We start from the raw sequence: 115343 nt of genomic DNA, 5'->3' as shown, positions 1-115343 counted from the left end.
TGGCCAAAAAAGGAGCACAGAACGGAAAATACATCCATAAACCGGATGTGGCAATGTTTGAACGGCTGCAGGAAGCAGCAGGAGGTCTGTTCAAACTGGTAGATCTGGCACCGGAAGAAGAAGGTGCGATGGAATTTATCCGGGCGGAAAAAGGAAAAGTCGTGCTGTCGATCGCACATACAACAGCGGATTATGAGACAGCAAAAGCAGCGATCGAAGCAGGTGTCACTCATATGACCCATCTGTACAATGCGATGAACCCGATCAACCACCGCGCACCGGGACCGATCATTGCGGCAGCAGATGACGCACACTGTGAGGCGGAACTGATCTGCGATAACGTACATATCCACCCGGCAATCGTGAGAAATACATTCAAGATGTTCGGAGAGGATCGTGTGATCTTCATCAGTGACACCATGGAAGCAGCTGGTCTGGAAGATGGCATGTATGAGCTTGGCGGACAGCCGGTGATCGTAAAAGGAAACCGCGCGACCCTGGAAGACGGAACGATTGCAGGGTCCAATACCAATCTGATGAAATGTATGCGTACCGCTGTGAAGCAGATGGGAATTCCTCTGGAAAAAGCAGTAAAATGTGCAGCAGTCAACCCGGCAAAAAGCATCGGTATCTACGACAAATACGGCAGCATCACACCGGGAAAAGTGGCAAATGCAGTACTCCTTGACCAGGAGACTCTTGAAATCAAAGGGGTTATCCTGAAAGGACAGATGCTGTAAATCATGAGAAGAAACCCATAAGGACGGAGCATACAGATCTGACCGGCAGAGAGTATGCAACGGAGAGAAACCAGAGATACAGGAAGAAAAAACAGGAGCAGAGACGGATGCGATACCGTTTTGCTCCTGTTTTTTGTCTGGCATGATAAAAATCACCGTTTCAAATGTTCCCTCAGATTATCATCTTCATAATCAAATACACAGCGATCGTAAGCATTGATCACATGAGTCTGATTATACTGATCGTAGCGTTTTTGATTCCGTCCGTAAGACATATGTACATGCCCGTGGATAAAAAATCTCGGGTGATACTTGTCCATCAGAGTGTTGAAGACCTGAAATCCCTGGTGTGGGAGATCCAGACCATCGTTTAACTGGTAGGCGGGAGAATGGGTCAGAAGAATATCAAATCCACCGCGGTACAGCAGTGGAAACCATAGTTTTTTGACCCGTTTTTTCATTTCTTTTTCAGTATACTGATTAATCCCGGGGCGGTAGCGCATGGAACCGCCCAGTCCCAGAATACGAACCCCTTCATGGACATAGATCTGATCTTCGATACAGATACATCCGTCCGGCGGTGTCTTTTCGTACTTGTCATCGTGATTTCCCCTTACATATAAAACCGGTGCTGTGGTAAAGGTGGCGAGAAAAGACAGATAGTTGGGGTTCAGATCTCCGCTCGAGAGGATCAGATCGATCCCCTCGAGTTTCTCTTTCTGGAAGTAATCCCAGAGATATTTGGATTCTTCGTCTGCAATTGCTAATATCCTCATAGTTATATACCTTCTATAGTAAGCCGAGCTTTGCTGTCTAAATCTCCGGGTTGTCGATTCCCTGCAGCATTACTACAGGTTTTGCTTTCTCGATCAGATCTTCCATCTTTGGAATATAACCGATGACATTCTCAGCCAGCCAGTCCATGGTGATGATCTCTTCCGGATCCATAACGGCATCTGCATTTTTCTGGACAATGCCGGACTGAGAATACAGGACACCGGAGAATGGATTATAATTCATTTCGCAGATACTCTTTTTTAACAGAGCGACCAGACGGGCGGTACCGATCGGCAGGTGCTGGGAGCAGATCACATCGATGATGCCTGCGGACATACCCCACCAGTAGTTCAGACCTTTGGTGGAATCGTTGGTGTCGTCGATTTTCCATGCTCCGTTCATGATGTTACGAATCATCTGTTCATAGAATTTGCCCCAGTGCCAGATCGGCATGGCAAGGTTCAGCGGCATATTTTCGGAGTCACGGTACAGACCGAAATGTCTGGACGGTTCTCCGGGAATCGTCATATCCTGACCGGAAATATAGTGAACTTCGTTTTCGGCGAAACTTTTTGCCACATCGTGATCTTTCAGGGTGGACCATTCCAGGTATACTTTCGCACGTGGATTAACCATTTTTGCACCAAGAGCGAAGGCATTGATGTTGGCAGTCATACCGAAAATCGGATAGTCGGCAATATAACCGATCTTACCGTTTTTGGACATTGCACCTGCGATAGCTCCCATCAGAAATTTTGCTTCATACATACGTGCATAGTAGGTACGGATATAGCGATGGGAGGTGTTCAGAGAACAGTTCAGGATCTTCACTTCCGGGTGCTCGATGGCTGCCTTCAGGCTGGCTTTCAGAAGCGGCGGGGAAGTGGTAAAGATCAGGTTGTTGCCGTCGGCGATGGCTTTTGCAAGCAGATCGTCAGCATTTTCTTCGGTGGCGTTATCGTAGCAGGTTGTGGATATCTGATCCTCAAAGGTCTGCTGCAGATGCATACGGCCAAGTTCATGTGCATAAGTCCAACCGGATATTTCAGCGTTTTTCTCGTGGATGAAAGCCACAAGAAGTTTTGGGGTGCTGGTAGGGATCAGACGGGCGAGGAAGTTTTTCTTTACTTCGCTTTCGTCGGTAGGATCCATCTGCAGTTCCACAGATTCGTCGGTAGTCAGAAGCCGGAACTCATCCCAGGATTTTGCCAGCTGTTCTTTCAGCTCCACGGCAGTCATATTGTCGAGTGAACGGTAGTCATACAGACCGATAAAATACAGGAACGCATCACCGGTAGTAATCGGGATCTTATCACCACCATTTGCCTTGTATTCGGCACGGAAACGGTTATAAGAAGATGCAAAATCCAGTCTGTCGTCATCGCTCCATGCTTCATCTGGACGTTTGCCAACGAGACGCTGCAGTTTGGCAAAGCTCCCCAGTTGGGTGAACCAGATATAGTTGATATGAGACAGGGCGTAAAAGTCCATGAACTCATAATAGATTTTATTTTCTTTTTCTTCCGTTCTCGGGGGAACGATACGGGTAACATTGCCCGGAATAGATACTGCATCGAAGAACTTTAATACGCTGACCCGTTTGTTCCCTTCTTCCACATAGAATTTGTTCATGAATTCATATGCTTTGATGGGTTCACGGATCCCTTCATTCAGATGCGCCTTGTACAGGGCCATCCATTTGTATGCAAATTCTGTGTTTTCTTTCAGCAGAGGTTTGAAACTTTTGCTGAATGCGGAACTTCTGCCTGCAGTTTTGGTTCCTACGATCAGTTCAGAAGGGATCTGAACCAGTCCAAGAGGAACCTCCCGGACAGCGACAATGTTTTTTTCTTTTAATATATCATCAAGATTGGGAAGAATCTCGCCTTCTCTTTTGCCGGCGCGCATCGCTTTATAATAGTCGTTTTGTGCTTCGGCCATGGTTGCTGTTATTGCCATAGTTTTACCTCCTGTAAAAATAAAGTGAAGCTGTTATCTGTAAATTGCACTCTTGTAATGATCAGATAGTCGGAATACATTGCGACTCGTAATTGTAAGAGTGTCAAACAGTTACGATGTTTTATAAAAATATCGTATCATCGTGATAAAGAGAAATCAAGCGGTTTTTGTTGAGGAATGTGACGGGAGTGTGGTATAATTACAGAAATGGATGTCCATCGACTGACATATTTAAGATACAACAGAAAATCCGGATGTGAGAGGTGAGATTTATGGATCAGGCGTATGAAATGTTTCATGAGGTGTTGGTAAAACTGTTCAATGATATTATGAATATCGAAGCGAAAGCAATTATAACGCCGGAATTTAAGGATATCACCAATAACGATATGCATGTGATCGAAGCCGTGGGCATCAAAGAGCCGAGAAACATGACTTCGGTGGCTAACACCCTGGGGATCACGGTGGGAACGCTGACGATATCGATCAACGGTCTGGTAAAGAAAGGCTATGTGCACCGGGTGCGAAGCGATGCAGACCGGCGGGTGGTGCTGGTGTCTCTGACGGAAAAAGGGGAGAAAGCATATCATCATCATGAGAAATTCCACGAAGATATGATTCAGTCCCTGCTCAAAGACCTGTCGGAAGAAGAGACGAAGACGCTGGTATCGGCGCTTACGAATCTAAGGGATTTCTTTCAGAATTACAAATAACAGAAAACAGGATATGATAAAAAAGAGAGATTTTACAGGTTATGGAAAAACCGTAGAATCTCTCTTTTGCATGTATAGTTACGTTTTACTTACTGCATCTTTTTGATCTGCTGGATCAGTTCCAGATCGGAAGCGGTCACTTTCAGGTTGGTTTCGAGTGTCTCACCGTCCGGCGTGGTGATTTGCATCGCGATGATGGATCCCTCTGCCAGTACCCCCTTGCGGGAAGCAGCGGCAATAAACTTTGGAAATTTTGGGTGGTTCGCAGTAAATGTACTCCAGAGACCGGAGAATTTCATCATATCTAATGGGTTCATCCCAGAGTTCCTCCTTTGATTAGTTATATGAAACTACAATTTCCTCATAAGCATATCCGGGTTGGTCGCATAAGTCAAGGCAATTTCTTTTGAAATCTTTCCGGATCGGTACAGGGCAAGCAAACTGTTGTCCATGGAGATCATATCCGGTTTGGCGGAAGAATAGAGGATTCCATCGATCTGTGGGATCTTATTGTCGCGGATCATATTGCGGATCGCCGGGGTTACGGTCATGATTTCAAATGCCGGAGCCACACCGCCGTCGACGGTAGGGATCAGCTGCTGAGATACCACGGCATTTAACACCATGGAAAGCTGTACGGCGATCTGGTGCTGCTGGTTTGGCGGAAATACATCGATGATACGGTCAATGGTGTTCGCCGCACCGATCGTATGCAGTGTGGAAAAGAGCAGATGTCCGGTTTCGGCAGCCGTCATTGCCACATGGATCGTCTCATAATCACGCATTTCGCCCAGAAGAATCACATCCGGACTCTGGCGCAGAGCAGCGCGCAGGGCGGCGACATAGCTGTCGGTATCCACATGGATCTCGCGCTGGCTGACGATACTTTTGTTGTGCCGGTGAAGAAATTCCAGAGGGTCTTCCAGTGTGATAATGTGTTTTTCCTGCGTCTGGTTGATCTGGTCAATGATACAGGCAAGTGTTGTCGACTTACCGCTTCCGGCAGGACCGGTGATCAGCGTCATCCCTTTGCCGCCAAGACCGAGATTGATGATCGCATCCGGGATTCCCAGCATATGATAATCCGGTAACCGGAAGGTGATCACACGGATCACTGCAGAGAGTGTACCTCTCTGTTTATAAGCACTGACACGAAAACGGGATACGCCTGGGATAGCGAAAGAAAAGTCATCGTCCCCGTGATCGAGCAGAGGTTTGATATCCCTGTTGTCAGCAAGTTCATAAATTTCTTTTAAAAAAGCGGCGGTATCATCCGGCAAAAGCCGTTCCTCATTCTCCAGGGAAAGGGCGCCGTTTTTCCGAAGCGAAAGCGGCCGCCCGGCAACCAGGAAAATATCGGATGCATTCTCTGCGACCGCCTGCTCTAACATGGCTCGTGCATTCATAAGTTATTACTCCTTTGGTGGAATAGAGAAATAATTCCTGCATTTTATTGTAATATAAGGAGAGAAAAAATGCAATGAAAGGAGAGGCGGGGAGATAAAAATGGCGTAGCAGCCACATTGACTGCTACGCCTGTAAAGTGTTATCTGCTGCGAACCCATGCACCAGAACCGTTTACATACCAGTTGCCGATCCAGGTGTTGGTCGCCATTTTTCCATTTTCATCGAGGTAATACCAGTAATTACCGACTTTCTGCCATCCGGTAGTCATCGCACCGCTTCCTGCGAAATAATACCAGTCATTATTCAGATGGAGCCATCCGGTAACCATCTGACCACTTCCATTCAGATAATAGGTTGCGCCTTTTACGGTGATAAATCCAGTCGTCATTTTACCGGTTCCATCGAGATAATACCAGGACTTGCTGTGTGCCAGCCATCCGGTCTGCATAGCGCCGCTTCCAGCAAAATAATACCAGTAATTACCGATTTTCTGCCATCCGGTAGCCATCTGACCGCTGGAGAGCATATAATAGCTGGCTTTTCCTACGGTGATAAATCCGGTCATCATTTTACCGGCTCCATCGAAATAATACCAGGACTTGCCGTGTGCCAGCCATCCGGTCTGCATAGCACCGCTGGATGCGAAGTAGTACCAGTTGTTATCGTGAGCAGCCCAGCCAGTCTCCATCCATCCGGCAGCGTCAAAGCCAAACCAGGAATTGCCGATCTTGCGTAATTCATTTGCCGGATAGGTACCATCGCTGTAGCGATACCACCATCTGGATCCGGAGTGAACCCATGCACCGGTTCTGCGTGCATTACATCTGGTACAGATATCATTCTGAAAATCATGTCCAAAAGCTTTGGCACCGGCTACGGTTTTTGTCTGTGCTTTAAATGCGGCATTGGTAAATACTGCACGATATGTGATGCTTCCGTCTTTGGTACAGGTCGGATCTGTCACTTCTTTTGTTGTTTCCACTGTCTCTGTTTCGTAAGTTCCATCTGTCTCACACAGCCGTTTTGCGGTTACGGAGCTGTAATCAGCAGCCCATTCATAAGTCGGCTCTCCGTAGACAGGAGCAGATTCATCATAAGAAGTCGCAGACATCGGGTAGGCAGTGACAAAATCGGATGCGGTATAGTCTGCGTTTCGGTCATGGTCGAAAAAATCATCCATATTTTTCAGAAAATAATCATACGGATCTCTGCCGGCATCCCAGGTGCTGTCCAGGTTATAATAACTGCCGTTGATCTTTACAATGTTCCATGCGTGATTTCCACCGCCTGCTACACCGGCGATGACTCTGGCATCCAGTCCGGCTTCGAGCGCCAGTCGATAAAATAAGGTTGCGTATCCCTGACACACGGAAGTTTTGTTGATCAGTGCGGCATATGCAGAAAATTTTAACGTATAGTTCGGATCATTCAGATTCTTATAATCATAAGTGATATTGGAACACATATAATCATAGATTGCTTTTGTTTTCTGATACTCGTTTTTCCCTGAAAGATTCAGAGAACTGATCAGACTGGAAACTGCCTGATCCATCTGTGCTTCCTGAGAAGCGTCGGACAGATAATACATGGTAAAGGTAAGATCCATGTTATATCCGGAAGAAGCCGAAGAGTAGGATGCACCAAGCGTCCATCCTTCGCAGTGCCAGCGAAGGTAATCGCCCTCTTTTCCGTTTCCGGTATGAGCCACTGCAAGATTAAAAAGCTGATCAGACAGCTGGTCCAAGGAATCCTGAGTAATTGCAGTATTGGAATGATAGTACAGATGGATCGTAGTTGTCCGGTTCAGCATCTGTTGCCGTAAGGTTGCTGCCAGCTGCTGTACATCATCTGTATACGAAACATTCTGTGGAGTTTCCATGCTGTAAGGTGTTATTGCTTCCGGAAGTGCATCCGACAGAACATCTTTGTAGACCGGATTGATATAGGTGTACGGTTCCAGTGGGGTTTCCGCTTGTACATTTACGTTGCCGCCGAATAGGAAAAACAGCATCGCAAAGACAAGCGAAAGAAAAAATGATTTTCTTTTCATATAATGGTATCCTCCCTCTTTTGATATGAAATATTATATTTATTCAAATATATCATGTGGAGAGAAAATTAGCAATGAAAAGAAAGGTCGATCAGCTGATTGGAGAAAGCAGCTGATACGTGTCGTCCCCATCCCAGCTATCCGTAGTTTCCGTAGTCCACTGCGTAATCCGGTAATATCCGTTCTGGCAGTCGGAAGGCGCCGGAAGTGTCAGAACCACCGAGAGCTGCTGGCTCTCACTGACAGGAACTTGAAAGGCCAGAGTTCCTTCGCCTTTTGTAAAATCCACCGTAAACGCAGAAACTCCGTCCACAGAACAATTCTCTAATTTTTCCGTTACTTCTTTCTGGTAATCGGCAGTGTCCGCGGATTCTGCACCGCAGTCGGTGTGAGCATCAGAAAGAATCGTATCAATCTGATCGAGTGCTTCTTCCGCCAGTGATGATGCCTGATAATATGTCTGGATCCGGTCGGCGGACTGCTGGCTGAGTGTCCGGTTGTTTTTTGCACTGGACAAAGAAAGCAGTGCGAAAGTAAACAGGCACAGCACCAGAAAAATCATCAGCAAGGACGGTGCACCCATATGAATAAAAGAAAAGGATGTCTTCTTGTACTTCATAGTCAGTCCCTCCTTTGCAAATGATGTTTGACAGGCAGTTGATAGAAAACATCTGCGTCGACGCCGGATGTCAGTTTTGCGACATCCAGCTGCACATCCAGAAGTTGTCCGTTCAGCGACCAGGTTCCGGATAACTGCCAGGCAGCCGTCTCCTGAGAACAGGGAGCAAAATCAGAATCATAGAAGACCGTGAAATCCTCTGACGAGATTTCCACCGAATCGCTGTAGGTATCTTCCAGAAGATTTTTCATATCATCCAGAGAAGTGGAGGCGGTGATCAGTTCTGCCACATCTTCTGCTCTCCGGGAAGCCTGCGTCAGATCGTGTGCCTCAGTGCTGAGCGTATGGGATTTTACAAAAACCTGTACGCAGACAGCACTTGCCACCGAAAAAAACAGAATGGCAAAGATCAGCTCCAGCAAAAAAAGACTGGATGGATTGGCGGTTGGTTTTCGTTTCATAGGTTTCTCCTTTATATACACATACTCCGAAAGTACATAGACTTAACGGGAGGAAGAGCGGATCGCATAGACCGCGCTTGCGGTGTCCCCGGAAGTATCGGTGCAGTGGAAGGTGATCACCTGATCGGCGCTTTCTTCCACAGAAAATTCTTTGACAGGGAGGATGCTCTTTCCGGCAGAAGGAGAGAGTGTTGTCCCTTCTTTCACATACAGTTCCCGGAGTTGTCCGTCCCAGGCGTACAGATAAGTAAGGTAGGAAGCGTCATCCGTTTCCTGCAGCAGGACAACCGCCTGCGTGCCGTCCAGCTCGTCCAGAAAAATCCCGTCCTCCCGGTCGTTCTGCCGCAGCTTTTCCGTCAGATAGGAAAGAGCAGTACCGGAGGTATAATTTCTCTGGGAATCATCCGTCGTTGACTGATAGATTTGCGCTGCCAAAAGGATCACGGTCAGAGCCGAGATGGTAAATACAAAAAATACCGTGACCGGAAACAGAAAATCAATGGCATGGCGCTTCTGGGAAAATGATTTCATCGTTTACCGTCCCCTTTCTATGATTGTAACTTCCGGATAAATATTAGAGCCCTGTGTCCGGTAGTCTACAAAAAAGAGGGAATCGTCATAGATCAGCCCGTAGTCTTTTTTGATGGCTTCCAGACTTTCCGGATACTGTCCGGTTGTTGCATAACAGTAGGTGATATCCCGGTTCAGCGCCTGGGTCAGACTGTCCTTTTGTCTGCGGACTGTATTTTCTGAAAGGGAAGAGGTTCCCAGAGAAAACAGCAGAATCAACAGAATGAATAAAAACAGAGAAAACCACAGTTTTTTTCCGGATTTCCGTTGTGGTGTGATCTGAAACCGATACATAGGCAGTCCCTCCTGTTAAATACCGGACATAATGCCCATCAGTGGAAGCATGACCGATAACAGAATGATACCGACGATCAGAGAGAGTCCGATGATCAGGGACGGTTCCAGAACCGCCAGTGTGTTGCTGATCCGGGTATCGATCTCTTCCTGGTACATATCGGAAACCTGTTTCATCACCTGATCCATGGAGCCGGTCTTCTGCCCGATCGAAGCCAGGCGCGCATAAGTACCGGTAAGGATCCCGGAGGTAAATAAAGCATGAGAAAGATCTTCGCCTTCGTTTACCTGCTTCTGACAATCGTCCAGTTTTATCTGAAAATCAGGATCCTGATTCAGCATGGCGGCAAGTTCAAGCCCGCGTTCGGGGGTCAGACCGCTTCGGAGAGCCAGATTCATCACATCGGCAAACCGACAGCCCGCCTGTTGCTGTGCCATAGACGAAAAGAAACGAAAATGCTTCGCAAATTTTGCAAGCACTGCCTTTCCTTTTTCCGTACGACTTCCAAAAAACAGTGCAGCGGCGGTGGCGGCAAGAAGAACTACCAGGACTACAGAATAGCGGCTGATGGCGTTACCGATCTGCATCAGTGCACCGGAAAAGCCAGTCATCTCCGTCCCCAACTGGACAAATACCTGGTTGAAGATCGGCATGACTTTTACGAGAAGCACCAGAATGACCACCAGCATCATACCGATCATGATCATCGGGTAAGTCACTGCGTTGCGGATACTTTTGGCGATACTGTCCTCGCGTTCATAGTGTTCACCGAGTGCGGACATTACTTCGTCGAGAGTACCGGTCTCCTCACCGATCTGTACCATATGAACGAGATAGGACGGAAATAAGCCGGTTTCTTTCAGAGAAAGAGAAAAGTCGGCAGTTTCCATCAGGGTATCCAGGATTTTCTGGAGAATTTCTTTTTCCTGTTCGGATGTGGAATCTTCCAGCATAATAGTGATTCCTTCCAGTGGTGAGATACCGGAATGAAGGATCATCGCCATCTGGGAACAAAAACCGGAAAGTTCCGGGTTAAAAAATGGCTGTTGTTTTTTATTCATAAGAACCTCCCTGAATCAGTAGGAATATTTTACGGTGTAGTTGCTGCCGTCACCGATGTATTTTTTCACCGAGTCGGCACTGTTGCTGGCGGCAAGGGTGGGATCCATCAGGGACCAGTCTTTCCCGTCAAATTCTATGATATTGTCTACCCAGCCAACCTCGTCCAGATATACGCTGATCCAGGCGTGATAGGCTTCTCCCGAATATCCAACCTCCAGTTTTGTGGGGATATGCTGGGAGCGGAGCAGTGCGGTCATCAGGGAAGCATAGTCAAAGCAAATGCCTGTCCCTGCCTCCATCGTGGCATCCGGATCCGGAATGTAGCCGGATGCTACCGTTTCCGCTTTCTGTTCGTCGTAGGTAATATTTTCGATGACATAGTGATAAACTTGCTGTACATAGTCGAGATCATCTGCGGAAGTCTAGGACAGAGCCTGTCCCTTTTTGGTTACTTTGGAATCGTTGGTAAACCAGACATATTGATTCGGGTACAGGTACGGCTGAAATTCATCCTTCAGCGTCACATCGAGGCTCTGGGAAAAAATCAGTGCGTATTTGTCATCGGTGACATTTTCATAGAGATCCGCCTGGTAAGTACCGTTGCTCCCGGACAGAGGAAATGTCTCATATGTTCCATAGGCATCCGGATTCAGTGTGTAGGTGTATACCGTGCCGTCGGGAATCATAATCTGCAACTTTATCTTGGAAACCTCACCGGTATAGCAGAGCATCAGATAGCCGTTTTCCGTGTGGGAGGCATCCAGCGATGTGGTGTCATCTCCATATACAGTGGTCTGGCTGGCTTCCGGTGTACAGACATCGGTGTAAGTTTCACGGGATGTCGTTTTTGCTTCGGTCTTTGTTTCGGTATCGGTCTGTTTTCCCGATGAGGAACCGGAAACACAGCCGGAGAGAGGGAAAAGAGTCAGCAAAAAAAGAAGCAGTAAATAAATCGTATGTTGTTTTATCTTCATTCGTATCGCATGTAAACTCCTTTCCCTTAGTATGGGCTCCCGGAAGCCGTTGCCGCTGTTCTGGCAGCAGGATTCCGGGAGTATCGTATGATTGGTTTCAGTATAGCATTTTTTTCGGAGAAATGCAGTAATGCATTTGGAGATTTGATGGAAAGCGGGTATGTATTGCACAGAAAGGTATTTGCATCAGGAAGAATAAGAGGTTATGACCGCCTGCTTTAATACTGGAAATTGACAGGGACCGATGGCGAGTACTTTTTTATGAAAATCCCGCAGGTTGAAAGCATCTCCGGCAAGTTCGCGTGCTTCCTGTTGCAGATCGAGAAATTGCAGGCAGCCGAGGTAATACTTCAGATAGTTGGCAGGATCTTCCACGATCACCTGATAGATTTCCTGTTGGATCGCCGTGTCTGTGACTCCAAGCTGTGATAAAAAGGTGGCACAGCGCGCCTGATTCCATCCGTTATAGTGGATCCCGGTATCGAGAAGGGACATGATGCACAGATTCAGGGAGCGGTTGAGCCAGGCAAACTGTCCGTCGGTGGTTTCCGGCTGATAATAGCGGTAGGCGAAGGATTCCGCATACGTTGCCCAGCCTTCCACATAACCACCCATAGGGAGCAGATGACGGACAGGATCCGGGCTGGAGGCAGCAAACGAAATGGTCTGATAAAGATGCCCCGGAAATCCTTCGTGTGCCAGCGTGGTATAAAGTTCCAGTCCTCCCATGTTCGCGTGACGGTTGATGTAAATGTCATTGGGACTTAACGTGTCAATTGGCGGCGTGAGGTAGAAGGCAGGGCTCAGATGCTCTTCCAGATCCGGGTGGACATATTTTACTTCATAAGAGGTGGAAGGGGCGTCTGGGAAATCGTTTTGGATCTGCTTTTGCAGTGTCTTCAGGATCTGTTCGGGGGAGCCTTCGGCGGAGGCAGGTGTGGAAGTAAAGGACAGGCCGGAGGCTGTGTCAATCAGTCCGGCTGAAAATGTGAGTGCTTTCGAAGCGTTACCGCCGGTTTGGGTATTTATTATAGGAAGAAATACCTCACTGGCAAATGCCTGTGTAGCGGTGTTATCGCCCATAAGCTGTGAGGCAGCAGAAAGATCCGTCTGAAACTGGCGGATCAGCCGGGACTGAATCTCCGGTACGGTATCGTAGACACCGCAGCTGCTTTTGATCAGATATTCGTAGTAGGCACTGCCGCCGGTAAACTGACAGAGTCCGCCCGGATTTTTCCCGCTTCCTTTTAACAGGGACAGGCCATCGATCAGAGACTGGTAGGCAGGAAGCACCTGACCGGTAAGAATCTGGTGGTGAAGTTTCTGATAGGCTGCTTTTTTCTGGTCAGAGATGCCGGAGAGGCTCTGGATTTTTTCGGAAAATACGGAATCCAGGTAGTTATCCTCCGGGTTCTGGATAAATGCACTGCATTGGTCAATGATGCGGTCGACGGTGGTATCGCTCATAAAGGTTCCGTTTTTGGCTTTTTGTTTTTCGAAGGTGAGGATGCTTTCAAAGTAGGTGTCCACGGAGGTGAGCATTTTCAGGTAGTTCTGGACATCGTCCTTGTTGCGGAAGGTGTATTCGGCGAGGAGAACAGGAAGCTGCGCCTGAGTGCCGAGGGAGGGACTTAAGGTTTCATCTAGGAGGTACTGGTTGGCGGGGAGCAGTTGGGTTTCGTAGTAGAGGGAGAGGATCTGCTGGGTCAGCTGGTTGTCGGGGGAAAGATCTTTGGTTGGGAAGGAGTTTATCAGATTGCGGCGGTTTTCGAGGAGGATCTTCTGGGCGGAAAGCTGGGTGGGGTCGAAGGCTCCGAGGGAGAGGGAGTAGTCCTTGATACCGGTGGACTCGGGGTAGGCGAGGGTGTAGTGGAGGTTCAGAGGGTTGGCGGATACATCGGCGGTGAAGATGGTATTGGTGCAGGCGCGGAAACGGCGGTTGATGAAGTAGGAGTAGGTGAGGACACGCACCAGGAGGAAGGTTAGGAAACACAGGAGAATTAAGAGGGGGATGAAAATTTTTTTGGAGAGTTTTGAAATATGCATAGGACTCCATGGGAGGTGGGAATTACTATCAGTGTATGGGAATCGATGAGGAAATATGTTAGAATGTAGCCAGTGGGGACGGAGAAATATGGGCTGAAAAAATGATTTCTACAAATTTTAATGGAATGGGGGAAATGGTTGCTGCAATCGGTGTTGGGTGATGGGCAATCCAGTGAAGGTTTTATGATAATTCATTTATGAGATAAAGGAGACGAAGTGTATGTGTGAGAATGTGTATGATATGATTATTGTAGGCTCTGGGCCGGCGGGGTTGACGGCGGGGGTTTATGGGAAGCGTGCCGGGTTGAAGGTGGTTATTCTGGAGAGTGGGTTTATTCAGGGCGGTCAGATTGTGAACACGTATGAGGTGGATAATTATCCGGGGCTGCCGGGGATTGGGGGACTGGAACTGGCGGAGAAGATGAAGGAGCATGTGACCGGGCTTGGTGTGGAGATTGTGAGAGGGAAGGTGAAGGGGATTTCACTGGACGGAGACTGGAAGGTTGTTCACACGAAGAAGGCGGATTATCGTGGAAAGGCGGTTGTTCTGGCGGCGGGTGCGGTGCATCGGAAGCTGGAGGTTCCCGGGGAGGAAGAGTTGTCCGGGGTGGGAGTTTCTTATTGTGCGACCTGTGACGGGGCTTTCTTTAAGGATAAGACGGTGGCTGTTGTCGGTGGCGGTGATGTGGCTGTGGAGGATGCAATTTTCCTGGCGCGAAGCTGTAAGCAGGTATATCTGATCCACCGGAGAGATCAGTTGCGGGCGGCGCAGGTACTGCAGGATGCGCTGAAAGGTTTCCACAATGTCACCTGTATCTGGGATACTACGGTGGAAAAGATCGGCGGAGAGCAGCAGGTACAGTGGATAACTCTGAAACAGACAAAGACTGGTGAGGAACATCAGCTGGATGTGGACGGTGTCTTTATTGCCGTGGGAACCGTACCGGATACGGGATTTGTAAAAGGACTGGTGGAACTGGATGCGTACGGATATATCAAAGCCGGCGAAGACGGAAGAACCAGCGTGCCGGGCATCTACGCAGCAGGGGACATCCGAACCAAGGAACTGCGCCAGATCATTACGGCGGCAGCAGACGGCGCTAACTGCGTGAATTCGGCACAGCAGGATCTGTATGATACCAGGGGCAAAAGGGCAGAAGGTTGACGCAAGTTTGCTTGCAGAAAGATTTTGAGTTTGTCCGACATCTTTGGACAGGGGATGAAACAATAGAAACAGAAGAGGAATGTTGAAAGCATATAGTACAGAGAAATAGAAAAAGTATCTCTTTGCACTGTATGCTTTTTACTACAGTAATAACAAATCTGTAGAGCGACAAGGCTTGTGAGCTGTGTATTGTGATGTGGATAACAGAAAAATTGACGAAAGCCGGGGGAAAGATATGACGAACCGAAGTGTCGTTACAAGAAAGACACAGATCCGCCCTGTAAAAACGCAAAACGGACAGGTGCCACATAGGAAAAATGCCGGTGAGAAACCGGCGAAAACAGCGATAAAAAGAGGCTTTTGTTAAAAAGTACCAAGTTGTGTCTGAAATTCACACAATTGCGGTGGATAGTGAAAAAGTTATACTCCAGTTATCCACACAGGAAAATGCTGGAAATGCCGTAAAATCAAGTTATACACAAAGTTATCCACTTTATCCACATTTTTTCGTGTGGACAACCGTGATTTACATAACGAAAAAAGAAACAAATGTTTTGTGAATAAGTGATAAATCGCTGTTTCGACAAAAAGAGTGTGGAAAACCTATTGACTTTTTTGTAGTCAAATAGTGGAGAAAATTGTAGTGAATTTTCAAACAATTTAAAGAAAACACGATTTTGTGTGAAAGAGGAAATTTAACACTTTTTATCTTGCAATAGAAGTCGAGAATGGTAAAATCTCCCACAAACTGGGACTTGCGGATTGCGGAAATGATTTTTCAGACACGCTCTAGGATGACGTAGCCAGCGTAGCCTACTGGTACCAGACCGCCCCACACAAAAAATTCCAGCCACTTCCGAAGAAAGAGGACCGGTGGCCGAGGTAACATAATCAAAATTGGTCCACTGGACCAATTATTGATATGCAATGCAACAAAAAAGGAGCCGGGGTTTACCCCCCGGCTCCTTTCATCCTCTTAATCACCTTCAGCCTGGTAAATTCCTCTCTCTCCTTCTCCTCCAGTGCATTGCTGATGTCTTTCGTCAGCTGCTCATAATGAGGAATCGTGATATTCTTCAGCGCGTTTGCCCGTTTCTGCGTCTTCTTGATATTCGCTGCCAGCCGGTACGCTGCATTTTCCACCATGGAGAGCCGGATCGTCAGCTCTTTCACCTTCTCAAACGCATGCTTCGCCGCATCCAGAGATTCCTTTGTGCTATAAAACGCATACGTCGGAGCATCCCCGGAAGATTCCGATTCCACCAACGGAATCTCCGTACCCATGATACTTCTGGTCTTGATACGAATCGAATCCTCGATCGGAACCGTATAAGAAATCGTCTGTACCGTATTAATACCGATCTCCATATTTGCCCGCTGCAACGCCGCATACGCCTCACGGAAGGTCACATCGATCTGCGACTGGATACCCTTCGCCTCATCGATCAGGTTCATCATTTCACGGATCAGGATATTTCGTTTCTTATCCATCAGGTCGAATCCCTGGAGAGAAAGCGCCAGGGAATTCTTGGCAAGGATCAGATTTCCCTTGGTAGGGAAGGTATTTGGATCCATAAAATCCCCCCTTTTATTCCATCATAGACTTCGCGTCAGCGACAGCCTGTTCCACAAGATCAATGTCGGTCGGCTGATAATACTGATTCAGCACCTTCGTATCGATACGGTCAAGTTCCTCTTTCGGAAGCAGACCGAGCAGTTTCCAGCCGATATCCAGCGTTTCTGTGATCGTACGGTTTTCCATCGGTCCCTGACCGACAAATTCATGTTCAAAAGCATTTCCGAAAATCAGATATTTCTTATCCAACGGAGAGAGTTCATCTTCACCGATAACGGAAGCAAGTGCTCTGGCATCTCCTACTTTTGCGTAGCAGGAGAACAGCTGGTTCGCTACGTCCTGGTGATCTTCTCTGGTATATCCCTTACCGATACCATCCTTCATCAGACGGGACAGAGACGGCAGTACGTTGATCGGTGGATAGATCGCCTGTCCGTGAAGCTGTCGGTCCAGAACGATCTGACCTTCGGTGATATACCCGGTCAGGTCAGGGATCGGGTGGGTGATATCGTCGTTCGGCATGGTCAGGATCGGGATCTGTGTGACCGATCCGGTGCCGCCCTGTACGATACCGGCACGCTCGTAAAGCGTAGCCAGTTCACTGTAGAGATAACCCGGATAACCTTTACGGGAAGGAATCTCGCCCTTGGAGGAAGATACTTCTCGCATCGCCTCACAGAAAGAGGTAATATCGGTCAGAATAACCAGAATGTGCATACCTTTTTCAAAAGCCAGATACTCAGCGGCAGTCAGTGCCACCTTTGGTGTGATCAGTCGCTCGACGACCGGGTCATTTGCCAGGTTCAGGTACATGACTACGTGGTCAGATACACCGCTTTCCTCGAAGGTACGGCGGAAGAACTCAGCGACATCGTATTTGACACCCATCGCTGCGAACACGATGGCGAATTTTTCATCAGTGTTGTCACCCAAAGAAGCCTGCTGTACGATCTGTGCGGCAAGCTGATCGTGAGGAAGACCGTTTCCGGAGAAAATCGGAAGCTTCTGTCCACGGATCAGGGTGGTCAGACCATCGATTGCGGAGATACCGGTACGGATATAGTTACGCGGATATTCACGGGTGACCGGATTTAACGGCAGACCGTTGATATTTGCCTTGGTGTCTGCCACGATCGGTCCCAGACCGTCGATCGGGTTGCCGATACCGTCGAAGGTACGTCCCAGGATCTTCTCGGAAAGACCGATCTCCATCGGGTGACCGGTCAGACGGGTGTGGGTGTTGTCGAGGGACATATTGTCGGAACCCTCGAAAACCTGGATCACGGCTTTGTCCTCGTAGACCTCCACAATTCGTCCCAGTTTCTTTTCTTTTCCGTCGATGGTAAATTCTACAATCTCTTCATATGCTGCATTTTTGACACCCTCCAGAACTACCAGAGGACCATTGATTTCACTTAAGCCAAGATATTCAATTGCCATAATTCCATCCTCCTTATCCGTTCTTTTCCAGTACTTTATCGTAGAAGGTATCTACTGCTTTTTTATAATCATCAAACATTTCCGGTTTGTCGTTTGGCACATCGTATTTGATGGCGATGATCTTTTCGAAAATATTGTCCTCTTTCAGGACAGACATAGGCATACCCATGGTTACCAGGGCTTTTGCTTTTTTATACAGATATAAAATGATTTCCATCATCTTATACTGCTTTTCCAGCGGTACGCAGGTATCGTCTGCATGGAAGGCGTTCTGCTGTAAGAAGCCCAGACGGATCACACGGGCGATCTCGAGGATCAGTTTCTGGTCATCCGGGAGAACGTCGCTGCCGATCAGTTTTACGATTTCCATCAGGCTGCTCTCGGTATTTAAAAGAGCCATGATTTGATTTCTAAGATCAATAAAGTTTTTATTTACATGGGTCTGATACCATGGTGCCAGATCATTCAGATATTCGCTGTAACTGGTCAGCCAGTGGATCGCCGGGAAATGTCTCGCGTAAGCCAGTGATTTGTCCAGTCCCCAGAAACAGCGGACGAAACGTTTGGTGTTCATCGTAACCGGTTCGGAGAAATCGCCGCCCTGCGGGGATACGGCACCGATGATCGATACGCTTCCCTCGGTTCCGTTCAGGTTTTCCATCATGCCGGCTCTCTCATAGAAAGCGGACAGACGGGAAGCCAGATAAGCCGGGAAACCTTCCTCGGCAGGCATTTCTTCCAGACGTCCGGAAAGCTCACGCAGCGCCTCTGCCCAACGGGAGGTGGAGTCTGCCATGATCGCGACATCGTAACCCATGTCACGGTAATATTCTGCCAGTGTCAGACCGGTGTAGATTGAAGCCTCACGGGCAGCAACCGGCATGTTGGAAGTGTTGGCGATCAGAGCGGTACGGTTCATCAGCGGATGCCCGGTTTTCGGATCCACCAGTTCCCCGAACTCTTCGAGTACCTGTGTCATCTCGTTCCCACGCTCGCCGCAGCCGATATAGATGATGATATCCGCATCGGACCACTTGGCGATCTGGTGCTGCGTCATGGTTTTTCCGGTACCGAAACCACCCGGGACAGCGGCAGTGCCGCCTTTTGCGATCGGGAACATGGTATCCAGGATACGCTGACCGGTGATCAGCGGTTTGGATGCCGGGAAACGTCTTTTGGTCGGACGCGGGACACGGATCGGCCATTTCTGGCACAGCGTCAGTTCTTTTGTGGTTCCGTCATCAAGTTCCAGTGTGACGATCGGATCCAGGATCGTGTAAGCGCCGTCAGCGGCTGCTTTGATAACGGTTCCCTCCACATCCGGAGGAACCATGGATTTGTGAAGGATACTTGCAGTTTCCTGGGTTTCTGCGATGACGGTTCCGCCGGTCACATGATCGCCCTCGGAGACGGTCACATGAACATCCCATTTTTTTGCGGTGTCCAGAGAGTCGACGCTGACACCACGGGTGATGTATTTGCCGGAACGGGCGGCGATCTCACTTAACGGACGCTCGATACCGTCGAAAATGTTGTTCAGAATCCCGGGTCCCAGTGTTACGGAGATGGCATCTCCGGTTCCGACAACTTCTGCGCCGGGTTTCAGACCGGTGGTCTCCTCGAAGACCTGTACGGTGGTGGCTTTCTTTGACAGGGAGATGACTTCCCCTACCAGATACTCCTCGCCGACATGTACCATCTCAGACATACGAAGACCAGTATTTCCTTTCAGGTAAATAACTGGTCCGTTGATTCCATAAATGATTCCTTTTTTATTCATCTGTCATACCTCCGGCAAAGACAAATTCTTCTTTTGCTTCCCTGAGTAAAGTAGCAAATGAGTTGTCTATCAATATATTTTTGGAGCGGATCACGGCGCGCATACCGCCCATGAAAGCTTCTCTGGATACTACCGGGGCAAAGCCGAAGCGTGCGGCAAGTTCCGGGATCCAGTTCTGGTCTGCGGGATCAAGATAAACCACAAGGGCATCTTCTCCGGCAAAGTCGCGGGCTTCCTGGATCCGCCGGGAGAGATATTCCAGATATTCCGGTGTGGAGCGAAACTGTGCAAGACGCTCCGCCACATCGTGAAACAGTTGCTGCTTGATCTCTTCGGTCTTATCGGAAAGAAGACGGCGGTATTCCAGCTGTCTGGCAGAGACGGTTTTGTTGATCTCGCGTTTGAGATTGTCCGTTTCCGCCTGAATATGAGACTGAATCTGCCGTTCTTTGGTCTCTTTATGTTCCTGGAAAATCTTATCCAGGGCTTCCTGATGCTGTGTCTGCACCTGCTGTGCCTCCAGCATGGCACTGTCGATGGAGGCTGTATAAAAATGCTGTAATTTTTCTTCGATAGTCAATGTATTCACCCTCTTTGATTTATAGTTACAGTTTTAGTCCAATGGCTTCGTTGACATAAGAGGTGATAAAATCCGGTTTCCGGCCGGTACCGTGACGGTCGGGGATCTCCACGATCAGAGGTACCTTGTGATGGAGCTTCACCTCATCCACAATTTCCGGGAATTCTCTGCCGAACTTTTCTGTCAGCAGAAGAATCCCGATTTCTTTATCGGCCAGAGCCGTTTCCAGAGCGGTGCGCAGTTCTTCTCTTTCGTGCACCACCACACCGTCCACCCCGGCGAGCCGCATGCCCGTCTGGGTGTCGATGTTGTCACTGATCAGATACATTTTCATAAAGCAAAACCTCTTTGTAAGGATTAAAGTTTACCTAAGATCATGAAGGAAATGATCAGACCATACAGAGCAATACCTTCTGCCATGGCTACGAAGATCATGGATTTACCGAACAGGGAACCGTCTTCACTGATAGCACCCAGGGCTGCACTTGCAGAACTTGCTACGGCGATACCGGAACCGATACCGGACAGGCCGGTTACGAGAGCGGCACCGAGATAGCCAAGACCGGTTGCAAGACCACTTCCGGCTGCATCAGTAGCAGCCTGTACGTTCTGCGCACCGGCGAACATGGCGATGGTTCCTACAAGGAGTGTGCCAAAGAAGAAGAAACAGTTGACTGCCAGAGACTTTTTGTAACGTTTTTTGTTTCTCTCGCCCAGAAGAAATGCGCCTCCCGGGATGATGATGCTGAGAATCAGTGCTACGGCGGTAAGAATTTCGATAATAGTTGACATAATAATATCCTCCTGCTTATTTATTTTTGGATTTTTTTAAAAATGGCTGAAAAGCTCTTCCGCTTCCTTTATAGAAACGGCTGAACATCTCATAATATTCGAGACGGAGTACCTGGATACCTACGATAAGACCCTCCATCGCGGTAACGAAAATATTTCCAAGGATCACGACGATCCAGTTCGGGCTTCCGGCTTCTGCACCGGCAAGCATCAGTACGACTTCCATCATAGCGGCATGGCTGACGGCGAAAGCGCCGATACGGACGAAAGAAAGGGTGTTGGACAGATAACTTAACATGACTTCGAAGAGTTCAAAAAAGCTCTGTACAAAATACATGCCCTTGCTTCCCTCGATGACGGGACTTTCTTTTTTCACCATTCTTGCCAGAGGCTCCTTCAGCATAATGATCACTAACGGAATACCGAACATCACGCCGAGAACCGCACCTGCGGGAAGGGTGTGACCTGTCATAAACAGGAAGATCACAGCGACCAGGGAACCGTAGAACACCAGTCCTGCCACAGCATTCTGGTCAAACCAAATGCCTTCTACATCTTTCATGCGAACGGCATTAATAATATGAAAGATCATTGTAATCAGGATCAGGAACATACCGAAAGCGATTGCAACGACAAATACCGTATTTAACGTGCCAAGGAACGGCAGATTGGACATCGCCTCCACCGGACGCAGCCAGAGAGCGGGGATCACATCTTCAAAACCGAAGATGCTGCCGAACATCAGACCGAAGAAAGTGGAGAAAATACCTGCAGTACCGATGATGGCCGCCAGATCCATCTTCTTAAACTTATACAGAAGAAATCCACCGATCACCAGGCAGACTCCCTGACCGGCATCACCGAACATCGCACCGAAGATAAACATATAGGTCAGTGCCACGAAGATCGTAGGATCCATCTCGTGATAGGACGGCAGACCGTACATTTTCACAAACATCTCAAAAGGACGGAAGATCTTCGGATTCTTTAACTTGGTCGGCGGTTCGCCGTGTGCTGTGGAATACGGATCTGTCTCTACGAAACAGTAGAGATTCTGATCATCCGCGATTTCTTTCTGAAAAGCTGTGGCATCTGTGACAGACATCCAGCCGCACAGGATATAAAAGACTTCCCGGTTATCTTCTTTGGTGCAGGCGGCAAGCCGGCGGATATCGAAGTTGCGGGACTGACTTTCCAGTTTCCGTGTGGCGGCATAGAGTTTTTCACCCTGCTTTTGCAGCAGTTCGGCAATGGTATCCTGTAGTTTTGTCAGCTCTTTTTCTGTCTGCTGCAACTGTCCGGTTAACTGTACCTGTACCTGAGAAGGAATGCCGTAAAGCTTTTCAGGAACATCCAGCTGTTCAAAATGCATGGATGCGTAGACTGCATCGATCCGGTCAGTCACTTTGGTCGGGCAGAAATAAAAGCCCCAGATATACCGGTCATTTTTATGACATGGGTAGAAGAGTGTCTCTTCACTGCCATAGACATACGTTTCAAATTTGTTGTAATATTCCCTGCTGATACGACCAAACCGGCAGGTCATATAGCGGAACTGCAGAAAACGGGAAATATCAAAGTCAAGTGAGAGGAAAGGTTCCAGCTGTGTCAGGAGTTCTTCCAGCTCTTTTTTCTGATCTTCCAGCTCTTTTTTCTGTTCGTTGATTCGGGTCAGCTGTTGATCGAAGGATTCGATCAGTGCGACCGCCTCATCCAGCGTCATGGTGAGATTCGTCTGGATGTTTCCGGAGTCCAAAAGCTTTTCGTATTCCAGTGCTTTTGCCAGAAGTCCTTTGTAGGGATTGATCTGCAGATAAGGAGTCAGTGTTTTTAACGTCTGCAGCTGTGCAAGAGCATTTTCCAGATGGATCTCGTATCGGGAAAGATACTGATCCACCACCCGGTCAATATCGGCTTTTGGTCCGGTGATGCTTACAAATTGCATTTTTTCAATCATAATTACATCCCCCGGTGCTTTTTTTACTTACGATTTCGAGATATAGCGCATGGTGTCTTCCGGTGGGATACTGTAACGAATACATTCGAGTACCGTTGTCAGCCGGTCGATCTCATGTTCTTTGTGGTAGAGGTAGCAGTAGATTGTGGATACCGAATAAGGATCCGCTTTGCTTTCTCCGGAAAGGACATGTTTCATGATGCTGCTGTACATCTCTTCAAGCGTATGTGAGTTCAGTTTTTCGTAACGTCGTCCATAGTAGGTCCGGTCAAGAAGTGATTCGAATGCTGTCATCGTCTCAGCTTCTACCAGAGCAGCGATATCCTTTTTATGCAGCTTGTAATTCACAGGAATCAGCAGTGCATAGATATCGGCAGCGGTCATATGGTAATACTGTTTGGAACGGTAGATCCACTGAAGATTCAGCAGATCAAATTTGTTTCCGTAGGCTTTGGTGATCTCTTCCAAGTTCTTTTTGGAGAGAATCTTGTCTTTTGTCTTCCATATGGCAGAAAAATAAGAAAGATCCAGTGCCATCTCGTAGTCAAAAAGCGTTGGTGTTTCCAGACCGGACAGTGCTGTCAGTGGCTGGTAATAACTGGTTCCCCGCAGATGACTGACAAATTCTTCCATGGACTGGGACGCGGTCAGCAGGTTGATATCCAGCTGTGAGTGCTTATCAAAGAATGGTTTGAATAAAGAAAGATCCAGATTTACATCTCTGTGGTCAAAGATTTTATTCAGACATTCTTTCATGATGGACACTTCGTATCGTCCGAAATAAAGATTGAGAAATTTGCGCTGCTCCATGTTGGAAAACTGATAAATCTTGGTAAAATCGCGATAAATCGAATTCACCAGAAGCTGTTCAATCTTTCCGCGGTGCAGAGCCTCTTCTGAGAGAGAGTCCAGAATCGCTTCATAAGCGGGCTGCTGTTTCAGATAGGTAACTGCCTGGGGAACGCTTTTGAGTTCTGCCAGTTCCCGGTACTGCTCATCAGTCAGCAGTCTGCTCTGCATGGCTCGGATCTTCGTGGTCAGACCACTGTAAGATAATAATGATCCCATATACTTCACATCCTGATTATTTTGTGGTAAATCTTGTCGCATAACGCATCTTTATGTTCCTTATAATAAGCATCCATGTGCCTGAGGGAACGTTCGGTGGAGGTTTTCAGGTGTTCCAGTTCCTGATCGGCCTGTTCCTGCAAAGTGCGTTTGGCAGCTTCCAGTGTTCTGGCAGCCTGAGCATCCGTATCGTTATCATAAGTAGAGGTACGTTCCTCGGCCGCGTTGTCCTGACGTCGGGTTTCTTCGACAGCAGATTCCATAATGCGGGAAGCGGCTGTCTCGATTTCGGATAATTTGTCGATTACAGATTCCATTTTTCCCTGCTCCTTTGTTTAAAATTTATCATCATCATACACCTATTCGATCAGAAAGTAAATCAGAACTGTCTATATGTATACAAATTGTTGGAAATGTATAACAAATTTATTCATATTCATATTGAAAAATAGTTCTTTCCAAGTATGCCTCTTTTATAGTAGAATAAAGCGCGACATAGCTGTTTTACACAAGAAAATACCTGGAGGGAAAATAATATATGAGGTTAAGGAATATACCCGGCTCTAAAGAGACGATTGCAGCCAGCGATTATGTGGTACAGGAACCGGAGACACACAAGGGAACATGGGGACAGCTTTTTGGCGATGAGCAGCCGGTACAGATTGAAGTGGGAATGGGAAAGGGACGTTTTATCATGGATATGGCGCGCCTGCATCCGGATCGTAATTTTGTGGGGATCGAGATGTATGACAGTGTACTGCTTCGTGCGGTGCAGAAGAGAGAACTGCTCGAAGAAGATCTGCCAAACCTGTATTTTATCCGTATGGATGCACGAAATCTGCCGGATGTCTTTGAGAAAGGAGAAGTGGATAAGATCTATCTGAATTTTTCGGATCCATGGCCGAAGGAGCGTCATGCAAAACGCCGTCTGACTTCCCGCCGGTTTTTGGAGCGTTACGACAAGATCCTGGCACCGGAGGGAACGGTAGAGTTCAAGACCGATAACCGCCCACTGTTTGAGTTCTCACTGGAAGAAGTGAAAGAAGCAGGCTGGGTTCTGGACGCTTCGACTTTTGATCTTCATCATGATGCAAAGCTGATGGAAGGAAATGTAATGACCGAATACGAAGAAAAATTCTCCCGGGCGGGAAACCCGATCCATAAAATGATCATTCACCGATAAGAAGAGAAAATGATCCGGCGCAGCGGAATAACCCGCTGTGGACCGGATTCTTTCTCCTTCATATCATATTATAACAACAGAACTTTGAAGGATCCGTGAGAAGATGGGGAAAAAATGCTGTTGCCGCAACCGCTTCTACGACTGGAGTTACAACAACCCCAGAATCGACCGCAAACTGACTGATCTGCACAAACGTCTGTCAGAGCTGGACGATACCCTGTGTGCGAGAAAGAAAAATGAAAAAAAACGAAAAAAATTGTAAAAAAAGACTTGCATTTTTCTATACGGATGATATAATAGTTCTTGCGTTACAGATACAAGCGCCTTTAGCTCAGCTGGTAGAGCAGTAGACTCTTAATCTATTTGTCCAGGGTTCGAATCCCTGAAGGCGCACTTAAAGCACTGTTTTCGATGACATGGAGCATCGGGGACGGTGCTTTTTTAATGTCTGATACGAAAATTCAAAATCTATAGGTCGAAAAAGACCTTCTGAATAAACAAAAGGAGAAAACTTATGAACCGAGATGTACCGTTAAAAAAATACGCAAAAAAAATGAATCACTCCTACACCTTCGGCGCTTTCCCGACGATCGAACTGCTGAAAAATCAGCCGGAACATGTGCTGAAAGTCCTGCTTCACCCGGATATGAACAGTGAGACTCAACTGGAGATCATCACTGATCTGTGTAACCGGCACAATATACCGATTGAACGGGCCGCAAAAGTGGTTGAAAAGCTCAGAGACAAAGAGAACATCTTCGCTGTCGGTGTGTTTGAAAAGTACACGAACCAGCTGGATCCGACAGCGGATCATATCGTTCTTGTCAACCCGAGTGATATGGGGAATATGGGAACGATCATCCGGACAAGCATCGGTTTTGGTATTGAAAATCTTGCGATCATAGAGCCGGGTGTGGATGTATTTAACCCGAAAGTAGTACGGGCCTCGATGGGATCTTTGTTTCAGTTGAATTTCTGTTATTTCCCAAGCTTTGAAGCCTACAAAGAACAGGCGGGTAACAGAAGCCTTTATCCGTTTATGCTAAAGGGAGCTGTGCCGTTGCAGGAGCTTCAGAGAGACACCACTGAGACCTACTCCCTGATCTTCGGAAATGAAGCTACCGGACTGCCGGACAGTTTTGCGGATGAAGGACAAAGTGTGGTGATCCGTCATACCGATCATATCGATTCGTTAAACCTGGCCCTGGCTACCGGCATCGGTATCTACGAATTCACAAAATGATAAAAATAACTAAAAAAGATATAAAAAATAACTAAAAAAAGACAGGTTTCGAGCTGGCGAATTTTAAGAAAACCTGGAAAAATGAAAAATAGCATAAAAATACACAGGATTTTGTGAATAATAAAACGACTAATGGTCAGTTTCGCTAAAATACGGGAAAAATTGACGAAAACAAACATGAAAAATAGGAATGTTGACAAATGAAAAATTCAGAAGTAAAATTTGTAAAACTTCGGATTTATGGAGAGGATATAAATAAGAAGTTTTAAGTGACTATTCAGCAGGAAATATCCTACGAGGGTACGGAACAGTCACATTTTGCTTATTAAAAGTTAAGGAAAGGGAGGGAGAGAAACGGATTTAGCAAGTAAATTACTGGAAGAGCTGAACTGTGACACTGCCTTTACGATCCCCCTGTTTGGAGGAATTGAAATCGCAGAGTCGGTGGTTGTAACCTGGATCATTATGGCTGCACTGGTAGTAATTTCCATATTACTTACACGCAATCTCCAGGTGGAACCTGAAAACATCAGTAAACGCCAGCTGGCACTGGAAACAGTGATCGGTGTCATACAGGATTTCTTCAAAGATATTCTTGGTGAAAAAGGAAAAATGTATATTCCTTATCTGATGTCGGTGGCCATTTATATTGGCGTAGCCAATCTGATTGGTATTCTGGGATTTAAACCACCAACTAAAGACATGAATGTAACAGCAGCTCTGGCAATCATGAGCATTGTATTAATTGAATTTGCCGGAATCCATGCAAAAGGCGGAAAAAAGTGGCTGAAGAGTTTTGCAGAACCTACACCGGTGGTGTTGCCGATCAACATTCTGGAAATCTTCATCCGACCGGTATCCCTGTGTATGCGATTATTCGGTAACGTACTGGGTTCCTTCGTTGTCATGAAACTGATCGAAGCAGTAGCCCCTGTACTGGTGCCTGTACCGTTGACCTGTTATTTTGATATTTTCGACGGACTGATTCAGGCATATGTGTTTGTCTTTCTGACAGCACTGTTTATCAAAGAAGCTATTGAGTAAACTTAATTGAAAAAGTGAAAAGAGAAAAGGAGAAAACATTATGTTAGTAGCAATCGGAGCAGCAGTAGCAGTATTAACAGGTATCGGAGCAGGACTGGGAATCGGTCTGGCAACAGGTAAAGCAGTAGACGCAATCGCAAGACAGCCGGAAGCAGAAAGCAAAATCAGCAAATCCCTTCTTCTTGGTTGTGCACTGGCAGAGGCAACAGCTATCTACGGTTTCGTTATCGGTCTGCTGATCATCTTCTTCCTTGGCTAATCACCATTACCGAAACATGAGAAAAACGAGAAAGGCAGGTGAGTAAAGGGTGTTACGGATAGACTTAAATCTGGTTTGGACCATTATCAACGTCATCATTCTCTACCTTTTACTGAAAAAGTTCCTGATCAAACCGGTAACTGCGATCATGGATAAGAGAGAGCAGATGGTGAAACAGGGTCTGGAAAGTGCCAGAGCCCAGGAGAGCCAGGCGAAGGAACTGAAGGTTAAATATGAAGAAGCCCTTGCATCTGCGAAGGAAGAATCGCTCCAGATGGTTGAAAAAGCCAGAGGTAATGCACAGGTTGAGTACGACCGGATTCTGGGAGAAGCGGATGAACAGGCGAAAAAGATAAAAGAAGCGGCCAAAAAAGATGTGGAGTTGGACCGGGAAAAGGCAATGAAAGAGATGCAGTCCGAAGTTGCAGGACTGGCTCTGACAGCAGTATCCCGTATCCTGCAGGAAGGAACCGATCCACACAGCGATGGTGCGCTGTATGAACAATTTTTGAAAAAAGCAGGTGAGGCCAATGACACAGACCGCTGATCGTTATGGAAAAGTGCTTTATGATCTGAGAGTTCCCGCAGAAGATGTGGAACAGATGAAAGCGGCTTTGTGTGCGGCGCCTCAGCTGGTGAAAATTCTCAATGATCCGACTCTTACCAAAGAGGTAAAGCATGAGATTATAGAAACAATATTCCCGAAGAGTTTACACAACTTTTTAAAGACAGTCAGTGACCGGCGAAGATGTGATCAGATCGATGACATGCTGGAAAGCTACAGGGCCTGTGTAAGAAAGGAAAAGGGAATTGTGGCCGCTACGCTGTACTGCGTCCATGAGCCGGATGAGAATCAGAAAGCTCAGATGGAACAGTTCGTCAGGAAAACCTATGGCGTCAATGGCGTGGAAATGACTGTTGAACAGCAGCCGGACCTGATCGGAGGATTTGTTCTTCGTGTGGGAGACCGGGAATTTGACTGGAGTCTGCGCGGCAGAGTCCGTCAGCTGCAACAACGATTGATCCGGAGGTGAAAGAAATGAGCACAATCAGCTCAGAAGAAATTATTTCCATTCTGAAAGAGAAAATCGAAAATTACGATGCCATGTGTCAGGAACAGGAAACCGGTAAGGTTATCAGTGTCGGTGACGGAATCGCAACGATCTATGGAATCGATCATGCGATGTACGGCGAGATCGTAACTTTTGAAAACGGCGAAAAAGGAATGGTTCAGGATATCCGTCAGGATACCATCGGATGTATCCTGTTCGGTAAAGATACAGGAATCAAAGAAGGTACCCGTGTGGTACGTACGAAAAAGAAAGCCGGAATCCCGGTCGGTGAAGGATTTGTCGGCAGAGTTATCAATGCGCTGGGTGAGCCGATTGACGGAAAGGGAGCTGTAGAAGAAGACGACTACTATCCGGTAGAAAGAGAAGCACCTGGTATTATTGAGAGAAAATCTGTCAGTGTTCCTATGGAGACCGGTATCTTGTCTATCGACTCCATGTTCCCGATCGGACGTGGACAGCGTGAGTTGATCATCGGTGACCGTCAGACCGGTAAGACAGCGATCGCAACCGATACCATCTTAAACCAGAAAGGCAAAGACGTAATCTGCGTCTACGTTGCCATCGGTCAGAAAGCATCTACGATTGCAAAACTGGTAAATACACTGACCAAACATGATGCTATGGATTACACCATCATCGTTTCTGCTACAGCCAGTGACTGTGCACCGTTACAGTACATTGCACCTTATTCGGGAACCGCTATGGCAGAATATTTTATGCACAAAGGAAAAGACGTACTGATCGTATACGATGATCTGTCCAAACATGCGGTTGCATACCGTGCCCTGTCCCTGTTGCTGGAGCGTTCTCCGGGACGTGAAGCTTATCCGGGTGACGTATTCTATCTGCATTCCAGACTGCTGGAACGTTCCAGCCGGCTGAGCGATGAAGAAGGCGGCGGATCTATCACAGCACTGCCGATCATCGAGACACAGGCGGGTGACCTGTCGGCCTATATCCCGACAAACGTTATTTCCATCACTGACGGTCAGATCTTCCTGGAAAGTGATCTGTTCTTCTCCGGTATGCGTCCGGCCGTAAACGTTGGTCTTTCCGTATCCCGTGTAGGTGGTGCGGCACAGACAAAAGCCATGAAGAAAGCAGCAGGAAGTATCCGTATCGACCTGGCCCAGTACCGTGAGATGGAAGTATTTACCCAGTTCAGTTCCGATCTGGATGAGACAACCAAAGCGCAGTTACAGTATGGAAAATGTCTGATGGAACTGTTAAAACAGCCATTATGTAATCCGCTTTCCATGCCACAGCAGGTTATCACTCTGGTAGCTGCAACACATAAAGTTCTGGTAGATGTGGAAGTAAGCAAACTGAAAGCATTCCAGATGGATATGCTGCAGTATTTTGCAGATATGCATAAAGAGATCATCGATGAACTGAATGATAAAAAAGTTCTCAGCGATGAACTGACAGAAAAGATCGTAGAAGTGGCAGAGGAATTCAAGAAGAGCAGGTGTTAATATGGCAAATGTAAAAGAGATACAGGACCGGATCAAGAGTATCCAGGACACCATGAAGATCACCAATGCGATGTACATGATCTCATCATCCAAGATGAAGAAAGCAAAGAAAGCGCTGTCAGATACAGAGCCCTATTTCTTTGAGATGCAGTCCGCGATCCGCCGTATCCTGCGTCATGTGCCGGATATTGAGCATGCTTTCTTCGATGCGAGACCGGAGATTCCGAAAAAAGACCGGAAGATCGGTCACATCATCGTAACAGCAGACAAAGGACTGGCAGGTGCTTATAACCATAACGTGATCAAGATGGCAGAAGAGCAGCTGCAGTGGGAAGGAAAACACAGTCTGTTTGTTCTTGGAGAACTGGGTCGGCAGTATTTTTCAAAGAAAACACTGCCGGACGTGTCTGTGGATATGGATTTCCACTTTACGGTTCAGAAGCCTTCCATGCACCGTGCCCGTATGATCGGGCTGCGTATGGTAGAGGAATATCTGGAAGGAAAACTGGATGAGATCCATGTGATCTACACCAACATGGAAAATGCTGTGACCAATGAGACACAGACTCTTCAGCTGCTTCCGTTAAAGAAAGCTTCGTTCCATACCGAACTGAAAATGGGAATTCCGGCGGATGTACATCATGAGGAGATCATGCTGGTACCGTCCGCAGATGAAGTGTTAAATACCATCATTCCGAACTATGTAGTGGGAACGATATACGGCTGTCTGGTAGAATCCTACTGCAGCGAGCAGAACGCCCGTATGACAGCCATGGATGCCTCGAACCGGAATGCCAGCGAGATGCTGAAAGCCTTATCGATTCAGTATAACCGGGCAAGACAGGCAGCGATCACCCAGGAGATCACCGAGGTTATCGCAGGTGCGAAAGCACAGAAAAACAAACACAAATAGAGGCAAAAATATATAGAGAGATAAGAGAGGAGGAGCGAATCCATATGCAGACAGGAAAAATCGTACAGGTCATGGGACCTGTAGTAGACGTCCTTTTCGAAGGACAGACTCTCCCGTCCATCAAGGATGCTCTGGAAGTTGACAACGGTGGGAAAAAGTGTGTCATGGAAGTAGCGCAGCACATCGGAAACAATATGGTTCGTTGTATTATGCTGAATTCCAGTGAAGGACTTCACCGTGATATGGAAGTAACAGCTACAGGCGCAGGTATTCAGGTGCCGGTAGGAGAAAAGACACTGGGTCGTCTGTTCAATGTACTGGGTGACACCATCGATGGTGGAGAAAGCCTGGAGAAAGAACAGCACTGGGTAATCCACAGAGATCCCCCGACCTTTGAGGAACAGAGCCCGGTTGTAGAGATCCTGGAGACAGGTATCAAAGTAATCGACCTTCTGGCACCCTATGCCAAAGGTGGTAAGATCGGTCTGTTCGGTGGTGCCGGTGTAGGTAAAACCGTACTGATCCAGGAACTGATCCGTAACATCGCAACAGAACACGGTGGATATTCCATCTTCACCGGTGTAGGAGAACGTTCCCGTGAAGGTAATGACCTGTGGAGTGAGATGAAAGCATCCGGTGTACTGGAGAAAACCGCTTTGGTATTCGGACAGATGAACGAGCCACCGGGATCCCGTATGCGTGTAGCAGAGACAGGTCTGACCATGGCAGAATATTTCCGTGATGAAGAACATCAGAACGTGCTTCTGTTTATTGATAACATTTTCCGTTTTGTACAGGCAGGTTCCGAGGTATCCGCACTGCTTGGCCGTATGCCTTCAGCCGTAGGTTACCAGCCGACTCTGGCTAATGAAATGGGTGAACTGCAGGAGCGAATCGCTTCCACAAAGAATGGTTCCGTAACTTCCGTACAGGCTGTTTATGTGCCGGCGGATGACCTTACTGACCCGGCGCCGGCAACAACCTTCGCCCACCTGGATGCAACAACCGTACTTTCCCGTAAGATCGTAGAGCAGGGTATCTATCCGGCCGTAGATCCGCTGGAATCCTCTTCCCGTATTCTGGAAGCAGATGTGGTAGGAGAAGAACATTACCGCGTAGCAAGAAAAGTACAGGAGATTCTTCAGAAATACAAAGAGCTGCAGGATATCATCGCGATCCTTGGTATGGAAGAACTGTCAGAAGACGATAAACTGACTGTATTCCGTGCAAGAAAGATCCAGCGTTTCCTGTCCCAGCCGTTCCATGTGGCAGAGACATTTACCGGTGTTCCGGGAAAATACGTGCCGCTGGCTGAGACCATCCGCGGTTTCAAAGCAATCGTTGACGGTGAGATGGATGAATATCCGGAATGGGCATTCTTTAATGTAGGAACCATCGATGATGTTATCGAGAAAGCAAAGTCACAGGAGGCTTAAGATAAGGAGGTACCGGCATGAGTGGATTTTATATGCGAGTTCTTGCCAGTGACCATGTATTTTACCAGGGAAGGGTAGAAGCAGTGACTCTCCCGGGTGATGATGGTGAACGTACCGTACTGGCCCATCATGCAGACAGTATCATTTCCATCAGAGAGGGCGAACTTCGTTTCCGCGATGTGGAAGAAAACTGGCATGAGGCGATCGTAGGTCTGGGCTTTGCAGAGATGATCAATAACCGTCTGACCATTCTGGTAGACACCGCAGAACGCCCGGAAGACATCGACCGGAAGCGTGCGGAAGAAGCGAAAGCAAGAGCCGAGGAACAGCTTCGTCAGAAGCAGAGCATGCAGGAATACTACATGTCCAAAGCATCCCTCGCCCGTGCGATGACCAGACTGAGTGCGACGAACAAAAAGAATATAGTATAAACCAGAAACCAGCAGCTTTCGGATAAAAATGTCCGGGAGCTGCTGGTTTTTTACGTTGTTGCAAAAACAACCCGTCCCATATCTTGTTACATATAGACCGTAAAAAATGCCATCCCCCGAAATCTGTCGATAAAAGCAGGTATAATAGGAGAAAATACTCCAGTAACAGAGGCGAACGGGCGATGAACAGAAATTTACCATATATGAAGATAGCGGTCTGTACATCCGAGGTACAGATCGGCGAACAGATCAGAGAATATGTAGATGAATTTACAGGAAAAGGCAATGCACAGATTCAGGTGGATGTGATGAAAAACTGCTATCGGCTGGCGAAGAAAATCCTGAACAGAGAACACTATGATGTGATCTGTATTGGAAAAAACCTTCGGGATATCGACAGCTATACCTTTGCCTCCAGCATCCGTATGGCAGACCGGGAAACCATCTTTTTTCTTCCGGGATGGAACCGTCTGAATCTGAATCAGATAGAACACCTGGCGCCGGTGTCGTATCTCTCGATGCCGCTGTCAAAGGAAGAATTCCGAAAAGAACTCTACCGCACCATCAGCCACCTGGGACCCGGAAGCAGATATCTTTCTTTTGACGTACAGGGACAGAAAGGACGCGTCCTGTACCGCGATATCGAATACATCAGAAAAAGCGGTAACTCCGTCCTTGTCTTTACCATGAAAGAAATGTACCGGATCCCGGTTCCTATGACAGAGGTGGAACGGGAACTTGCAGGAGTGGAGGAACGCTTCCTCAGAGTCCACAGAGATTATCTGATCAACGGACGTTACCTCTCCTGGCTCTGGAACCAGGAAGTCGGTCTGATGGACGGAACCCGCATCCCCGTAAGCCGGATCTACCGGACACGCGTGGAACGGGTCGTTGCAGAGAACAGGAAAAAAATTGTGGGATAAAGAAAAAAAAGAACAAAGAACAGGCAGCCCTGCCGGAAAGAATTATGACTTTCCGGTGGGGCTGCTTTTTGTGCTGCGAAAATATACTATCAGGTGTGCATGGAATTTCATGGTGTTCCGGTGCTATGTTTTAAATAACAAAAATATTAGAGAAGGAGGTAAAAAATGAAGTGGTTTAATGAATATTATGGGGCATATCTTTTTGGAATCTATTTGCTGTTAAATGTGCTGGACTGGCTGACAGGCTGGTATAAAGCAAGAGTAAAGAAAGAAGCAAACAGTAAATCAGGGATGAAAGGTATTGTAAAAAAGGTAGGTTACTGGGTCATTCTTCTTATTGCATTTCTGATTCCCTATATGTTTCAAAGACTTGGAAAAGATCTTCTGGGTGTAGATCTTGGCTATCTGTCAGCACTGGGCTGGTTTACACTGGCAAATCTTCTGATTAATGAAATCAGAAGCATCCTGGAAAATCTGGTTGCCTGTGGCTACCGTGTCCCGGAAATTCTGAAACGGGGACTTGAAATCACAGAAAAAGTAATCAACGAAACAGAAAAATAAAGAAATATGCAAAAAATACCCAATTTGTCCCGGAGACTGACGAGTAAACATCGTAAAATGACACGTAGATTCTGTAAGACAAAAAATCTGTTAAGATAAAGATACATCAGTGAGGGAGGCTGTGAAGATGGCAGAAAAAAAACAGATGATGTATATGAATATCCTGATCTGTGGATCTGACAGTGATGAGATCATACAACTTGAAAACCAACTGGAGGAAGTTGGAAAAGAAGAAAACATTAGGGTTAATATAGATACGAATATTTGCATGAACCAACAACTTGTCAAAAATTGGGTGACGGAAAAGTATGATATTCTTTTTGTAAATCTTGATAATACGGAGAAAGATGGTTTGTACTACGCAGAAAAGATCCGTTTGAAAGATGAAAAGGTGTACATAATCCTGCTGTCGGAAAATCAGGAGAAGATACAGGAAACCTTTGAAATTATGCCGGCATCATATCTGATAACGCCTGTAGAAAAAGAAAATCTGAGACACTGGGTAAAAAAAGTACGGGAAAAAATAGAAGATCATCGATTGTATATTACATTTAATTATAAAAGAAAGACCTACCATATTCCATATCAGAAAATTTTATATCTGGAATCCCAGCAACATAAGATCCGGGTGGTAACAGAAAAAGAAAGCTACACGTTTTATGGTCAGTTATCGCAGATACAAAAACAGATGGAACAGGGAAAAGAAATCTTTCTGCGAATTCATCAATCGTATCTGATCAACAGCCGATATATTTATTGGATGGATGGAAATACCGTTCGTACACAGGACGGCAGAGAATTTTCAGTCAGTGGTTCCTGTAGAGAACAGGCAAAAACTGCATATCGTATGTATAGAAATCAATAATAAATACAGAAATTAGGTCCGAATAGGTTTTAGAACTTATTCGGGCTTTTTTTGTTTGCTGAAAAGACAGCAAAAGACCGGATTTTTACAAGATAACGGGAATTCGGGAATTTTCCTGTATGATAAGCAAGTCGTCAAAATCTCAAAGTAAAATAACAGACCGGTATTCATTCCGCACAGTCGGAAAGGATACCGGAGATGGAGAAGACACTGGCGGAGCTGATCCGTGAGTATAAGAGTGGAAATGAAAAAAGCTTTGAGAAAATAGCAGAGAAGATGAACCCTTTGCTTATGTTTTATGCAGACAAATTGTATACATGGGAGCAGGAGGATGCCAGACAGGAGATGCTGGTTACATTATTCTGTGCTCTGGAAAAGATGAAATACTGCAAAAGTGAGGGCGAATGTCTCAGCTATATAAAGACGGCAGTCAGACGCAGATATAAAGATCTGGTGCTGAAAGAATTACATAATAAAAAAGAGACTGTACATATGGAATGGACGGAAGTTCAGGATGCGGGCGATGGATTTGGTGAAGCAGAATTCTATATGGATCTGGAACTTGCGCTTCGCTGCTTTCATGGGAAAGAACGAAAAATTGCTGAACGGATGTTACTTTACGGAGAAAACGACAAAGAGCTGGCACTGCATGAAGGAGTCAGCAGACAATATTGTAATAAAATCAGAAAAAAGTTAATAAGAAAGATGTAAATAAAAAAAATAATTACAAAATCCGCAGGGTATCTGTGCTATAATAGTAAAAAGGATTGAAAAATGGAGGCACAAATGAAAATAGCGGTATGTGATGATGACAAGCTGTTGACAGGAGAAATCGATGGGCAGTTACAGAGAATTCGACAGAAAATGGGAATTTCTTTTGAGACAGACATATTTTTTGACGGGGCAACACTGTGGGAGTCAATCGAAAAAAACGGTTCTTACGATATTATCTATCTGGATATTGAAATGGACAATATGGATGGAATCACGGTAGCAAAAAAAATTCGAGAACAGGACCCCTATACCATTCTGTTGTTTGTATCCAGCTATGACAGCTATTATGAGCAGTTGTTTGAAGTAGAACCACTGCGGTTTCTTCGTAAACCAATCGATCCGGAAAAATTTGAAGAATATTTTCGGATTGCGTATGGAAGATTAATGAATCTGGATGAGCGATTACATTTTGAATTTAACAAACGGTTATATCAGATTCCTTATCGCGAGATCATGTATATGGAAAGCCAGAGAAGAGTCATTCGTCTGGTGGAAAAGAACGGGCAGGATTACCGGTTTTACATGAAAATGAAAGAGCTGATGCAGGAGATCAGCAGAGCAGGAAATATGTTTATACGGATTCACTGCTCGTATGTTGTAAATTATTACTACATAAAAACCTTCAGTGCCACAGAGGTAATTCTCTTAAATGGAGAAACATTGCCGGTCAGCACAGAGTATAAAAATGAAGCCATGAAAATCTATATGGATATGGTGGACTAAACCAAGGAAGGCTAATTTTTCTGTTTATACAAGATTATGTATAAACGGGACATCATGGGACAGTACAGACATTCTACAATAAAAACAAAAATGGAGAATGTCTGTAAATGGATACGTATTATAAGATACTGAAAAGACTGGAAGAATATCGACGAAAACTCAGCTATACACAGGAACAGATGGGCGAAATCATGGGTCTGGGGCAGGATCATTACCAGAGAGTGGAACAGGGAGCAGTGATTATTTCCTACAATGGTCTGCACCAAATAGAAGATCATGGTGGTGATATCTATTACCTGATTACAGGAAAGAGGCAGAAGCCAGGTTACATAAATAAGCTGCTGGAAGAGTGCGACAGTCCTGAAATGGAACGAATGTTACTGAGATGTTATCTGCTGTACCTTGAAGCTGGAATCTATAAAGCGCAGGGAAAGGTAGAAGAGGAAATCTGTCATTATCTTCGTATGGCAGAAGCTACATTGAAAGAAGATACCATATGGCGGGGGATTCGGATCAGCGAACAGGTTACACATATCAAGATGGCTGAGATGTTAGAGATTAACAGAAAAAGATATGCAAAACTGGAAAACAAAGTGATAGGTGCAGATGCATACCTTCTGAACCAGTTATATCGGAAGTTTCATTTCTTTCCTTTTCAGATTTTTGAAAAGGGCAATTTTTATCTGAACGAATTGAATCAGTTACAGGAAACACTTCCGGATTCAATACAGGAAGAGATAGAATGGAAATTGAAAGAATATATATGTTGGATGAAAAAAGAGGAGCCTTTACATTAAAAGTAAGGGCTTCTCTTTTTGAGTCAGAAAATATAGTAAAGTATCAGTTCGCAGGAATCGTCAGGTGTTCCAGGGCGTGCCGGTGGATATTGTGAATCTGGCGAAGACTGTAATTGAGTGTCTCAGCAATTGATTCCAGGGTATTGCCGTGGATATATTTTAAACGAAGAAGTGTCTGCTCCGTGGGGTCTTCAATTGTTGAAATACACTGAAGGATTTTCCGATAATATCGGATGGATTCCAGACGTTTTGCCTGTAGCCGCGCAATCTGCGTATCAATCTGTGTACGATAAGAAGTGTAATCAGTAAATGCCTGTGTTCCGCACACTGGATGAATAATGTAACTTGGAGTATTTGAAAAAGATTGAAACATGTGGATCTCATCTTCCAGAAGTTGGATGTTCCAAAGCGTGGAACGATAAGATTTGAGATATTGTTTCTTTTGATCGATAGATATGTTGTTTTGCATATGACTTTCCTCCCTTGGGTTTTAGGAGTTAAAAAGGGAGGAAAGAAGAAAGTGCAACTAAAAATGTAAGAGGTGCAATTGTGATATTAGAAATTATGGTGGATTCGGCAACAGTATTTGTTCAAGAAGATTTTTTTAGTACATTTTTAGAAAAACGAGAAAAAACATGGAGATATATTTGCGCATGGATTTTTTTCTTTTTTTATCATTTTACAATTATGAATCTTCATGACGGATACATGTGGAATTTTTTAGGGAATTTAATTGGTCTTAGTATTGTATGTACCATTGCTTATAATGCTGAGATGCGAACTAGAATTATGATGGTACTCTTAGCTGTTTCTTTAGGAGGAATATCAGAGGTAGTTATTAGCATAATTATACTGATAATACAGGGCGATATAAGTGGAGATATAAGATTATATGCAATGATGGCGAAAATCGTCTTTTGGATATGCGTGAGAATATTATCGTTGTTATATAAAGGGAAAGTTGAATCTTTAGAAGTTGGAGCTAATGGAATTTTATTTGCTATTGCTTTTGGATGCAATATAATATGGTCAATTATTATTCTGAATATTGCAGAAAAAACAGAAGATAGCATGATGAAAAACGGAACTTTAATATTGGTATTTGTAATATTAGTGTTCGATATTATTATTTTTAGGTTATATACTTTATATCAAGAAAGGCAAAATGCGGAAAGAGAGAAACAGGAATACGCATATCAAATAAGGATATATGATAAGGAAATAGAAGGAAGAAAAGCAGTAATGGATGAAGTTCGAAGAACAAAACATGATATGAAAAATAGTATGATTTATTTGCAAGAACTTTTAAAACAAAACCCAGACGAGGCAAGAAAATTCTTAAATAAATATATTGATAAAGACATAGATAATAGGAGTGAAATATCTAAGAGTGGGAATTTGCCTGTAGATGCGTTGATAAATTATAAAAATATTATTGCAAAACAAAAGGGAATAAAAATTTATCTTGAACAAAGTATACCAGTAAAATTGCCGTACGAATCTTCGGATATATGTGTCGTGTTAGGAAATTTGCTCGATAATGCGTTAGAAGCAGTAGAAAAGTTGGAAGATGATAGAACCATTTATATAAATATTTCATTTGTTAAAAAAAGATTGAAGATAATAGTAAAAAATAAATATGTAGGTGAACTTAAAAAAAACAAAAATGGATATTTTATGAGTGAAAAAAAAGATATAGAAAATCATGGAATCGGATTACGGTCTGTGGAAAAAACAGTACAGTCGTATGATGGATACTTTGAAATAAAAGCAGAGAATCAAACATTTATCGTAAATGTAATTATGTAAAAATTACAAATAAAACCAAAAAAATTACATGAATAAAATAACGAAAAGTATCTTTGTATAATATTTGAGTAAATATTGTATAAGGAGGAAAATGATGATTAACAAAAAAGAAATTTTGAAGATACTTGTAGCTATGGTAATTGGAATTAGTATAAAAGGTGGATGTCTACTTGTTTTACATCAACCATTGTATCCATCTGAACTTCAGGAGAACATTGAATAATGGAATATGTGTCTGGGGTAATTGCCACTAAATTTACTACATATCTGAATAAAGACCAACATTGGTGCAATATTTTCCAATATGCTGTTCAAGTTTTAATGGAAAAATGGATCAGTCTTACCGTAATGGGAATACTGGCGGGAAGTCTTGGATATGGAAAAGAGTATATGTTGTTTCTTATGGTGTTTATGCCTCTTCGGGCATACTGTGGAGGATTTCACATGAAGACATATGCAGGATGCCTTGTCTGTTCCTGTCTGGTGGTTGCGAGTGTTCTGGTAACTTCCAGAGCGATATCTGTGGGCAGTAATGTGTGGTATATCGGAATCAGCGCAATTGTGCTGTTGTTATTTCCGATGAACCGGATGGCTCCGGTTTTGCACATCAATCGACCTATGAAACAGAAAGAAATCGATATGTGCCGGAAAAACTGAAGTTGCTGACGGTTATACTGACAGGTGTAATATTATTTTTTAGTGCCTGTGGTATGGGCTGGATCGTAACACTGCTCAGTGAAACTGTCTGGATCGTACTGATTTTTATGTTTCTTGGAAAAATGGAATATGAAAAAGAAATACAGAAAAAAGCAAAATAAAACAAAAGTGATACCTCACAGCCGCAACTGTGAGGTATCTGTATTTTGAGGGGTATGCATCTGCAATGAACAGGAGTAGGAGTATGGAATTCATTACAGACGAAAAGTAAAGTTAGTACATGATTTTACAGGGACAGAAGTTTTCTCCAGGTGTTATTACCTACGATACCGTCGGCGGATAATCCGCAGTTTTTCTGGAAAGAAATAACTGCATTCTTTGTACCGGTTCCGAAATCTCCGTCGATACCACCGGAGACAGTGATACCGAAGAAGTAATACAGACGCTCCTGAAGCAGGGTAACCAGGGTTCCTTTAGAACCGGATTTCAGTGTCGGGCATGCTGCCAGAGTGTTGGAGCCAGCGACACCGTCAATAGTTCCCGGGTTGTAACCGGCTTCTTTTAATGCGGTCTGCAAGCGTTTTACCCATGCATCCCGACCGTCCCATTTACCGGCTGCATCAACGATATAGCCGTCTGGTGTCATCGTGTTTGTAACCATAGCACCGTCACTTCCTACATAATAATAGGTTTCCACCCATTTATTAGTAGCCATGACACCGTTATTGTACAGGAAGTACCATTTATTGGATACCTGAACCCAGCCAGTCTTCATCCAGCCATCGGCATCAAAATAATACCAGCTGCCATCGATGAATTCCCAACCATTCTTGGTGTAGGTATTATCGGTGTGACGATACCGCCATCTGCCATCACTTGCCTGAATCCATTCACCGGCTTTGGTAGTAGGTTCTGTAGGTGTGGTTTCTGCTTCGGCAGTGTAGCGAAGGACAGAAGTCCAGGCGTTAGATCCACTGGTAGAATAATTGTACTTGCTGACAGAAATCTCATGCCCTGTCTGATCTCCAGTCTTTCCTCCGGATATGCCACCATTCTCGTTAGAATGGGCAGCTACCATTTGATTGTTTCCGATATACATAGCAACATGTCCATCTTTGTGAAGGACATCGCCTCGTTTTAATCCAGCTCCTGTGCTAAGTGTGACACTGGAAATCACATTGGTGAAACCGTTAGCTAAGAAAATAGGTTTCATATCATGTGTAGAAGAAGCGCCTTTAGTTTTCACAGGGACACCGGCATACTGCCATGCAGAAATAACTGCTGAGGAGCAGTCATAATCTGGTCCCCATCGATGTGTCTGGTCATAACCGTGTGAATCATCATTTGCAAGATCGATCATCCACTGTGTAGCTGTTTCAATTTTTCCCATATTTTTTCTCCTTTGTAGTTTTTGAATTTAGAAATCGGATCCGTGTTTCTATGGCTTTATCATACGGGGAAGGCATGGTGAAATTCAATGCAATCCAAATGTTGCATTTTGATTGCATTTTATGCCAAATTGTTACGAGATATCACCAGAAATGCTACAATTTGCTAAGAAATATTAGCTTGTTATGCGGAGAAATTAAGTTTCAGTTACGTTTTTCAGATTCTGTTTACAGGGGGATTTTCGGGTGCTATAATCCAAGCAAATACTTTGATATGCAAATTATTCGAAATGCAGGAAGGGAAAAGATACCCGGGCAGAGGAGACGGACAGTAAGAGACAGAGGGGTTGAACCTGCAGGAACAAGTGGTTTGCGCCATCGAAAAGGATGGCAGAAATGGAGGAAGCTATGAAGAGAAAAAGCATGATGGTAGCAGTGTTGATGGCAAGTATGGTACTGGGAGCCTGCGGGAAAAAGACAGAGACGAGTGTGGTGGAAGACCCGGTAGTTTCGGAAGCACCGGCAGAGGAAACAACAACGGAGGAAACACCGACGGAAGAAGCGTCATCAGGTGAAACACAGACAGGGGAGACAACAGAAGAAGCATCCAACGAAGCAGCAACCGGCGAGACAGAACAGAGCACAAAAGGGGTTGATGTCGGTGATTATCTGGAGAATTTCGGAGAGCTGAAAAATATCTTACAGATGACAACGACAGAGTGCTGGCAGTTCCCGAATGCGCAGTCCTATGTGTCAGACGGATTTTATCTGGAGTGGCAGGGCGAGACATTCAGTATGAAAAATGAAGGCAATCAGGCAGTGGCACTGTATGGAATCCATATCGGGGATGAAGCGGGAGCATCCGGAAAAGCTATGACCGATCATGGTTGGACAGCATACCAGTATGGTGGCTATATCATGCAGACAGACAAAGCGCAGTATTATATGGAACTGGAAAGTGATGAGAACGGAAAAGTAACCTCCTGGTATCTGAACAACTGGCCGGAAGGGGATATCACAGAGGCATACGATTCTCTGGAAAAACAGTAAGTAATTGTTGCATTTAGATTGCAATTTATGCCGAATGATTATGAGTTGTGGCAGGAAATGCTACAATTTAATAAAAAGCGGTTTGCCATAGGGAGTAATGGCAGAAATGGAGGAAACTATGAAGAGTAAAAGTATGATCGTAGCAGTGTTGATGGCAAGTATGGTACTGGGAGCCTGTGGGAACAAAGCAGAGACAAGCACAACAGAGGATGCGGTAGTTTCGGAAGCACCAACGGAGGAGGCAACAACTCTGGAGCCGGAAGATACAACCGAAGATACTGCGCAGAGTGCAGGGGAGGCACAGACGGACAGCAGCAGTTCTTCAGGAAGTGCAAGTACCGGTTCAAACAGCACAACAGGAACAAATGGAAGTACATCGTCAGATAAGAACTCTGGTAATGCTGCTGCAAGCAGCACAACAACGGAAAGCAGTTCTGTAAAACAGGATACATCTTCCGGCAGTGAAAGTGCACAGGCGGAAACGGGCAGTCAGGACAGTACACAGACTACAGGAGTTGAGGCACAGTATCAGGTATATGAGGGAGTATATTTTGATGAAGTGATTTATACATGGTCGTTAGATGACAGCAAGGTCAGACCATATTATGAAATCCATGTTTCAAATGTAACGGATACATCTTTTGATTTTACCATTTATGAAAAAGACCTGTACGAGAACAGTACTTTAAAATTCAAAACAAATACAGCTGTATTTACGGGAGATGGAACACAGGCTGAGTTCAATGGAAAAGGTTATCATCTTGTATTTACATTCCCGAATGAGCGTGAATCCCTTCCTGTTGTAACAGAGATGCAGGTATCAGGATTAAGCTGGCTGGAAGGAAATATATATTGTAATAATGATATTCCGGGACATGAATTTGGCTGAGTAAAGAACAGAAGTTATAAAAAGAGAGTATAAATAAAGGTTATTATTGTAAAAAAACCATGACGAGTAAGAGCATACAAAAGTATTAAACGGTAACGGAGAGGGGAGAACTCCGACGCCGGAAAGACCGGGCAGCAGATCCAGGGGAGTGGAATCTGCGTGCCCGGTTTTTGGTGTATTTCATAGTGATTTTCCGCCAGGCGGAACCATTTTGATGATGCCGGGAGAAAAAGATTTGCAAAATCTACTTTCTATCTATGCGGTTTTGTGGGATAATAAAAAAAGAAACATGCGGGAAACCGTACAGGGAGAGGAGAATAGTAATTATGAGACGAAAAATAATGATGACAGGTATATTAGCGATGAGCATGGTATTTGCTGCGTGTGGATCCGGTGCATCTACAGAAGTTGAGCAGGAAGATACCGAAGTGATGCAGGAAGAAACTCCGGAAGCGGAGGATGAGCCGGAGGTTACAGAAACCCCGGAGGCAACGGTCACACCGGAAGAGTCGCCGGAGGCAATGGTGACAGCTGCGCCGGATGATGAAGAGGTACAGAAGGAGGAGACGATGCAGGCGATTCCGCAGGATCTTACACCGGTAGCTGCACAGTATCAGGTGTATGAGGGAACCTATAAAGATATAAATCTTAACGAGGCGATGTCCGCAGATGGCGGAAGTAATTCATACTGTCAGATTGAAGTGTCCAATATCACCGATCAGTCTTTTGATTTCACGGTATATCAGATGACCGACGGAAATAAGAAAGAAGTGCTGGATACCAGAACCGCTACATTTGTGGAAGATGGAACAAAAGCAGTATCAGAAAAGGGCGGAACGAATCTGGTATTTACCTTCCCGGACAGCTGGAATGCACTGCCGAAGGTTGTGGAGATGCAGGTGAGCGGTTTGGATGTACTGGAAGGAAATTCCTATGTCAATAACAATGTTCCGGGATATGAATTCGGTTAAAGAACAATCTGCAAAAAGATAAGATGATAAAAAACATGTCTGTATCTTCCCAGTTTGGAAGTACAGACATGTTTTTTCTAGAGCGTGTTTGAAAAAGGCTTTTCGTGAGCTGCGAGTCCCAGTTTGTGGGAGATTTTATCCGAATGAGGGCGGCGTAGCGGGCTACGGCAACCGAATAAGGGTAAAATATACCGCAAAGTGGGGCTTGCAGATTGCGGAAATGATTTTTCAAACACGCTCTAGTGTAAAAATGACAGGAACACGTTCAAAAATCAGGATTCGTGGACGATAATGTCTGCAAACTGTGCCCGTGTCACCTCTGCGAGTTCCTGGGGATTCAGGCAGATGGTTGTGCCGATCCGACCGCCGCTGACATAGATCTTATCAAAATTTTCCGCACTGTTGTGGATGAAGGTAGGGAAAAGTTTCTTCATTCCCAGCGGGCTGCAGCCGCCCCGGACATAACCGGTGATTTTTGTGATCTCTTTTACCGGGATCAGCTCCACGGATTTTTCTCCGGCTACTTTGGCAGCCTGTTTTAACTGCACTTCTTCCGCGATGGGAACCACGAAAACATAGTATTGTTTGCTTTTTCCCTGTGCCACCAGTGTCTTGAAAGACTGTTCTACCGGTGCACCTGTTTTTTCGGCGGTATGAAGACCGTCGATAAATTCATCACATTCATATTGAATCATGTCGTACTGGATATGGTGTTTGTCCAGCATGCGCATGGCATTTGTTTTTACTTCTTTACTCATGTTTATCACCTCAACAGGATTATACACATTTTTTTTATGGAGGGCAATATCCACTGAAATTTTTCTGTTATTTTTAGCTACTTTTGCCAAAAAGAAGAAAATTAGAAAAATCCACTAGACAAATCCGAAAAGGGCGGATATAATTAGCCCATAACAAATCCAGATGCAGCGATTCAGTTGCAGATTTCCAGAAAACGAATTGAATAAAATAAAGGGAAGTGGAGATTACTATGGACTTTTCTATGCTTTTTTGCATTATTTTTACCATGGGAGCAGTGTTTTTTGACTGCAAGTGGGAGAAAGTTCCCAATCTGTGGATACTGACCGGATGGCAGATCAGTATGACGGAGCATCTGTGCAGACAGGTTGCACAGGGGCTTGGTGAAGCGGTATTCCGCTTCTGGGGAGGGAGTTTGCTGGTGCTGTTTCTGTTCTTTCCACTGTTTTTGGGAAAGATGATCGGGACCGGCGATATCAAAGTGTTTGCAGTGCTCGGTAGCGTATTTGGTCCCGGAAAGATCCTTGGCTGTATCGTGTCGGCATTTCTGCTTGGAGCGCTGGAATCTGTATTTTTTCTGTTCTTTCGCTGCGACTGGCGGCAGCGGTTCTTATATTTTCTTCAGTATGTGCAGCGGGCATGTACGGAACGATCACTTCCACCATATCTGGTGCCGGGAAAAAGACCGGAAAATATCCATTTTACAATACCAATTTTAGGCAGCGTATTGCTGCTGTATCTGGGAGGGCGAGGATGAGCGAACGAAATATTTTTGCAGTGTGTGATCTGGATGTGGATTACGCTTATCATTTTATGGAGTACCTGAGTAAGAAGAAAAATATCCCGTTTGAGGTGCGGGTATTTACGAGTGCCGTGAGTTTTCAGGAATATGTAAAGGAGCATCCGGTAGAACTGCTTCTGATCTCCGAGAAAGCGATGAACAGTGAGATCCGGCAGGCGAAGATCGGACAGATCCTGATCTTATCGGATGGTGTGTCTGCCAGAAGATATGAGGAATATCCGTCGATCTACAAATATCAGTCATCGAATCAGGTGATCCGGGAAGCTCTTGAACACTACGGGGAGAGCGGCGCGGGAACGGTACAGTCGTTAAAACTGGAGAAGAAAAAGATGGAGGTGATCGGGGTGTATTCGCCGGTCGGACGGACGATGAAGACAACATTTGCGCTGACGCTGGGGCAGATCCTGGCGAAGAAACGGGCGTGTCTGTACCTGAATCTGGAAGCGTATTCCGGGTTTGAATATCTGATGGAACGGAAATTTGAGCAGACACTGGGTGATCTGCTGTATTACCTGCGGCTGGGATCGGATCAGCTGGTTACAAAGATGGGATCGATGGTGCAGAGTATCAACAATCTGGACTATCTGCCGCCGGTGCTTTCAATGGAGGATATCCAGAGTACAACGGCAGAGGAATGGATCCGGCTGTTGCAGCAGATCATCGATTACAGCAATTATGATGTGATCATTCTGGATCTGGGGGACAGCGTCAGCCAGCTGTATCAACTCCTGGAACAGTGTACCAGAATCTATATGCCGATCCGGGCAGATCCGGTTTCCCAGGCGAAGATCCAGCAGTTTGAACATACGCTTCAGGTGTGGGAGAAACAGGCGGTACTCGACCGGATCCGGAAGATCAAACCGCCGTATCATCGCAGTACGAGGAGCGGAACCGGATACATGGATGATCTGGTGTGGAGTGAGCTGGGAGATTATGTGAGAGAGATGATCCGAAAGGAATGGGAGGACGGATGATGAAACAGGAACAGTTTGCCGGCATGCGGGCGAGACTGATGGAACAGCTGCAACAGGGAGTGGAATGGTCGGATGAGGCGATTCTGGAACGGATCGATCAGCTGGTGTCGGAGGCAGCAAGAGAGAACCGGCTGCCGGTGAGCCGGAGAGAGGAGATCCGGAGAGAACTGTTTTATTCGGTGCGAAAACTGGATATTTTGCAGGAACTGCTGGATGATGACCGGGTGACAGAGATCATGGTAAACGGGTATCAGAAGATCTTCGTGGAGCGGAACGGACAGAAAAGCAGATGGGAAAAGTCTTTCGTGTCCAGAGAAAAGCTGGAAGATGTCGTGCAGCAGATCGCCGGAAAATGCAACCGCGTGATCAATGAAAATTCGCCGATCGTGGATGCGAGACTGGAAAACGGTTCCCGTGTCAATGCGGTCATCTATCCGGTCGCGTTGGACGGACCGATTCTGACGATCCGCCGTTTTCCGGATCATGCGATCACGATGGAGGATCTGATCGCGAAAGAGAGTATCACGAGAGAAGCGGCAACCTTTCTGGAACATCTGGTAAAAGCGGGATATTCGATCCTGATCGGCGGAGGGACATCCTCCGGCAAAACAACATTTCTGAATGCGTTATCCAACGCGATTCCCCATGAGGAACGGATTATTACCATTGAAGATTCGGCAGAGTTACAGATCCAGGGTGTGGAAAATCTGGTGCGTCTGGAGGCAAAACCTGCCAATATGGAAGGAAACCGGGAGATTACGATCCGGGATCTGATCCGCACCGCGCTTCGTATGGCGCCGGATCGCATTATCGTGGGCGAGATCCGCGGGGAGGAGGCGGTGGATCTTTTGCAGGCGTGGAACACCGGTCATGACGGAAGCCTTGGAACGGCACACGCCAACAGTACGAAAGATATGATTTCCCGTGTGGAGACGATGGTACTGATGGGGATGGAACTGCCGCTTGAGGCGGTGCGAAGACAGATTGCGTCCGGGGTGGAACTTCTGGTGCATCTGGAACGGGCAAGAGATGGAAAACGGCAGGTTGCGGAGATCGCAGAGATTCTCGGATTTGCAGAGGGAGAGGTGCGGATGCATGGGCTATACAAAAGGGAAAAGGATCAGCTTAAAAAGACCGGAGAGCTGGCACACAGGGAGAAACTGGAACGGTGCTTCGGTGAGAACGAATTATAAAACGTATGTATTTTCCAAAAAAGAGTGGATCTTTTGCCTGTTACAGAGCATCGGGATTACGGGAGTTGTGAATCTGTTCTGTTACCGTTCCTGGTGGGCGTGGGGACTGGTGATCCCGGTTGGCATCTGGTATACCAGATGGAAGCAGAAAGAGATGGCAGAGCGAAGACGGCGAATTCTGCAAAATCATTTTAAGGATGTGTTGCAGAGTTTACAGACGGCAGTACGGGCGGGATATTCGATGGAGCAGAGTGTAACGGAATGTCGCAGGGAGATGGAGCGGCTTTTCGGAGAGCGGGATGATCTGGTGAGAGAACTGCGGTATATGGAAAGTCAGATGCAGGTGGGTGTGCCGGTGGAGCAGCTGTTTTGGAATCTCGGACAGCGCTCCGGTGTGGAAGAAATCCGCAACTTTGGGGATATCTTTCTGATCGCGCGGCGTTCCGGTGGAAATCTCGGGAAAATTCTCGGCAATCTTGCAGAGGTACTGGGAGAAAAGATCCGGGTTACCGGGGAAATACAGGTGGCGATCGCAGGGAAAAAACTGGAACAGATGGTGATGAGCCTGGTTCCAGGGGCGATGATCCTTTATATGCAGCTGACTTCCCGTGGATTTCTCGATGTGTTATATCACAATCTGCCGGGGGCACTGGTGATGACTGGATGTCTGGGTGTGTATCTGTTCAGCTTCCGGATGGGAAGAAAGATTGTGAGGATTCAGGTATGAATGTAGTTCTGGGAATGGCTCTTTTGCTGCTGATAGCAGTGTTCAGCATCATAACTTCAAAAGAAAAAGGAAACCGGAGAAAAAAGGGAGCCAGATGGATCCACCGGTGGAGCCGGAAAAAGGGCTGGGAGCTTCCGGAATGGCTGACGGATGAATGTATCTGGCAGACAGAACTTGCGGCTCTGGCTGCGGGCATGCTTCTGATTGTAACAGGGATGGTCGGACACGCGGAAAACATGCAGGCAGTTTCCGAGCTGCGGCGTCCGGCGTACGGACAGGGTGTACAGGAAGAAAATCTTCAGGTGGAATGGAAAGATGAGCAGGGAAAACGCCAGAAAGAAGAAATGACCGTACAGGTGACAGAAAAACAGTTTTCCGAAAGCGAGATAGAAGAGATTTTCTCAGGGTTACGCGACAGGATCGAAAACGAGATGCTGGGGGAGAATGATTCGCTGGATCATGTGGATCATCCGCTGCATCTGTGTGAGGAACTGCCGGACTGTCCGGTAACGATCCGGTGGTTCAGCAGCCGGCCAGAGATCATGGACTGGGAAGGAATATATGGGGAAATGATCGGGGAAGAGGGAGAAGAAGTGATCCTCACAGCAACGGCCCAGCTGCAGGGGAAGGAATGGCAGGAGAGCTGGAATGTCCTTGTATTTCCCAGGGTTTTCGGGGAAAAAGAACAGGTGGAAGATATGGTGGAAAAGGCAAATGCAGATACGGCAGGAGGCTCGGAATGGATGCAGCTTCCGGCAGTATTACACGGAGAAAAACTGATCTGGAAACGGGCAGGAGACGGGATGCAGTACGGAGCGGCTTTGCTTGCGCTTGTATTTCCGGCAATGGTACTTCTGCACAGACAGCAGAAAGAAAAGGAACAGAAAAAGAAGGAACGGCAGCAGATGCAGCAGGATTATCCGGAGATTGTGACAAAATTGCAGCTGTTGTTAAGTACCGGGATGAATCTTCGAAAGTCGGTGGAGCGGATTGCGAATGATTATCTTTCTTATATGCGCAGAGAGGAGGTGAGAAAGGCTTATGAGATACTTGTGGAAATCTGCAGGGAGATGGAGCGCGGTCTCGGAGAAAAAGAGGCTTATGAACAGCTGGGAGAGCGCTGGGGACTGTTGTCTTACCGGACATTGTCTTCTATTTTGGTGCAGTGTCTGCAAAAAGGAAGTAACGGCGTGGAACAGGTTCTGGCAAAAGAGGCGGAGCAGGCACAGCGGCTTCGCAGGCAGCAGGCGCAGATCCTCGGGGAGCAGGCATCCACCCGGCTGCTCTTCCCGATGATTTTAATGTTGCTCGTGGTGTTTGTGATTCTGCTGGTGCCGGCATGGCTGATGTTTGCAGTCTGACGGTGTGGGACAGAAACGCATATTATTTTTGTGATAATAGAAGATTTGTAACTATTCAGTAGGTAGTATTCCGCGAGGTGTTTTGGCATGAACATGCCAAAATCCCGAGATATACAAGCCAAAATGTCATCACCGAAGGTGATTTTAAATGCATTTTGGCTCGTAACTGTGAAGGTACTGAACGGTTACGAAGATTTAAAGTAGTCAGTCCATAGTTGTATGTGATCAGGAAAGGAAACATGCTCTTTATATTACGCAGGTTACTGCGTGTTCACGAAACTCCTGTCTTGTATAATATGCGATTCTGACGATCAAAACACCTCCGGGCCGGAAAGGAGGGAAAACCATGGCACTTTTACAGAGATTTGTGCAGGAAGAAGACGCGCTGGGAACGGTAGAACTGATTCTGATCATCGTTGTTCTCGTAGGGTTGGTTGCGATCTTTAAAAAGCAACTGGTGAGTCTGGTCAATAACATTCTTGCGAAAATCACAAAACAAAGTAACAGCATCTAAACAGTAACGTATTAACCAAACACATATCAGTTACGACATATTTCCCAAAGAAAGAAGGTATCCCTTGAAGAAATCAGGAAGTATAACGGTATTCACCAGTCTTTTTCTGGCAGTCTTTCTGCTGGTCTTTCAAGTGCTTTTGCAGTCGGTACAGATTGCAGGAGGGCGCGTACAGGCGGAAGCCGGTGTGGAAGAAGGTCTGTATTCGGTATTTGCCGGGTATGACCGCGAACTGCTGGAAAGATACCATGTATTTATGGTGGATGGAAGTTATGGAACCGGCGTGTGGAAGCCGGAGCGCATGTATCGAACGGTAAAAAACTGTATGGAAGAGAGTTGCCGTCCGGGCGGAGTAGTAACAGGTGTTCGTGGGGAAAATCTGTGGAAATGTTCGTCCGTTTCGGGGGCAATTACCGCATACACACTGATGTCAGATCAACATGGACGTGGATACCGTGCGCAGGCGGTGGACTACATGAAGGAGACACTGGGGATTCAGGGGATACAGCTTCTTATGGAGAAGTACCGGCAGCAGAAAGATATTTTCGAAGAACAGGAGAAAGAAGGCAATGAGATCGATGTAAAACAGACGATGGACAGTTATGAACAGGCGAAAAAAGAAGCTGCGCAGAATCAGGATTCCGGTTCGGACAGTGAAAGTCAGCAGCGGACGGAGGTTTCGGTTCCTGCGGATTTTGTCAATCCACTGGATGTGATCCGCCAGTTACAGAAAAAAGGAATTCTGGCGCTGGTAGTTCCGCCGGGAAAAGAAGTGTCGCAGAAAGGGCTGGGAAAAGAAGAGTGGTTCAGTAAACGGGAAAAGCTTACCGGTATGGGAACGCCGTTTTATGGAACAGAAGAAAATACGCTTCTTGCAAAAGGGATCTTTCAGGCATATATGATGCAGCATCTTACCGATTATACCAGTACGGAACATATCTCAGATCCGCTTCGGTATCAGCTGGAGTATGTGATCGGTGGAAAAACTACGGATCAGGAGAATCTGAAAGCGGTGGTATACCGTCTTCTGGCAGCGAGAGAGGCTGCAAATATGATGTATCTGCTGCGGGATCCGACCAGACAGAGTGAGATTCATGAGATGGCACTTGTGATCTGCGCCGCAATAGGACTTCCGGCACTGGAAGGGATCGTAAGTCTTGCGTTACAGGCAGCATGGGCTTTCGGAGAGAGTCTGATGGATGTAAGACAGCTTTTAGCAGGAGGGAAGGTGCCGCTGGTAAAAACAGGAGCAACCTGGATGGTGTCGATCAATCAGCTGGCGAAGCTGACGGAATTGCTGAAAAATGGAAAATCTGTGGAACAAAAGGGTATGACTTACCACGAATATCTGGGGATTTTGCTGATGACCGGAAAGACGGATACACAGACAGAGCGAACGATGGATGTGGTGGGAGCGGTTATGCGGAGTCTGCCGGGAAAAGAAGGATTTCGCCTGGATCAGGGCGTGATCTATCTGGAGACAGAGATGGAAGTAAGCCTTGCAGGGAATACATTTTCACTGCTGAGAGATTATGGATACGCGATGGGAAACGGATGAAAGAGAGAAAGGAAAAAATGAGGAAAGGAATAAAGAAATACTCTCCGGGGATTGGAAAGAAAAGCAAAAATAAAAACAAAGGATCTCTTCAGGCAGCTTGCGAAAAGACGCGGAGAGTATCTCTTTGTTCCTTTCGGGCGGTGCTCACGGTGGAGGCGGCATTTGTTGTTCCGTTGTTTCTTCTGGCAATCTGTACGCTTTTAGGAATGATCGATCTGTATCGGGTGCAGGCGCTTGTGAGAACATCCCTGCATCAGAGTGCACAGGAACTCGGTATGTATGCCAGTGTGGAATCGGGCGACTCCGGGGTGAGTACGCCGGTGGGGGTGCTCTCTACCGGGATCTGTATTGCTTATACCAAAAGTCATCTGCCGGAGCTGGGTGATTATGTATCGGTGAATCTGATCGGATCGCGGTATGAAAATCATGAGATTCAGCTGAAAGCTACGATTACTTATCAGTTGCCGTTTTCGATACTTCCGGTGTCAAAGATCAAAGTGGGAAACGGCAGCGTGGTACATGCCTGGACGGGGTATGACTCCGGGGATACGGGGAAGACCGACGGGGGAGATGGGGACGAGATGGTTTATGTGTCGGATTATGAGAGCGTCTATCACACATCGGTGCACTGTACGCATCTGGATCTTTCGATTCATCAGGGAACGAAAGAGCAGGTGGAACGGCAGAGAAATGAATATGGAAAAAAATACCATGCCTGTGAACGGTGTGGAGGAGACAGCCATCTGGTCTATTATACGGAAAAAGGGGATCGTTATCACAGTGAGGCGTCCTGCAGCGGACTGAAACGGACGGTTCGACTGGTAGAAAAATCACAGATACAGGCACATACACAGTGTGAACGCTGTCGGGGAACAGGAAAGTAAATGTTTCGGAAAGGAAAAAGATGGAAGTATTGACAGCCGGTTATCTGCTGGTAAACAGCTGGACAGACTGGAGAAGAAAAGAAGTGGATAGTGTGTGGACCGTGGCAGTTGTTATTCTGACTGCATTAATATATGTAGGAACAGGTCAAAAACTTTGCTGGAGCGGACTGCTTCCCGGTATTTTTCTGTGGCTGGCATCTTTATGGAAGCCGGGACAGATCGGAAGCGGGGATGGAATTGTGCTGATGGGAATCGGCTGGATCCAGGGAATCCAGCAGGTATGTATGATTTTTCAGACAGCGATTCTTCTGGCGGCAGGTGCCGGGATCTGCATGCTGGCACTAGGAAAGGGAAGAAAAAAGGAGATTCCGTTTGTGCCGTTTTTACTGGCTGGTTATCTGATACAGTATCTTTGAGAGACAGAAAAAAACAGGGAGTGAACAGGTATGAACAGAAGAACAGATAGGCAAAGAAAAAGAGGTTCGCTTACCGTAGAAGCTTCGCTGGTAGTGCCGATGTGCGTCATGATTCTTGCTCTGTTGCTTTCTTTGACATTTTATGTATACCTTCGCTGCTGGTATACGCAGACTGCCTGTGAAGCAGCCGTGCAGGGGAGCGGATATGGCGTACTGGAGGGACGAAGCGGACAGGAGAAAGCAGAGAAAAAATGGGAAACAAGGCGCAGGGAGAGTGGATTTTCCGGACAGAATGTTACCGGTGGAGTAACCGGAAGCGGGAAGGAAGTACAGGTAAAAGTATCGGGTAAAGTGTCCGTGTGGGGAAGACAGAACCTGATATTTGAGACGGGAATCAGACAGAAGATCATAAGACCGGTGACATTTGTGCGAAAGGTGACAGCATTCCGGTCATAAAAAGAAGGTTTTGCGTATGAAAATGGATTACAGAAGAGATTTGCAGCATAATTATCTGGTGGCGGAGGACGGTGAGGATACGGAAAATTATATCACAAGAATGATGACAGAAAATCAGGTGCAGGGACTTCTGGGGTGTGAGTGCAGAAGGATGGATCAGAAGAAACTGTATTATTATGATATTACCTCGAAAATCTCTCTTGCGGAAAAATGCAGGTATAAAAAAATCAAAGGATCGGAAGTGCTTCTGGTTGTGCAGGGACTTTTACAGGTGTTGGTGCAGCTGGAGGAATATCTGATACCGGCAGATCGGATCTGTCTGGACTGGAATTATATTTATCTCGATCCGGCAAGCGGTCAGCCTTCGTTTTGCTGTCTGCCTGTGACGGAAAAGGAACTGGAGCAGGGAGTGCGGGAACTTCTGGAAGAACTGCTTCCCCGGCTGGATCATCAGGAGCAGGACGGGGTATCGGTAGTTTATGAACTGTATCAGTATGCGGTCCGGGAGTCATTTTCCGTGATGGAGCTGCAGGGCGTTCTGGAACGGCGGATGCTGGAACAGAGAAAATCGCTGCGAAGAGAATCACAGATGTATGGCGAGAAAGAAAACAGTTTTCCGTCGGAGGATGGGTATGCAAATACGGAAGAGGCAGGGCGGTCGTATCTCGCAGGGGAAAGAAAGAGTATACAGGAAGAAAGTGTCCGGTCATGGGAGAAGGAGAAACGAGCGGGTAAGAGTGCCGGTGGCAGGGAAGAAGAACAGTTCCGGACAGACAGGAGAAATCATGAACGGGCACTGGAAGATTTTTTCTCTGTGGAAGAAGAGGAGAACGAGACGGACCGGGAGCGGAATCTTCCGGTTGGACTGCTTGCGGGAATCTGCGCAGGGGTTCTGTATGGGCTGACCGGTTACGCCGTCTGGGAGTATTTTCCGGGGTATCTTGGCATCTGGGGAGCGATCGGAGTGATTGCAGCGTTAAGTTTTCTGATCTGGCAGGTGACAGTGAAGAGAAGAAAAAAAGAGGACAGTCAGATTGCAGAACAGTTTGCCATGTATCAGGAACCAGCCGGGAAATCACTGGATTTTCCCAAACAGGCTGTCGGGGAATGGGAAGAAAAAGAGGAAGAGGCAGAGGCAGAGGAAGTCTCCTCATGGGAAAACCGGATTCCGTGGGAGAATAACAACTATACGCAGCTCCTCTCCGCAGGAAGAAAAGAGGGAGGTCTGATCCTGAAAGAACTGCATCCGGTCAGCGGCAGGCAGTTCCGGATAGACAAAACACACCCAACGATCATCGGTCAGCTGAAAGATCAGGCAGATCTCGTTTTACCCTCCACAGCAGTAAGCCGGGTACACGCCAGCATCGAACAACGGGCAGGCAGCTGGTATCTGAAAGACCTCAACTCCCGCAACGGAACCTGGGTCAACGACCAGGAACTCTACGGAGAAGAAGAAAAAGAACTCACCACCGGCGACCAGATCCAGTTCGCAGATCTGGTGTATCGGGTGGAGATATAAAGTTATGGGAGATAACGCGGACAAGTGACACTATGGTTCATGGATTTTTCTTGTAAAACGCAAGACAGGGGCATATAATGAGGAAAAACGTTAACGGGGATGAGAAATAACCGTGACGGATACCTGACAGGAGGAATGCATATGAACCAATATCAGGATGACGACTGGCAGCAGGAGGAGCAGAGAAGGCGGGAAGCGTATTATCGGATGAACAGTCAGAACAGTAATACGCCGGATGCGCTGGAACAGATTTTCCGGGGACCTTTAAACTGGATGAATCTGTTGATGATTGGAATTAATATAGTAGTTTTTGTTATCATGGAAATACTGGGCAGCACAGAGGATACCGGGTTTATGTTGCAGTGGGGTGCTGCGTGCAGACCGTTGATCCTTGATGGGGAGTGGTATCGGCTGTTTACTTCTATGTTTCTGCATTTTGGGATTTATCATCTGGTGAATAACATGGCGGTGCTGTTGTTTATGGGAGATATGGTGGAAAAGGCAGTGGGACACTGGAAATACCTGATGATCTATCTTGGTTCCGGGCTGGTGGGTAATCTGCTGTCTCTGTACATGGATATCCAGTCGCAGAGCAATATCGTGAGCGCAGGTGCTTCCGGGGCGATTTATGGAATTATCGGCGGCGTTTTTGTTCTGATGATCAAAAACAGAAAGCAGGTAAGAGAAGTGGTGATTCGGCGGCTGGTGTTTGTCATTGCGGTTACAATCTACTACGGCTCGCAGGCGGCACAGATCGATAATGCAGCTCATGTGGGCGGGCTGATCGGCGGAATTGTGCTGACCGTACTGTTTACTTTACATTGGAATCACAGCAGAAAAGGGTATGTCGCAGAATAGCCGGATTTATTAGTGTTCAATGGTAATATCCCGCGAAGTGTGTTACTGGGCGTGGAGTGAACGGTAATGATGATTTTTTCAGTTAGTAAAAAAGAACGCAAGATGACTGGAAATTTTCTGACAATGCGTGTATCATGGTAAGAAAAAACAACACAAAACGGAGAGGAGAATAAAAATGAGTGATTGTATTTTCTGTAAAATTGCCGGTGGAGATATTCCGTCCGCTACACTGTATGAGGATGATGATTTTCGTGTGATCCTGGATCTTGGTCCTGCAACAAAAGGACATGCACTGATCCTTCCGAAACATCACTACGCAAACCTGTATGAGATCCCGGAAGAGATGGCTGCGAAAGCAATGGTTCTGGCAAAGAAGATGGCTACTGCCATGACAGAAGCACTGGGATGTGACGGCTTCAATATCGTACAGAACAACGGTGAAGTAGCAGGACAGACTGTATTTCACTTCCATATGCACCTGATTCCGCGTTATAACGGTGATCAGGCAGGTATCACCTGGAAACCGGGCGAGCTGAAAGATGAAGTGAGAGATGAGATTGTTGCGAAAGTGACAGCTGCACTGAAATAATTTTCGAAAATGAGAAAAGTGACAGCTTAGAAGAAAACAGTAAAGAAAACTAGGCAATAAAAATGGTCCATTGGATCAATGATTGATATAAAACAGAACGAAAACGGACAGGATGATAAGCAGATATGACTTATCATCCTGTCCGTTTTATAAAATACATAAGCAATTCACATATATAAGAACCAGCTTTTGCTTGTGAAATATTCAAATCACAAATCAGAAATCACTTACTTCGCACAATCCCACAGCATCCCAACAATCTTACCGATGGAATCCATTTGGCTGCTCTTGCTCATCGCCTCGATATACTGTTCCCGGTTCGCATACAGGTCACGGATTGTCTGCAACAGTTTTTCGTTGGTGATCTCTTCTTCTTCCAGAACTTTGCTGTAACCCAGTTTTTCAAAAGAACGGGCATTCAGGATCTGGTCACCACGGCTGGCGTTGGCGGAAAGCGGGATCAGCAGGTTTGGTTTCTTTAAGGCACTGATCTCACAGATCGCATTGGCTCCGGCACGGGAAATTACGAGGTCGGACAGAGCGAAGAGATCAGAAAGTTCATCTTTAATATATTCATACTGTACATAACCTTCTGTATCGGTAAGAGAAGTATCCAGTTTGCCTTTTCCGCAAAGATGGATCACCTGGAAATCTTTTAACAGATCCGACAGGATATTGCGGACTGCGGTGTTGACAGCAACGGAGCCAAGGCTTCCGCCGATGATCATCAGTACCGGTTTTCCGGCTTTCAGTCCGGTAAAGCGAAGAGCGGCTTCCGGATCACCCTGCAGAAGTTCCTGACGGATCGGAGTTCCGGTAAGAACCGCTTTATCGGCAGGAAGTTTGCTGACAGTCTCCGGGAAGTTACAGCATACTTTCACAGCGGAAGGGATACACAGCTTGTTGGCAAGTCCGGGAGTCATATCGGACTCATGAATGATCGCCGGAATCTTACAGCGCTTTGCTGCAATGACAACAGGAACGGTAACAAATCCTCCCTTGGAGAAAACAACATCCGGTTTCAGCTTTTTCAGCAGTTTTCTTGCCTCGGAAAATCCTTTCAGCACACGGAACGGATCGGTGAAGTTCTTCATATCAAAATAACGTCTTAATTTACCGGAGGATATTCCATAATAAGGAATTCCCATCTCTTCGATCAGCTTCTTTTCAATTCCGTTATAGGAACCGATATAAGAGATTTTAAATCCTTTTTCTTTCAATGCGGGAATCATAGCGATGTTTGGTGTTACATGCCCTGCGGTACCGCCGCCGGTAAGTACGATATGTTTCATAATGTCCTCCTGAATACATAATACGCTCCCGGAATCTTTTGCCGTCTGCTTTTACGGCTGATTTTCCGAAAGTACATTAGTAGAATCAATGTTTTTACATATAATATTTTTAATAGTTTCATTGTATCTTATTAAGAAAAAAAGTCAAGAAACCCGCAATTATTAAAAGAAAATAAACCGGCAAAGTTATTTTGCATTTCTATATGTATGCGCGTATAATAAGAATATAGAAGTGAAAACGTGATAAAATTCTGAAAAGTAAAACAGAAGGAGGGGTTTTTATGAAGATAACGTTCGTGGGTGCGACACATGAAGTTACAGGAAGCTGTTATTTTCTGGAAGCCGCCGGTAAAAAGTTTCTGGTGGATTTTGGAATGGAGCAGGGACCGGATAATTTTGAGAATATACCGATCCCGGTGCCGGCTTCGGAGCTTGATTTTGTACTGCTGACACATGCACATATCGATCACTCCGGAAAACTTCCGGTTCTGTATGCAGAGGGGTTCCGGGGAAATATTTATACGACCTATGCCACCGTGGATCTGTGCGAGATCATGCTTCGTGACAGTGCACATATCCAGATGTTTGAAGCAGAATGGAGAAACCGGAAAGGACAGCGATCCGGCAAGGAACCGGTACAGCCGCTGTATGATATGAACGATGCGCAGGGAGCCATCTCTCATCTGGTGGGCTGCCCATATCAGCAGATTCTGGAACTGGCAGACGGGATTCAGGTGCGTTTTGTAGATGCCGGACATCTGCTTGGCTCGGCAAGTATTGAACTGTGGCTGAAAGAGGATGATGTGGAGCGGAAAATCGTATTTTCCGGAGATATCGGAAATAAGAATCAGCCATTGATCAAGAATCCGACCTATCTGCAATCTGCGGATTATGTGGTGATGGAGTCCACCTATGGTGATCGCAGCCACGGACCGCGGGTAAGTTATGAAGAGGAACTTGCCAAAGTCATCCAGAGAACCTTTGACCGGGGCGGCAATGTGGTGATTCCTTCATTTGCCGTGGGAAGAACGCAGGAAATGCTGTACTTTATCCGTAAGATCAAGGCGGATCATATGATACAGGGACACGATGGCTTCCCGGTATTTGTGGACAGTCCGCTGGCGGTGGGAGCAACAACTATATTTAATGAACATCACAAAGACTGTTTTGATGAAGAAGCGATGGAACTGGTAAATAAAGGGATCAACCCGATCACATTTCCGGGATTGAAACTTTCCATCACCAGTGAAGAGTCCAAATCCATCAACTTTGATGACCGTCCGAAAGTCATCATTTCAGCCAGTGGCATGTGTGATGCCGGCAGGATCAAACATCACCTGAAACATAATCTGTGGAGACCGGAGTGCACGGTTCTGTTTGTTGGTTATCAGGCAATCGGTACGCCGGGACGGGCACTGGTAGAAGGTGTAAAAGAAATCAAACTGTTTGGAGAAGAGATTCAGGTCAATGCCGAGATCAAAGTTCTTCCGGGTGTCAGCGGTCATGCGGATAATGAGGGACTGATGGAATGGGCAGGAGCCTTTGCGGAAAAACCGAAACAGGTATTTGTGTGTCATGGAGAAGACACCTCCTGTCAGGTATTGACGGGAAGACTCGAAGATGAACTTCACTATACGGCGATGGCACCATACAGCGGAACCATTTATGATCTGAAAGAAGCCGCATTTATCAGTTGTCCGGAAGGTGTGGTGATCCGCAAACAGGAGACCAAACCGCAGTCGAAGAGTTCGAGTGTATACCAGAGGCTGGTGGCAGCCGGTCAGCGTCTGCTTACCGTGATCCGGCATAACGAAGGCGGAGCGAACAAAGATCTCGCCAAACTGACCAGCCAGATCAATAATCTGTGTGATAAATGGGACAGATAGACCTGAAAAATAAAGAAAAAAGCCCCTGTACAGAAGGCGACACATCCGAAAATGACCTCCGGTTGTGCGGCCTTCTGACAGGGGTTTTTAAACTCTTACTGGTTCAGAGCTTCTTTCAGCGCTTTTGCCAGCTGGTCCGGACATGAAGTGGATTTGAAACCACAGGTAGTTCCCTCCAGACGGTTGATGACATCCTGTGCATCCTGACCTTCTACCAGAGCTCCGATTCCTTTCAGGTTACCGTTGCATCCGCCGGTAAAACGTACATTGTATACTTTGCCGTCTTTCAGATCAAAATCAATCTGAGAAGAACAGGTTCCTTTTGTCTTGTATGTCATGATAATTCCTCCTTTGTTTTTGCTGTACCGCTAGAGCGTGTTTGAAAAATCATTCCTGCAATCTGCACGCCCCACTTTGCGGCATATTTTACCTTCATTCGGTTGACGTAGCCCGCTACGCCGCCCTCATTCAGGAAAAATCTCCCACAAACTGTGACGCACATCTTGCAGAAAGCCTTTTTCAAACACGCTCTAGGGTACATTTAAGTTCGCAAGATATTATAACAAATGTCAGACCTGATTTCCAGTAGAGAAAGTAAAATGGAAGGAAAAGGTTGAGGAAAAAATGAGGCTTTGTTATAATAAAAAACAGGTGTAAACTCCGAAAGATCGGGAGAAGACCGGAATTACAGTGGGTATGACTACTTTTTATAAAGAATAAGAAAGAAACGAGGAGAGAAAAATGAACAGAATCGGAATTATCGGAGCAATGGAGCTTGAAGTAGAAGAACTGAAAAGCCAGATGGAAGAGGTTACCGTAAAAGAAAAAGCTTCCATGGAATTTTATCAGGGTACATTAAACGGAAAAGAAGTTGTCGTAGTACGTTCCGGAATCGGTAAGGTAAATGCAGCTGTCTGCACACAGATCCTGGTGGATGATTTTCAGGTAGAAGCGGTGATCAATACCGGAATCGCCGGATCCCTGAAGGCAGAGATCAACATCGGTGATATTGTTGTGTCTACCGATGCTTTGCAGCATGATATGGATGCCAGAGAATTCGGCTATCCAAAGGGCCAGATTCCACAGATGAATGTATTTTCTTTTAAAGCAGATGAGACACTCCGTAAAGTAGCTGTAGAATGCTGTAAGAAAGCGAACCCGGATATTCAGGTGTTTGAAGGAAGAGTGGTCAGCGGTGACCAGTTTGTGGCAAGCAGTGAAGTGAAGGATGAACTGATCCGTGAATTTGCAGGAAGCTGTACTGAGATGGAAGGAGCAGCGATCGCTCAGGCGGCCTACTTAAACTATGTTCCGTTTGTTGTTCTGCGTGCCATTTCTGATAAAGCGGATAACAGTGCAACCATGGATTATCCGACATTTGAAAAAGCGGCGGCACGTCACTGTGCGAATCTCGTGAAAGAGATGGTAAAAGCACTGTAAGAAAAGGATTTGTCATGATAAAAACCTGTAAGAATTTGACGAACGATTTTAGTTTCAAATCAGGTATGTGGAGGATATAATATTTCCAGAACATCGTTTTGCAAATGCACGATTTTCGGATCCGGCGATCGGGGATGCGGGATGGACAGGCGTTTGTGGGAGGATGTGAAAAGTGACTGCCAATTCAGTATTGAAATAAGGGGGTACGGAAATGCTGCATATTTGGATGGAACAAAATGTGTTGTTTTACGGGATGATCGGAGCGGGAATTCTTGGAATCCTGTGTATGTTTATGGTCGACCGTTTCTACGGCAGAGCTATACGGGATGTACGCAGGATAACAGAACCGAAAGGAAAATGGACAAAAGAATTCCTGAACCAGTATCAGATGCGTCTGACGAAAGAGCAGGAGATCAATAATCCGGAGGCGTTTGTGAGGACGCAGCTTGCCAGGGGAAAAACATTGGGAATCGGGATACAAAAGTGGAAGCAGGGAATCGGCTACAGCGCGGTTCTGTGCTTCCTTTTGATTCTGACAGCTGTCTATGGGACTTACCGCTATGAGCAGGCACAGCTGTTGCGCTACGAGTATGTACTGACCGGGGCGGGAATCTTCGCCCTGTTACTTCTGATGAAGCAATTTATGGGCTTTATGAATAAAGAAGATATGATTCTTGACGGTCTTCTGGATTATATGGAAAATACCCTGCCCGCCAGAAAACCGGTGCCGGACGAGCAGGCACTGAAAGAGCAGACCAGAGAGGAACTGATCGATAAAGTAACAGAGGGGATTCGGCAGACGGCGGCAAGTGAGACAAAATTTTCTCATATGCTGACACCGGAGGAAGAACATATTATGCGGGAGGTGATTCGCGAATATCTGATCTGAGCAGAATGATAACCTGCTACCTTCATAAAACAGGCAGACACCGGCATGCAGTGTCTGCCTGTTTTTCATACCAACTACTCTTCAATCACTTCAATTTCCAGATAATCAAAATCGATCGTCTCAATAAAATTATCGGAGGTAAACCGGGTTTTATCGTGGCGTTTAAAATCCATAATATTATTGTCCAGCCAGATCGGTTTGCTCAGATCCCAGAGGTAACAGATCTCTTCGAGAGACTGGAAGATCTTATGGGTCCTCGTGTCATCTGTATCGTTGCAGATCACGGTGTCTTTCATCATGTGATTATCGGTCCATATTTTTCCCCATAAACGAAACATTGTCAAAGTCTCCTTTCCCAAAACAAAAACGGTGAACTAAGTATATCGGAAAATGCTCTTTCTGTAAAGAAAAGAAAACTATTGCGGTTGCTGAGCACGGAGTGAACAGTAACACGACTTCAGCTGTAAGATGTTTGTAAGTTTCGTTTGATGCAAAGATGTGATATGATAAAATCGTACATAAAACAGAAATTTAAAATATCTTAAGATTTTCCCTATCCTGAAAACAAGATTTCCCTGATAAACTGACAGCGTAAAAGGAAAGAGGAAGAAGAAATGAGGTGAAGAAATGTTCAATATTCTTGTGTGCGATGATGATAAAGAGATTGTGGATGCCATTGATATTTATCTGTCACAGGAAGGATATCACATTTTAAAGGCGTACGATGGACTGCAGGCCATCGAAATCATGAAAAAAGAAGAAGTGCATCTGATCCTTCTGGATATTATGATGCCGAATCTGGATGGGATCCGGGCTACGCGTAAGATCCGGGAGACCAGCAGTGTGCCGATTATCATGTTATCTGCCAAGTCAGAGGATGTGGATAAGATCCTTGGGCTGAACATCGGTGCAGACGACTATATTACAAAACCATTTAACCCGCTGGAACTGATCGCCAGAGTAAAATCTCAGCTGAGAAGATATACGCAGCTTGGAAATCTGGCGACAGAAGAAAAAGAGGCGGTATACGTATGTGGCGGTCTGGTGGTCAACGATGATCTGAAAACTGTTACGGTGGACGGGGAGCCGGTAAAATTAACCCCGATCGAGTATAATATTTTAGTGCTGTTAATTAAAAATCAGGGAAAAGTTTTTTCTATTGAACAGATTTACGAAAATATCTGGAACGAAGAGGCGATTGGAGCGGACAACACAGTAGCCGTACATATCCGGCATATCCGTGAAAAAATCGAGATCAATCCGAGAGAACCCCGCTATCTGAAAGTAGTCTGGGGAATCGGCTATAAGATAGAAAAGATGTAACCCTCCGTGGGAGGCTGCAAAATGGAAGAGAAAAAACAAAGAAACAAATTTTATTCTGCCTGGGCAAAAGGAATCGTAATCGCGTTGTTTCTGACAGCGGTTGCCTGTTTTTCCGTCTTTGCCATGATCTTTGGCGGTCTGATGCGCCAGGGCTTCAGCTGGGAAGAGCTGACAAGCAATTATAACAACGGGAAAAATTATCTGGAGACTCAGGATTGTGGACAACGGATGGCTTCACAGGTAAATAAAGTCCGTAACGCACTGCATGACGGAAAGCCGTTTTTAACAAAAGGAAAACTGGATAAGACCAAGCTGGTGGATATTACGAGACTGGATGCAAAAACCAGCCAGCAGAATCCGGCAACTACCTATACCGTAGAAAATCTTCTGGAACTGAAGGATAATGGTCTTTGGGATGAGTTTCAGGATGCGATCTGGAATGCGGGCAATGGCTTTTATGAAGATTACTATGAAGACGATTACTATGAAGACGACGAAGAGTTCGGGGTAGACGGAGAAGATGAAAAAGCCACTGAGGCTGATGCAAGTGACGATGAGAATGTAGATATCAGTGATTACACACCGCGTTTCCGCTATCTTTACAACTATGCAAGAGATTTTGAAACTGTACTTCCGGAATCCGGAGAGACTCTGGCGGAATATGCCAGAACCAATCCGAAAAAGGTATCTCTGTTTGAACTGTATCAGCAGTTATCGGATGCCATTGCCCAGCTGACCTCTTATCAGCACGGGATCAAGATGGATGATAAGACCAATGTAATCTTCATGATACAGAATCTGGACAATCAGGTAGTGTATACTAATGTGACAGAATGGGCAGATGGGGATGTGAATCTGAGGGATCTGGAAGATGTGCCGGTATTTGTAGCAGAAAGAGAAGACGGAAAACTGAAAGATGTATCCGACAATGATACAGATGCCGGAAAGTGGATCTATAACTATTTTCAAAATGATCCCGTAACCGGAAAAAATGAGAAAATCATAGTTTCTGTAGATGTATCATTTCCTTATTCCGATGAGGTCTCCGCTGCGTATGTATCCTATGAAAATTACGCAGGCTGGGGCAGTGGGCTGGCAATCGGCATGCTTATCAGTTTTGTTGCCGGTATCCTGTTCCTGCTTATCATTACTCTGCAAAGCGGTCTGGTATGCCGGGACAGAGAAGCGCATACCATGATCGCAGACCGTATCCCTGCCGAGGTGATGCTTGCGATCTGCGGTATGGCACTGATCGGTATGGTCGGTATAGCGGGATTAGGGCTGACAGGAAGCGGCAATCCTACAGACGGCTTTTGGCTTACCGTTATAACTACCGGGGAAATTCTTGGTGCGGCGGTATTTCTCGGAGCGTATCTCAGCGTGATCCGCCGTTGGAAAGCAAAGAAGCTGTGGAGATCCAGTTTTTGTTATACCATCGTGAAAAGCTGTAAGAAAGTGTATATGGCACGTACAACTTCCGGGCGGATGATCGTGGCATTTGTCGGACTGGTGTTAATGAACTATCTGCTGGCAGTTCTTTTCGGCGGATTCGGTCTGATCCTGCTGTTTTTGGCAGACGGTGTGGTTCTTTTGTATATGATCCGGGAAAATGCAGGACGTCAGGTGATCTATGATGGCCTTGCAAGGCTGGCAAGCGGCCAGCTGGATTATAAGATCGATGAGAAAGATCTGACAGGTGATAACCGCCAGATGGCTGCGGCTGTCAATCGTGTAGGCGAAGGTCTGCAAAATGCAGTGAAGGAAACGCTGAAAAGTGAAAGACTGAAAGCGGATCTTATCACCAATGTATCTCATGATATCAAGACACCGCTTACGTCTATTATCAATTATGTAGATCTTCTGAAGAGAGAGGATATCCAGGATCCGAAGATCCGGAGCTATATCGAAGTGCTGGATAACAAATCAAAACGGCTGAAACAGCTGACAGAGGACCTGGTGGAGGCGTCGAAAGTCAGCTCCGGTAATGTGGTGCTGGATATGAAACCTATCCGCTTCGGAGAACTGATCCGACAGACAAATGGGGAGTTTGAGGAGAAGTTTGCAGCCAGGGGACTGCAGATGGTCTGCAAGATGGATGAGGAGCCACTGGTGATCATGGCAGATGGCCGCCGGATGTGGCGTGTTGTGGAGAATCTTTATAATAATATTACCAAGTATGCCATGCCGAATACGAGAGTGTATGTGGAGGCGAAAAGGGTCGGCTGCAGAGTCGTGCTGGGGATCAAAAATATCTCGGAAAACCCGTTGAATATCAAGGCGGAGGAACTGACGGAGCGTTTTATCCGTGGGGATGTGTCGAGAAGCACGGAAGGAAGCGGACTGGGCTTGTCGATCGCCAAGAACCTTGTGGGATTGCAGGGGGGAACCTTTGATATTTACCTGGATGGGGATTTGTTTAAGGTTGTGATTACGTTTGAGGCGGTGGATAAAGAGAGTTAGATAAGGGTTGTATAAGGAGGACGCGTCAGGCTCCCGGTGGGTGTGTATGGGCAACGTGGGCAGGGCAACTTTGAGCTAGCCGCTAACTTCGGCTATATTCACGAGGGTCAGCGGACCCTCGCGAAAGCCTACGTAAGCGTCGGATCTCAAAGTTTGCCCTAACCGCCCACAAAGTGTTGCCCATACACACCCGCCGGGAGCCTGACGCTGACTTTGGCGGATAGCTGCTTGTATGAGCTGAACGGATCCTATAATTGTAGTGCAGTTGAGCAGGAAGCAGGGAAGGCACCGTTACAGAATCCTAGAGTGTGGCTGAAGAATCATTTCCGTAAACTGGGACTCGCAGTTCACTCTTGTTTATTGGAGAGGTGAATGATGAGTGGAATGTTAAAATGTATAGTCTAATAAAAAAACGTGTGATCGGTAAATCGTAAATGATCTACCGGTCACACGTTTTTTGTTGCCAAGCATACGATAAAAAGGTCCGGTGGACCTTTTTTAGTGGTTTCGAGATTAGTGAGTTTCGTCCTCGTTCTCCTTTTCGTCCTCCACCGGCAGTTCTGTCGGGTGCAGGTTGGAGAATACGCTGGTGTCGATGGCTTTTTCTTCGCCGTTTTCTTCGGTATCTTTTCCGGCATCCTCAGGGATGTAGTTGTCGAAGAGTTTTACAAAGAAGCGGGAATTCATATATGCCACGGTGGCAAATCCGAGCATGATGTAGAACAGGATCATGAATGGAAAGGCCTGTGCAACAAAGATTCCAAGCAATACAGGTGCCGCAGTGATCACCATCATCAGTATGGTATACGGAAGATGGCGGATGGACATCAGAATGGAATTGCGAAACAGATTTTTGGTAGTGTTGAAGAACTTTGCAAGTACCGGGTAGATCCATAAAAACAGCATGGCGTAGACGAACAGTGCTGCTACAAATATATAGGAAAAGATCCGGTATACAGCTCCCTGACCGGACATCATCCGGCAGAAGTACAGATCGAATGCCAGGACGATACCAAGCAGCAGCATAATGATCTGAATGACAATTCCCTGTTTCAGGTTCTGCTTAAAGGAATGGAAGAATCCTTTTACCACATAAGATTCTTCGTTGCGTGCCATCTTCAACGTGATGTAATACATGGCCGCGATCGCCGGCCCCGCAGTAACCACCGGGATACAGCAGACAATACATAAGAGATTCAAGATCATGAGATCAGCGACCCTGCCCATGAAGGAGAAAAACTTGTTGTCCGGATTAAAGATGTTGTTCATAGCAAATTGCCTCTTTTCTTCGATTTTCCGTAACTGTTCAGTACTTTCTCAGTTACAGTTTTTCTTAATAGCGATATACGCAATGATTGTCATCAGTATAGCGAATTCAATACTAAAAAGCAAGGAAAAAGGGGGATGAAAGTATTAAAAAAGTATAATCAAAAAACGGTTCGTCAAAGTGACCATGAAAGGATGAAAAAAATTGGTCAAAATGCCATAAAGGAGCGGAATCCAAAAAATCAACACACATTTGTTACAAGGTCATGGTAGAAACTTTGTATAATTCGGTTATGGTCAAAAAGAGGTCTTTCCGATATACTAAGTACAGTCGCAAGGCACGGTGCCTTGAAAAAAACGAACATTACTTATTTGACTAGTAGGAGGAATTAATTATGGCAAGTTTATCATTACAGCACATCAATAAAACATATCCGAACGGATTTGAAGCTGTTAAAGATTTTAACCTGGAAATCGCTGACAAAGAGTTCATCATCTTCGTAGGACCATCCGGATGTGGTAAATCTACTACACTTCGTATGATCGCTGGTCTGGAAGAAATCAGTGGTGGTACACTGAAGATCGGTGATAAAGTAGTAAATGATGTAGAACCAAAAGACAGAGATATCGCAATGGTATTCCAGAACTACGCTCTGTATCCTCATATGACAGTATATGATAACATGGCATTTGGTCTGAAACTGAGAAAAGTTCCGAAAGATCAGATCGATAAAATGGTTAAAGAAGCAGCTAAGATCCTGGATCTGGAAAAACTGTTAGACCGTAAACCGAAAGCTCTGTCCGGTGGTCAGAGACAGCGTGTAGCTATGGGACGTGCTATCGTACGTGATCCTAAAGTATTCCTGATGGATGAGCCTCTGTCAAACCTGGATGCTAAACTGCGTGTACAGATGAGAACAGAGATCTCCAAACTGCATGAAAGACTGGGTGCTACTATTATCTACGTAACACATGACCAGACAGAAGCTATGACACTGGGTACCAGAATCGTAGTTATGAAAGATGGTGTTGTTCAGCAGGTAGATACACCTCAGAACCTGTACAATGCTCCAGGAAACCTGTTTGTAGCCGGATTCATCGGATCTCCTCAGATGAACTTCCTGGATGCAACTGTAAAAGTTAACGGAAAAGACGTTACTCTGCAGGTAGGTAACTACAGCCTGAAACTGCCGGAAAACAAAGCAAAAGCTCTGATCGATGGCGGATATGATGGAAAAACTGTTGTTATGGGTATCCGTCCGGAGAACGTAACAGACGATGCTACAGCTTTCCCGGAAAGCACAGTAGAAGCTAAGATCAACGTATACGAGCTGCTGGGTGCAGAAGTATTCCTGTACTTCGATGTTGAAGGCTTCAACATGACAGCCCGTGTAGATCCTCATACAACATCCAGAACTGGTGATACCGTTAAATTCGGTCTGGATATGACAAAAGTTCATGTATTCGACAAAGAAACAGAACTGACAATCACCAACTAGTCAAAAGTAAACATACATGGTGCCGATTCCTTCGGGAGTCGGCACTTTTTGTGTCTGTATATTCAAAAACACTTTAGTAAACTATTGCATTGATTTATTGCAATTTTGCGGAAAATACGATATTATGTAACTATTCGAGTAAACAATTCGAGAGTTCATATTCTACGGGTTTCCGGCGATATATCCCGGACCTGAGAAACAGAAGAATGATAACAGAGAAGTAAAAATGAGAGGATGTGAGCATTTGGTTTCAAATCAGGTTTTACAGAAAACAATCGATGAACTTCGGGCAATCACCAGGATTGACCTGTGTGTGCTGAGTCTGGAAGGACAGAAAGTGGCTTCAACCTTCAGCGAAGAGGGGTTTGAACCGGAATATGTAAGAGAATTTGTGAAATCACCGGCAGACAGTCAGGTACTGCAGGCGTATCATTTCTTTAAAATATACGATGATCAGAATGTGGAATACGTTCTGGTGACAAGCGGTGGAAGCGAAGATGCATATATGATCGGAAAGATCGCTGTATGCGAGATTCAGAATCTGATCGTTGCCTATAAGGAGCGCCTGGATAAGAATAATTTTATCCAGAACCTGCTTCTGGATAACCTTCTTCTGGTGGATATCTACAATCGTGCGAAAAAACTCCGGATCGATACAGAGACGAGAAGAGTTGTATTTATTGTAGAGACAAAATATGAAAAAGACAACAGTGCGATGGAGACAATCAAGAGTCTGTACGCATCAAAACCGAAGGATTATATCACAGCAATCGATGAGAAAAATATCATCATTGTAAAAGAGATCAAGGAAGCGGAGACTTATGAGGATCTGGATCACGTTGCAAAAACGCTGGTAGATATGCTGAATGTAGAAGCCATGTCACAGGTTCGCGTATCCTATGGAAATATCATCCATGAGATCAAGGATGTTTCCCGTTCGTATAAAGAAGCAAAGATGGCGCTGGAAGTAGGAAAGATCTTCTATGCAGATAAGATCATCGTTCCATATAACAATCTGGGTATCGGTCGTCTGATCTATCAGCTGCCGATTCCGCTGTGCCAGATGTTCATGAAAGAAGTATTTGGAGAACAGCTGCCGGATACCTTTGATGAGGAAACGCTGACCACCATTAACAAATTCTTTGAAAATAACCTGAATGTCTCTGAGACATCCAGACAGCTGTATGTACATCGTAACACACTGGTATATCGTCTGGAGAAACTGCAGAAGAGTACCGGACTGGACATTCGCGTATTTGACGATGCCCTTACCTTTAAGATTGCCATGATGGTAGTAAGCTACATGAAATACATGGAAACTCAGGATTAATCGAACCAAGAGGAGGATTATGATGATTCAATTACTGGAAGGCGGTACCTACCTGGTCAATGGAACCGAACTGGTAGAACCGGCAAAAGCAGTAGCACAGGGACTTCCTGCGCCGGAAGAAGCAGCAAAACAGACTATGGCCTACAATATTTTAAAAGACCATAATACGTCTGGAAACATGGAAAAACTGCAGATCAAATTTGATAAGCTGACATCCCATGATATCACTTTTGTAGGAATTATTCAGACAGCAAGAGCCTCAGGACTGGAAAAATTCCCGGTACCGTATGTACTGACCAACTGCCACAACTCTCTGTGTGCCGTTGGAGGAACCATCAACGAAGATGACCATATGTTTGGTCTTACCTGCGCGAAAAAATACGGCGGTGTCTACGTTCCGCCTCATCAGGCAGTTATTCATCAGTTCGCCAGAGAGATGCTTGCCGGCGGCGGCAAGATGATTCTGGGATCCGACAGCCATACCAGATATGGTGCACTGGGTACGATGGCTATGGGCGAAGGCGGACCGGAACTGGTAAAACAGCTGTTGTCTAAAACTTACGATATCAATATGCCGGGCGTTGTCGGCGTCTACATGACCGGAGCACCGATTCCGGGTGTTGGTCCGCAGGACGTTGCACTGGCAATCATCGGAGCTGTATTTAAAAACGGCTTTGTAAAAAATAAAGTAATGGAATTCGTAGGACCGGGTGTGGCAAACTTAAGCGCAGATTTCAGAATCGGTGTGGATGTTATGACCACAGAGACGACCTGTCTGTCCTCTATCTGGAGAACCGATGACAAGATCGAAGAGTTCTATGCGATCCACGGCAGAAGCGAAGACTACAAAGAACTGAATCCGGGACCGACTGCATATTATGACGGTATGCTGGTGGTAGAACTGGATAAGATCCGTCCGATGATCGCGATGCCATTCCACCCAAGCAACACATATACGATCGATGAGTTAAATGCAAACCTGATGGATATTCTGGACGATGTCGAGAAAAAAGCACAGGTGAGCCTGGATGGAAAGATTGACTTTACGCTGAAAGATAAAGTACACGACGGAAAACTGTATGTAGAGCAGGGAATCATCGCAGGATGTGCCGGCGGCGGATTTGAAAATATCTGTGCGGCTGCGGATATCCTGAAAGGCGCAAGCATCGGAGCAGATGCCTTTACCCTGAGCGTTTATCCGGCAAGTACACCGATCTATATGGAACTGGCGAAGAACGGAACATTGGCAACACTGCTTGAGACAGGTGCAATCGTAAAAACTGCATTCTGTGGTCCGTGCTTCGGCGCTGGCGATACACCGGCAAATAATGCATTCAGTATCCGTCATTCAACAAGAAACTTCCCGAACCGTGAAGGTTCCAAGATCCAGAACGGTCAGATTTCTTCCGTAGCTCTGATGGATGCACGTTCTATCGCAGCGACAGCAGCAAACAAAGGCCGCTTGACTCCGGCTACTGAATATGCGGGAACTTACAGCAATCCGAAATATTACTTTGACGGAAATATCTATAAGAACAGAGTCTTCGACAGTAAGGGTGTTGCAGATCCGTCTGTAGAGATCCAGTTCGGACCGAACATCAAAGACTGGCCGCAGATGCCGGCACTGGCTGAGAACCTGATCCTGAAAGTTGTATCTGAGATCCACGATCCGGTTACCACTACCGATGAGCTGATTCCGTCCGGAGAGACTTCTTCCTTCCGTTCCAACCCGCTGGGACTGGCAGAATTTACCCTGTCCAGAAAAGATCCGGCTTACGTGGGACGCGCAAAAGAAGTACAGGTAGCAGAAAAAGCTATCCAGAACGGCGAATGTCCGGCAGAAGCACTTCCGGAACTGAAACCGGTATTTGGAACGATCCATACAAAATACCCGCAGGTGGACAAGACCAATGTTGGCGTTGGTTCTACGATCTTTGCTGTAAAACCGGGTGACGGTTCTGCGCGTGAACAGGCTGCTTCCTGCCAGAAAGTTCTTGGCGGATGGGCAAACATCGCCAATGAATACGCAACAAAACGTTATCGTTCAAACCTGATCAACTGGGGTATGCTGCCATTCCTGATCCCGGAAGGAGATCTGCCGTTTGCCAATGGCGATTATCTCTTCATCCCGGATGTACGGAAAGCAGTAGAAGAAAAATGGGACAGCATCACTGCATACAAAGTAGGAGAAGAACTGACACCATTTACCCTGGCACTGGGCGAGCTGACCGATGATGAGCGCGAGATCATCCTGAAAGGCTGCCTGATCAACTACTACAGAAGCGAAAAATAAGAGAATGAATAAATAAGAAGAGCCGGATTCCTGGAGCAGATGTAAACCAGGGATCCGGCTTTTTGTATGTGCACAGGATTGTATTTGTCGTGCAAATTGTATAAACAATTATAATAATAACGAATATATAGACAGTATAAACATAAATATTTAAACTATAATAAAAAAATATAAGAAAAATCATGAAAAAGTGTTGACAAATATGGGCCGGTCTGTTATTATAAACTCAACAAAAAACAAAACACCTTATCAAAAACATCAACACCCCATTTTCTATGAAAGAGACGAGAAATCTTCATAAGAAGAATGGAAAAGGAACTGATAAAAAAATAGAATCCGAAAGATTCTAATTAAGAAAATCAATTGAATCGGATTTCCGGAAGGTTTGGGAGGTAAAATCAGAACGTGAGGTAACAGATTTTATTCAAACGTGGAAAGAAATCAAAAACAATATTTTCTTAAATCAGAACAAAAAGATCTGTATTTTCTATCAGGATGGAAAAGATAAGAACCCAAAAAAGAAAAGGAGGATAAAGCCATTGTACTAAGAACATAAACTTATCATTGTAAGCCTGGTAAGAGAAAGCATTCCCCGCACAGAAAGACCTTTTATGAAGAATGAAAAAAGAAAAAAGATGCCAGATAGAGCATACGGATTAGATAAAAGGTAACAAGAGCTTCTCCTTACAGTGAATACATTACCACAAAAATAATAGAAAAGATTTTAAAAGATGTGTAAAGAAACATTTTTTAAAAGAATATGAGTTCACTGAATAGAACTATATAGAAACCATAATAGTAATTATTCGGAACGAAGAGAAAAGTAAAATGCAAAGGCTATATCCGATAGCAGGTGTATTTGAAAAAGATCTTAAAAGAGATATAATGAAAAACGTTCTGTATAGCATAGGAAAGTGAATATCCATATTTTGAAAAATTTATAAACGTCAATTATAAATTTGAAGCTGGCTATTATTCTTTATATAGATATAACATTTCTAAGTAAGTAAACGAAAAAACTTACGAGCAGGGAAGAAAGAGAAAATCAATTTATATAGATAAAATTGAATAGGAACTCTGAAAAAACATTCCTACATAAAAAAGTATATAAAATATCCTAAAAGAGTAAAGAAAAACAACCTTACAAAATAAAAATAGAAAAATAAAAGAAAGAGAAAAAGAGGTTTAGACAATTGAATAAAGAAGATCATTAGAACAGCCGTTATATCGATTGAGATGAGATGTAGCGGCTGTTCGTGTTGTGTTGTATATTAACAATTGCTCCGGTTTTGCGTAAACGAAGAAAGAAAAAGTTGTGGAACAGATTTTGGACATTGTAGAAAGGGAAAATTACGTTTATAATAAAAGTTCATGGATGGTCGGTGCAAAGAAAAAACACTGTCTGAATATAGACGATGCACCGGGAGAACAATGATTTTCGAGAACAGAGAAAAAGGAATGGAGCAGAGAGATGGTACGATGGTCGGCAAATGATATTATATATGAAGACGAACAGATCCTTGTGTGCAGGAAGCACAGCGGTATGGCGGTGCAGAGTGCACGGATCGGGCAGATGGATCTGGAGAGTGAGCTGAAGAATTATCGAAAGGGAAAGTATATCGGAATCGTACAACGGCTCGATCAGCCGGTGGAAGGGATTCTGGTTTTCGGAAAGACGCCGCAGGCTACGGCGGCTTTGAATAAACAGCATCAGAATGGTGCGATGAAAAAAGAATATCTGGCTGTCTTTACAGGGACACCGGCAAAAGAAGCGCGGGGGATCTGGGAGGATTATCTTGTAAAAGACGGCAAAACGAATACCTCGCGGGTGACAGGAAAGCAGGACAGGCTGGCGAAAAAAGCGGTGTTGTCTTATGAGATCCTGGACTGGAAGAGAGACCGGGGACTGGCGAAGATTCAGCTTGGAACCGGGCGACATCATCAGATCCGCGTGCAGATGGCGCATCACGGTATGCCACTGTGGGCAGACGGAAAGTATAAGAAAAAAGAAGAACTGCTGGAAGAGGAACAGGGGACAGCGATCGGACTGTGTGCCTGGAGACTGGAATTTGCACATCCAAAGACCGGAAAGAAAATGAAATTTGAAGTGCAGCCGGAGGGGGTATGCTTCCGGGATTTCCTGTAAGTGATTGGAACTGTCCGATGGACAGGATTCCGCGAAGAAACGGGATAATGTACGAATGATTAAGAAATTGGACACAGAAAAATCAAGAAAACTTAAAGAACGCCTATGGACTATTTTGGACGGTCATGTATAATAGAGACGATACGGAAACTACACGTATCCGGCAAAGAAAAATATTTGCCGGAAGTATATTGCGTAAGGGGAATGTAAGATGAGAAGAAAGATAGGAAGAATATTAGTACCCGTAATGGCAGCGATGCTGGTGTTTGGCGGGTGTGGAAATACAACAGTAGTAACAGACCGGGTGACGGAAAATCAGACTCATAAAGCAGAGAACGAAAGCAACGAACCGGCGGAAAAAGAACCGGCAGAGGATGAGGACGAACTGAACGAAGAGAATCAGGAAGAACAGGATAAGCAGGATTCCGAGGAAGATGCAGATGAAGAAAAAGCAGAGATTCCGGAAGAGAGCAGCCTGAATATTGATTATACATCGGTGGACGGTCTGCGTATGGAAAAAGGCAGCAGAATCTCCGCGGTGATCAAGAACACAGACTCTGATTACTGGAAAGCAGCGAAAAAAGGAATGGAACAGGCTGTTTTGGATCTGAATGAATATCTGGGATACAAGGGTGACGATGCGATCACCTGTACGATTGAGGGACCGAAAGATGAAGGCGATGTCGATGATCAGGTCAATATCCTGGATATGGTACTGACGGAGAATCCGGCGGTGGTATGTCTGTCAGCAGTTGATATGAGTTCCTGCCAGGCACAGCTCGAGGCGGCACAGGAAGATGGAATTCCGGTTGTGATACTGGATTCCGGTGTGGAGAGCGATGACGATCTGGTGTATGCATATTGCGGAACGGATAATAAGGCAGCAGGTGCAGAGGCGGCAAAACAGCTGTGTGAAGCGATCGGAGATGAGGGTGAGGTGGCAGTGATGTCCCATATCCAGCTTTCTCAGAGCAGCAAAGACCGTGTAGATGGTTTTCAGGAAGAAATCACAAAGAATCATCCGAATGTCCGTGTGGTAAGTGTAGACTATCAGTTGACCAAAGATGATGATCCGACAGCGGAAGAATCGATTGAAGCAGTGCTGGAAAAATATCCGGATCTGAAAGGATATTATGCGACAAATCAGGCAACCAGCGAGGCAGTGCTTTCCGTTCTGGACAACTATTCCGACCGTTCCATTAAGATGATCGGTGTGGATATGGGCGATACGCAGAAAAAAGCGATTGAGGATGGTAAAGAAGTCGGAAGTGTATGCCAGAATCCGTATGGTATGGGTTATGCAACCATCGTAGCAGGTGCAAGAGCAGCTCTGGAACTGGAGAGTGATAAAAACATTGATTCCGGATTCCAGTGGATTGATAAGAACAATATTGATCTGGAAGCGTATGCAAGATACTTGTATTAAGAGATAGCATTGTCGGGTGTCGTGAAAAATTCGAAAGATAAGGCAGTGTCAGATAAAATAGAAGCTAAGTTTAGAAACAGGAAAGATGCGGGTAGCGAGTTTGCCTGCATTTTCTGTATAAAGGGTGCGATAAAATGACGAAAGAATATGAATCGAATTATGAGAAAGTGACGGAAGACTGGAGAAACCGCTTCCTTGCCATGGATCAGGAAGATCTGATCGAGCGGTTTCAGCTAGAACATGATGCGGACTGGCTGTATCTCCGGTATCTGGGACAGCCGTTGAAGATTTCACGCAGATCGGGAGAGATTCTGTTTGCGGACAGAGGGGAACTGCCGGGATTTAACACGGCTATGACGGCATACAATATGTTTTACTATGCAAAAGAGCATCCGGTGGCGGCAGGAGAGCTGGTTCCGTTCCGTCAGGTGAAACGGGTATATCCGTTTGAACGTGCCTATCAGAAACAGATTCTGGAACCATTTACCAGAACGTTTTCCGGGCATGTGAAGGAATTGCAGGAGGCGTGTGAGAAACTGGGCGGTACGAGACTGCCGCAGGGAGATGCAGGGTATCGGATCCCGGTATATCCGTATTTTGATGTTGCTGTGCTGTTCTGGGATAAAGATGAGGAGTTTGAGGCACAGGGAAATATGCTGTTTGATGCGAACATCACGGATTTTGTCCATGAGGAGGATGTGGTGTGTATCGCCGCGGATGTGGTGCAGTATCTGACACAGGCGGCAGGTCTGGAAGAGGTTAAGATTTATGTAGGTTAAGGAGTACGAAAGGTACGTCAGAGGCGATAAGGAGAGAAAAATGAAGATTCGTGCAATGCAGTTGGAAGATATGGAAGAAGTTGTTGGGATGATGCGGGTGTTTTATGATTCGCCCGCAGTGATCCATGTAGCACCGGATGAGATCCTGAGACAGGATGTAAAAGACTGTGTGGGAGAGTGTCCGTATATCGAAGGCTATATTTTTGAGGAAGACGGGAAAATCCTGGGTTACAGCATGGTGGCAAAGAGTTATTCTACCGAATACGGCGGTATGTGCGTCTGGGTGGAAGACCTTTATATGAAAGAAGAAGCGAGAGGGCTGGGAATCGGCACAGCATTTTTCCGTTTTCTTGATGAGAAATACAAGGATCAGGCGGTGCGGTTCCGCCTGGAAGTGGAAGAAGATAACGAGCGGGCAGTGGCAGTCTACAAAAAGGCGGGATATCAGCCGTTGCCGTATATGCAGATGACGAAAGAACAGGAAAGCATGTGATTTGACGAAAGGAAATGAAAGAAAAACTGGGACAGCAGCCAGACAATGGTGCTGTCCCGGTTTTGCGTTCCGCCACAGAAGATCTATTTTAAGGGCGCAGGCACTTTATTTGATCAGTGCAGAAATCTCCTTAAATTTCGGATGCATCGAAGTCTCCATCAGTTCAAAGAGAATCGCCTCATAACTGGTGACAACCGCGCCCGCCTGTTCCATCCGGCGGATGGCGGTCTCCTGATCGGAGGGTTTTCTGGAAGAAACACAGTCTGCGAGCAGAAAAACTTCGTATCCAAGGTGCAGAAGATCCAAAACAGTCTGCTCCACGCAGATATGAGCCTCCACGCCACAGATGATCACCTGTTTTTTGTGTGCGTCCTGAAGTGTTTTGCGGATAATCTCATCGCCAAGGCAGCTGAAAGTTCGCTTTTCGAGCCAGGAATCGGTTCCGGCTGCTGTAAAAAGAGAGGGTGCGGACATCCCCAGTCCTTTGGTGTACTGCTGGGTGATCAGGATCGGGACATCCAGGAGACGGAGTCCTTTTAATAATAGTTCCGTATGCTGAAGAACTTCCTCGCCGTTATGGATGGCGGGAAGAAGACGTTCCTGTTCGTCGATGGCAAGGGCGATGGCGTGCTGCTGTCTGATTTTCATAAAATACCTCCATAAGTTTACATAATGCGGAACCCGATTGGTGATGATCAGCGGAATTCCGCTTTTGAGGTTACTATAGCATAAAAATTTGGCGCTGCATATATTATAAAAAAGGAAAGAGGTGGATGGCATGCAGTATGAGCAGCCCATTCCTTTTTACATGGCGTATCCCTTTTTGTTGCCGTTGGATCAGGAGCAGGCACAGGAAAAAGATCTGCAGGTGATGCGGTCTTTTTATTCCCGCCGGGCAGCGAAGATCCAGGAGAAGGTGGATCGGGAGTGCGACCGGATGGAGTATGATGGCAGCATGATGTTTGACGAGTATCCGGACAAATTTATGATGGAACACATCTGCAGAAAGATTGAACAGGAAGTGCTGAAAGAGGAAGAAGGAAATACCCCTGCTATTATAATAGAAGAAACGTATCAGGGCGGACCGGGTGCGTGCGGAAACAGAAGAGAGGAAGAGGGGCTTCGGGATCTGATTGGAGTGATCTTATTTAACGAGATGTTCCGCAGACGGAGCCGCCACAGAAGACGAAAACGATTTTATTAACAGAACTTTAATACAAAAATAAAATTTGGGTGTTGAGGTTTACAGGGAAAACCTTTAGAATAAGAAAGTAAACAGAGAAGGGAACACCCGGAACTGTTTTTTGGAGATTATAATTAAGAATCAGCGGCAAGACCGCAGGAGAATATAGATGACAGAACTGAAGAAAATATTGAGCATATATCTGGATCTCTATCTGCACCAGATTATTATAAGCGGAGCGAGAACAAAGGAAGGGGCGTCCAAGATACGGATTCGCCCCGTAGTTATGAAGGACAAACTGTATTTTCAGTGTACAAGTACTGTAGGTACGAAGGAAATTCATGAAAATTACGAAAAAGAGCGTTTGCTGGAAGCCATAGAGGGCTGGATCACCACGGATTTCCGGCAGTTGCAGCTGGAGAGTGAACTGGGAAGTGTGAATGTCCTCTCGAGCAAGAAGGGAAAACTCACGATCAAGGAGAAAAAGAAAAAAATCGAGGGAAATCTTTGCGACAAGCCGATTCGTATGGAAGCGTTGTCCCATAACCGGAAAAAACGATACATTCTGGAAGAGGGAAAACCGGTAGAATTTCTGATTGATCTGGGCGTTATGACCAGAGAGGGGAAAATTGTACACAGCCGGTATGACAAATTCCGCCAGATCAACCGTTTTCTGGAATTTATCGAGGATATTTTACCGAAGCTTTCGAAAGACCGGGAAGTGACGATCCTGGATTTTGGATGTGGCAAGTCGTATCTTACCTTTGCAATGTATTATTATCTGCATCAACTGCAGCAGTACGATGTACGGATCGTCGGACTGGATCTGAAAGAAGATGTGATTGAAAAATGCAGTGCGCTGGCAAAGAAATACGGTTATAAAAAACTGACTTTCTGCCAGGGAGACATTGCTTCTTATGAGGGCGTTGACCGGGTGGATATGGTGGTGACGCTTCATGCATGCGATACAGCGACGGATTATGCGCTGGCGAAAGCGGTTGGCTGGGGGGCTTCCGTGATCCTGTCAGTGCCTTGTTGTCAGCATGAACTGAACCGGCAGATCCACAATGAAGTGATGGCTCCGGTATTTTCCTATGGAGTGCTCAAAGAGCGAATCGCTGCGCTGATGACGGACGGTCTGCGGGCGCAGATGTTGGAGCAGGCGGGCTATGATACACAGATTCTGGAGTTTATCGATATGGAACACACGCCGAAGAATCTGCTGATCCGGGCGGTTTATACCGGTAAAAAGAAGGAAAACGACGAACAGCTGCGCAGCTGTCTGGATGCGTTCGGACTGCATCCGACGCTGGAACGGCTTCTGAAAGAAGGAGGTCGGGAAGCATGAAAAAGGGGTTATTAAAAGCGGGAGTACTGTTGCTGCTGTTTGCGGCAGCGCTGGGAGGAACAGCAGCGCTCATCAACCGGGAAAAAATTGTGGGAACGAGACAGATGGAGGAAGTGAGTCTTCCGATTCTGTATATGGAAGTATCTGATACAAAGGTAAATCCGATGTACGGATATGCAAATGAGATGGAAGAGCAGTATATGCGTGACAGCCTGACACCGCTTCCGACGGACAGAAGTCTGACGATGGTGATGGATCCGAAGAACGCATCGGTAAAGACGGTGAGTTACCGGGTATCGACGGCAGACGGAACGGAAGTTGTGGAGACAAGTAAGATCAGCAAACTGAAAAAGACAGACGGGGAGATCCGGGCGGATTTTCAGCTGGAAACACCGATTTTGATGAATCAGGAATACACGCTTCGGTTTGATGTGACACTGGATAACGGGGAAACGTATTATTATTACACCCGTCTGTTGCAGCGGGCAGGAACCAATATTTCGGATTATCTGGAATTTGCGGATAATTTTTATCAGACCTGTCTGGATTCCGAGAATGCGTCCACGCTGGCAGCTTATCTGGAACCGGATGAGACACAGACGAACAGCACCTATGAAAATCTGAATATTCATTCCAGTTTTGACCGGATCACCTGGGGGACGCTGGATATGAAACTGGAAAAAGAGGCAGTGCCGGTCATCAAGGATATGAATGAGACCACCTGCAGTATTGATCTGACGTATGTGCTGTCAGATACGCCGGAGGACGAGACGACCGATTATTATAATGTAACAGACTTTTACCGGATGCGGTATGCGCAGTCGCGCGTGATGCTGCTGGACTTTGAACGAAATACACAGGAGTTGTATGACGGAAAGCATACGGAACTGACCAGCAAGGGAATCAATCTGGGTGTTGCGGACAAGGATGTGCAGTATCAGTCCAATAAGAGTTCGGACATTGTGGCGTTTGTTCAGGAGGGCGAACTGTGGAGTTATAACCGCAGTGCCAACAAAGCGACACAGATCTTCAGCTTCCGGGACGGTGATCTGGATGAGCGGGAGAACTTGCAGGAACACGGGATCAAGATTGTCCGCGTGGAAGAATCCGGGGATATTGATTTTGTTGTATACGGTTACATGAACCGAGATGTACATGAGGGTGAAGTCGGAATCGCGGTTTACCATTACGGAGCAGAACTGAACCAGGTGGAAGAAGAACTGTTTATTCCGATGAAGAGTTCTTATGAATACCTGAAAGAAGATATGAAACTTCTCTCTTATGTGACCAGAGATGACATGCTGTATGTGATCCTGGAGGATGATCTGTATCAGATCGACATTAAACAGAAAGATTTTCAGATTGTGAAAGAAAACCTGATCAAGGATCGGTATGTGGTATCCAAATCACAGGCAAGTATCGCCTGGATGGATCAGGAAGACGAAAATGCAGGTACACAGATCACGGTGATGAGTCTGGAACAGGGAGAGACTTATACGATCCAGGCGCAGTCCGGGCAGAAGATCAAGGCACTTGGATTTATGAATGAGGATCTGGTGTACGGAATCGCCAACGACAGCGATATTGTGACGGATAACGCGGGCAATACGATATTTGCCATGACTACCGTCCGGATCGAACAGTTTGGCGGGGAAGTGGTCAAGGAACATCATGAGGATAAAGTATGGGTCAGTGATGTGAAGCTGGAGGAAGGTCTGCTGGAACTGGAACGGGTACAGTGGGAAAACGGCGCGTATGTGGCGATCAGCAGTGATCATATCATGAACAACTTACAGATCCGGGAAGAACAGGTAACGCTGCGTCTGATCACGACGGAGCGGAAAGCCACACAGATCGGTCTGGACTTTGAAAAGAGCGTGACCAGCAAAAATGTGCTGTATCTGGCATCAAATCTGGAAAATCAGGAAACGTACAATGTACTTTCGATGGAACTTACAAGACCGGATTCCAATATTTATTATGTCTATGCAAAAGGTATGCTGGACAGCACCTGGAGCAGAGTCAGCGATGCGATCAACCGGGCAGATGCGCAGATGGGCGTGGTACTGAACCGGCAGCAGCAGTATGTATGGGAGCGCGGAAACCGTCAGGACAGTTATCAGGCAAATCTGGACGAAGTGCCATCCGTGGTACTGAGCGGAACCATTGATGAGGATACTCTGCAGCAGTCTCTCGGAGATGATTATACCGTGATGAATCTTACCGGCTGTTCCCTGGACAGCGTACTGTATCAGGTCAGCAAGGGCAATCCGGTGATCGCCAAGGTATCAGATACGGTAAATGTGGTCATCATAGGTTACAACAGCAAGAATACGATCCTGTACTATCCGGCAACGCAGGAACAGGGCTACTTCGGTATGCAGGACAGCACAAGCCTGTTTGAAAGTGCCGGGAATGTATTTGTCGGATATATGGACAATCTGGGAGCGGCAAGTAAAAGCGAATAGCGGAAACGTACGAATAAGAAACTTGAATAGCTTCATGAAAAATGATACAATAAATGCAATATGGGCAGTTTGCAGGTACGGGCAAGCGGTCCTGAAAAATGTCAGAGAGGGAGGACTTTTGTTATGCAGCTTACAACTGTCAGAGAGATATACAAAAACCGGGAAGCATTCCTGGATAAAGAGATTACCGTAGGAGGATGGGTACGAAGCGTACGTGACTCCAAAACATTTGGATTTATTGTTCTGCACGATGGAACATTTTTTGAAACTTTACAGGTGGTATACCACGATTCCATGGAGAACTTTGCAGAGATCTCCAAACTGAACGTAGGTGCAGCCATCATCGTAAAGGGAACTCTGGTGGCAACCCCACAGGCAAAACAGCCATTTGAGATCCAGGCAGCCGAGATCAGCGTAGAGGGCGCTTCCGCACCGGATTATCCGCTGCAGAAAAAACGCCACAGCATGGAATACCTGCGTACAGTTTCCCATCTGCGTCCGAGAACCAACACTTTCCAGGCCGTGTTCCGTGTACGTTCCCTGATCGCTTATGCGATCCACAAATTCTTCCAAGAGAGAGGATTTGTCTATGTGCACACTCCACTGATCACAGGAAGCGACTGTGAAGGTGCTGGTGAGATGTTCCAGGTAACCACCATGGATCTGAACAACATTCCGAAGACAGAAGACGGAAAAGTAGATTTTTCCAAAGACTTCTTCAATAAACCGACCAACCTGACCGTAAGCGGACAGCTGAACGGCGAGACTTATGCACAGGCATTCCGTAACATCTATACATTCGGACCGACCTTCCGTGCAGAGAACTCCAACACGACCCGTCATGCAGCAGAGTTCTGGATGATCGAGCCGGAGATCGCTTTTGCAGATCTGGACGATGATATGATCCTGGCAGAATCCATGCTGAAATACATCATCCATTACGTTCTGGAAAACGCACCGGAAGAGATGAACTTCTTCAACTCCTTCATCGACAAAGGACTGTTAGACCGTCTGAACAACGTGGTAAATTCTGAATTTGCCCGTGTAACTTACACAGAAGCCATCGATATTCTGACGAAGAACAACGACAAATTCGAATACAAAGTGTCCTGGGGATGCGATCTGCAGACCGAGCATGAGCGTTATCTGACTGAGCAGGTGTACAAACGTCCGGTATTTGTTACGGACTATCCGAAGGATATCAAAGCGTTCTATATGAAACTGAACGATGACGGCAAGACCGTGGCAGCGGTTGATTGTCTGGTACCTGGTATCGGTGAGATCATCGGCGGAAGCCAGAGAGAGGACGACTACGACAAACTGGCAGCGCGTATGGACGAGCTGGGTCTGAACAAAGAAGACTATGGATTCTACATGGATCTGAGAAAATACGGCAGCACAAGACATGCCGGATTCGGTCTTGGATTTGAGCGTTGTGTGATGTATCTGACAGGAATGGGTAACATCCGTGACGTCATCCCGTTCCCAAGAACAGTAAATAATTGTGATTTATAAGTAATTATTCAGTAATAGGAGAGGCTATGCGATTTATTCATATGGCTGATGTACATTTGGGGGCGGTTCCGGATTCGGGCTGCCCCTGGAGTGCATTCAGGGAAAATGAAATCTGGGAAACCTTTGTACGGGTGATCGACCAGATCAGAGAAGAGAAAATAGAGTTGTTGCTGATTGCAGGAGATCTGTTTCACAGACAGCCGTTGCCTTCTCAGATAGAGAGAGTCAGTCAGCTGTTTGCATCCATACCGGATACCGAAGTGGTATGGATGGCAGGAAGTCACGATTATTTGCGGGAAGATTCTGCATATCGTAAGGCAAAGTGGACAAAGAACGTTCATGGATTTCTGAGCGGGAAGCCGGAAGTGATCGAGCTGGAGAAACTGCACACGAAAGTGTATGGATGCAGTTATGAGCAGCCGCAGATTACGGAACCGGTTTACAGTACCATACGGCCGGATGATCAGCCGGGGATCCATATCCTGCTGGCATACGGTGGCGATGAAACGCATATCCCGATGAAAAAAGAGGACGGAGCAGGTTTTACTTATGTGGCACTCGGGTATCGCCATCTGCCGGGGGTTCTGGTGGAGAATCAGATGGCGTATGCCGGTTCCCCGGAACCGATCCGTCTGGAAGATGCCGGAACACACGGTGTCGTTTACGGAGAGATTACGGAGGATGCACAGGGCGCATATCACACGCAGATTACACTGGTTCCCAGTGCGTGTCGTTCTTATATTCCGCTGTCCTTACGGATCCATTCCGGCACGACACAGACCGGTCTGGAACAGAAAGTACAGGATGCGATTCAGCAGAAGGGAAGCGGAGAGATCTACTGGCTTCGGATCCAGGGATACCGGAACCCGGAACTGGAATTTCAGCTGGAGCCTCTGAAGGCTTATGGAAATGTTGTAAGAATCACAGACGAAACACGTCCCTGTTACGATCTCACCCGTCTGAAACGGGAAAAACTGGGAACGCCGGTGGGTGCATATATCCACTGGTTTGAAAAGAAACAGGGAAAAGTGGAGCAGAAAGCACTGGATTATGGATTACAGGCATTGCTCACCGAAACTATGGATCCCGATCAGGTCATTGCAGAGAGAATGAATGACTGGGAAGAACGAAAGAAGACCCTGGAAAAACAGCGCCAGGATCGCAGCACGGAACTGGAACAGACCGTGCAACGCGTGGTGCGGGAACGTGCCGGTCTGGAGCAGCAGATGCTGGTCAACCGTTCGGAGATTCGACGTCTGGAGCTGAACCGCAATGCACAGGAGAAACATCTGGAACAGGAACGGCGGGAAGAAGGAAAACGACAGGCGGAGGAGAGCCGTCGACCACAGAGTGGACAGGAGCAGGAAAATGAGCCGACTGTGGTAGAAAAACGGGTACAGAATGTAGCTGCGTCCAGTGAAAGGAAGAGTAATCTTACAGATTTTTCGAAAATTTCAAAAATTTCCGAAATTATTACCTGGGTAGGCGTTTGTCTGGCGATCCTGGCACTGATCGATCCATTTTCCTGGAACCGGGTGGTCTGCACGATTGTCGGACTTGCGATCCTGGTGGGAGCGCTGGCTGGAAGAAAATATCTGGCAGACTGGCTTCGGACAAGAAGAAGTACGGTAATGCAGGCAGCAGCCCCCAAAGAAGCGGAAATGTCAGAGAGAGAATCTGCCGGGGAAGAGCTTCAGAAAGACTGGGAAGAGCGGTTGAAAGAGAGAAAGAAAGAACTGCGGGAGACCAGTCATCAGATCCTGCGGCTGCAGGAGCGTGGAGCACATCTGGCGGTGGAACTCGAGGAAAAGAAGATCCAGATAGAAAATCTTCAGGAGGAAATCCGGGAGATGGCTTCTCCGACATTGGAGGAAGAAGACTGTGATATGGAACTTTCCGGGCTGAAGCTGGCATTTACGGTACTGACGGAAGAGGAGACCGTGCGGCACGCGGGAAGAGAGAAAACATAAAATACAGATAAAGGAGACGGCAATGCTGAGAATAGGATGTCATTTGTCCTCATCGAAGGGCTTTTTGCATATGGGAAAAGAAGCGGTGAAGATCGGAGCGAATACGTTTCAGTTTTTTACGAGAAATCCGAGAGGAAGCAGGGCGAAGGAGATTGATCCGGAGGATGTGCGGAAGTTTCTGGAGTTTGCGAAAGAGCATGATATCTGCCAGATTCTGGCGCATGCGCCGTATACGTTAAATCCCTGTTCGAAGGATGCGAAGACCAGGGAATTTGCCTGGATGACGATGGAAGATGATCTGAAGCGGATGGAGTATGTTCCGGGGAACTGTTATAATTTTCATCCGGGAAGCCATGTAGGGCAGGGAGCGCAGGAAGGGATCCGGATGATCAGTGAGATGCTGAACCGGATTCTGAAAGAAGAGCAGCACACGACGGTGCTTCTGGAGACGATGGCAGGAAAAGGGACAGAGGTTGGACGCAGTTTTGAGGAACTGGCACAGATTCTGGATCGGGTGGAGTTGAAGAGCCACATGGGTGTCTGCCTCGATACGTGTCATGTGTATGATGCGGGGTATGATCTGGCGGGAGAGCTGGATCAGGTACTGGAGGAGTTCGATCAGGTGATCGGGCTTGAGAGGCTGAAGGCGATTCACATGAATGACAGCAAGAATCCGTTCGCGAGCCATAAGGACAGGCATGAGAAGATTGGTGAGGGATCGCTGGGACTGGAGACGTTTGAAGGGATGGTGAATCACCCGAAACTGAAAGGAATCCCGATTTATCTGGAGACACCGAATGAACTGGAGGGGTATGCGCGTGAAATCCTTCTACTGAGAAATATGGAAAAATAGAGATTTATGAAAAAAGGAAGATATTAACGAAAGAGTCTATGAAATAAGAACTTTCGTTAATATCTTCCTTTTGTTTTAAAAACTTATCAGATAGTTTCGTTATTTCTATATTTGGTCAGAACTTTCTGGATGCGTTCTACCGGGTTCAGGAGTTTGCTGATGGAGTCGTCGTGATTCAGGGTGTCGATGATCAGGGCGATGTATTTGCTCATATCACAGTTGATATAGTATGGTCTGGTCAGCAGTTCCGGGGTCTGGTAGATCAGGTTGGTGGTCAGGATGCGGTCGAAAGTTCCTTTTTCGTAGGCTTCGTCGAATTTGGACAGTCCGTTGGTGAACAGACCGAAGGTGGAGCACATGAAGATTTTGTTGGCTCCGCGGTCTTTCAGAAGCTGGGCTACCTCGAGCATACTGTCACCGGAGGAGATCATATCGTCCACGATGATCATATCCTTGCCGCGAACGTCAGCCCCCAGGAATTCGTGAGCGACGATCGGGTTTCTTCCGTCTACGATGGTGGAGTAGTCACGGCGTTTGTAGAACATACCCATATCTACACCAAGGTTATTTGCCAGATAAATGGCACGGCTCATGCCGCCTTCATCCGGGCTGATGACCATCAGGTGATCTTTGTCCAGTTTCAGGTCTTTTTCTTTCTTTAACAGGTTCTTGATAAACTGATAGGAGGACTGTACCGTCTCAAATCCATGCAGAGGGATCGCGTTCTGAATACGCGGATCATGCGCATCGAAGGTGATGATATTTTCCACACCCATCTCGATCAGTTCCTGCAGTGCCAGTGCGCAGTCCAGAGATTCTCTTCCGGTACGTCTGTGCTGGCGGCTTTCATAAAGGAACGGCATGATAACGTTGATTCGTCTTGCTTTTCCGGCGATCGCTGCAATGATTCGTTTTAAGTTCTGATAATGGTCATCCGGGGACATGTGATTGGTCTGTCCTGCCAGAGAATATGTCAGACTGTAGTTGCAGACATCCACCAGAATATAGATATCATCACCACGTACAGATTCTTTCAGGACACCTTTTGCCTCACCGGAGCCGAAACGCGGAAGATCGGAAGCAATCAGATAGGTATCTCTGTCATAGCCTTCATATAAAACGCCTTCGTTGTGGCGTTTCTTTCTCCAGGTAACCAGGTAATTGTCTACCTTTGCACCGAGTTCGGCGCAGCTGTAAGGAGAAATGATTCCCAGTCGTCCTACAGGAAGCTGTTGTGAATCGTGATTTTTGTTGTGTGACATTTTAGTTCCCTCCTAATATTTTTTTTTGGATTCTTATATCTTTACCGATGAGTTTGATCATCGTGTAGTTACTGGAAACTCTGGAAAATACCCGCTCGGAGTAAGTGTCCATGAAATTGCCCAACGTCAGGTTGGTGGAAATCACCGTGGATTTCTTTCTGAGGATCCGCTCGTTGATGCAAAGGAAAAACTGAGAAGCTACGAAACTGTTGGTAAGCTCCGTGCCGAGGTCATCGATGATCAGCAGATCGCAGTTGAGAATGTAATCATTTTCGCCCTCGGTAGTCTCAGAGTTTGAAAATGTATTTCTGGCAAATGCATCGAACAGATCAAAAGCGGAGTAGTAGATCACGCTGTGCATCGAGTCCAGAAGTTCTTTTGCGATGCAGTACGTGAGAAATGTTTTTCCTACGCCGGTATCTCCGTAAATAAAAAGATTTTCAAAGGAATGATCAAAGTTCTGAACAAAATCCTTTGCGCGCTCCAATGCGGTCTCTGCGAACTGTCGGGCAGTCTGACCGCTGGCTTTGTTGATCATATCTTCCGGATAATAGTCCAGTGAAAATGCGTCAAAACTGGCTGTTTTTAATAACTCCCGGATATTGGACTGGGTATACAGATGTTCACTGATCGCCCGTTTGAAGCAGATGCACTTCTGGTTGTCCACATACCCGGTGTCCTGACAGATCGGACAGGTATAATGCATCTTCAGATAATCCTCCGGGTAACCGTGAGTCTTTAACAGATCTGCCCGTTCTCTGGAGAGCGCCTGAATCTGTGTGTTCAGGTCAAAGTCCTCATTATCTTTGTCACCCAGTAAAATCCGGGCTTTTTTTACACTGATCGAGGCGATTTCCCGGTCTATCTCTGCCAGCCGGGGAATCTTTGCCTGGGCTTCGGCGATATGGGCATCCTGTTCGTGTTTGTTACGGAACTGTAATCTCTGATAATAGCGCATCAGAGCATCGTACTGACTGTTTTGTAGTGCCACGATGGTTCTCCTTTATTTTTTTAAAAGCTGATTTTCAAGTTGGTCATAATCGTAATTTCGCTGCTGGAAATTGTTGAATTTGTTCCCGGAGCCTGCCGGACGGGTTCCTTTCTGTTCCTGCCGCTGTTTCTGTTCCTGGCGGTCGCTCTGCAGCTGTCTGTGCAGGGTATCGAGAGCCTGAATATCGGTCAGGTGCCGGACACCTTTGTCCTTCCAGCCGGAAAGGATCTTGTCCGCATACCGGAAATTCGCTTTTCCGGTGGATGCTACCGTGCGGGAACAGGCTTCTGTGAGAATGTCCATGGTAAATCCATAGTCTTTCATCCAGTGATCGATCATGTGGATCTCGGACTGAACCGGATTCCGGTTGCTGATCCCAAATGCTTTTAAAATCGAAAAATAGTTTCTGTGATAAGTCGTAGTCTCCTGTTTGGCGCGGGTCACGGTGTTGATGCCTGCCTCATGCCAGCTGAAGGCGACTTTCTTTATATAATGAATGTCTTTACTTCCCTTGGAGACGCAATACTCGATCAGATAGTCAAACAGATCCACGGAAAAATGTAGTTCTTCGTAGATGTACAGAAGTTCATCGGTCACGGTTCTGGAAAGCGTGGTTCCGAGATAACTTTCTGCCAGAAACAGGATCTGGCGTACATCTTCCTGCTCACAGAGTTCTTTCAGACGATCGGCGCTCAGGGATTTTTTTGATTTTCCGGTGCCGAAGGGGTCTGATTGCCCGTCTGTGCGATATTTGCTGTCTGACTGACAGATACTTTAGCTGTCGGTGTTGTGCCGGTTCTGACGGTATTTGTCGATGTTACAGGCGCAATTTGGGTAACAGCCTGTTCTGCCAGTGTGTTCTGCACCGCATCCGGCAGCATAGGCTGCAGAAAATCAATCGAAGTCTGACTGTCCGTACCTGCGAGCACCACCAGTTTCTGATTTTCCCAGTAGCGGAGGGTACGGAGCACATCGGATTCTGTGCAGTCAAAAACATCCGCTACAGCAGTCAGGTCCAGTGCGGTATCGCCGCTTTGCAGACTGCGGAGCAGATAAAGGTATATTTTTACGAATTCCCCGTTGGCGCGGGGGATATAATAGTCTATGAAAATATTGGAAATAATGGTGACTCCGCTGGAGCTTCCATTATGTAAAGATAACTGCATAGTTCACCTGTAATAGAAAAGTAATGGTATGTGTGTTAGTTACGGGATTATTATAGCATGATTCTTTGAGAAAGCAAATATGGTTTTTTGTGGAAAATTAGTTGAAAATAAGGGGTTAAGGGGGATTTGTTGGTGGGTAAGTGGGGTGGATAAGGGTGTGGATAATGTGGATAAGTTGGGGATAAATTCTTGAGATAAAGATTATTGGTAACCTGATATTGAGGGAATTGGTTGAAAAATAGAGAAAATTTGGTGGGAGGGGTGGGGGATTATGTAAACGGAGTTATGCACAGGGGAATCCACAGAGGGGGTGGGGATAAATGTGTGGATAGTGTGGATAAGTTTTAAAAAATGGTGGCGAAAGGGGGAGGGGTGGTTGAGTGGTAGGGAGTGGGAGAATTTTAAGAGGAGAAATTGCAGGAGGCAGAACGGAAAAATGACTGGAAGTGGTTTGTACGTATAAAAAGGGCAACCGAAAGTGTTGAGATACACTTTCAGTTGCCCTTTTTTTAATGCGTTTTAAAAAGATGTCCTCTGGGATTTTACTTTCCCAGGAGTTTTTCGCCGATTTGGTAGACGTCGCCGGCGCCCATGGTGATCAGGAGGTCGCCTGGCTGGCAGTTTTCCAGAAGAAAATTCTCGATTTCGTCGAAGGTCGGGAAGTATTCGCAGGGGGTTCCCAGGACCTGGATCTGTTTTTGGAGGTCGGCGGAGGAGATGCCGAGGGTGTCGGTTTCTCTTGCGGCGTAGATTTTTGCCAGTACCACGTGGTCTGCCAGGGTCAGGGCTTCGGCGAAGTCCTGGAGCAGGGCTTTGGTACGGGTGTAGGTGTGTGGCTGGAAGATACACCAGGTTTTTTTGTGCGGATAGTTTTTCGCAGAGGTCAGGGTTGCTTTGATCTCTGTTGGGTGATGGGCGTAGTCATCGATCACGGTGATATCGCCGATTTTTCCTTTGAACTGGAAACGGCGGTCGGTTCCGGTGAAGTTGACCAGACCTTTCTGGATCGTTGCATCGTCCATGCCCAGTTTTTCGCCCAGAGCGATTACGGAAAGTGCGTTGGACACATTGTGAATACCCGGTACTTTCAGGGAGAAAGTTCCTACGGTTTCTCCGTGATGCAGACAGGTAAAGGTCGGATGTCCGAACGTATCGTATGTAATATCCGTCGCTGTATAATCTGCTTCGTGTTCGAGTCCGTAAGTGATAACTTCGCACGGCAGATCTTTGATGATGTCCTCATAATGAGGGGTGTCGCTGTTGATGATCAGAGTACCGTCAGCCGGGAGTTTTTCTGCGAACAGACGGAAAGAATGACGGATATCGTCAATGTCTTTAAAGAAATCCAGATGATCGGCGTCCATGTTCAGGATGATGCTGATCTTCGGGAAGAAGCTTAAAAAGCTGTTGGTGTATTCGCAGGCTTCGGTGATGAATGTGCCGGAATGTCCCAGGCGCAGGTTACCACCGATCGCCGGCAGGATACCGCCGACAGAGATGGTCGGATCAAAACCGCCCTCTAACAGAATATGGGAAGCCATGGAAGTAGTTGTGGTTTTTCCGTGGGTTCCGGATACGGCGATCGGGATCTCATAATTTTTCATGATCTGTCCGAGCAGATCGGCACGGGTCATCATCGGGATATTTTTTTCTTTTGCACAGGCATATTCCGGGTTGTCCGGATGGATCGCAGCGGTGTAAACCACCAGATCAATGCCGTCAATGATGTTGGATGCGCGCTGTCCATAGAAGATCTGCGCACCTTTTTCAGTCAGGTGATCTGTCAGTGTGCTTTCCTTGGAATCCGAACCGGATACGGTGAATCCCTCTTTCAAAAGAATCTCGGCAAGACCGCTCATGCTGATACCGCCGATACCAATAAAATGTATGTGAACAGGTTTTGTAAAATCAATCGTATACATATAGGAGTTCTCCTTTTCTTACAAAGATTTGTATTACATTTATTATAGACGTAAAAGGCTAAAATGGAAAGATTTTTTTAAGAATGCGGCAAAAAACCATTAGATATAGAAGAAAATGACGAAACAGGGCAAAATTATTGTGTAAATGTCATAAAAACACGAAAAGATTTGAGAAAAATATGTAAAAAATGTTCACTAAATATAAGAAGTGTGTTATAATCTGTTTACTATATATGACAAGAGGTGATTGCATGATTAAGAAAGAAATGATTGCAATGCTGTTGGCCGGAGGTCAGGGAAGCCGACTGGGTGTACTTACCGAGAAGGTTGCCAAACCGGCGGTAGCATTTGGAGGAAAATATCGTATTATCGATTTTCCGTTGAGCAACTGTATTAACTCGGGCATTGATACCGTGGGCGTACTGACCCAGTATCAGCCACTGCGTCTGAACACCCATATCGGGATCGGTATTCCGTGGGATCTGGACCGGAATGTGGGCGGTGTTACCGTGCTTCCCCCCTATGAAAAAAATGGTAACAGCGACTGGTATACCGGAACAGCAAACGCAATTTTTCAGAATATGGCATACATGGAGACCTACAATCCGGAATACGTTCTGATTCTCTCCGGTGACCATATCTACAAGATGGATTACGAAGTGATGCTTGATTACCATAAGGCAAATAAGGCAGATGTAACTATCGCCTGTATGCCGGTGCCGATCGAGGAGGCAAGCCGTTTCGGTGTTATGATCACCGACGGAGCAGGACGGATCACCGAGTTTGAAGAAAAACCGGAACACCCGAGAAGTAATCTGGCATCGATGGGAATTTATATTTTCTCGTGGAAAACACTCAAAGAGTCTCTGATGGCACTGAAGGATCAGCCAAACTGTGACTTCGGTAAACATATCCTGCCTTATTGCAGAGATAACGGAAAGAGACTGTTTGCCTATGAATTTAACGGATACTGGAAAGATGTAGGAACACTGGGATCTTATTGGGAAGCAAACATGGAACTGATCGATATCATTCCGGAATTTAACCTGTATGAGGAGTTCTGGAAAATCTATACCAAAGGTGATATCATCCGTCCGCAGTACATATCCGGGGAATCCGTAATTGAAAGAAGTATCATCGGCGAAGGCGCGGAGATTTATGGTGAAGTCCATAATTCCGTCATCGGCGCGGACGTAACAATTGAAAAAGGAGCCGTGGTGCGGGATTCGATCATCATGAAACATTCCCGGATCGGAGCCGGAAGCCAGATTGACAAGTCCATCATCGCAGAGAGTGTTGAGGTGGGAGAAAATGTTGTTACAGGTGTCGGCGAGGAAGCTCCGAACGTACTGAAACCGGCTGTCTATGGATTCGGCCTTGTTACAATCGCAGAAAATTCTGTTATTCCGTCAGGTGTGAAGATTGGAAAGAACACAGCCATCAGCGGTGAGACAACTGCTGAGGATTATCCGGACGGAGAGCTTGTAAGCGGCGGCGCAATTGTAAAGAAGGACGGTGAGTAATATGAGAGCATTAGGAATTATTCTGGCAGGCGGTAATAACAACAGGATGAGAGAACTGTCCAACAGACGTGCCATCGCAGCGATGCCGGTAGCGGGAAGTTATCGAAGCATCGACTTTGCACTGAGTAATATGGCGAACTCTCATATTGCGAAAGTTGCGGTTCTGACTCAGTACAACGCAAGATCATTGAATGAACATTTAAGTTCCTCCAAATGGTGGGATTTCGGTAGAAAACAGGGAGGATTGTTTGTATTTACACCGACGATCACTCCGGATAACAGCTTCTGGTATCAGGGAACCGCAGATGCGATTTATCAGAACCTGGATTTCCTGAAGAGAAGCCATGAACCGTATGTGGTAATCGCATCCGGTGACTGTGTGTACAAGCTGGACTATAACAAAGTTCTGGAATACCATATCGCAAAACGTGCCGATGTGACCATCGTGTGCAAAGATGTGGATGCGAACGAAGATGTGACCAGATTCGGTGTGCTTCGAATGAACGAAGATTACCGGATCGAAGAATTTGAAGAAAAACCGATGGTATCCGATTATCATACCATTTCCACAGGAATCTATGTCATCCGCCGCCGCCAGCTGATCGAGATGATCGAGCGCTGCGCACAGGAAGGAAGACATGATTTTGTAAAAGATATCCTGATCCGCTATAAGAATCTGAAGAGAATCTATGGCTACAAGATCCAGGATTACTGGAACAATATCTCTACCGTTGAGGCTTATTACAAGACCAACATGGATTTCCTGAAACCGGAAGTAAGAGATTATTTCTTCCATCAGTATCCGGATATCTATTCCAAGATCGACGATCTGCCACCGGCAAAATACAATCCGGGATGTCAGGTAAAGAACAGCCTGGTATCGAGTGGCTGTATCATCAACGGACAGGTGGAGAATTCTGTTCTGTTTAAGAAAGTATATGTAGGAAACAACTGTGTCATCAAGAATTCGATTATTCTGAATGACGTATATCTGGGTGATAATACCCATATCGAGAACTGCATCGTAGAAAGCCGGGATACCATCCGGGCAAATTCTTACTACTGCGGAGAAGACGAAATAATAGTTGTCGTGGAAAAGAACGAGCGCTATGCGCTGTAATAAAAGAGCAGCTGTCTGGTGGTTCGCGGGAAAATAAAAATCAGCGGCTATATCTGTTCAGAAAGAGAACGACATATGAAAGGGGCATGTGCTATGGAGATTACAGACGTAAGAGTGCGCAAAGTGACAAAAGAAGGAAAGATGAAAGCAGTTGTTTCCATAACAATTGATGATGAATTTGTTGTACATGATATTAAGGTGATCGAGGGAGAGAAAGGACTGTTTATCGCTATGCCGAGCCGTAAGGCTTCCGATGGAGAGTATCGCGATATTGCACATCCGATCAATTCCAACACAAGAGAAAAGATCCAGAACCTGATTTTGGAGAAATATGAGGAAGTAATGGCAGAAGATGTCGTTGCAGATAATGCGTAACCGGGTTGTCATATATATGGGGTGACGCAAAAACGAGATAAAATACGCTTTGCGAATTTTACTCGTTATCGCGGCAGTCGCCAAGGTTTCATGCAAGCATGAACTTTGGCTCGTTGCTCGCGTAAATAAAAGCGGTGGCTGGGGGGCCACCGCTTTTTGAATGGAAAAAAGCACATTCTTTTGTTGTTTACAAAATGACAGAGTGTTGCTATAGTGGAGCGTAGAAAAACATCCGTGAGAGAACGGAGAGAAGAGAAAGAAAAAAGAGGAGACAGGTGTGTGATGAGAGTGGAACTGCCGGAAAGCTTTGAAAAGAGAATGAAAGAGATGCTGGGGGATGAATACGAAGCGTATATCGAAAGTTATGACAATCCCAGACAGTACGGACTCCGGATCAATCCGATGAAGATCACGGAAGAGGAACTGGCGGAAGGCTCCGGATTTTCACTGGAGCCGATTCCCTGGACGAAGACCGGATATTTTTATAAAGAAGAAAATCAGCCGGCGAGACATCCGTATTACAGCGCCGGTCTTTATTATCTGCAGGAACCAAGTGCGATGACTCCGGCGGCGAAATTTCCGGTAAAACCGGGGGAACGGGTTCTGGATCTGTGTGCGGCACCGGGAGGAAAAGCAACCGCTCTCGGCGCAGCACTTCAGGGAAAAGGTGTGCTGGTGGCAAATGATATCAGCAATTCCCGGGCAAAAGCACTGTTAAAGAATCTGGAAGTATTTGGCATATCCAATGCCTTTGTGACCAACGAAGTACCGCAGAACCTGGCGGATCGGTTCGAAGGATTCTTTGATAAGGTACTGATCGATGCGCCGTGTTCCGGAGAAGGGATGTTCCGCAAAGATCCCGCAGTGATCAAAACCTGGGATGAGGAACGACCGGAATATTTTGCGAAACTGCAGAAAGATATCCTGAAAAATGGGGTGCGGATGCTGCGTCCGGGTGGCAAACTGCTGTATTCCACCTGTACCTTTGCGCCGGTGGAAAATGAGGGAAGTATTTCCTGGATCCTGAATGAGTGCCCGGAGATGGAACTGCTTCCAATCGAGGGATACGAGGAATTTTCCGAGGGCAATCCCGCGTGGGGGGACGGAAGAGAGGAACTGCGCCGCTGTGTGCGGATCTGGCCGCATAAGATGAAAGGGGAAGGACATTTTCTGGCACTGATGAAAAAGTCAGAGGATGCGCCTGAGACAAGGATCAAACTGGAAGCGCCGACACGGATGGATAAGAAAAATAAAACAGTTATGGAAGAATTTTTCAAAGACTGCCAGTGGAAACCGGACTGGGAGCGGGTACAGATCAAAGGTGAAAAAGTCTATCTGGTGCCGGAGCTGCCGGCGAAGTTGAACGGGATTCATTTCTTAAGAAACGGACTGTACATGGGAGATCTGAAGAAAAACCGTTTTGAGCCGTCCCAGCAGCTGGCGATGACGCTGAAGGCTTCTGATTATGCGGGAAGTGTCTCCCTGTCACCGGAGGATGAGCGGATCGGGAGGTATCTGCGCGGAGAAACATTGCTTCTGGAACCGGGGGAGGCGACCAGAGAGAAAGGCTGGATCCTGGTCTGTGTGGATCAGTATGCCTTTGGATGGGGAAAACTGGTCAATGGAGTTTTGAAGAATAAATACTGGAGTGGCTGGCGGTTAAAAGGTTGACATAAGTACGGGGAAATTCCGGAATTTTTCGTGGCTTTGCGGTAAAAATTGTCAAATTTCTATCAAATATTACATAATTATTACGAGATATTAAAAAACTACTTCACAATGCTACAAAATCATGTTATAATGACTCTTGCCTGAGAAAGTGAGAGGAATTAATATGAGAAGAAAAAGAATCACAAGCCTGGTACTTTCCGTATGTCTTATTGTGGGAAGTGCGGTACAGGGTGGAGCTGCTACGACGCAGGAGAAGATATCCAATGCGAAAGCACAGCAGCAGGCGAATCAGTCTTCCCTGCAACAGACCCAGGAAAAGATTCAGGAACTGGAATCAAAAAAAGGTGAATCAGAAACTTATCTTGCAGATCTGAATACACAGTTGAACGATCTTCGCAGCAGTCTGGAAAAACTGCAGAATGATTACGATGCGAAGCAGGAAGAACTGACACAGCTGCAAAGTGACCTTGAAGATGCGAAAGCGGACGAAGCACAGCAGTATGAAGCGATGAAACTCCGTATCCGCTATATGTATGAAAACTCAGCCAGCAATTATATGAACCTGCTGTTCGAGTCCGGAAGTATTTCGGATTTCTTAAACCAGGCTGAGAACATTTCCCAGATGTCAAAGTATGACAGAGACATGCTGGATACATACAAAGAAACAAAAGAAGCCATTCAGACCAAAGAGGAACAGGTGGCACAGGAAAAAGAAGATATTATGGCTCTTCAGCAGGAGAGTGCGGACAAGCAGGCAGCAGTAGAAGAACTGGTGGAGGCAACTTACCAGCAGATCCGTGAATATCAGGAAGATATTCAGAGTCAGCAGACAGCAGAGAATGATCTGTTGACAAAGATCAGCAGCCAGGAAGATGCGATCAATAACCTTCTTCGTCAGGCAAAAGAGGAAGAAGCGGCAGCCAGATTAGCGGCACAGCAGGCAGCAGCTGAGAAAGCAGCCCAGGAAGCGGCAGCAAAAGAAGCAGCAGAGAAAAAAGCGGCAGAAGAAGCGGCAGCCAAAAAGGCAGCACAACAGAAAGCAGCGCAGCAGGCAGCGTCAGCAACAGAGAAAAAACAGAATACTACATCAACAAGCACAACGACTTCAAAGAGTGACAGCAGTACGACAGATACAACGATTGATACTTCCAAAGGTAAATATCTGGGAAGATTCAAACTGACAGCATATTGCAGCTGTTCCATCTGTTGCGGTAAATGGTCCGGCGGCGGAACAGCCAGCGGAACCACACCGACACCGGGACGTACCATTGCGATGGCAGGAGTTCCTTTTGGAACCAAACTTTCTATCAATGGTCAGATCTATACCGTAGAAGACAGAGGAACTGCATACGGACATGTGGATATCTTCATGGGAAGCCACAGCGAAGCACTGGGCTTTGGTATGAAATATGCGGATGTGTATCAGGTAAACTAATAGAAGAATGAGAACAGAGAGTGCAGAATACGGGAGACGTGTTTGCACTCTCTTTTTTTACTTACCGAAAATTGCTGTCCTGTAAATGAAAAAAAGAGGCGCGAGAATGTGCCAGGACACATGCTTTGTCCTAAAATATGTTTTACCAGTGGAAAACTGGTAATTACTGCGGTAATCACAGAATAGCATAGGCCGCGTGTCATGATACATCCGGTCATAATTCGGCCTCTGGCTGCATAGAATGCAGGTAACTATTCAGTAGTCACTGTGAAGGTACTGAACAGTTACGAATGCAGATGGTTTCGTAACAGCGAAACAAAGGAGGGGAAAAGATGGACGCTACGATTCTGGTAAACCGTATACATCGCTTACCGAGAAATGCGATACCGCAAACTTTAGTTGAGCCGGAAATCATCTTTGATGCACCTGTCGGGGACAGGAAAAGATTGCTTGCAGTCAATGCAGCAAAGGCTGTGGAGGAGCTTTTTGCGAGAGGGAAAGAGGAAGGAATATATCTGTGTGGGGTGTCAGGCTACCGAAGTTACGAAAGACAGGAAGAACTCTACCGGAAGAAATTACGTGAGCAGCCCCAAGGGAGTGAAACTCCGGTGCAGTGGGTAGCACCGCCGGGAGCCAGTGAACATCAGACAGGTTTGGCACTGGATGTCTCCTGTCAGGCGGTTGATTACAAGTTGGATGAACGTTTCGGAGAAACCCGGGAAGGCCTGTGGCTGAAACGGTATGCGCCATTATTTGGCTTTATCCTGCGTTATTCGAAAGGAAAAGAGCATATTACCGGGTATGGGTGGGAACCCTGGCATATCCGGTATGTAACCAGGTCATTGGCGTTGTATATGACACTTACGGGACTGACACTGGAAGAGTATTATGAGCAGAAGTAACTATTCAGAAGGTAGTATCCCGCGAGGTGTTTTGGCATGTTTTTGCCAAAATCCCGAGACATACAAGGCAAAATGCCATCACCGAAGGTGATTTGGAATGCATTTTGACTCGTAACTGTGAGGGTACTGAACAGTTACGAGCAGAAATAAAATGAGGCGGCATGCCGGCAAAAAAAGAAGCCGGAGCCGCCTCGTTTTTGTGCAGATATCATTGCTGGATATAAAACAAGAGCGAAAAGTCCAACAAATGATAACGACAGAAACGGAATCGTCTTCAGTTATCCATGGTAAGAGTCAGATACCGGGCTACCATCTCAGCCACTTTCTTTTCCGGATCTCCGATCGGATCCGTACGCCGCATGCCGAGAAAACACACAGCACCGATGGGATCCCCGTCGCGTGTTACCGGAACCAGTATCTGCTCCGTGTGTGTGTCCTCCTCTGTCACCGGATAATAGACGCTGTTCTCCGGGATAAAATCCCGGTCAAAGAGCCGCTTCTCCATTTCTTTACTCAGCTGCTTCCCCTGATACTTCTTACTCTCCGGCCCGGAAGCCGCAATCACCTGATCCTGATCGCAGATACAAAACAGCTTTCCGCATGTCTTCGCCGCCGCCTCAGCCAGCTGATGCACACTGGTCGAAATCTCCCCGATCGGCGAATATTTTTTCAAAATAATCTCCCCGTTCCGATCTGTAAAAATCTCCAGAGGCTCCGATTCCCGTATCTTCAACGTCCGCCGTATCTCCTTCGGAATCACCACCCGCCCGAGCTCATCGATTCTTCTTACAATTCCTGTAGCTTTCATAAACTTTCTCCTCGTAAATATGATGTGATAAAACTGGTTTCAGATGAAATTAAAGTTCTGGTATTAGTATCGGCGGATTTCTGGAAATTATGAGTTGGAATGGTGGGTTTTGGGAAACGTGGTTCGAAAACAGAAAATTTTTGGCTTTTTAAAACCGGGAGACGGGTGGAAACGTCTAATAAGGGGTGGTGGGAGGATAGTATAGTAAGAGTTATACGAAGAAATGGAGGTTACGGGCTATAGTTAGGTATAATTCCCGGGTGGTAATAAAGTGGGGGATATGGTATAATTTATCGGATAGAGTAATGCTAATTAGTTAATTTTAATCTATGAATGAGTAAATCCCAAATATTGCACAAAATAAAGACACCCTCTATTGAATGATGTATAATTGTAATAACGACAAAACAATCTTACACATACAACAAGGGGATGCCTGTTGCAAACAGTATACATCATTCTAATCATATTTATAATTACTTTAAATCTTTAAAACTCGGATTAATTTTATCCGATGTGTACCACAACCATTTAATGACTATCATGGTCTCGATTTTCTTGTGTGGTTATCGAGGAAAAACCATTGATTTCGCTGAAGTCAGCTGTCAGCACAGAACTACAACCGCTTCGCATACAAAGCCCTCGTCACAGGCATTGCATCCTATTGAAGCGGCGTATTTCCATCAGTCTCATTTAAAGGGCTGTCAGGATTATGGGCATCAGGTCGTTTCTGTCATGTTATCCTGTAACGGCATCATCTTGAACTATGCAGTTATCCTGTACGACAGATCAAAATCAAAAATCCGAATTGTACAGGAGATTGCGGAAGAACTTCCTGTGGCACCTGTGATCTCTTACTTTCTTTGTGACAGTTGGTACACTTCTGCAAAAGTCATGGACAGTTTTATACGAAAAGGATTTTACACCATTGGTGCCTTAAAAACCAACAGGATTATCTATCCATGTGGAATTCGCCGGAAAGTCAGCGGATTTGTCCTTCATTTAAAGAAAACGGATTCTGACGTCAGCCTTGTGACCGTTGGCGGTCGTGAATTCTACGTGTATCGGTATGAAGGAAAACTCGCCCTGGATAAATATCAAATCCGCTCCCGGATGGGAATTCAGCGTTACTGGCTGATTATGTCATTGGCTCATTATATGTGTTGTATGCATTCTGGAAAATACTGTACTTTTGAAGAAGGATACCGCTATTTCCAGGAACAAATAAAAACAGAACAGTTGATGAATCTTCATTCTTTCATTAAAAGTGGAGCATCACTTGAAGCTGTTTTAGAAATGGTAGGGTAATTTTGTGCAAATTTCAGTATTTGCTCATTTATAGTTGGTAAGAAATAAAAGAGAGTTTGTTGCTTAAAAAATAATTTGAGTTGTAAAGAAGCAACAAATTCTCTTTTTATTTTCTGTTCTTTTAGCTGTATTTATTGTGATTTCAATTGCTCAGTTATAGATATTATTTTATCAAATGAAAAATGTAAAAAAAATTATATATGCAAAGTGTATAGAGTAAAAGAATTTATATGAGTAAAAATATACAAGTGATATAATTTTATTCATCAAAGGAAACATGGTGGTGTCAAACAGAATACGAAAAAATCGTTCCCCTTTCCATTGGGTTGACCGATTGTATTTTGCTTACGGAAGCCCTATCAAGGCTGAATTTAACGGGCTTTTAGCCCGGCCTTGACTGGTCTTCCGACGCAAAATTTTGGTCACCCAAGCCAAAGAAAGGGGAGGTAAAGGTTCTACAGCCTTGGAACCCTTGATTTTACTGGATTTGGGGCGATTTTGGGGCGATTTACTTGACACTACCGAAAACATTAAGGAGGACGAAAGTATGAAGAAAAAAATTTTGGCAGTGACATTGTGTTTGGCAATGGCTTCAACGTTTGTTGTTGGATGCGGACAGAAAAACGAGACAGATTCAGGAAAGAGTGAAGAAAAATCTTCAGGTAAGGTAGAAATTGAATTTGTGCAAGTAAAACGTGAAGCAGCAGAAAGCTATACCAAAGTAATTGAAGCATTTGAGAAAGAAAACCCAGATATTGTCATTAAACAGAATGTGGTTCCAGATGCTCAGGAAGTTTTGATGACAAGAGCTAGCAGTGATAGTCTTCCAGATATGATGAATCATTGGCCAACAGATGCACAATTTGTGCAGTTTGAGGATGAAGGATTGCTGTTGGATTTATCAGAAAAGGATTATATGAAAAATATAGATAGCAAGTATCTGGATGCTGTAAAAGCAAAAGACGGAAAAAATTACATAGCTCCATACAATGTCAATTTTATGGGAGTTTATTACAATAAAGATAAGTTTGAAGAGGCTGGCTATACTATGCCTACCAAATGGGATGAATTAATTGCTCTTGCTGAAGAAATTAAGGCGAAAGGAGAAACACCATTTATTTTACCAAATAAGGACTCTTGGACGGTTTCTAATTTGTGGTCTAATATTGAAGCAAGAGATTTAGGAAGCCATGAAGACGAATTTGAAAAGATGAAAGCAGGAGAAGAGTCTTTTGAGACAATTCCAGAATATAAAAGCGGTGTAGAAAAAATGATTCAATTGTTGGATTATGCTAATGAAGATTCACTTGCACTTGGTTATGACCAGGCGATTAATGACTTTGCAAACGGAGAAGGCTGGATGTTTCTTCAAGGAAGTTGGACATTACCATCATTTTTGAGTGCAAATCCAGATTTTAATGTAGAATTTACTATTCTTCCGAATGATAATGGAAAACCGATTGCAACACAGGCTGTAGATACAGGTTTTTGTGTAAATGCAAAGGTAGCAGATGAACCGGAAAAAATGGAAGCCATTGATAAATTTTTATCTTTTGCACTTTCTGCAGAAGGGGCTCAGATTTATACAGATAATGACAAGAGCCCATCTTGTGTAACAGGAGTAAAAGCGGAAGTTCCTCAGTTCCAGCCATTTTTTGACTATGTAGAAGCAAATGGATTTGAAGCAGATGGAGCATATCCTCCAACAGGATTTGAAGATACAAAAAGAGGAAAAATCCAGAATGTATTATTGGATAAGGATGTAGATGCATTCTTAAAAGAAATGACAAATGACTGGAATCAAGCAGTAGAAGATTCTAAGTGATTGTTAAGAAGGTGTTGTGAATGAAGAGGATAAGTAAAACTGAAATAAAAGAAATGCGCTCACAATCAAAGAAGAATCGTATTATGTTTGCTTTTACATTGCCAACTGTAATTTTATATACAATATTCTTTTTAGTAACAATGTTAATTGGAGTGTATTATAGCTTTACAGATTGGAATGGTATTTCTAAAGATTATACGTTTGTTGGCCTGAAGAATTATGTAAAAGTATTGACTGACGAAAGATTTAGGGAAGCCCTATGGTTTAATATAGGGTATACGATAGCATTAGTGGTACTTCTTATAGTCATTCCTCTTACGATAGCATTGGCGTTAAACAGAATTAGGAGATTATCTACTCTTTTTCGCTCTATTTATTTTATTCCAGCAGTCATAAGCATGGTCACTGTTGGATTGATTTGGAATGAGTTATTTTATAGAGCAGTTCCAGTTATAGGCGAAATGTTGAATATAGAGGCGTTGTCTACAAGCCCTCTTGGAAATCCTAAACTGGCGGCTATTGCTATTATGGTGGTAAATATTTGGCAGGGCTGTGCGATTCCTACAGTGCTTTTTATAGCAGGATTGCAGAGTGTACCGAAGGATCTTTTGGAAGCAGCAACGATTGATGGAGCTGGAAATTGGGCAAGATTTTGGAATGTGATTATACCGTACTTAATTCCAGTATTAAATATGGTAATTATCACACAAGCAAAAGCCGGCTTGACGGTATTTGACTATATTAAAGTTATGACTAATGGAGGGCCTGCACAGTCAACAGAGGCAGTAGGGTTATTGATATATCGCCATGCGATCAATGAAGGAAAATTTAGCACTTCAGTGGCGGAATCTATGATTTTATTTGTAATCGTGGGGGTTGTATCGGCATTTTCACTGAGATTGACAAGTAATAAACAGGTAGGTGAGTAAGATGAAAAGAAGTAAAAGCAGCAGAATATTAAAGATATTGTCCTATGTTTTATTGATTACAGGAATGATAGTTATTCTCTATCCTTTTTATCTTACTATCATTACCGCTTTAAAGACACCACAGGAATCTTCTCAAAGCTTTTTTTCCTTTCCGCAGAGTTTTTATTTAGGAAATTTTGTAAATGTTCTTCAAAAAGCAAATTATTTTGTGTTTTTTAGGAATTCAGCAGTGGTGACCTTGGTATCTGTATTTCTTATTATGGTTTTGATTCCAATGTGTTCTTATGCAATAGCACGAAATATGGAAAAAAGGTATTATAAGACTATGTATTTTTATCTTTTGGCTGGTATTTTTGTACCATTTCAAGTTATTATGGTACCATTAGTAAAATATCTTGCAAAATTAAAATTATGTAATATACCTGGCTTGATCATTATGTGTGTTACATTGGCATCTTCTCAAGGGGTATTTTTACTTGTGAATTATATCAGGTCTGTACCTAGAGATTTGGAAGAAGCTGCTTATATTGATGGATGTGGTACGGTAAAGGCTTATGTGAAAATAGTGCTTCCTATGATTAAACCCATTCTAGCAACTATTTTTGTGTTAAATGCACTATGGGTATGGAATGATTTTCAAATGCCTTTATTAATATTAAATCAGTCACAGGATATGTGGACATTGCCATTATTTCAATATAATTTTAAATCACAATATTCGTTTGATTATAACTTAGCATTTGCTTCTTACCTTATTGCTATGATTCCAGTGTTGATAGCATATGCTTGTGCACAGAAGCATATTGTTTCGGGTTTGACACAAGGAGCTGTAAAGTCTTAATATTTAGGAAGGGATGTCAGAAATTACTGACACCCTTCCTGTTTTTGCTTTACAAAGAAGATAAAAAATTGATAGAAAGGTAGTAACAAATGAAAAAGCGTTCTTTTAGAAGCACTTTTGTAAGTGTGATTTTGGTGATAACCGTTGCAATTTCTATAGTAAATCTTGCTGTGTATGGAATTAATATAAAAAAAATTAGACAAGCTGAAGTTTTGAAAATGAAGACCGCTGGGGAGCGGATAGACGATATGATTACTATATCTTTAAATAATATAAAAGGACTAAAACAAATTTGTTGTACGGATAACTATGCTAGAAATATTTTGCTGAAAAATAATGAAAAAAATGATATCGGTACAAAATTCGAAAACCAGAATTACATGGACAATGCATTAAAACATATTGCTTCTATGGACACACTTATTTTGAGAGCTACCATACTAAATAAATATGGAAACATTTATTGTACGGATACATCTATACCAGAAGAATATGTCAAAACCATTAGAAACATGACAAAAGAGTGGATGCTGTTTGAAGGAAAAGAGGATGAATATTATTATGGGGGCTTACAGGGGGATAACGCGAATATTTTAACTTTTTTATATCCTTTATACACGTATGGAAATATGCCTATTGCTCTTTTAGCAGTTGATATTAACTATAAAACATTTCAAAGTATTTTAGAAAATGGTTTTTATGAAAATAGCGGTGAGTGTTTTATTTTGGCGGAGGAACAGGAACTGTTTCATATCGGAGAAGATTTATATCAGAAAGAAGAAAAAGGATATATTTTTGATAAAAGTCAAAAAATGATAAAAGAAAATCTAATAGTAGATACATTTCAGAGTAAAGGAAAAAATTTTTATATAAGTTCCAGACAGAACATGCTTTCCGGATGGAAAATTATTCAAGTAATACCAGAAGAAAGGATGTTTGAAGAGGTTGATCAAAAGATAAAGTGGAATAGTATATTTCTCTCAGGAGCATTGATATTAGTGGTTTCTTTTTCTATATATTATACAAAAAAAATTATTGAACCATTAGAAGAATTTTGTAAAAAAATAAGCCATACTAAAGGAGATCAACTTCAAATTATAAATTTAGAACATATGAAATTAACAAGAGAAATTGCCAATGTGATAGAAAACTACAATGAAATGGCAAATAAAATGAATGAATATCTGGTAAGAGAAATTATTTATGATAAAAATCAAAGAAAAATTCAGTCTAAAATGCTGCGATATCAAATTAATCCGCACTTTTTATATAATACATTAAATTTAATTGCTTCTATGGGGGAACTTAGCGATTTTCCAGAGATTGTGGAAATCACAAAAAATCTTTCTTGTATTATGCAATACAATGTAAAAGGTAGTCGTTTTGTTTCCTTAAAGACGGAAGTGGAAATGGTAAAGGCATATCTAGAAATTCAGAGAATACGTTTTCATGATTGTTTTAGCGTAGAATATGAGATAGAAAGACAGATTGAGCAAGTAAGAATTGTGAAATTTATTTTACAGCCTATTGTTGAGAATATTTTTGAACATGGATTTACGATGGATGAAAATGACAATAAAATTTGGATTAAGGCGTTCAAATGTGAAAATGATATTGTAATACTCGTAAAAGATAATGGCTGTGGGATTGATAGTGAAAAAAGAGAAGAATTAAATAGAATTCTTTGCGAGAGAACAAGAAGAATTTCTTATATTGATGAGGAAGAAAAAAGCATTGGAATAAATAATGTAAATACTAGAATTAAAAATTACTATGGGGAAAAATATGGAGTGAAAGTTAATAAGACAGATAAAGGAACGGAGATACAACTATTGCTTGGAATTGAAAATCTGGAAGAGGAGAATAAAGATAAATGAAAAAAATATTAGTAGTAGAAGATGAGTATTATGCAAGAAAAAGTATTGTCAAAATCTTACAAGAAAGCGATTTGGACATTCAGGTTTGTGGAGAAGCAGTAAATGGAATGAAGGCCATAGAATTAATAGAAGAATATAAAGATATTGCATTGGTTATAACAGATATACAAATGAAAAAAATGGGAGGATTGGAACTGGCCTCATATTTACATAAACATAGACCTGAAATAGATATTCTTATTCTGACTGCCTTTGAAAATTTTGATTATGTAAGAGAGGCACTTCGCTATAATGTAAAAGATTATATCGTAAAACCCATTTATAAAGAAAATCTTTTGCCACCAGTAAAAAAGGTTTTAGAGAAACAGGAAGAGAAGAGTCGAAATCAAGAAAAAATTAAGAATTATTATCAATGGGAGGCAGCCAAAAATTATTTCCCTGTGAAGACAATCGTGGCTCACGAAGAATTGTATAAAGAATTTTTTAGTTATAATGCAATACATCAAGAAGAAAAATTCTGTATAGTTGTGATGCAAGAAGAAGAACTGGTGACAGATGTAGAATTAGTGAATAGAATCATTCAGGAAAAATATAGAGGGTTCATAAAGGATTTCTTTTTTTCTAAAATTAATGAGGAATATGTAATGCTTTTGAGTGGAATAGAATGTATGGATAATGAACTGATTGTTCAGGAGAAAGTAGAAAGTATGTTATCGTATTTTTGTACATGTAAACATATGAATATCACTATGGGTGTAGGACTAGTATATTCATCTAAAGAGAAGATATATCAGTCTTATAATGAGGCGTTATATGCTTTAAATCAGAGATTGATACAAGGATGGAATAGAGCATATTTTTATAAAAATATGGACGGATATAAAGCAAGAATTGGAAAAGAAGCAGAAATTAAGCTAGAATCTATAGTAAGAACTAGAAAAGAAAAAGAAATTAATCAAGTAATTCACAGTATTTTAGAGGATATAATCATTAAAGAAGAAAGTGCACAGAAACTGTACATGGCAGTTGTAGAAATATTGAAAATTCTAGGGAATTATTATGCAGAATTATATCAAAATGAGGATATTGAAGAATTAAAAGATATAAAAGTTATGTTTTCCAGACGTTATGATTTGTACAAATTTAAACATATTGAGGAGCTGGAAAACTATCTGAAAGAAATGGTAATAGTGATATGTAGCGGAAAAGAAAATACAAAGAAAAAAAGTAAAATTGTTGAAGAAATTGTTCATTATGTAGAAGATAATTATTATAAAAATATTTCTTTAAGAGAGTTAGCTGAAAATAAATATTTTGTGAATTATTCTTATTGTAGTAGATTATTTAGCCAAGAAACAGGAATGAATTTTTCGAAATATTTAATTCAATATCGTTTAAAAAAGGCAAAAACATTGTTAGAAAATAAGGATATGAAGATTAGTTTTATAGCATTTGAAGTGGGATATAATGACGTTTCTCATTTTATTCAATCATTCAAAAAAAGTTATGGATTAACGCCAGAAGAGTATCGAGCGAGGAAAAAAATCGAGTAAAAATAAGGAAAAAAAGTTATATTTTGCAAGTAAAAATATTCATAAAGTTGCGTCCTTTATTATGCTAAAATCAAATTCAAGAAAGTCAAGAAAGTCAAGAAAGTCAAGAAAGGTAATTAGGAGGTAACATATGGGTAAAAAAGTAGAAGTAAGCTATAATCCACAGTTGGGGTATTTACAAACAATATTCCATCACAATTTTGATTTTTTAACAGGTATAAAAAGTTATACAGAGAGAACAGATGGAGTAGAATTTGTAGTAGATACTTACAAAGAGAACACAGTAAAAGTGTTCATTCAATGTGTTGGGGAAACCGCATTTCGTTTTCGTATGTATACGCCTGGAAATGAGCATCCTTTTGATAATAGTATATATCAGTTAGAAGGACAGAATGGTGTAAATATAACGGAAAACGAAGAATTTATTTCTATATCTAAAGGGAAGATAGAAGCTAGGGTTAGGAAATATCCGTGGGAAGTTAGCTATTATCTTGATGGAAAGTTAAAAACAAAAGAGCAGATTAAAGATTCCAATGTGGATAATATGTGTAAAAATTTGCCTGTAGGATTCACTTATGATGAAAATAAAGAGATTATTGGCGTTAATGAAACAATGTATTTATATGCAGATGAAGAATTCTACGGTTTCGGAGAAAAATTTACGGATTTTGGTAAGAGAGGACAGACTATTAATTGTTGGCAAACGGATGCTCTAAGCACGAATACGGAAAAATCTTATAAAAATCATCCTTTCTTCATGAGTAGTAGGGGATATGCTATTCTGTTAAATACTTATACAAGGTCGAAATTTGAGATGGGTAGTTTTTCAAATGTGGCATATAACATGAGCGTAGAAGATAAAGTCTTAGACTATGTCATTTGGATGGGAAATGATTATAAGGCACTCTTAAAGTCTTATATAAATCAAACTGGAAAAATTCCTATGATTCCCAAGTGGGCTCTGGGACTTTGGATGTCAAAATGTTCATATCAAACTCAAGATGAAATTTATGAAGTAGTAAAGATTTCTAAAGAAAGGGATATTAAGATTGATGTAATACATATCGATGGATGGCAGAAAGAAGGTGACGCAGGCGCTTGGGTCTGGGACTATGAAAGATTTCCTAATCCAGAAGAAATGATTTACAAGTTAAAAAAGGAGGGAATCCACCTTTGTCTTTGGATTTTCCCCTATATTGATGAGAATTCAAAATATTTTAAAGAAGCAGAAGAAAAGGGATTTTTGGTAAAAAATACAAAAGGTGTTACAAGCAGATTTTATTCTACGGCAACAAGTACCTCAAAGGTAGGATGCTTTGACTTTACAAACCCACATTTTATAGAGTGGTACAAGCCTAAAGTAAGGTCAGTTGTTAGTATGGGCATTGGAGCAGTAAAAACTGATTTTTCAGAAGCTGTTCCAGAAGATGCGGTTTATTTTGATGGTTCTACAGGAATTCAGGGACATAATAAACTAACATTTTTATATGCCAAAACAATTTATGATATTATGGCAGAGGTGAAAATCCCTTTAGGAGAACTTCCAATGCTTTGGGGAAGAAGTGGATATGCAGGCTCTCATACTATTCCAGCAGCGTGGGCAGGAGATTCATCTACCCATTTAAATAATCATGCATGTATTCTTAGAGGAGGCTTAAGTGCTTCTATGAGTGGAATTCCTTTTTGGGGATTTGATATGGGGGGATTCTATAATACAGATCATGAAGGGTATGAATGTGTTCCTACAGATGAGGAGTATATTAGAAGTTGTCAGTTTGGATTTTTTAATTCACTTAGCCGATGTCATGGGAAAACACCAAGAGAACCCTGGAATTTTGGAGAAAAAGCAGAAAAGATTTTTAAGAAATTTAATGATATAAGACATTTATTATTACCGTATCTGTACAGTACAACTTATAAAACACACCTCTCAGATATTCCTGTAATTAGGCCAGTAGTAATGGAATATCCAGAGGATAGAAGTGCCCGTAATGTAGAGTTGGAATATTTTCTAGGAGATTCTCTTTTGGTTGTACCAGTATTTGATCAGGAGGATGAAATAGATGTATATTTGCCAAATGGACAATGGATTGATTTGTTTACGCATGAAAGAATAAAAGGCGGTAGATGGGTTAAGAGAAAAATTGAACTAGATAAGATTCCAGTGTTTATTCGTCAAAATAAAATGATTCCAATGTTAACCAAGATTCCAGAGAATATTGAAGAAAAGTACGAAAATTTAGATGTCATATTATTTTGTGAAGATGAAATTAGAGACACGTATATTGATGATGGTAACGTACAGAATTTGAAAGCAAAGATAGAAGAGGGAACCTTGTTTATAAACACGGATATGGATGCCAGCTATTTTACTGTATACGCAGAAAAATGTTTGGACAACGCTGTGGTAAATGGACAGAACTGGGAAATCAAAAAGGAAAAAGAAGGATACTATAAGATTGCTTTAGAAAAATAAAAAGGAGTTAAGGCAAAATTTGAATAAAGAGAGAACTATTTTATATCTGTTCAGCATAAATGCAATTATTTATATTGCCAGCGGTTTTTATACACCTTTTTTATCTGCTTATTATGCACAGAAAGGAATTGATGCTGAGAAGATAGGGATTCTTTTGATGATTGGTCCGTGTGTTGTTTTGTTAATACAGAGGTTTTGGGCAAAAATTAGTGATAGGACGGGCAAAAGAAAAGAGGTTCTTCTGGTTGCAATAGTGGGAAGTGGATTTAGCATGCTTTTATACTATCTGGGAAATAGTTTTCTTTGTATGTTTTTTGCAACGGTTGTGGTAACTTCCTTTACCACAGCCGTAATTCCCTTAAGTGACGCAATTTTGATTGCTCGCTCCTTAAAAGAAGGATATTCCTATTCAATTATTCGTCTTGGAGGAACTCTAGGATATGCTGTTATGACAATTTGTGCAGGAATGTACTTAAAGACAAGACCACAGATGCAATTTGTATTTGCATTTTTCGCCTATATGATTTTGTTTTGTTTTTGTATAGGATTAAAAGAGGAAAGAAATGGGCAGATAGTAATAAATGAAGTTGTTCAAGAAAATGAGCAAAACAGGATATTTAAAAATCGAGATGTGTATATAGTTTTGGGGTTAGCGTTTATAAGTCAGATGGGCTTGAGCTTTTATACGGGTTTTATTGGGCCGTATATTCTTGAAAAAGGTTACACACAGTCAACCATTGGGGTTATAAATAGCATTTCAGCATTAAGCGAAGTTCCAGTGTTATTTTATATAAACAGAATGCTTAAAAAGTATGGAACAATAAAGATTTTATTTTTATCTTGTTTTCTTATGGGAATTAGAATTCTTCTTCCAATAAGAAGTGGAATTATTGGAATAGTTTTGGCTCAACTGTTACAAGGAGTTACATATATGACTATGTATTATAGTTGTGCGGTATATATTAGTACTTGTGTGTATGAAAAATATCAAACAAAAGGACAAAGTGTACTAAATGTTGTACAGCTTGGATTAGGAGCCATTGTTGGAAATTTAGTAGGAGGAAAGTTAATTCACCTACTAGGATATGAAAAAGGGTATTTACTTATGGCAGGAATTATTACTTTAATGACGATATGTGCTTTGATTGTATATTTCTGGAAAAATCGAGAGCAAAGAAATGGAGGGGATGTGTGTGAAATTTGATGTGATCGGATTGGATAGCCCTTGCGTAGATCTTGCAGTAAATGTTAGGTGCTTTCCAAAACCTAATGGAGCAGAGAGGATACAGAATTTGAGTTGGCAAGGAGGAGGAAAAGTAGCTTCCGGTATGGTAGCAGCGGCAAGATTGGGGCTTTGCTGTGGAATAATGGGAAATGTTGGAGATGATAAATATGGAACTTTTTGTCTCAGAGATTTTCAAGACCATGGAATTGATACAGAACAAATGTGTGTGAGAAAAAATAGAACAACTAATTTTGATATTGTAATTAGTGACGAAGGTTCTATGGGACGAAGTTTTGTTTTTTATCCAGGAAGCGCAGAATGTATGACAGAGGAAGAATTGAATATAGAATATATTTCAAATTCTAGTTATTTTTATATGGCCAACTTAGATTCGGTGACGAAAAAAGCAGCTCAAATGGCAAAACAAAAAGGAAGCAAAATTTTTATGGATGCTGACTCTTATACAGATGAATTGTTGGATGCTATTTCTTGGATAGATATATTTATTGGCTCAGAATTTGTTTACGAAAAGATGTTAGAAGTTGGAAAAAGCGTAAAAGAAAATTGCGAATATTTATATAATAAGGGACCAGAAATTGTGATTTTTACATTCGGAGAAAAGGGCTGTGCGGGGATCAGCAAAGAAGGATTTTTTGAAATTCCTGCTTTTGATGTAGATGTAAAGGATACGGTGGGAGCAGGGGATGTTTTTCATGGTGCTTTTTTAGCAGCAATAGTTAAAGGCCTGTCTCCTAAAGATGCTGCAAGATTCGCAAGTGGAGTATCTGCCATCAAATGTACCAGAATTGGAGGGAGAGCAGGAATTCCTAATTGGGAAGTAACAGATAACTTTTTAGAAACAGGCGAGATTGATTACAGAGAAATTGATGAAAGAGTAAAAAAGTATGGCAGGGGGCTAGAGTATGTATAGGGAAACTTTAACTTTGGGTGTAGTACCAAATAAAAGAAGCTTTTTGAGTATGGTGGAAGCAAAACGTCAGAAGGATTGTTTTATGGAAGAAATTCGGAAGATTAAAGCTTCTATAGTAGAAATCGTGGATATAGATGATATATGCGAGAATGGAATTGTTTGCGAAATGGACAAAGTAAACGCAATTGTGGATAAAATGAAAAATAGAAAAATTGATGCATTATTTTTCCCTTTCTGTGATTTTGGAGAAGAACAAGTAGTGGCAGCGATTGCTTCTAAATTTACAGTACCTATTTTGGTATGGGGACCAAGAGATGAAAGGCCGAATACTGATGAGGCTAGGGGAAGAGATACACAGTGCGGTATGTTTGCAGCTACAAAGGTTTTACAGCGCTATGGTTTGAAATACAGTTACATTTATAATTGTACTACGAAAAGTGAAGAATTTGTAAAAGGGTATGAAACATTTATTAGAACAGCAGCAGTTTTAAAATCTCTTCGTACTTTGCGAATTGCTAAAATAGGAGAACGTCCAGTGCCTTTTATGAGTGTTATGACTAACGAAGCAAATTTGATTAAGAGGTTCGGCATTACAACTGTCCCTATTTCACCAGTAGAAATTTGTAACAGAGCTAGGAAAATTCTAGAGGAGAAAGGAAAAGAATATATAAAGTATGAGGAGGAATTTGTGAGAAAATTCCCTGATGGAGAAAATTTCCAACAAATATGTGCGACAAAATTAGCAGTTCAGGAATTAATGGAAGAAAACAATTGTTCTGTGGCAGCATTTGAGTGCTGGTCTGCTTTTCCAACTTTAATGGGGTTGTGCCCTTGCGTTGTTTTGGGAGAAATGGCAGATAATGGAATGCCTCTTTCCTGTGAAACAGATATAAATGGAGCCATTACTCTGGCAATCTTAAGAGCTTGCAATTTATTTGAAGAATCAGAATTTTTAGCAGATTTGACTATTCGTCATCCTCAAAATGATAATGCAGAACTTTTATGGCATTGCGGTCCATTTCCTTATTCTTTGAAAAAAGATGGGGTAGAGGCAAAATTAGTAGATGGACAAGAACGCTTTGAATTAAAACAAGGTGATTTAACAGTTTGTAGGTTCGATGATATAGATGGAGAATATTATTTATTTGCGGGGGAAGCCAAAACTACAACAGGACCGAAGACGAATGGTACTTATGTATGGATGGAAACTGATAACTGGAAACGTTGGGAAGAAAAGTTAATGTTTGGCCCATACATACATCATTTAGGCTGTGTTTATGGTCACTACTTACCTGTTTTGAGAGAGGTATCTAGATATTTGGGAATTCATTTTGATAATGCTCATGAGCAAGGAATTTATAGTTTATAGGAGTAGGTATTATGAGAGAGATTCAGGTACAAAAATTAACAAAAGATAATTTTGGAAAATATGGGGAATTTTTAGATTTACTAGATGAGAGTGAACTGAAAAAGAAATCTATTTTTCAGGAGGGTTTTTTTGCAGATGTGGTAGCGTTAGAATTTAACCAGGGTAATCAACCTACAATTTCTGTGTGCCATGTTAAAAAACAAAGCGACAATATCATTTCTTTTCTCGAAGCACATCAATATGCATGTGAAGGACTTCTTCCACTAGATGGAGATGTGATTATTTTTGTAGGAATTATGGATAGAGATTTTAGAACCGAAAGTATAGAAGCTTTTTATGTTCCAAAGGGAACATTCGTAAAATTGAATCCGCTGATTGTTCATGGAACACAGTATCCAGTAGATAAAGAAGATGTTCATATTGTTTGTATGCTACCTGGAAGAACTTTTAAGAATGATATGTTGAGTAGAAGGTTGGAAACAGGAGAGCAGATAAGGATTACAAGGGGGTGTGAAAAATGAGATATAAAAAATTTAAAAATGCAGAGATCGAAGTATCACAGTTAGCGGTAGGGACTTGGGCAATCGGAGGTCAAAACTATGGAAAAGTGGATAAAAACGAAGCTATTTGTGCAATTCGAAGAATGATAGAAAAGGGAGTAAATCTTATTGATACAGCTCCCTGCTACGGAAATGGAACTTCAGAAAAAATTGTAGGAGAAGTTTTGAAAGAAATTCCAAGGGAACAGGTGTTAATTTCCACAAAGTTTGGCTTGATTCCGGATATCTATACACATGGATATAAAAAAGATACGAGTTATAAAAATGCTATGAGAGAAATTCAAAGTTCTTTGATGAATTTGGAAACAGACTA

The 115343-nt window shown here is 44.5% G+C and carries 118 protein-coding genes, 1 tRNA gene and 1 pseudogene (2 of these 120 only partly in view); 82 read left to right on the top strand and 38 right to left on the bottom strand.

The genetic code is table 11. The features are described 5' to 3' along the window. Positions 1 to 740, top strand: the 3' portion of a protein-coding gene (gene nagA / locus ETP43_RS15405; protein WP_129259128.1) for an N-acetylglucosamine-6-phosphate deacetylase. 379 nt of this gene lie to the left of the window's left edge; 740 of the gene's 1119 nt are visible here — the last part of the coding sequence; the start codon falls outside the window, past its left edge; the stop codon is at positions 738 to 740. 152 nt (positions 741 to 892) lie between these two features. Here nagA and ETP43_RS15400 read toward each other — a convergent pair whose 3' ends face one another. Together ETP43_RS15400 and ETP43_RS15395 are read right to left on the bottom strand one after the other, a co-directional pair. Then, positions 893 to 1516 carry a metallophosphoesterase family protein gene (locus tag ETP43_RS15400; RefSeq protein WP_022171530.1) on the bottom strand — a complete coding sequence of 208 codons (624 nt, stop codon included), beginning with the start codon at positions 1514 to 1516 and terminating at the stop codon, positions 893 to 895. A gap of 37 nt (positions 1517 to 1553) precedes the next feature. Beyond that, a complete protein-coding gene (locus tag ETP43_RS15395) occupies positions 1554 to 3476 on the bottom strand; it encodes a BMP family ABC transporter substrate-binding protein (protein ID WP_243114312.1) in 1923 nt (640 codons plus the stop codon). Between the two features lie 272 nt (positions 3477 to 3748). Between ETP43_RS15395 and ETP43_RS15390 the strand changes: the two genes are divergently transcribed. After that, entirely contained in the window at positions 3749 to 4189 is a 441-nt protein-coding gene (locus tag ETP43_RS15390) for a MarR family winged helix-turn-helix transcriptional regulator (RefSeq protein WP_129259126.1), read from the top strand. A gap of 89 nt (positions 4190 to 4278) precedes the next feature. Here ETP43_RS15390 and ETP43_RS15385 read toward each other — a convergent pair whose 3' ends face one another. The 11 genes and pseudogenes from ETP43_RS15385 to ETP43_RS15340 all read right to left on the bottom strand — a co-directional run bounded on the left by ETP43_RS15385 (position 4279) and on the right by ETP43_RS15340 (position 13673). Further along, positions 4279 to 4506 carry a hypothetical protein gene (locus tag ETP43_RS15385; protein WP_129259124.1) on the bottom strand — a complete coding sequence of 76 codons (228 nt, stop codon included), beginning with the start codon at positions 4504 to 4506 and terminating at the stop codon, positions 4279 to 4281. A gap of 33 nt (positions 4507 to 4539) precedes the next feature. Next, positions 4540 to 5595, bottom strand: coding sequence for a type IV pilus twitching motility protein PilT (locus ETP43_RS15380; protein WP_022398727.1), 1056 nt, complete (start codon positions 5593 to 5595; stop codon positions 4540 to 4542). Between the two features lie 140 nt (positions 5596 to 5735). Beyond that, a complete protein-coding gene (locus ETP43_RS15375; protein ID WP_129259122.1) occupies positions 5736 to 7646 on the bottom strand; it encodes a transglutaminase domain-containing protein in 1911 nt (636 codons plus the stop codon). A gap of 91 nt (positions 7647 to 7737) precedes the next feature. Continuing rightward, positions 7738 to 8265: a 6TM ABC transporter family protein gene (locus tag ETP43_RS15370; RefSeq protein ID WP_129259120.1), complete on the bottom strand. Its 528-nt coding sequence runs from the start codon at positions 8263 to 8265 to the stop codon at positions 7738 to 7740. Positions 8266 to 8267: 2 nt separating this feature from the next. Continuing rightward, complete coding sequence (locus tag ETP43_RS15365; RefSeq protein ID WP_129259118.1) at positions 8268 to 8726, bottom strand: type IV pilus modification PilV family protein; 459 nt, start codon at positions 8724 to 8726, stop codon at positions 8268 to 8270. A 42-nt stretch (positions 8727 to 8768) separates the two neighbouring features. Beyond that, a complete protein-coding gene (locus ETP43_RS15360) occupies positions 8769 to 9257 on the bottom strand; it encodes a DUF4860 domain-containing protein (RefSeq protein ID WP_129259116.1) in 489 nt (162 codons plus the stop codon). Between the two features lie 3 nt (positions 9258 to 9260). Further along, entirely contained in the window at positions 9261 to 9590 is a 330-nt protein-coding gene (locus ETP43_RS15355) for a hypothetical protein (protein WP_022398722.1), read from the bottom strand. A 15-nt stretch (positions 9591 to 9605) separates the two neighbouring features. Continuing rightward, on the bottom strand, positions 9606 to 10652 hold the full coding sequence (locus ETP43_RS15350; protein ID WP_129259114.1) for a type II secretion system F family protein: 1047 nt from the start codon (positions 10650 to 10652) through the stop codon (positions 9606 to 9608). Positions 10653 to 10667: 15 nt separating this feature from the next. Beyond that, positions 10668 to 11057, bottom strand: a pseudogene (locus tag ETP43_RS17800) (transglutaminase-like domain-containing protein); the annotation flags it as partial. Between the two features lie 18 nt (positions 11058 to 11075). Next, positions 11076 to 11627, bottom strand: a complete 552-nt coding sequence (locus ETP43_RS17795; protein ID WP_243114311.1) for a hypothetical protein — start codon at positions 11625 to 11627, stop codon at positions 11076 to 11078. A 186-nt stretch (positions 11628 to 11813) separates the two neighbouring features. Then, positions 11814 to 13673 carry a DUF885 domain-containing protein gene (locus ETP43_RS15340; protein WP_129259112.1) on the bottom strand — a complete coding sequence of 620 codons (1860 nt, stop codon included), beginning with the start codon at positions 13671 to 13673 and terminating at the stop codon, positions 11814 to 11816. 220 nt (positions 13674 to 13893) lie between these two features. Here ETP43_RS15340 and trxB point away from each other — a divergent pair, with 220 nt between their 5' ends. The 3 genes from trxB to ETP43_RS18830 all read left to right on the top strand — a co-directional run bounded on the left by trxB (position 13894) and on the right by ETP43_RS18830 (position 15641). Further along, a complete protein-coding gene (gene trxB / locus ETP43_RS15335) occupies positions 13894 to 14838 on the top strand; it encodes a thioredoxin-disulfide reductase (protein ID WP_129259110.1) in 945 nt (314 codons plus the stop codon). A gap of 235 nt (positions 14839 to 15073) precedes the next feature. Further along, a complete protein-coding gene (locus tag ETP43_RS17965; protein ID WP_279222207.1) occupies positions 15074 to 15205 on the top strand; it encodes a hypothetical protein in 132 nt (43 codons plus the stop codon). Positions 15206 to 15566: 361 nt separating this feature from the next. Beyond that, positions 15567 to 15641 (top strand): DUF6783 domain-containing protein, encoded by a 75-nt coding sequence (locus tag ETP43_RS18830; protein WP_408608704.1) that lies wholly within the window; start codon positions 15567 to 15569, stop codon positions 15639 to 15641. A gap of 148 nt (positions 15642 to 15789) precedes the next feature. Here the strand turns inward: ETP43_RS18830 and ETP43_RS15330 are convergent, their stop codons facing one another. Genes ETP43_RS15330 through ETP43_RS15290 form a run of 9 tightly spaced genes read right to left on the bottom strand, consistent with a single transcriptional unit; the run spans position 15790 to position 24348 of the window. Beyond that, a complete protein-coding gene (locus ETP43_RS15330) occupies positions 15790 to 16413 on the bottom strand; it encodes a V-type ATP synthase subunit D (protein WP_129259108.1) in 624 nt (207 codons plus the stop codon). A 13-nt stretch (positions 16414 to 16426) separates the two neighbouring features. Beyond that, entirely contained in the window at positions 16427 to 17854 is a 1428-nt protein-coding gene (locus tag ETP43_RS15325) for a V-type ATP synthase subunit B (protein ID WP_129259106.1), read from the bottom strand. A gap of 13 nt (positions 17855 to 17867) precedes the next feature. Then, a complete protein-coding gene (locus tag ETP43_RS15320) occupies positions 17868 to 19634 on the bottom strand; it encodes a V-type ATP synthase subunit A (protein ID WP_129259104.1) in 1767 nt (588 codons plus the stop codon). Further along, positions 19627 to 20214 (bottom strand): V-type ATP synthase subunit E, encoded by a 588-nt coding sequence (locus ETP43_RS15315; protein ID WP_129259102.1) that lies wholly within the window; start codon positions 20212 to 20214, stop codon positions 19627 to 19629. Before ETP43_RS15315 ends, ETP43_RS15320 begins: the two co-directional genes overlap by 8 nt. Before the next feature lie 25 nt (positions 20215 to 20239). Continuing rightward, on the bottom strand, positions 20240 to 20548 hold the full coding sequence (locus tag ETP43_RS15310) for a V-type ATP synthase subunit F (protein WP_022171513.1): 309 nt from the start codon (positions 20546 to 20548) through the stop codon (positions 20240 to 20242). 23 nt (positions 20549 to 20571) lie between these two features. Beyond that, a complete protein-coding gene (locus ETP43_RS15305; protein WP_118577171.1) occupies positions 20572 to 21006 on the bottom strand; it encodes an ATP synthase subunit C in 435 nt (144 codons plus the stop codon). Positions 21007 to 21022: 16 nt separating this feature from the next. Next, complete coding sequence (locus ETP43_RS15300; protein WP_129259100.1) at positions 21023 to 22963, bottom strand: V-type ATP synthase subunit I; 1941 nt, start codon at positions 22961 to 22963, stop codon at positions 21023 to 21025. Between the two features lie 27 nt (positions 22964 to 22990). Then, positions 22991 to 24031 carry a V0D/AC39 family V-type ATPase subunit gene (locus ETP43_RS15295; protein WP_129259098.1) on the bottom strand — a complete coding sequence of 347 codons (1041 nt, stop codon included), beginning with the start codon at positions 24029 to 24031 and terminating at the stop codon, positions 22991 to 22993. A gap of 5 nt (positions 24032 to 24036) precedes the next feature. After that, on the bottom strand, positions 24037 to 24348 hold the full coding sequence (locus tag ETP43_RS15290) for a hypothetical protein (protein WP_129259096.1): 312 nt from the start codon (positions 24346 to 24348) through the stop codon (positions 24037 to 24039). Between the two features lie 221 nt (positions 24349 to 24569). Here ETP43_RS15290 and trmB point away from each other — a divergent pair, with 221 nt between their 5' ends. The 18 genes from trmB to ETP43_RS15205 all read left to right on the top strand — a co-directional run bounded on the left by trmB (position 24570) and on the right by ETP43_RS15205 (position 37731). Beyond that, the gene (gene trmB / locus ETP43_RS15285; RefSeq protein WP_129259094.1) at positions 24570 to 25214 is read left to right on the top strand and encodes a tRNA (guanosine(46)-N7)-methyltransferase TrmB; all 645 of its coding nucleotides are present in this window, start codon (positions 24570 to 24572) and stop codon (positions 25212 to 25214) included. A gap of 103 nt (positions 25215 to 25317) precedes the next feature. Next, positions 25318 to 25476, top strand: coding sequence for a hypothetical protein (locus ETP43_RS17180; RefSeq protein WP_164979751.1), 159 nt, complete (start codon positions 25318 to 25320; stop codon positions 25474 to 25476). Between the two features lie 58 nt (positions 25477 to 25534). Beyond that, positions 25535 to 25607, top strand: a tRNA-Lys gene (locus tag ETP43_RS15280). Positions 25608 to 25728: 121 nt separating this feature from the next. After that, positions 25729 to 26457, top strand: a complete 729-nt coding sequence (locus ETP43_RS15275) for a TrmH family RNA methyltransferase (protein ID WP_022171506.1) — start codon at positions 25729 to 25731, stop codon at positions 26455 to 26457. Between the two features lie 375 nt (positions 26458 to 26832). Then, positions 26833 to 27501 carry a F0F1 ATP synthase subunit A gene (locus ETP43_RS15270; RefSeq protein WP_129259092.1) on the top strand — a complete coding sequence of 223 codons (669 nt, stop codon included), beginning with the start codon at positions 26833 to 26835 and terminating at the stop codon, positions 27499 to 27501. Positions 27502 to 27541: 40 nt separating this feature from the next. Next, entirely contained in the window at positions 27542 to 27760 is a 219-nt protein-coding gene (gene atpE / locus ETP43_RS15265; protein WP_022171504.1) for an ATP synthase F0 subunit C, read from the top strand. A 49-nt stretch (positions 27761 to 27809) separates the two neighbouring features. After that, positions 27810 to 28307, top strand: coding sequence for a F0F1 ATP synthase subunit B (atpF, locus tag ETP43_RS15260; protein WP_129259090.1), 498 nt, complete (start codon positions 27810 to 27812; stop codon positions 28305 to 28307). After that, on the top strand, positions 28291 to 28794 hold the full coding sequence (gene atpH, locus ETP43_RS15255; RefSeq protein WP_129259088.1) for an ATP synthase F1 subunit delta: 504 nt from the start codon (positions 28291 to 28293) through the stop codon (positions 28792 to 28794). Before atpF ends, atpH begins: the two co-directional genes overlap by 17 nt. 5 nt (positions 28795 to 28799) lie before the next feature. Beyond that, on the top strand, positions 28800 to 30308 hold the full coding sequence (atpA, locus tag ETP43_RS15250; protein ID WP_106491206.1) for a F0F1 ATP synthase subunit alpha: 1509 nt from the start codon (positions 28800 to 28802) through the stop codon (positions 30306 to 30308). Position 30309: 1 nt separating this feature from the next. Beyond that, positions 30310 to 31221 carry an ATP synthase F1 subunit gamma gene (gene atpG, locus ETP43_RS15245; RefSeq protein ID WP_129259086.1) on the top strand — a complete coding sequence of 304 codons (912 nt, stop codon included), beginning with the start codon at positions 30310 to 30312 and terminating at the stop codon, positions 31219 to 31221. 44 nt (positions 31222 to 31265) lie between these two features. Next, the gene (atpD, locus tag ETP43_RS15240; protein WP_022398704.1) at positions 31266 to 32657 is read left to right on the top strand and encodes a F0F1 ATP synthase subunit beta; all 1392 of its coding nucleotides are present in this window, start codon (positions 31266 to 31268) and stop codon (positions 32655 to 32657) included. A 17-nt stretch (positions 32658 to 32674) separates the two neighbouring features. After that, positions 32675 to 33088 carry an ATP synthase F1 subunit epsilon gene (atpC, locus tag ETP43_RS15235; protein WP_117525847.1) on the top strand — a complete coding sequence of 138 codons (414 nt, stop codon included), beginning with the start codon at positions 32675 to 32677 and terminating at the stop codon, positions 33086 to 33088. Between the two features lie 182 nt (positions 33089 to 33270). Continuing rightward, on the top strand, positions 33271 to 34011 hold the full coding sequence (locus ETP43_RS15230; protein WP_129259084.1) for a LytR/AlgR family response regulator transcription factor: 741 nt from the start codon (positions 33271 to 33273) through the stop codon (positions 34009 to 34011). A 165-nt stretch (positions 34012 to 34176) separates the two neighbouring features. After that, the gene (locus tag ETP43_RS15225; protein ID WP_129259082.1) at positions 34177 to 34572 is read left to right on the top strand and encodes a phage holin family protein; all 396 of its coding nucleotides are present in this window, start codon (positions 34177 to 34179) and stop codon (positions 34570 to 34572) included. A 127-nt stretch (positions 34573 to 34699) separates the two neighbouring features. Beyond that, complete coding sequence (locus ETP43_RS15220) at positions 34700 to 35437, top strand: LytR/AlgR family response regulator transcription factor (protein WP_129259080.1); 738 nt, start codon at positions 34700 to 34702, stop codon at positions 35435 to 35437. 198 nt (positions 35438 to 35635) lie between these two features. Then, positions 35636 to 36148: a sigma-70 RNA polymerase sigma factor region 4 domain-containing protein gene (locus ETP43_RS15215; protein WP_129259078.1), complete on the top strand. Its 513-nt coding sequence runs from the start codon at positions 35636 to 35638 to the stop codon at positions 36146 to 36148. A gap of 75 nt (positions 36149 to 36223) precedes the next feature. Further along, complete coding sequence (locus tag ETP43_RS15210; protein ID WP_164979749.1) at positions 36224 to 36934, top strand: LytR/AlgR family response regulator transcription factor; 711 nt, start codon at positions 36224 to 36226, stop codon at positions 36932 to 36934. Between the two features lie 107 nt (positions 36935 to 37041). Further along, the gene (locus ETP43_RS15205) at positions 37042 to 37731 is read left to right on the top strand and encodes a helix-turn-helix domain-containing protein (protein WP_129259074.1); all 690 of its coding nucleotides are present in this window, start codon (positions 37042 to 37044) and stop codon (positions 37729 to 37731) included. A 43-nt stretch (positions 37732 to 37774) separates the two neighbouring features. On the opposite strand, the gene ETP43_RS15200 is transcribed toward ETP43_RS15205, so the two are convergent. Further along, entirely contained in the window at positions 37775 to 38200 is a 426-nt protein-coding gene (locus ETP43_RS15200; protein ID WP_129259072.1) for a sigma factor-like helix-turn-helix DNA-binding protein, read from the bottom strand. A gap of 80 nt (positions 38201 to 38280) precedes the next feature. Here ETP43_RS15200 and ETP43_RS15195 point away from each other — a divergent pair, with 80 nt between their 5' ends. The 4 genes from ETP43_RS15195 to ETP43_RS17175 all read left to right on the top strand — a co-directional run bounded on the left by ETP43_RS15195 (position 38281) and on the right by ETP43_RS17175 (position 40358). Continuing rightward, a complete protein-coding gene (locus tag ETP43_RS15195) occupies positions 38281 to 39540 on the top strand; it encodes a sensor histidine kinase (protein WP_129259070.1) in 1260 nt (419 codons plus the stop codon). A gap of 94 nt (positions 39541 to 39634) precedes the next feature. Further along, positions 39635 to 39763 carry a hypothetical protein gene (locus tag ETP43_RS17960; protein ID WP_279222206.1) on the top strand — a complete coding sequence of 43 codons (129 nt, stop codon included), beginning with the start codon at positions 39635 to 39637 and terminating at the stop codon, positions 39761 to 39763. Beyond that, a complete protein-coding gene (locus ETP43_RS15190) occupies positions 39763 to 40197 on the top strand; it encodes an accessory gene regulator B family protein (RefSeq protein WP_129259068.1) in 435 nt (144 codons plus the stop codon). The genes ETP43_RS17960 and ETP43_RS15190 overlap by 1 nt, the downstream gene beginning before the upstream one ends. 2 nt (positions 40198 to 40199) lie before the next feature. After that, a complete protein-coding gene (locus ETP43_RS17175) occupies positions 40200 to 40358 on the top strand; it encodes a hypothetical protein (RefSeq protein ID WP_207668928.1) in 159 nt (52 codons plus the stop codon). 125 nt (positions 40359 to 40483) lie between these two features. Here the strand turns inward: ETP43_RS17175 and ETP43_RS15185 are convergent, their stop codons facing one another. After that, positions 40484 to 41587 carry a C40 family peptidase gene (locus tag ETP43_RS15185; RefSeq protein ID WP_129259066.1) on the bottom strand — a complete coding sequence of 368 codons (1104 nt, stop codon included), beginning with the start codon at positions 41585 to 41587 and terminating at the stop codon, positions 40484 to 40486. Between the two features lie 385 nt (positions 41588 to 41972). Here ETP43_RS15185 and ETP43_RS15180 point away from each other — a divergent pair, with 385 nt between their 5' ends. The 3 genes from ETP43_RS15180 (at position 41973) to ETP43_RS15170 (ending at position 44495) form a co-directional block, all read left to right on the top strand. Next, complete coding sequence (locus ETP43_RS15180) at positions 41973 to 42635, top strand: hypothetical protein (protein WP_164979746.1); 663 nt, start codon at positions 41973 to 41975, stop codon at positions 42633 to 42635. A gap of 118 nt (positions 42636 to 42753) precedes the next feature. After that, the gene (locus tag ETP43_RS15175) at positions 42754 to 43524 is read left to right on the top strand and encodes a hypothetical protein (protein ID WP_129259062.1); all 771 of its coding nucleotides are present in this window, start codon (positions 42754 to 42756) and stop codon (positions 43522 to 43524) included. A 326-nt stretch (positions 43525 to 43850) separates the two neighbouring features. Beyond that, positions 43851 to 44495, top strand: a complete 645-nt coding sequence (locus tag ETP43_RS15170) for a hypothetical protein (RefSeq protein WP_129259060.1) — start codon at positions 43851 to 43853, stop codon at positions 44493 to 44495. Here ETP43_RS15170 and ETP43_RS18665 read toward each other — a convergent pair. Further along, positions 44461 to 44685, bottom strand: a complete 225-nt coding sequence (locus tag ETP43_RS18665; RefSeq protein WP_334295543.1) for a DUF6783 domain-containing protein — start codon at positions 44683 to 44685, stop codon at positions 44461 to 44463. The two genes, ETP43_RS15170 and ETP43_RS18665, sit on opposite strands and share 35 nt — an antisense overlap. Between ETP43_RS18665 and ETP43_RS18660 the strand changes: the two genes are divergently transcribed. Then, positions 44605 to 44787 (top strand): DUF6783 domain-containing protein, encoded by a 183-nt coding sequence (locus ETP43_RS18660; RefSeq protein ID WP_334295542.1) that lies wholly within the window; start codon positions 44605 to 44607, stop codon positions 44785 to 44787. The two genes, ETP43_RS18665 and ETP43_RS18660, sit on opposite strands and share 81 nt — an antisense overlap. Here the strand turns inward: ETP43_RS18660 and ybaK are convergent. Then, positions 44768 to 45253: a Cys-tRNA(Pro) deacylase gene (gene ybaK, locus ETP43_RS15160; RefSeq protein WP_129259056.1), complete on the bottom strand. Its 486-nt coding sequence runs from the start codon at positions 45251 to 45253 to the stop codon at positions 44768 to 44770. The genes ETP43_RS18660 and ybaK overlap by 20 nt on opposite strands. Before the next feature lie 230 nt (positions 45254 to 45483). Between ybaK and ETP43_RS15155 the strand changes: the two genes are divergently transcribed. The 13 genes from ETP43_RS15155 to ETP43_RS15095 all read left to right on the top strand — a co-directional run bounded on the left by ETP43_RS15155 (position 45484) and on the right by ETP43_RS15095 (position 57102). Beyond that, positions 45484 to 46008, top strand: a complete 525-nt coding sequence (locus ETP43_RS15155; RefSeq protein WP_129259054.1) for a prepilin peptidase — start codon at positions 45484 to 45486, stop codon at positions 46006 to 46008. Continuing rightward, positions 46005 to 47027, top strand: a complete 1023-nt coding sequence (locus tag ETP43_RS15150; RefSeq protein WP_129259052.1) for a P-loop NTPase family protein — start codon at positions 46005 to 46007, stop codon at positions 47025 to 47027. The genes ETP43_RS15155 and ETP43_RS15150 overlap by 4 nt, the downstream gene beginning before the upstream one ends. Next, entirely contained in the window at positions 47027 to 48220 is a 1194-nt protein-coding gene (locus ETP43_RS15145) for a CpaF family protein (protein WP_129259050.1), read from the top strand. Before ETP43_RS15150 ends, ETP43_RS15145 begins: the two co-directional genes overlap by 1 nt. Next, positions 48204 to 48947 carry a type II secretion system F family protein gene (locus tag ETP43_RS15140; protein WP_022398806.1) on the top strand — a complete coding sequence of 248 codons (744 nt, stop codon included), beginning with the start codon at positions 48204 to 48206 and terminating at the stop codon, positions 48945 to 48947. Before ETP43_RS15145 ends, ETP43_RS15140 begins: the two co-directional genes overlap by 17 nt. Next, positions 48944 to 50308 carry a type II secretion system F family protein gene (locus ETP43_RS15135; protein ID WP_164979745.1) on the top strand — a complete coding sequence of 455 codons (1365 nt, stop codon included), beginning with the start codon at positions 48944 to 48946 and terminating at the stop codon, positions 50306 to 50308. The genes ETP43_RS15140 and ETP43_RS15135 overlap by 4 nt, the downstream gene beginning before the upstream one ends. Before the next feature lie 346 nt (positions 50309 to 50654). After that, entirely contained in the window at positions 50655 to 50822 is a 168-nt protein-coding gene (locus ETP43_RS15130; RefSeq protein ID WP_022398808.1) for a Flp1 family type IVb pilin, read from the top strand. Positions 50823 to 50886: 64 nt separating this feature from the next. Continuing rightward, positions 50887 to 52380: a DUF5702 domain-containing protein gene (locus ETP43_RS15125; protein ID WP_129259044.1), complete on the top strand. Its 1494-nt coding sequence runs from the start codon at positions 50887 to 50889 to the stop codon at positions 52378 to 52380. A 17-nt stretch (positions 52381 to 52397) separates the two neighbouring features. Beyond that, positions 52398 to 53264, top strand: coding sequence for a TadE/TadG family type IV pilus assembly protein (locus ETP43_RS15120; RefSeq protein WP_129259042.1), 867 nt, complete (start codon positions 52398 to 52400; stop codon positions 53262 to 53264). Between the two features lie 20 nt (positions 53265 to 53284). Continuing rightward, the gene (locus ETP43_RS15115; RefSeq protein ID WP_129259040.1) at positions 53285 to 53680 is read left to right on the top strand and encodes a prepilin peptidase; all 396 of its coding nucleotides are present in this window, start codon (positions 53285 to 53287) and stop codon (positions 53678 to 53680) included. A gap of 30 nt (positions 53681 to 53710) precedes the next feature. Further along, positions 53711 to 54136 carry a TadE family protein gene (locus tag ETP43_RS15110; protein WP_129259038.1) on the top strand — a complete coding sequence of 142 codons (426 nt, stop codon included), beginning with the start codon at positions 53711 to 53713 and terminating at the stop codon, positions 54134 to 54136. Between the two features lie 16 nt (positions 54137 to 54152). After that, complete coding sequence (locus ETP43_RS15105) at positions 54153 to 55655, top strand: DUF6382 domain-containing protein (RefSeq protein WP_129259036.1); 1503 nt, start codon at positions 54153 to 54155, stop codon at positions 55653 to 55655. A 141-nt stretch (positions 55656 to 55796) separates the two neighbouring features. Further along, complete coding sequence (locus tag ETP43_RS15100) at positions 55797 to 56513, top strand: rhomboid family intramembrane serine protease (RefSeq protein ID WP_022398814.1); 717 nt, start codon at positions 55797 to 55799, stop codon at positions 56511 to 56513. Positions 56514 to 56688: 175 nt separating this feature from the next. After that, positions 56689 to 57102: an HIT family protein gene (locus ETP43_RS15095; RefSeq protein WP_022398815.1), complete on the top strand. Its 414-nt coding sequence runs from the start codon at positions 56689 to 56691 to the stop codon at positions 57100 to 57102. A 227-nt stretch (positions 57103 to 57329) separates the two neighbouring features. Here ETP43_RS15095 and ETP43_RS15090 read toward each other — a convergent pair whose 3' ends face one another. Beyond that, complete coding sequence (locus tag ETP43_RS15090) at positions 57330 to 58394, bottom strand: undecaprenyldiphospho-muramoylpentapeptide beta-N-acetylglucosaminyltransferase (protein ID WP_129259034.1); 1065 nt, start codon at positions 58392 to 58394, stop codon at positions 57330 to 57332. A gap of 281 nt (positions 58395 to 58675) precedes the next feature. On the opposite strand from ETP43_RS15090, the gene ETP43_RS15085 reads away from it, so the two are divergent. Then, complete coding sequence (locus tag ETP43_RS15085) at positions 58676 to 60280, top strand: MBL fold metallo-hydrolase RNA specificity domain-containing protein (protein WP_129259032.1); 1605 nt, start codon at positions 58676 to 58678, stop codon at positions 60278 to 60280. A 95-nt stretch (positions 60281 to 60375) separates the two neighbouring features. On the opposite strand, the gene ETP43_RS15080 is transcribed toward ETP43_RS15085, so the two are convergent. Further along, positions 60376 to 60618 carry a TIGR03905 family TSCPD domain-containing protein gene (locus ETP43_RS15080; RefSeq protein ID WP_022398818.1) on the bottom strand — a complete coding sequence of 81 codons (243 nt, stop codon included), beginning with the start codon at positions 60616 to 60618 and terminating at the stop codon, positions 60376 to 60378. Then, positions 60615 to 60782 (bottom strand): DUF6783 domain-containing protein, encoded by a 168-nt coding sequence (locus ETP43_RS18655; RefSeq protein WP_334295541.1) that lies wholly within the window; start codon positions 60780 to 60782, stop codon positions 60615 to 60617. Before ETP43_RS18655 ends, ETP43_RS15080 begins: the two co-directional genes overlap by 4 nt. Here ETP43_RS18655 and ETP43_RS18650 point away from each other — a divergent pair. The 3 genes from ETP43_RS18650 to ETP43_RS15065 all read left to right on the top strand — a co-directional run bounded on the left by ETP43_RS18650 (position 60702) and on the right by ETP43_RS15065 (position 62609). Beyond that, entirely contained in the window at positions 60702 to 60869 is a 168-nt protein-coding gene (locus tag ETP43_RS18650) for a DUF6783 domain-containing protein (protein WP_334295540.1), read from the top strand. The genes ETP43_RS18655 and ETP43_RS18650 overlap by 81 nt on opposite strands. A gap of 152 nt (positions 60870 to 61021) precedes the next feature. Next, positions 61022 to 61720 carry a 5'-methylthioadenosine/adenosylhomocysteine nucleosidase gene (locus ETP43_RS15070; RefSeq protein ID WP_129259028.1) on the top strand — a complete coding sequence of 233 codons (699 nt, stop codon included), beginning with the start codon at positions 61022 to 61024 and terminating at the stop codon, positions 61718 to 61720. A gap of 211 nt (positions 61721 to 61931) precedes the next feature. Next, a complete protein-coding gene (locus ETP43_RS15065) occupies positions 61932 to 62609 on the top strand; it encodes a hypothetical protein (protein WP_106491179.1) in 678 nt (225 codons plus the stop codon). Positions 62610 to 62683: 74 nt separating this feature from the next. On the opposite strand, the gene ETP43_RS15060 is transcribed toward ETP43_RS15065, so the two are convergent. Continuing rightward, positions 62684 to 62947, bottom strand: coding sequence for a hypothetical protein (locus ETP43_RS15060; protein WP_022171472.1), 264 nt, complete (start codon positions 62945 to 62947; stop codon positions 62684 to 62686). A gap of 289 nt (positions 62948 to 63236) precedes the next feature. Here ETP43_RS15060 and ETP43_RS15055 point away from each other — a divergent pair, with 289 nt between their 5' ends. Next, positions 63237 to 63932, top strand: coding sequence for a response regulator transcription factor (locus ETP43_RS15055; RefSeq protein ID WP_022171471.1), 696 nt, complete (start codon positions 63237 to 63239; stop codon positions 63930 to 63932). A 21-nt stretch (positions 63933 to 63953) separates the two neighbouring features. Then, entirely contained in the window at positions 63954 to 66392 is a 2439-nt protein-coding gene (locus ETP43_RS15050; RefSeq protein ID WP_129259026.1) for a histidine kinase dimerization/phospho-acceptor domain-containing protein, read from the top strand. A 513-nt stretch (positions 66393 to 66905) separates the two neighbouring features. Here ETP43_RS15050 and ETP43_RS15045 read toward each other — a convergent pair. Continuing rightward, positions 66906 to 67661 (bottom strand): YesL family protein, encoded by a 756-nt coding sequence (locus ETP43_RS15045; protein ID WP_129259024.1) that lies wholly within the window; start codon positions 67659 to 67661, stop codon positions 66906 to 66908. Positions 67662 to 67796: 135 nt separating this feature from the next. Here ETP43_RS15045 and ETP43_RS17955 point away from each other — a divergent pair, with 135 nt between their 5' ends. The 8 genes from ETP43_RS17955 (at position 67797) to ETP43_RS15010 (ending at position 77624) form a co-directional block, all read left to right on the top strand. Continuing rightward, positions 67797 to 67931, top strand: a complete 135-nt coding sequence (locus ETP43_RS17955) for a hypothetical protein (RefSeq protein ID WP_279222205.1) — start codon at positions 67797 to 67799, stop codon at positions 67929 to 67931. 122 nt (positions 67932 to 68053) lie between these two features. After that, complete coding sequence (locus tag ETP43_RS15040) at positions 68054 to 69157, top strand: ABC transporter ATP-binding protein (protein ID WP_022171468.1); 1104 nt, start codon at positions 68054 to 68056, stop codon at positions 69155 to 69157. A 244-nt stretch (positions 69158 to 69401) separates the two neighbouring features. Next, positions 69402 to 70487, top strand: coding sequence for a PucR family transcriptional regulator (locus ETP43_RS15035; protein WP_129259640.1), 1086 nt, complete (start codon positions 69402 to 69404; stop codon positions 70485 to 70487). Positions 70488 to 70509: 22 nt separating this feature from the next. Continuing rightward, a complete protein-coding gene (locus ETP43_RS15030; RefSeq protein ID WP_129259639.1) occupies positions 70510 to 72780 on the top strand; it encodes a hydratase in 2271 nt (756 codons plus the stop codon). 1471 nt (positions 72781 to 74251) lie between these two features. Then, complete coding sequence (locus tag ETP43_RS15025; RefSeq protein ID WP_129259021.1) at positions 74252 to 74926, top strand: RluA family pseudouridine synthase; 675 nt, start codon at positions 74252 to 74254, stop codon at positions 74924 to 74926. Between the two features lie 211 nt (positions 74927 to 75137). Beyond that, on the top strand, positions 75138 to 76352 hold the full coding sequence (locus ETP43_RS15020; protein WP_129259019.1) for an ABC transporter substrate-binding protein: 1215 nt from the start codon (positions 75138 to 75140) through the stop codon (positions 76350 to 76352). A 134-nt stretch (positions 76353 to 76486) separates the two neighbouring features. Beyond that, a complete protein-coding gene (locus ETP43_RS15015) occupies positions 76487 to 77131 on the top strand; it encodes a DUF3786 domain-containing protein (RefSeq protein ID WP_129259017.1) in 645 nt (214 codons plus the stop codon). 40 nt (positions 77132 to 77171) lie between these two features. Continuing rightward, positions 77172 to 77624, top strand: a complete 453-nt coding sequence (locus ETP43_RS15010) for a GNAT family N-acetyltransferase (protein WP_243114310.1) — start codon at positions 77172 to 77174, stop codon at positions 77622 to 77624. Between the two features lie 105 nt (positions 77625 to 77729). Here ETP43_RS15010 and ETP43_RS15005 read toward each other — a convergent pair whose 3' ends face one another. After that, positions 77730 to 78272, bottom strand: coding sequence for an isochorismatase family protein (locus ETP43_RS15005; protein WP_164979741.1), 543 nt, complete (start codon positions 78270 to 78272; stop codon positions 77730 to 77732). A gap of 130 nt (positions 78273 to 78402) precedes the next feature. Here ETP43_RS15005 and ETP43_RS15000 point away from each other — a divergent pair, with 130 nt between their 5' ends. The 6 genes from ETP43_RS15000 (at position 78403) to ETP43_RS14975 (ending at position 86961) form a co-directional block, all read left to right on the top strand. Continuing rightward, a complete protein-coding gene (locus ETP43_RS15000) occupies positions 78403 to 78828 on the top strand; it encodes a hypothetical protein (protein WP_129259013.1) in 426 nt (141 codons plus the stop codon). Positions 78829 to 78976: 148 nt separating this feature from the next. Next, positions 78977 to 80155: a class I SAM-dependent methyltransferase gene (locus tag ETP43_RS14995; protein ID WP_022398831.1), complete on the top strand. Its 1179-nt coding sequence runs from the start codon at positions 78977 to 78979 to the stop codon at positions 80153 to 80155. Next, positions 80152 to 82623: a cysteine peptidase family C39 domain-containing protein gene (locus tag ETP43_RS14990; protein WP_129259011.1), complete on the top strand. Its 2472-nt coding sequence runs from the start codon at positions 80152 to 80154 to the stop codon at positions 82621 to 82623. Before ETP43_RS14995 ends, ETP43_RS14990 begins: the two co-directional genes overlap by 4 nt. 123 nt (positions 82624 to 82746) lie before the next feature. Then, positions 82747 to 84138: an asparagine--tRNA ligase gene (gene asnS / locus ETP43_RS14985; protein WP_129259009.1), complete on the top strand. Its 1392-nt coding sequence runs from the start codon at positions 82747 to 82749 to the stop codon at positions 84136 to 84138. Between the two features lie 26 nt (positions 84139 to 84164). Then, positions 84165 to 86108 carry a DNA repair exonuclease gene (locus tag ETP43_RS14980; RefSeq protein WP_129259007.1) on the top strand — a complete coding sequence of 648 codons (1944 nt, stop codon included), beginning with the start codon at positions 84165 to 84167 and terminating at the stop codon, positions 86106 to 86108. 22 nt (positions 86109 to 86130) lie between these two features. Beyond that, complete coding sequence (locus tag ETP43_RS14975) at positions 86131 to 86961, top strand: deoxyribonuclease IV (protein WP_129259005.1); 831 nt, start codon at positions 86131 to 86133, stop codon at positions 86959 to 86961. An 86-nt stretch (positions 86962 to 87047) separates the two neighbouring features. On the opposite strand, the gene ETP43_RS14970 is transcribed toward ETP43_RS14975, so the two are convergent. From ETP43_RS14970 to murC, 5 genes are all read right to left on the bottom strand, one after another. Beyond that, positions 87048 to 88223: a ribose-phosphate pyrophosphokinase gene (locus ETP43_RS14970; protein ID WP_022398836.1), complete on the bottom strand. Its 1176-nt coding sequence runs from the start codon at positions 88221 to 88223 to the stop codon at positions 87048 to 87050. Position 88224: 1 nt separating this feature from the next. Next, the gene (locus ETP43_RS14965; protein WP_022398837.1) at positions 88225 to 89214 is read right to left on the bottom strand and encodes an ATP-binding protein; all 990 of its coding nucleotides are present in this window, start codon (positions 89212 to 89214) and stop codon (positions 88225 to 88227) included. 12 nt (positions 89215 to 89226) lie between these two features. Beyond that, positions 89227 to 89811, bottom strand: a complete 585-nt coding sequence (locus ETP43_RS14960; RefSeq protein WP_129259003.1) for a DnaD domain protein — start codon at positions 89809 to 89811, stop codon at positions 89227 to 89229. Positions 89812 to 89906: 95 nt separating this feature from the next. Next, the gene (locus tag ETP43_RS14955; RefSeq protein ID WP_129259001.1) at positions 89907 to 90380 is read right to left on the bottom strand and encodes a hypothetical protein; all 474 of its coding nucleotides are present in this window, start codon (positions 90378 to 90380) and stop codon (positions 89907 to 89909) included. Between the two features lie 542 nt (positions 90381 to 90922). Then, positions 90923 to 92302, bottom strand: coding sequence for a UDP-N-acetylmuramate--L-alanine ligase (gene murC, locus ETP43_RS14950; protein WP_129258999.1), 1380 nt, complete (start codon positions 92300 to 92302; stop codon positions 90923 to 90925). 251 nt (positions 92303 to 92553) lie between these two features. Between murC and ETP43_RS14945 the strand changes: the two genes are divergently transcribed. The 6 genes from ETP43_RS14945 (at position 92554) to ETP43_RS14920 (ending at position 99328) form a co-directional block, all read left to right on the top strand. Beyond that, positions 92554 to 93825 carry a glucose-1-phosphate adenylyltransferase gene (locus ETP43_RS14945; protein ID WP_022398840.1) on the top strand — a complete coding sequence of 424 codons (1272 nt, stop codon included), beginning with the start codon at positions 92554 to 92556 and terminating at the stop codon, positions 93823 to 93825. A 1-nt stretch (position 93826) separates the two neighbouring features. Continuing rightward, a complete protein-coding gene (glgD, locus tag ETP43_RS14940) occupies positions 93827 to 94945 on the top strand; it encodes a glucose-1-phosphate adenylyltransferase subunit GlgD (protein WP_022398841.1) in 1119 nt (372 codons plus the stop codon). Between the two features lie 93 nt (positions 94946 to 95038). Continuing rightward, on the top strand, positions 95039 to 95320 hold the full coding sequence (gene spoVG, locus ETP43_RS14935) for a septation regulator SpoVG (protein WP_129258996.1): 282 nt from the start codon (positions 95039 to 95041) through the stop codon (positions 95318 to 95320). A gap of 282 nt (positions 95321 to 95602) precedes the next feature. Further along, positions 95603 to 96991, top strand: coding sequence for an RsmF rRNA methyltransferase first C-terminal domain-containing protein (locus ETP43_RS14930; protein ID WP_129259637.1), 1389 nt, complete (start codon positions 95603 to 95605; stop codon positions 96989 to 96991). A 163-nt stretch (positions 96992 to 97154) separates the two neighbouring features. Beyond that, a complete protein-coding gene (locus ETP43_RS14925) occupies positions 97155 to 98426 on the top strand; it encodes a PcsB-like coiled-coil domain-containing protein (protein ID WP_129258994.1) in 1272 nt (423 codons plus the stop codon). 332 nt (positions 98427 to 98758) lie between these two features. Continuing rightward, positions 98759 to 99328 (top strand): M15 family metallopeptidase, encoded by a 570-nt coding sequence (locus ETP43_RS14920; protein WP_129258992.1) that lies wholly within the window; start codon positions 98759 to 98761, stop codon positions 99326 to 99328. Between the two features lie 274 nt (positions 99329 to 99602). Here ETP43_RS14920 and ETP43_RS14915 read toward each other — a convergent pair whose 3' ends face one another. Beyond that, positions 99603 to 100136 (bottom strand): stage V sporulation T C-terminal domain-containing protein, encoded by a 534-nt coding sequence (locus ETP43_RS14915; RefSeq protein WP_129258990.1) that lies wholly within the window; start codon positions 100134 to 100136, stop codon positions 99603 to 99605. 432 nt (positions 100137 to 100568) lie between these two features. Here ETP43_RS14915 and ETP43_RS14910 point away from each other — a divergent pair, with 432 nt between their 5' ends. From ETP43_RS14910 to ETP43_RS14855, 12 genes are all read left to right on the top strand, one after another. Next, positions 100569 to 101444, top strand: coding sequence for a transposase (locus ETP43_RS14910; RefSeq protein ID WP_243114309.1), 876 nt, complete (start codon positions 100569 to 100571; stop codon positions 101442 to 101444). A gap of 547 nt (positions 101445 to 101991) precedes the next feature. Beyond that, on the top strand, positions 101992 to 103269 hold the full coding sequence (locus ETP43_RS14905; protein WP_129258988.1) for an ABC transporter substrate-binding protein: 1278 nt from the start codon (positions 101992 to 101994) through the stop codon (positions 103267 to 103269). A gap of 20 nt (positions 103270 to 103289) precedes the next feature. Continuing rightward, a complete protein-coding gene (locus ETP43_RS14900; RefSeq protein ID WP_129258986.1) occupies positions 103290 to 104198 on the top strand; it encodes a carbohydrate ABC transporter permease in 909 nt (302 codons plus the stop codon). A gap of 1 nt (position 104199) precedes the next feature. Continuing rightward, positions 104200 to 105039, top strand: a complete 840-nt coding sequence (locus ETP43_RS14895) for a carbohydrate ABC transporter permease (RefSeq protein WP_129258984.1) — start codon at positions 104200 to 104202, stop codon at positions 105037 to 105039. A gap of 89 nt (positions 105040 to 105128) precedes the next feature. Next, positions 105129 to 106916 (top strand): sensor histidine kinase, encoded by a 1788-nt coding sequence (locus ETP43_RS14890; RefSeq protein ID WP_129258982.1) that lies wholly within the window; start codon positions 105129 to 105131, stop codon positions 106914 to 106916. Next, positions 106913 to 108469 (top strand): response regulator, encoded by a 1557-nt coding sequence (locus ETP43_RS14885; RefSeq protein ID WP_129258980.1) that lies wholly within the window; start codon positions 106913 to 106915, stop codon positions 108467 to 108469. Before ETP43_RS14890 ends, ETP43_RS14885 begins: the two co-directional genes overlap by 4 nt. Positions 108470 to 108599: 130 nt before the next feature. Further along, positions 108600 to 110945, top strand: coding sequence for a TIM-barrel domain-containing protein (locus ETP43_RS14880; protein WP_129258978.1), 2346 nt, complete (start codon positions 108600 to 108602; stop codon positions 110943 to 110945). 19 nt (positions 110946 to 110964) lie between these two features. Continuing rightward, positions 110965 to 112149, top strand: coding sequence for an MFS transporter (locus ETP43_RS14875; protein WP_129258976.1), 1185 nt, complete (start codon positions 110965 to 110967; stop codon positions 112147 to 112149). Next, positions 112139 to 113101, top strand: coding sequence for a carbohydrate kinase family protein (locus ETP43_RS14870; RefSeq protein ID WP_129258973.1), 963 nt, complete (start codon positions 112139 to 112141; stop codon positions 113099 to 113101). The genes ETP43_RS14875 and ETP43_RS14870 overlap by 11 nt, the downstream gene beginning before the upstream one ends. Then, complete coding sequence (locus tag ETP43_RS14865) at positions 113094 to 114470, top strand: L-fucose/L-arabinose isomerase family protein (RefSeq protein WP_129258971.1); 1377 nt, start codon at positions 113094 to 113096, stop codon at positions 114468 to 114470. Before ETP43_RS14870 ends, ETP43_RS14865 begins: the two co-directional genes overlap by 8 nt. Before the next feature lie 11 nt (positions 114471 to 114481). Further along, positions 114482 to 114991: an ureidoglycolate lyase gene (locus tag ETP43_RS14860; RefSeq protein ID WP_129258969.1), complete on the top strand. Its 510-nt coding sequence runs from the start codon at positions 114482 to 114484 to the stop codon at positions 114989 to 114991. Next, positions 114988 to 115343, top strand: partial view of an aldo/keto reductase gene (locus ETP43_RS14855; protein WP_129258967.1) — the 5' portion only. 592 nt of this gene lie beyond the right edge of the window; 356 of the gene's 948 nt are visible here — the first part of the coding sequence; its start codon is at positions 114988 to 114990; the stop codon falls past the right edge of the window. The genes ETP43_RS14860 and ETP43_RS14855 overlap by 4 nt, the downstream gene beginning before the upstream one ends.

The organism is Blautia faecicola (assembly GCF_004123145.1).
GTDB lineage: Bacteria > Bacillota > Clostridia > Lachnospirales > Lachnospiraceae > Oliverpabstia > Oliverpabstia faecicola.
The sequence above is the reverse complement of the archived record's forward strand: the minus strand, read 5'-3'. Positions and strand labels throughout refer to the sequence as shown.

Bases quoted from the DNA above. Each gene is read 5' to 3' on its own strand.
- ETP43_RS15400 (WP_022171530.1), bottom strand. From the start codon at position 1,516: ATGAGGATATTAGCAATTGCAGACGAAGAATCCAAATATCTCTGGGAT.
- ETP43_RS15395 (WP_243114312.1), bottom strand. From the start codon at position 3,476: ATGGCAATAACAGCAACCATGGCCGAAGCACAAAACGACTATTATAAA.
- ETP43_RS15390 (WP_129259126.1), top strand. From the start codon at position 3,749: ATGGATCAGGCGTATGAAATGTTTCATGAGGTGTTGGTAAAACTGTTC.
- ETP43_RS15385 (WP_129259124.1), bottom strand. From the start codon at position 4,506: ATGAACCCATTAGATATGATGAAATTCTCCGGTCTCTGGAGTACATTT.
- ETP43_RS15380 (WP_022398727.1), bottom strand. From the start codon at position 5,595: ATGAATGCACGAGCCATGTTAGAGCAGGCGGTCGCAGAGAATGCATCC.
- ETP43_RS15375 (WP_129259122.1), bottom strand. From the start codon at position 7,646: ATGAAAAGAAAATCATTTTTTCTTTCGCTTGTCTTTGCGATGCTGTTT.
- ETP43_RS15370 (WP_129259120.1), bottom strand. From the start codon at position 8,265: ATGAAGTACAAGAAGACATCCTTTTCTTTTATTCATATGGGTGCACCG.
- ETP43_RS15365 (WP_129259118.1), bottom strand. From the start codon at position 8,726: ATGAAACGAAAACCAACCGCCAATCCATCCAGTCTTTTTTTGCTGGAG.
- ETP43_RS15360 (WP_129259116.1), bottom strand. From the start codon at position 9,257: ATGAAATCATTTTCCCAGAAGCGCCATGCCATTGATTTTCTGTTTCCG.
- ETP43_RS15355 (WP_022398722.1), bottom strand. From the start codon at position 9,590: ATGTATCGGTTTCAGATCACACCACAACGGAAATCCGGAAAAAAACTG.
- ETP43_RS15350 (WP_129259114.1), bottom strand. From the start codon at position 10,652: ATGAATAAAAAACAACAGCCATTTTTTAACCCGGAACTTTCCGGTTTT.
- ETP43_RS17795 (WP_243114311.1), bottom strand. From the start codon at position 11,627: ATGAAGATAAAACAACATACGATTTATTTACTGCTTCTTTTTTTGCTG.
- ETP43_RS15340 (WP_129259112.1), bottom strand. From the start codon at position 13,673: ATGCATATTTCAAAACTCTCCAAAAAAATTTTCATCCCCCTCTTAATT.
- trxB (WP_129259110.1), top strand. From the start codon at position 13,894: ATGTGTGAGAATGTGTATGATATGATTATTGTAGGCTCTGGGCCGGCG.
- ETP43_RS17965 (WP_279222207.1), top strand. From the start codon at position 15,074: ATGACGAACCGAAGTGTCGTTACAAGAAAGACACAGATCCGCCCTGTA.
- ETP43_RS15330 (WP_129259108.1), bottom strand. From the start codon at position 16,413: ATGGATCCAAATACCTTCCCTACCAAGGGAAATCTGATCCTTGCCAAG.
- ETP43_RS15325 (WP_129259106.1), bottom strand. From the start codon at position 17,854: ATGGCAATTGAATATCTTGGCTTAAGTGAAATCAATGGTCCTCTGGTA.
- ETP43_RS15320 (WP_129259104.1), bottom strand. From the start codon at position 19,634: ATGAATAAAAAAGGAATCATTTATGGAATCAACGGACCAGTTATTTAC.
- ETP43_RS15310 (WP_022171513.1), bottom strand. From the start codon at position 20,548: ATGAAAATGTATCTGATCAGTGACAACATCGACACCCAGACGGGCATG.
- ETP43_RS15305 (WP_118577171.1), bottom strand. From the start codon at position 21,006: ATGTCAACTATTATCGAAATTCTTACCGCCGTAGCACTGATTCTCAGC.
- ETP43_RS15300 (WP_129259100.1), bottom strand. From the start codon at position 22,963: ATGATTGAAAAAATGCAATTTGTAAGCATCACCGGACCAAAAGCCGAT.
- ETP43_RS15295 (WP_129259098.1), bottom strand. From the start codon at position 24,031: ATGGGATCATTATTATCTTACAGTGGTCTGACCACGAAGATCCGAGCC.
- ETP43_RS15290 (WP_129259096.1), bottom strand. From the start codon at position 24,348: ATGGAATCTGTAATCGACAAATTATCCGAAATCGAGACAGCCGCTTCC.
- trmB (WP_129259094.1), top strand. From the start codon at position 24,570: ATGAGGTTAAGGAATATACCCGGCTCTAAAGAGACGATTGCAGCCAGC.
- ETP43_RS17180 (WP_164979751.1), top strand. From the start codon at position 25,318: ATGGGGAAAAAATGCTGTTGCCGCAACCGCTTCTACGACTGGAGTTAC.
- ETP43_RS15275 (WP_022171506.1), top strand. From the start codon at position 25,729: ATGAACCGAGATGTACCGTTAAAAAAATACGCAAAAAAAATGAATCAC.
- atpE (WP_022171504.1), top strand. From the start codon at position 27,542: ATGTTAGTAGCAATCGGAGCAGCAGTAGCAGTATTAACAGGTATCGGA.
- atpH (WP_129259088.1), top strand. From the start codon at position 28,291: ATGACACAGACCGCTGATCGTTATGGAAAAGTGCTTTATGATCTGAGA.
- atpA (WP_106491206.1), top strand. From the start codon at position 28,800: ATGAGCACAATCAGCTCAGAAGAAATTATTTCCATTCTGAAAGAGAAA.
- atpG (WP_129259086.1), top strand. From the start codon at position 30,310: ATGGCAAATGTAAAAGAGATACAGGACCGGATCAAGAGTATCCAGGAC.
- atpD (WP_022398704.1), top strand. From the start codon at position 31,266: ATGCAGACAGGAAAAATCGTACAGGTCATGGGACCTGTAGTAGACGTC.
- atpC (WP_117525847.1), top strand. From the start codon at position 32,675: ATGAGTGGATTTTATATGCGAGTTCTTGCCAGTGACCATGTATTTTAC.
- ETP43_RS15230 (WP_129259084.1), top strand. From the start codon at position 33,271: ATGAACAGAAATTTACCATATATGAAGATAGCGGTCTGTACATCCGAG.
- ETP43_RS15225 (WP_129259082.1), top strand. From the start codon at position 34,177: ATGAAGTGGTTTAATGAATATTATGGGGCATATCTTTTTGGAATCTAT.
- ETP43_RS15220 (WP_129259080.1), top strand. From the start codon at position 34,700: ATGGCAGAAAAAAAACAGATGATGTATATGAATATCCTGATCTGTGGA.
- ETP43_RS15215 (WP_129259078.1), top strand. From the start codon at position 35,636: ATGGAGAAGACACTGGCGGAGCTGATCCGTGAGTATAAGAGTGGAAAT.
- ETP43_RS15210 (WP_164979749.1), top strand. From the start codon at position 36,224: ATGAAAATAGCGGTATGTGATGATGACAAGCTGTTGACAGGAGAAATC.
- ETP43_RS15205 (WP_129259074.1), top strand. From the start codon at position 37,042: ATGGATACGTATTATAAGATACTGAAAAGACTGGAAGAATATCGACGA.
- ETP43_RS15200 (WP_129259072.1), bottom strand. From the start codon at position 38,200: ATGCAAAACAACATATCTATCGATCAAAAGAAACAATATCTCAAATCT.
- ETP43_RS17960 (WP_279222206.1), top strand. From the start codon at position 39,635: ATGATTAACAAAAAAGAAATTTTGAAGATACTTGTAGCTATGGTAATT.
- ETP43_RS15190 (WP_129259068.1), top strand. From the start codon at position 39,763: ATGGAATATGTGTCTGGGGTAATTGCCACTAAATTTACTACATATCTG.
- ETP43_RS15185 (WP_129259066.1), bottom strand. From the start codon at position 41,587: ATGGGAAAAATTGAAACAGCTACACAGTGGATGATCGATCTTGCAAAT.
- ETP43_RS15180 (WP_164979746.1), top strand. From the start codon at position 41,973: ATGGCAGAAATGGAGGAAGCTATGAAGAGAAAAAGCATGATGGTAGCA.
- ETP43_RS15175 (WP_129259062.1), top strand. From the start codon at position 42,754: ATGAAGAGTAAAAGTATGATCGTAGCAGTGTTGATGGCAAGTATGGTA.
- ETP43_RS15170 (WP_129259060.1), top strand. From the start codon at position 43,851: ATGAGACGAAAAATAATGATGACAGGTATATTAGCGATGAGCATGGTA.
- ybaK (WP_129259056.1), bottom strand. From the start codon at position 45,253: ATGAGTAAAGAAGTAAAAACAAATGCCATGCGCATGCTGGACAAACAC.
- ETP43_RS15155 (WP_129259054.1), top strand. From the start codon at position 45,484: ATGGACTTTTCTATGCTTTTTTGCATTATTTTTACCATGGGAGCAGTG.
- ETP43_RS15150 (WP_129259052.1), top strand. From the start codon at position 46,005: ATGAGCGAACGAAATATTTTTGCAGTGTGTGATCTGGATGTGGATTAC.
- ETP43_RS15145 (WP_129259050.1), top strand. From the start codon at position 47,027: ATGAAACAGGAACAGTTTGCCGGCATGCGGGCGAGACTGATGGAACAG.
- ETP43_RS15135 (WP_164979745.1), top strand. From the start codon at position 48,944: ATGAATGTAGTTCTGGGAATGGCTCTTTTGCTGCTGATAGCAGTGTTC.
- ETP43_RS15130 (WP_022398808.1), top strand. From the start codon at position 50,655: ATGGCACTTTTACAGAGATTTGTGCAGGAAGAAGACGCGCTGGGAACG.
- ETP43_RS15120 (WP_129259042.1), top strand. From the start codon at position 52,398: ATGAGGAAAGGAATAAAGAAATACTCTCCGGGGATTGGAAAGAAAAGC.
- ETP43_RS15115 (WP_129259040.1), top strand. From the start codon at position 53,285: ATGGAAGTATTGACAGCCGGTTATCTGCTGGTAAACAGCTGGACAGAC.
- ETP43_RS15110 (WP_129259038.1), top strand. From the start codon at position 53,711: ATGAACAGAAGAACAGATAGGCAAAGAAAAAGAGGTTCGCTTACCGTA.
- ETP43_RS15105 (WP_129259036.1), top strand. From the start codon at position 54,153: ATGAAAATGGATTACAGAAGAGATTTGCAGCATAATTATCTGGTGGCG.
- ETP43_RS15100 (WP_022398814.1), top strand. From the start codon at position 55,797: ATGAACCAATATCAGGATGACGACTGGCAGCAGGAGGAGCAGAGAAGG.
- ETP43_RS15095 (WP_022398815.1), top strand. From the start codon at position 56,689: ATGAGTGATTGTATTTTCTGTAAAATTGCCGGTGGAGATATTCCGTCC.
- ETP43_RS15090 (WP_129259034.1), bottom strand. From the start codon at position 58,394: ATGAAACATATCGTACTTACCGGCGGCGGTACCGCAGGGCATGTAACA.
- ETP43_RS15085 (WP_129259032.1), top strand. From the start codon at position 58,676: ATGAAGATAACGTTCGTGGGTGCGACACATGAAGTTACAGGAAGCTGT.
- ETP43_RS15080 (WP_022398818.1), bottom strand. From the start codon at position 60,618: ATGACATACAAGACAAAAGGAACCTGTTCTTCTCAGATTGATTTTGAT.
- ETP43_RS18655 (WP_334295541.1), bottom strand. From the start codon at position 60,782: ATGTGCGTCACAGTTTGTGGGAGATTTTTCCTGAATGAGGGCGGCGTA.
- ETP43_RS15070 (WP_129259028.1), top strand. From the start codon at position 61,022: ATGAACAGAATCGGAATTATCGGAGCAATGGAGCTTGAAGTAGAAGAA.
- ETP43_RS15065 (WP_106491179.1), top strand. From the start codon at position 61,932: ATGCTGCATATTTGGATGGAACAAAATGTGTTGTTTTACGGGATGATC.
- ETP43_RS15060 (WP_022171472.1), bottom strand. From the start codon at position 62,947: ATGTTTCGTTTATGGGGAAAAATATGGACCGATAATCACATGATGAAA.
- ETP43_RS15055 (WP_022171471.1), top strand. From the start codon at position 63,237: ATGTTCAATATTCTTGTGTGCGATGATGATAAAGAGATTGTGGATGCC.
- ETP43_RS15050 (WP_129259026.1), top strand. From the start codon at position 63,954: ATGGAAGAGAAAAAACAAAGAAACAAATTTTATTCTGCCTGGGCAAAA.
- ETP43_RS15045 (WP_129259024.1), bottom strand. From the start codon at position 67,661: ATGAACAACATCTTTAATCCGGACAACAAGTTTTTCTCCTTCATGGGC.
- ETP43_RS17955 (WP_279222205.1), top strand. From the start codon at position 67,797: ATGAAAGTATTAAAAAAGTATAATCAAAAAACGGTTCGTCAAAGTGAC.
- ETP43_RS15040 (WP_022171468.1), top strand. From the start codon at position 68,054: ATGGCAAGTTTATCATTACAGCACATCAATAAAACATATCCGAACGGA.
- ETP43_RS15030 (WP_129259639.1), top strand. From the start codon at position 70,510: ATGATTCAATTACTGGAAGGCGGTACCTACCTGGTCAATGGAACCGAA.
- ETP43_RS15025 (WP_129259021.1), top strand. From the start codon at position 74,252: ATGGTACGATGGTCGGCAAATGATATTATATATGAAGACGAACAGATC.
- ETP43_RS15020 (WP_129259019.1), top strand. From the start codon at position 75,138: ATGAGAAGAAAGATAGGAAGAATATTAGTACCCGTAATGGCAGCGATG.
- ETP43_RS15015 (WP_129259017.1), top strand. From the start codon at position 76,487: ATGACGAAAGAATATGAATCGAATTATGAGAAAGTGACGGAAGACTGG.
- ETP43_RS15010 (WP_243114310.1), top strand. From the start codon at position 77,172: ATGAAGATTCGTGCAATGCAGTTGGAAGATATGGAAGAAGTTGTTGGG.
- ETP43_RS15005 (WP_164979741.1), bottom strand. From the start codon at position 78,272: ATGAAAATCAGACAGCAGCACGCCATCGCCCTTGCCATCGACGAACAG.
- ETP43_RS15000 (WP_129259013.1), top strand. From the start codon at position 78,403: ATGCAGTATGAGCAGCCCATTCCTTTTTACATGGCGTATCCCTTTTTG.
- ETP43_RS14995 (WP_022398831.1), top strand. From the start codon at position 78,977: ATGACAGAACTGAAGAAAATATTGAGCATATATCTGGATCTCTATCTG.
- ETP43_RS14990 (WP_129259011.1), top strand. From the start codon at position 80,152: ATGAAAAAGGGGTTATTAAAAGCGGGAGTACTGTTGCTGCTGTTTGCG.
- asnS (WP_129259009.1), top strand. From the start codon at position 82,747: ATGCAGCTTACAACTGTCAGAGAGATATACAAAAACCGGGAAGCATTC.
- ETP43_RS14980 (WP_129259007.1), top strand. From the start codon at position 84,165: ATGCGATTTATTCATATGGCTGATGTACATTTGGGGGCGGTTCCGGAT.
- ETP43_RS14975 (WP_129259005.1), top strand. From the start codon at position 86,131: ATGCTGAGAATAGGATGTCATTTGTCCTCATCGAAGGGCTTTTTGCAT.
- ETP43_RS14970 (WP_022398836.1), bottom strand. From the start codon at position 88,223: ATGTCACACAACAAAAATCACGATTCACAACAGCTTCCTGTAGGACGA.
- ETP43_RS14955 (WP_129259001.1), bottom strand. From the start codon at position 90,380: ATGCAGTTATCTTTACATAATGGAAGCTCCAGCGGAGTCACCATTATT.
- murC (WP_129258999.1), bottom strand. From the start codon at position 92,302: ATGTATACGATTGATTTTACAAAACCTGTTCACATACATTTTATTGGT.
- ETP43_RS14945 (WP_022398840.1), top strand. From the start codon at position 92,554: ATGATTAAGAAAGAAATGATTGCAATGCTGTTGGCCGGAGGTCAGGGA.
- glgD (WP_022398841.1), top strand. From the start codon at position 93,827: ATGAGAGCATTAGGAATTATTCTGGCAGGCGGTAATAACAACAGGATG.
- spoVG (WP_129258996.1), top strand. From the start codon at position 95,039: ATGGAGATTACAGACGTAAGAGTGCGCAAAGTGACAAAAGAAGGAAAG.
- ETP43_RS14930 (WP_129259637.1), top strand. From the start codon at position 95,603: ATGAGAGTGGAACTGCCGGAAAGCTTTGAAAAGAGAATGAAAGAGATG.
- ETP43_RS14925 (WP_129258994.1), top strand. From the start codon at position 97,155: ATGAGAAGAAAAAGAATCACAAGCCTGGTACTTTCCGTATGTCTTATT.
- ETP43_RS14920 (WP_129258992.1), top strand. From the start codon at position 98,759: ATGGACGCTACGATTCTGGTAAACCGTATACATCGCTTACCGAGAAAT.
- ETP43_RS14915 (WP_129258990.1), bottom strand. From the start codon at position 100,136: ATGAAAGCTACAGGAATTGTAAGAAGAATCGATGAGCTCGGGCGGGTG.
- ETP43_RS14910 (WP_243114309.1), top strand. From the start codon at position 100,569: ATGCCTGTTGCAAACAGTATACATCATTCTAATCATATTTATAATTAC.
- ETP43_RS14905 (WP_129258988.1), top strand. From the start codon at position 101,992: ATGAAGAAAAAAATTTTGGCAGTGACATTGTGTTTGGCAATGGCTTCA.
- ETP43_RS14900 (WP_129258986.1), top strand. From the start codon at position 103,290: ATGAAGAGGATAAGTAAAACTGAAATAAAAGAAATGCGCTCACAATCA.
- ETP43_RS14895 (WP_129258984.1), top strand. From the start codon at position 104,200: ATGAAAAGAAGTAAAAGCAGCAGAATATTAAAGATATTGTCCTATGTT.
- ETP43_RS14890 (WP_129258982.1), top strand. From the start codon at position 105,129: ATGAAAAAGCGTTCTTTTAGAAGCACTTTTGTAAGTGTGATTTTGGTG.
- ETP43_RS14885 (WP_129258980.1), top strand. From the start codon at position 106,913: ATGAAAAAAATATTAGTAGTAGAAGATGAGTATTATGCAAGAAAAAGT.
- ETP43_RS14880 (WP_129258978.1), top strand. From the start codon at position 108,600: ATGGGTAAAAAAGTAGAAGTAAGCTATAATCCACAGTTGGGGTATTTA.
- ETP43_RS14865 (WP_129258971.1), top strand. From the start codon at position 113,094: ATGTATAGGGAAACTTTAACTTTGGGTGTAGTACCAAATAAAAGAAGC.
- ETP43_RS14860 (WP_129258969.1), top strand. From the start codon at position 114,482: ATGAGAGAGATTCAGGTACAAAAATTAACAAAAGATAATTTTGGAAAA.